Genomic DNA, 111,896 nt, shown 5'->3' on the forward strand with positions numbered 1-111,896 from the left:
TTCGATCGGATTGAGGTCTTCGCGCTGGATGTTCTCGATCAGCGCCATGGCGATGGCGGTTTCATCCGGCACATCGCGCACCATCGCCGGGATGGTTTCCTGGCCAGCCTGCTGGCTGGCACGCCAGCGACGTTCGCCGGCGATGATTTCGAAGCGACCGCTGCCGATCGGGCGAACCACGATCGGCTGCATCACGCCCTGGGCCTTGATCGATTGCGCCAGTTCTTCCAGCGCTTGCGGGTCCATGTCCCGACGCGGCTGGTACTTGCCGCGCTGGATCAGGTCCAGGGGCAAATGCTGCAGCTCACGCTGATCGGCTTGTACAGCCTGCTCTTCCAGCGAGCTGACGGTCGGACCGCTCAGCAGTGCATCCAGTCCACGTCCGAGACCTCGTTTCTTGACGGCCATGGGGATTCCTTAAGTTGCCTGAGCAGCGGCAGTGCGTGAGTTTTTGCGCTGACGGCGAACCATCTCGCCGGCAAGTGCCAGATAGGCAATGGCGCCCCGCGAAGTCTTGTCGTAAGCCAGCGCCGGCATGCCATAGCTTGGCGCTTCGGCCAGGCGGATGTTACGCGGGATAACCGTATCGTAGAGCTGCTCGCCGAAGTGTTCTTTCAACTGCGCCGACACGTCGTTCATCAGGCTCAGGCGCGGGTCATACATCGTGCGCAACAGGCCTTCGACTTTCAGGTTCGGGTTCAGCAGTTCAGCGATGCGCTTGATGTTATCCACAAGGTCGCTCAGGCCTTCGAGCGCAAAGTATTCGCACTGCATGGGGATAATTACCCCGTCAGCCGCGACCAAAGCGTTCAGCGTGAGCATCGACAGCGACGGCGGGCAGTCGATCAAAATGTAATCGTAGTTTTCACGGATCGGCGCCAACGCACTGCGCAGGCGGCTTTCCTTCATCTGCATTTCCAGCAGAACCACTTCGGCCGCGGTCAGGTCGCGGTTGGCCGGCAACAGCTGGTAACCACCGTGCTCGGAGAAGTGCATGGCCTGGGCCAGATCGCATTCGCCGATCAGCAAGTCGTAGACCGAGTTTTCCAGGCCGTGTTTATCCACACCGCTACCCATGGTGGCGTTGCCCTGTGGATCGAGATCGATCAACAGCACCCGGCGCTTGGTAGCAACCAGGGAAGCTGCGAGGTTGATGCAGGTGGTGGTTTTACCCACACCACCCTTTTGGTTCGCTATCGCGAATACCTTAGCCATTCTTGCTTGTGTTCCCAATCATGCCGTGCGGCGCAGTATCAGCAGATGGCGTTGGCCTTGGCAACCAGGTACGGCCAGGGCGTGTTCGCTATCGAGGTGGAAGTCTGCCGGCAATGCTACCAGCTCATCGGCCGGATGAACGCCCTTCATTGCCAGCCAACGTGTATCGGCGTCGCCAAGGTGGCGCGTCCAGTTGCTGAAGTTCTCCATGCTGCTGAACGCCCGGGAAATGATCCCGTTGAAAGGCTGTGCAGGCTGGAAGGCTTCGACGCGACTGTGGATAACTTGCAGGTTATCCAGTTTGAGTTCGAGTTTGACCTGGGTCAGGAAGCGGGTTTTCTTGCCGTTGCTGTCCAGGCAGGTCACTTGGGACTCTGGAAACAGGATTGCAAGCGGAATGCCCGGCATGCCGCCGCCGCTGCCAACGTCCAGCCAGCGACCGTTTTCGATGAACGACATCACGCTCAAACTATCGAGCAGGTGACGCGAGACCATTTCGTCCGGATCGCGCACGGCGGTCAGGTTGTAGGCCTTGTTCCATTTGATCAACAGGGCCAGATAACCCAACAACTGCGCGTGCTGGGTTTCGGTCAATGTGACACCGAGCTGGCGAGCACCTGTGGATAACTCTTCGGCGTGTTGCGAGGTGACCAACGAACTCAAGCGCTTTGCTCCAACTGACGGCCAGCGCCGCGTTTTTTCAAATGAATCATCAACAGCGAAATGGCTGCCGGTGTGACACCCGGAATGCGTGACGCCTGGCCCAGTGTTTCTGGACGGGTCGCACCGAGCTTGCTCTGGATCTCTTTGGAGAGACCGGAAATGTTCGTGTAATCGATATCCACAGGCAGTTTCGTGTCCTCGCTCGCCCGCAGACGCGCGATTTCATCTTGCTGACGATCGATATAACCGGCGTATTTGGTCTTGATTTCGACCTGCTCGGCGACTTGTGGATCTTCTGCGCCCCCGCCAGTCACGGCGATCAGACCAGCGTAGTCGATTTCCGGACGGCTCAAGAGGTTGAGCAGGTTGTATTCGTGAGTCAGCGGCGTGCCGAATTTTTCGGATATCGCATCGCCCTGCTCGGTGCCGGGACGAACCCAGGTACTTTTCAGGCGCTGCTCTTCCAGCGTGATGCTTTCGCGTTTGGTGCAGAACGCCGCCCAACGCGCGTCATCCACCAGACCCAGCTCGCGACCTTTTTCGGTCAGGCGCAGGTCTGCGTTGTCTTCACGCAGGATCAGACGGTACTCGGCGCGGGATGTGAACATCCGGTACGGCTCTTGAGTTCCAAGGGTAATCAGGTCGTCAACCAATACTCCGATGTACGCCTCGTCGCGACGCGGGCACCAGGCGTCTTTGCCTTGCGCACGCAGTGCAGCGTTGGCCCCGGCCAGCAAACCCTGGGCGCCGGCTTCTTCGTATCCGGTGGTGCCATTGATTTGCCCGGCGAAAAACAGACCGCCGATAACTTTGGTTTCCAGGCTGTACTTCAGGTCACGCGGGTCGAAGTAGTCGTACTCGATGGCGTAGCCCGGACGCACGATGTGCGCGTTTTCCATGCCGCGAATCGATTGTACGATCTGCAATTGCACGTCGAACGGCAGGGATGTGGATATCCCGTTCGGGTACAGCTCGTGAGTGGTCAAACCTTCCGGTTCGATGAAGACCTGGTGGCTTTCCTTGTCGGCAAAGCGGTGGATCTTGTCTTCGATCGACGGGCAGTAACGCGGGCCGATACCTTCGATCAACCCTGCATCGGAATACATCGGCGAACGGTCGAGGTTCGCTGCGATGATTTCGTGGGTCCGGGCGTTGGTGTGGGTAATCCAGCAGCTCACCTGTTTCGGATGCTGCTCTTTGGAACCCATGAACGACATCACCGGGATCGGCGTATCACCTGCTTGCTCGGTCATCACCGAGAAATCCACTGACCGACCGTCGATACGCGGCGGAGTACCGGTTTTCAATCGGCCAACACGCAGTGGCAATTCGCGCAGACGGCGAGCCAGGGCGATCGACGGCGGATCACCGGCACGACCACCGGAATAATTCTGCATTCCGATGTGGATAAGTCCACCGAGGAAGGTGCCAGTGGTCAACACCACTGAGTCAGCGAAGAAACGCAGGCCCATTTGGGTGACAACACCGCGCACTTGTTCCTGTTCAACGATCAGGTCATCAGCGGCTTGTTGAAATATCCACAGGTTCGGCTGGTTTTCCAGCGCTTCGCGGACAGCGGCCTTGTACAGAACCCGGTCTGCCTGGGCGCGGGTTGCACGCACGGCCGGGCCTTTGCGGCTGTTCAATACGCGAAACTGAATGCCGCCTTTATCGGTAGCCATGGCCATCGCGCCGCCGAGGGCATCGATTTCTTTTACCAGATGGCTTTTGCCGATCCCGCCAATGGCCGGGTTGCAACTCATGGCACCGAGGGTTTCCACGTTATGCGTCAGCAACAGGGTTTTTGCCCCCATACGTGCTGAGGCCAGTGCTGCCTCGGTACCGGCATGACCGCCGCCGATGACGATCACTTCAAAACGGGAAGGGAAATCCACCACGCACCTCGTGCCTGCTTAAGTAGGTAATTCAGGAATAGTTTGAGCTCAGGTTTTTGGACCTGGTCGACAAGTATAGGGACTTCGCCCTTCCTAAAGAACCCTTTGCACAAAATTTAACCAGCTGTGGAGAAGTTGGGGTTATAGAAATTAAAAAGAAAGAAATTTATTAAATCTTTGTTTTTATGTTTATTTCTACTGAGCACCATTTCTGTGGATAGATTCGTACAGCCCTTTGTTTTCAATATGTACAGAGAATCAAAACCCTGTGGTCATGTGCCAATGAGGCCCTTGGATAACCGGTGTAAGCCTGTGGATGAAATGGGTGGTTATCCACAGAGGCGGTTATCTTCAGTTTTGAGGCCCTGTTATCAACTGCCCTTAGCGGCAGTTATTCACAGGGCTTAATCCACAGAAACGCGCCGATTGATCAAATCCCGGGCGCAGAAAATCCGCCCTGGCAGAAAGAATCTGCTCGGCACTGGAGGCAATTCAGGAAAAGGGGAAGAACAGACAGGCGCGAATGGCCTGTCTGTGGACAACGAGAGGGCTATTTGCCGATACAGAAACTGGAAAAGATCCGTCCCAGCAGGTCATCGGAGCTGAATGCACCGGTGATCTCGCCCAAGGCATGTTGAGCCTGACGCAAATCTTCGGCCAGTAGCTCACCGGCACCCGCCAGAGTCAGCTGTGCACGGCCGTGCTCGAGAGATGCACTGGCATGACGTAACGCCTCAAGGTGACGCCTGCGAGCGCTGAAGCTGCTTTCCGACGTCTGCTCATAGCCCATGCAGGCCTTGAGATGATCACGGAGCAATTCCAGGCCTTCGCCAGCCGACTTGGCACTCAGGCTGATGGTCACATGGCCATCCTCACTGACTTCCAGGGCAATCGCTTCGCCCGTGAGGTCGGCCTTGTTACGGATCAACGTGACTTTTGCCGGATCCGGGCGGGTTTCCAGGAACTCTGGCCACAACGCAAACGGATCAAGCGCTTCCGGTGCGGTGGCATCGACCACCAACAGCACTCGATCAGCTTCGCTAATGGCTTTCAACGCCCGTTCAACACCGATTTTTTCCACATGGTCATCGGTATCTCGCAGACCAGCGGTATCCACCACGTGAAGCGGCATGCCATCGATGTGGATATGTTCGCGCAAAATGTCACGGGTTGTGCCGGCAATCTCGGTCACGATCGCTGCTTCACGACCGGCCAGTGCGTTGAGCAAACTGGATTTACCGGCATTTGGCCGACCGGCGATCACCACCGTCATGCCGTCACGCAGCAACGCACCCTGCCCGGCTTCGCGCAGCACGGTGGATAACTCGTCCCTGACTTTGTCGAGCATGCTCAGTACATGGCCATCGGCAAGGAAGTCGATTTCTTCTTCCGGGAAGTCGATGGCCGCTTCTACGTAAATCCGCAGGCCGATCAGTTGCTCGGTGAGGTTATGCACACGATCGGAAAATGCCCCCTGCAAGGAGCGCAATGCATTGCGGGCGGCCTGTGCAGAACTGGCCTCGATCAGGTCGGCGATTGCTTCGGCCTGTGCCAGATCGAGTTTGTCATTCAGGAACGCACGTTCGCTGAATTCACCTGGTCGTGCCAGACGGCACCCCAGTTCAAGGCATCGCTTGAGCAGCATGTCGAGAACAATCGGGCCGCCATGACCCTGGAGTTCCAGCACGTCTTCGCCGGTGAACGAGTTCGGGCCCGGAAAATACAAGGCAATGCCCTGGTCCAGCACCTCTTCGTTTTGATCGAAAAACGGGCCGTAGTGGGCGAATCGCGGCTTGAGTTCACGACCGCTGAAGGCCTTGGCCGCAACGCTCGCCAGCGGCCCGGAAATACGGACGATGCCTACGCCGCCACGACCTTGAGCGGTGGCGACGGCGGCGATGGTTTCACGAGGAGCGCTCATAAACCGGTATCCAGACAAAAGTGACAGATAGCAAAACGCCCCACTAGGGGGCGTTTTGAGTGGTTATCCACAGTGTAAATCAGGCAGCTGCTTTAGTAGCCGCTTCGATTTTACGAGTGATGTACCACTGTTGGGCGATGGACAGGCAGTTGTTCACTACCCAGTACAGCACCAGGCCAGCCGGGAACCACAGGAAGAAGAAGGTGAAGATGATTGGCATCAGCTTCATCACCTTGGCCTGCATCGGATCCGGAGGAGTCGGGTTCAACTGCTGCTGGATAAACATGGTTGCACCCATGATGATCGGCAGAATGAAGAACGGATCCTTGATCGACAGGTCAGTAATCCACAGCATGAACGGCGCTTGGCGCATTTCAACGCTTTCCAGCAGAACCCAGTACAGCGAAAGGAAAACCGGCATCTGCACGAGGATTGGCAAGCAACCACCCAGCGGATTGATCTTCTCTTTCTTGTACAGCTCCATCATGGCTTGCGACATTTTCTGCCGGTCATCGCCATGTTGCTCTTTCAGCGCGGCCAGTTTCGGTGCCACTGCGCGCATGCGGGCCATGGATTTGTAGCTGGCTGCCGACAGCGGGAAGAAAATCCCTTTGATCAGCATGGTCAGGAAGATGATCGACCAGCCCCAGTTGCCGACCAGCGCGTGGATGTGTTGCAGCAGCCAGAAGATTGGCTGGGCAATGAACCACAGAATGCCGTAGTCGACGGTCAGTTCCAGACCTGGGGACAACTCTTTCAGCACAGCCTGGCTTTTCGGACCGGCGTACAGAACAGCGCTGGTTTCGGCTTTCGCACCTGGCGCAACAGTCATTGCCGGGGCGGTGTAGCCGATGATGTAGTTGCCTTTGCTGTCTTTACGGGTCTGGACGACGTTGTTTTCGCCCTTCGCCGGAATCCATGCGGTCACGAAGTAGTGTTGCAACCAGGCAACCCAACCACCGTTCACGGTTTCTTTCAGCTGAGCCTTGTCCATGTCCTTCATCGACACTTTCTTGTACGGCTCGTTACTTGTCCACAGGGCGGCGCCCAGGTAAGTCGCGGTGCCGGTGGCAGTGCTGGAAGAAGGATCGGAGCTGGCGTCACGCTTCAGTTGGGCGAACATCGCACCCGACCAAGGCTTGGCGCTTTCGTTGTCGATCACGTAGGAAACGGTTACGTCGTACAGGCCACGTTTCAGTGTGAAACGCTTGATGTAGTTGACGCCGTCCTTGCTGAACTTCAGGTCTACAACCAATTGGTTCTGACCGTCGGCCAGTTGGTAGATCTTCTTCTCGGAGGAGTAAACCGGACGACCGGCAGGACTTGCGTCCGGACCATCGGTACCGATCAAACCGCTTTGAGCCAGATAAGTCCGCTCGTTGCCGTTATCGAACAACTGGAATGGAATTTCCGGATGGTCCTGGCGACGTGGATACAGCGGCAGAGTCAACTGTGCAACATCGCCACCTTGTGGATCGATAGCCAGGTTGAGCACATCCGTTTTGATCTGGATGAGGTCTTTGCTTGCAGCTACTGGTGTTTCAGCAGGTGCAGTGGCACTGGTATCGCTTGCGGCGCGCGGAATGTCGTCACTGACAGAAGCATTATTGCCAGTCGCCGTATCCGGTAGGCCCGGTGCGGTAGTACTGGAAGCAACATTCTGAGTCGGCAGGGCAGCCTGGCCATAGTCCTGGTTCCATTTAAGAACCATAACGTAGGACACGATTGCCAGGGCGACGATCAGGATCGTGCGTTTGATATCCATGATTACTCGGCCATCGAAGAAGAACGGGAGGTAGGGATAGGTGGAACCGGGTCATAACCACCGGGATTCCACGGATGACAGCGACCTAAACGACGAAAGGTCAGCCAGCCACCGCGCAGAAGGCCATGATTTTCTATGGCTTCTAACGCGTAGCAGGAACAACTGGGGTAGAAACGACAGTGACTGGCCATCAGAGGACTAATGGCATAGCGATAAAACTGGATCGGAACGAGTGCCAGTTTACGCATCTGGACTGTCTACCCCTACAGTTTCGGTTTTGACTGCTGGTACCGGCGTGCTGCGTGCCAGACGCTTCCAGAGTTTGCCGAAATGCTGAATCAATTCGGGGTTTTCTACGTCACCCAAACCTTTGCGCGCGACGATAACGATATCCCAGCCGACCAGTGAATCCTGGTTCAGACGGAACGATTCGCGCATCAGACGTTTGAGGCGATTGCGCTCGACGGAGAGCTTTACGCTCTTTTTCCCGATAACCAGCCCGAGACGGGGGTGATCAAGATCGTTGTTGCGCGCAAGGAGCAGGAGATTTTTCCCCGGAACCTTGCCGGTAGGGGAGTCAAAGACTGCCTTGAAATGCCGGGGAGTAAGCAGACGCTTTTCCCGACTGAAGTCCTGACTCACCTCCAGTGCCTGCTTATCAAACTGCCAGACGCGCACGACCTTTGGCGCGACGACGCGACAGAACGGCACGACCGTTCTTGGTAGCCATGCGAGCACGGAAACCGTGGGTACGAGCGCGTTTGATAGTGCTTGGTTGGAAAGTACGTTTCATTGTCGTGTTACCTGGTTCGTCCACAACGGGCCGGAATGGCCCCCGTTTTAAGAGACCGGGGATTCTAGAGAAAGCAAGCCTCTAGGTCAATTTCCAACCAACGTTTCCTTATAAATAGATCTCCAGACGTTTTGCTCGTCTTCACCTCCAGCCAAATATAAAAATAAAAAAGGAAAGTATTTAAAGCTTTTCTGTAAAGCTTATAAAAGCTAGGACACCGATCATCTGTGGATAACTACCTTCAGGCCTTGTATCCAGTGATGTACAGAGAATGACAACTACGGTGGAAAACGGTGGTCAGCCTGTGCTGCGCTGTCGGATAAGCTGTGTGTGAAAGGGGCTGTTATCCACAGGCAGGTTATCCACCGAGTTTCGCCCCCACTTGTGCAACGACCTCAAGGGCGGTTATCCACAGAGCTTATGCACAGACCACTGGTCGTCTTTTTTACCTATAAAACGTTGATTCTTCTTGGTCAGTGAGCCACCTACGTGTGGATAAGTCGGCGTCTGGTCGCTACAATGGCCGCTTGTTTTTGCCTCACCGGCTTTCAACTTAGGGGATATCCGTGTCAGTGGAACTTTGGCAGCAGTGCGTGGAGCTTTTGCGCGATGAGCTGCCTGCCCAACAATTCAACACTTGGATCCGTCCACTACAGGTCGAAGCCGAAGGCGACGAGTTGCGTGTCTACGCACCGAATCGTTTTGTTCTCGACTGGGTCAACGAAAAGTACCTGGGCCGCGTCCTTGAACTGCTGGATGAGCATGGCAACGGCATGGCGCCGGCGCTTTCCTTATTAATAGGCAGCAAACGCAGTTCGGCTCCACGGGCTGCCCCGAATGCTCCACTGGCTGCCGCCGCGTCTCAGGCACAGGCGGCTCAAGCGCCTGTCAGTGCTCCGGCACCTGCCCCGACGGCCACACCGACCAAGCGTTCGACACAGAAAGTTGCCGAAGTCAGTGAAGAGCCATCGCGCGACAGCTTCGATCCGATGGCTGGCGCCAGTTCTCAACAGGCCCCGGTGCGTTCCGAGCAGCGCACGGTGCAGGTCGAAGGTGCGCTCAAGCACACCAGTTACCTGAACCGCACTTTCACCTTCGAGAACTTCGTCGAAGGTAAGTCCAACCAACTGGCCCGGGCTGCGGCCTGGCAGGTGGCGGACAACCCCAAGCACGGTTACAACCCGCTCTTCCTTTATGGCGGTGTTGGCTTGGGTAAAACTCACTTGATGCACGCTGTGGGTAACCATCTATTAAAGAAAAACCCGAATGCCAAGGTCGTGTACCTGCATTCGGAGCGTTTCGTGGCCGATATGGTCAAGGCTCTGCAACTGAACGCGATCAACGAGTTCAAGCGCTTCTACCGTTCGGTGGACGCATTGCTGATCGATGACATTCAGTTCTTCGCCCGCAAGGAACGTTCGCAGGAAGAGTTTTTCCACACCTTCAACGCCCTGCTCGAAGGTGGCCAGCAGGTCATTCTTACCAGTGACCGCTACCCTAAAGAAATCGAAGGCCTTGAAGAGCGCCTCAAATCCCGCTTCGGCTGGGGCCTGACGGTAGCCGTCGAGCCGCCGGAGCTGGAAACCCGTGTCGCGATCCTGATGAAAAAGGCCGACCAGGCCAAAGTCGATCTGCCCCACGACGCAGCGTTCTTCATCGCCCAACGTATTCGCTCCAACGTCCGTGAGCTGGAAGGTGCGCTTAAACGCGTGATCGCCCACTCGCACTTCATGGGCCGCGATATCACCATCGAGCTGATTCGCGAATCCCTGAAAGATCTGTTGGCGCTGCAAGACAAACTGGTCTCTGTGGATAACATTCAGCGCACTGTCGCGGAGTACTACAAGATCAAGATTTCCGACCTGCTGTCCAAGCGTCGTTCACGCTCGGTCGCTCGTCCGCGTCAGGTTGCCATGGCGTTGTCCAAAGAGTTGACTAACCACAGCCTGCCGGAAATCGGCGATGTGTTTGGCGGCCGCGACCACACAACTGTTTTGCACGCCTGCCGCAAGATCAACGAACTTAAGGAATCCGACGCGGACATCCGCGAGGACTACAAGAACCTGCTGCGTACTCTGACAACTTGATGAACACCAGCGCAGCTTATTAAGGCAAGGGACTAGACCATGCATTTCACCATTCAACGCGAAGCCCTGTTGAAACCCCTGCAACTGGTCGCAGGCGTCGTCGAGCGCCGACAGACCTTGCCGGTGCTCTCCAACGTGCTGCTGGTTGTCGAAGGCCAGCAACTGTCGCTGACCGGTACCGACCTGGAAGTCGAGCTGGTCGGTCGTGTACAACTCGAAGAGCCGGCTGACCCGGGTTCCATCACTGTGCCTGCGCGCAAGCTGATGGATATCTGCAAAAGCCTGCCGAACGACGCGCTGATCGACATCAAGGTCGACGAGCAGAAGCTGGTGGTGAAAGCTGGCCGTAGCCGCTTCACCCTGTCGACCCTGCCGGCGAACGATTTCCCGACCGTTGAAGAAGGCCCGGGTTCGCTGACTTGCAGCCTTGAGCAAAGCAAACTGCGTCGTCTGATTGAACGCACCAGCTTCGCCATGGCCCAGCAGGACGTGCGTTATTACCTGAACGGCATGCTGCTGGAAGTCTCGGCCGGGATCATCCGGGCCGTGGCCACCGACGGTCACCGTCTGGCCATGTGCTCGATGCAGGCCGACATCGGTCAACCGGATCGCCACCAGGTCATCGTGCCGCGCAAGGGTATCCTTGAGCTGGCGCGCCTGCTGACCGAGCCGGACGGCAATGTCAGCATCGTCCTGGGCCAGCATCACATCCGCGCCACCACAGGCGAGTTCACCTTCACCTCTAAACTGGTCGACGGTAAATTCCCGGACTACGAGCGTGTTCTGCCGAAGGGCGGCGACAAACTGGTGCTCGGCGATCGTCAGGCGTTGCGTGAAGCTTTCAGCCGTACCGCGATTCTGTCCAACGAGAAGTACCGCGGTATCCGTCTGCAACTGGCCAGCGGTCAGTTGAAGATCCAGGCCAACAACCCGGAGCAGGAAGAAGCGGAAGAAGAAGTGGGCGTTGAGTACAACGGCGGCAATCTGGAAATCGGCTTCAACGTGAGCTACTTGCTCGACGTGCTGGGCGTGATGACCACTGAGCAGGTTCGCCTGATCCTATCCGACTCCAACAGCAGTGCGCTGGTGCAAGAGTCTGACAATGATGACTCGGCCTACGTTGTCATGCCGATGCGTCTGTAATCATGCTCAGCAGAAGCTAGATGTCATTAAGTCGCGTCTCGGTCACCGCGGTGCGCAATCTGCACCCGGTGACCTTCTCCCCCTCCCCCCGAATCAACATTCTTTACGGCGCCAACGGCAGCGGCAAAACCAGTGTTCTGGAAGCCATTCACCTGCTGGGGCTTGCCCGTTCGTTTCGTAGTACCCGCCTTTTACCGGTTATTCAGTACGAGCAATTGGCCTGTACCGTATTCGGTCAGGTTGAGTTGGCTGAGGGCGGGCATAGCGCACTGGGGATATCACGGGACCGCCAAGGCGAGTTCCAGATCCGTATTGACGGGCAGAACGCGCGCAGTGCGGCACAGCTGGCGGAGATCCTGCCGCTGCAATTGATCAACCCTGATAGCTTCCGCCTGCTTGAAGGCGCACCGAAGATTCGCCGGCAGTTTCTCGACTGGGGCGTGTTCCACGTGGAACCGCGGTTCATGTCCACCTGGCAGCGCTTGCAGAAGGCCCTGCGCCAGAGAAACTCTTGGCTGCGGCATGGTACACTTGACGCCGTTTCGCAAGCGGTTTGGGACAGGGAACTGTGCCAGGCCAGCGCTGAAATTGATGAATACCGCCGTGCCTATATCAAAGCCTTGAAACCAGTCTTTGAACAGACCTTGAGCGAACTGGTTGAGCTTGAAGGTTTGACGCTCAGCTATTACCGAGGCTGGGACAAAGACCGCGAATTGAGTGCAGTGCTCGCTGGGTCCGTTCAGCGAGACCAGCAGATGGGTCATACCCAGGTCGGACCACAACGCGCTGATTTGCGCCTCAGATTGGGCGCACATAACGCCGCGGACATCTTGTCCCGCGGTCAGCAGAAGTTGGTGGTCTGTGCATTGCGGATTGCCCAAGGGCACCTGGTCAGCCAGGCCCGACGCGGCCAGTGTATTTATCTGGTGGATGACTTGCCGTCCGAACTGGACGAGCAGCACCGCCGCGCGCTTTGCCGCTTGTTGGAAGACTTACGCTGCCAGGTGTTTATCACCTGTGTAGATCACGAATTATTGAGGGAAGGCTGGCAGACGGAAACGCCAGTCGCTCTGTTCCACGTGGAACAGGGCCGTATCACCCAGACCCACGACCATCGGGAGTGAAGGCATTGAGCGAAGAAAATACGTACGACTCAACGAGCATTAAAGTGCTGAAAGGCCTGGATGCCGTACGCAAACGTCCCGGTATGTACATTGGTGACACCGACGATGGCAGCGGTCTGCACCACATGGTGTTCGAGGTGGTCGATAACTCGATCGACGAAGCTTTGGCCGGCCATTGCGACGACATCAGCATCATCATCCACCCGGACGAATCCATCACCGTTCGCGACAACGGTCGTGGCATCCCGGTAGACGTACACAAAGAAGAAGGCGTCTCGGCAGCCGAGGTCATCATGACCGTGCTGCACGCCGGCGGTAAGTTCGACGACAACTCCTACAAAGTATCCGGCGGTCTGCACGGTGTAGGTGTTTCGGTAGTGAACGCACTGTCCAAGGAACTGGTCCTGACCGTTCGCCGCAGCGGCAAGATCTGGGAACAGACTTACGTCCATGGCGTCCCGCAAGAGCCGATGAAAATCGTTGGCGAGAGCGAGACCACGGGCACCCAGATTCACTTCAAGCCATCGGCTGAAACCTTCAAGAATATCCACTTCAGCTGGGACATCCTGGCCAAGCGGATTCGTGAACTGTCCTTCCTCAACTCCGGTGTCGGCATCGTCCTCAAGGATGAGCGCAGCGGTAAGGAAGAACTGTTCAAATACGAAGGCGGCTTGCGTGCGTTCGTTGAATACCTGAACACCAACAAGACTGCGGTCAACCAGGTGTTCCACTTCAACATCCAGCGTGAAGACGGCATCGGCGTGGAAATCGCCCTGCAGTGGAACGACAGCTTCAACGAGAACCTGTTGTGCTTCACCAACAACATCCCGCAGCGTGATGGCGGTACTCACCTGGTGGGTTTCCGTTCCGCACTGACGCGTAACCTGAACACCTACATCGAAGCTGAAGGCCTGGCCAAGAAGCACAAGGTCGCCACCACCGGTGATGACGCCCGTGAAGGCTTGACCGCGATCATCTCGGTCAAGGTGCCGGATCCGAAGTTCAGCTCCCAGACCAAAGACAAGCTGGTTTCTTCCGAAGTGAAGACCGCGGTCGAACAGGAAATGGGCAAGTACTTCTCCGACTTCCTGCTGGAAAACCCGAACGAAGCCAAACTGGTCGTCGGCAAGATGATCGACGCGGCACGTGCGCGTGAAGCAGCACGCAAGGCCCGTGAGATGACCCGCCGCAAAGGTGCGCTGGACATCGCCGGCCTGCCGGGCAAACTGGCTGACTGCCAGGAAAAAGACCCTGCCCTTTCCGAACTGTACCTCGTGGAAGGTGACTCTGCTGGCGGCTCCGCCAAGCAGGGGCGTAACCGTAAAACCCAGGCCATCCTGCCGTTGAAGGGCAAGATCCTCAACGTCGAGAAGGCGCGCTTCGACAAGATGATCTCTTCGCAAGAAGTGGGCACCTTGATCACCGCGCTGGGCTGCGGTATCGGTCGCGACGAATACAACATCGACAAGCTGCGCTACCACAACATCATCATCATGACCGATGCTGACGTCGACGGTTCGCACATCCGTACGCTGCTGCTGACGTTCTTCTTCCGTCAGCTGCCAGAGCTGATCGAGCGTGGCTACATCTACATCGCTCAGCCACCGCTGTACAAGGTCAAGAAAGGCAAGCAAGAGCAATACATCAAAGACGACGACGCCATGGAAGAGTACATGACGCAGTCGGCCCTGGAAGATGCGAGCCTGCACCTGAACGAGGAAGCCCCGGGTATCTCCGGCGAAGCCCTTGAGCGCCTGGTGAACGACTTCCGTCTGGTGATGAAGACCCTCAAGCGTCTGTCGCGCCTGTACCCACAGGAACTGACCGAGCACTTCATCTACTTGCCAGCGGTGAGCATGGAGCAACTGTCCGATCACGCAGCGATGCAGGATTGGCTGGCCAAGTATGAAGTCCGTCTGCGCACCGTCGAGAAGTCTGGTCTGGTCTACAAGGCCAGCCTGCGTGAAGACCGTGAGCGTAACGTCTGGCTGCCAGAGGTCGAACTGATCTCCCACGGCCTGTCGAACTACGTCACGTTCAACCGCGACTTCTTCGGCAGCAACGATTACAGGACTGTCGTATCCCTGGGCGCTCAGCTGAGCACCCTGCTGGACGACGGCGCGTACATCCAGCGTGGCGAGCGCAAGAAGCCGGTCACCGAGTTCAAGGAAGCCCTTGAATGGCTGATGGCTGAAAGCACCAAGCGTCACACCATCCAGCGATACAAAGGTCTGGGTGAGATGAACCCGGATCAGCTGTGGGAAACCACCATGGACCCAAGCCAGCGCCGGATGCTCAAAGTGACCATCGAAGATGCCATTGGCGCGGACCAGATCTTCAACACCCTGATGGGTGATGCGGTCGAACCTCGTCGTGACTTCATCGAAAGCAATGCCTTGGCGGTTTCCAACCTGGACTTCTGATCCCGCGGTTCTGCCAAAAGTAAAAAAGGCCAGCGCATTGCGCTGGCCTTTTTTATTACGCTGTTTTGCTCTTCAGCGGCGGTGCCAAATCGTATGGAACGCAGGCGTTTTACCTCGGAGCCTCACAGATAAGTCCTACATACGCTATCCCGAGTGCTCTTTATCCTACAACCTCCTCGTCAAGGTACGACCTGCGGGAGCAATTTTTTGGGTATTGAGAAGGAAAGGAAGTCATGTCAACAAACGCATACTTACTGTTAAAAGGAAAAAAATCGGGATTTATTTCTTCTGGCGTGGCATCAGAAGAATCAATTGGTACAGACTATCGAACTGAGATGGCTGATCAAATATTAATCCGAAACTTCAGCCATCAAATCATTGCTCCACGTGATGTCCAGTCTGGGTTACCAACAGGTCGTCCTGCAGTGCACAAACCCCTGATGATCAGTAAATTAGTTGATAAGTCGTCGCCGCTAATAATGGGCGCTTTGAATTCCGGTGAACAGCTCACCACGTTCGAATTAGTCTGGTATCGATCATCGCCCGAGACCGGGTCCGACGAACCCTACTACGCCATTGCTTTGGAAGAAGCGGTAGTCGTTGATGTGCAGACAAACAACAACCCAGAGACTGATAACTCTCTACATGTTGAGGATGTTTATTTCGCTTATCAAAGAATTACTTGGACTCATCTCGGTGCCAACACTCAAATGTCCTATGATTTGCGTACTGGAAAATAAGCTGACGGCGTAGTGAGTGGTCCGCCCAAACCGGGTTTTCCGCGGTAAACGGCACGTCAAAAAAAACCGGCTATATCAGCCGGTTTTTTTACGTCCAAAAAAAACTTATGCACCTTTTTCCATATTTTATGAGCTTAGGAAATATGTATATAAATCATAAGCCTACAAACTAAATACGCTACTTTTCAGCGAAACGGTACACAGGTTATCCACAGAATCTCAGACAGCCATCTGATCATTGGCAGCCGGCGCTTGTGGCGCGGGTGGGAGCGAGCCCATTTCCCGTTGCATCTGCTCGTTCCAGGCCTGAACCCGGTCATTGAGGTTGGCAATCGCCCGGGGCCCGCTGCCTTCGGCGTACATCGGTTCGCCGATGATCACAGTGATGACGCCCTGCTTCTTGGCCCAACCGGTTTTCGGCCAGAATTTGCCGGCATTGTGCGCAATCGGCAGCACCGGAAGTTCGGCGTTGACGGCTAACGCCGTACCACCTCGTGAGAATTTTCCGATGGTGCCGTAAGGGACCCGCGTTCCTTCAGGGAATATCAGTACCCAGACGCCATCCTTCAGCAGTTCATCGCCCTGCTTCGCTACATGTTTGAGCGCGGCCTTCGGGTTGTCGCGGTCGATGGCGATCGGCCGCAGCATGGCCATGGCCCAACCGAAGAACGGTACAAACAGCAATGAGCGTTTCAGTACCTGGCTCAACGGCTCGAAATAGGCCGAGAGGAAGAACGTCTCCCAGGTGCTCTGGTGGTTCGACTGAATCACGCAGGGCTGGTCAGGCACGTTTTCGGCACCTTTCACTTCATAGCTGATGCCCAGAAAGACTTTGCTCAGCCACAAGGCGCAACGGCACCAGTACACGTTGATAAAACGATAGCGCGCCTTGAACGGCAGAAAAGGCGCGATAAAAAAGCTCAGGCTGCACCAAAGCAAGGAACTGGTGCCCAGCAGCAGGTAAAAGAGGAAGGTTCTGATGGCCTGCAATATCGACATGGCGACGTTTACCGTGCGGGCTCTGCCCGTCTATATAAAGCGCACTCCCGATCAATCCTTGGTCAGGAATCTCGAAAACGCTCTAATTGTGGATAAGTTCTGCGGCAATCGCCGCGAGATCGTCAAAAATCAAAGTGCCTACCGGTAGGGTTTTGCCCAAAGTCTTTTCGCCTTTCCCGGTCTTTACCAAAACTGGCTGAGAATCGACGGCTTTGGCGGCTTCCAGGTCACCAAGACTGTCGCCGACGAACCATAGATTAGTCAGCGATACGTTGTAATGCGTGGCGATGGTTTTCAGCATCCCGGGTTTTGGCTTGCGGCAATCGCAGCCTTCGTCCGGCCCGTGCGGGCAATAGACGATCAGCCCGACTTCACCGCCCTGCTCCGCGACCAACGAGCGCAAGCGCTCGTGCATGGCGTCCAGGGTGGCGACGTCGTAATAGCCGCGAGCGATGCCGGACTGGTTGGTAGCGACTGCTACCGTCCAGCCGGCCTTGCTCAACTGCGCGATGGCTTCGATCGAACCGGGGAGCGGTTTCCACTCCTCCACCGACTTGATGTAAGCGTCGGAGTCGTAATTGATCACCCCGTCCCGATCGAGAATCAGCAGTTTCAAACAGTCTTACCCCAGCAACGAAATATCGGCGACGCCGAGGAACAAGCCACGCAGACGCGCGAGCAGCGCATAGCGGTTGGCACGGACCTTGGCATCTTCAGCGTTGACCATGACGGCTTCGAAGAAAGCATCCACAGGCTCGCGCAAGGCTGCCAGACGTGCCAGCGACTCGCTGTACTGACGCGCAGCTGCCATCGGTTGAACCGCCTGGTCTGCCTGTTGAATCGCCGAGTACAGGGAGAATTCGTTGGCGTTGTCGAAGTACTTGGCTTCAACGACTGTAGGAACAGAACCTTCGACCTTGCTCAGCAAGTTCGAAACGCGCTTGTTCACTGCAGCGAGGGCCGCCGCTTCAGGCAATTTGCGGAACGCTTCCACCGCTTGTACGCGCTGATCGAAGTCCAGCGCAGAACCTGGCTTCAGGGCACGAACCGACAGGTAAGTCGCCACGTCCACGCCTTCATCTTCGTAACGGGCACGCAGACGGTCGAACACGAATTCCAGTACCGAGTCGGCCAGGCCAGCAGCCTTGACCTTGGCGCCGAACGCATTCACGGCAAAGGCCACGGCGTCGTTCAGGTCGAGGTCGAGCTTCTTGTCGATCAGGATGCGCAATACGCCCAGTGCAGCACGGCGCAGGGCATACGGGTCTTTGCTACCGGTTGGCAGCATGCCGATCCCGAAGATACCGACCAGCGTGTCGAGTTTGTCAGCGATGGCCACGGCCGCACCGGTCAGGGTGGTCGGCAGTTCAGCGCCAGCACCGCGCGGCATGTATTGCTCGTTCAGCGCCAGCGCGACTTCTTCCGGCTCGCCATCGTTCAGGGCGTAGTAGTAACCGGCGACGCCTTGCATCTCCGGGAACTCACCGACCATCTCGGTCGCCAGGTCGCACTTGGACAGCAGGCCGGCACGGGAAGCCCATGCCGCGTTACCGCCAATGCGTTGCGCGATGAACGCAGCAAGCTTGGATACGCGCTCGGCCTTGTCGTAGACGCTGCCGAGTTTTTCCTGGAACACCACGTTTTGCAGGCGCAGGTTGAAGTCTTCGAGTTTCTGCTTCTTGTCTTGCTTGAAGAAGAACTCGGCGTCGGTCAGGCGTGGGCGAACCACTTTCTCGTTACCGGCGATGATTTGCTGCGGGTCTTTGCTTTCGATGTTGGCCACGGTAATGAAACGTGGCAGCAACTTGCCGTCGGCATCCAGCAGGCAGAAATACTTCTGGTTGTCCTGCATGGTGGTAATCAGCGCTTCTTGCGGCACGTCGAGGAAACGCTCTTCGAACGAGCACACCAGCGGCACCGGCCATTCAACCAGCGCGGTCACTTCGTCGAGCAGGGCTGGCGGAACGATCGCCGTGCCTTCCTGCATCGTCGCCAGTTCTTCGGTGCGCTTGCTGATAATCGCGCGACGCTCGTTGGCATCGGCCAGAACGTAAGCTGCACGCAAGTCGGTCAAGTAGTTGGCCGGCGAGGTGATGCGTACGCTTTGCGGGTGATGGAAGCGGTGACCACGGGAATCGCGGCCGGCCTTTTGGGCGAGGATCGTGCAATCGATGACCTGGTCACCGAGCAGCATGACCAGCCATTGGGTCGGACGAACGAATTCTTCCTTGCGCGCACCCCAGCGCATGCGCTTCGGGATCGGCAGGTCATTCAGGGAATCTTCGACGATGGTCGGCAGCAGGCTCGCGGTCGGCTTGCCGGCGATGCTCTGGCTGTAACGCAGCTTCGGACCGCTCTGATCGATTTCGCTCAGCTCGACGCCGCACTTCTTGGCGAAACCCAGTGCCGCTTGAGTCGGGTTGCCTTCGGCATCGAACGCCGCCTGACGTGGCGGGCCGTCGAGGTTGATGCTGCGATCCGGTTGCTGGGTAGCCAGCGCGGTGATCAGCACAGCCAGACGACGCGGCGCGGCGTAGACGGTTTTGGTCTCGTAGTTCAGGCCAGCGGCTTGCAGGCCTTTGTCGATACCGGCAAGAAACGCCTCGGCCAAGGTGTTCAGGGCCTTGGGTGGCAGTTCTTCGGTGCCCAGTTCAACCAGGAAATCTTGAGCACTCATTGTGCAGCCTCCAGCTTGGCCAGTACTTCGTCACGCAGGTCCGGGGTCGCCATCGGGAAGCCGAGCTTGGCGCGAGCCAGCAAGTAGGCTTGCGCAACGGAACGCGCCAGGGTGCGTACACGCAGGATGTATTGCTGACGCGCAGTCACCGAGATCGCCCGGCGCGCATCCAGCAGGTTGAAGGTGTGGGACGCCTTCAACACCATTTCGTAGCTCGGCAACGGCAGCGGCTGGTCGAGTTCGATCAGGCGCTTGGCTTCGCTTTCGTAGAAGTCGAACAGTTCGAACAGCTTCTCGACGTTGGCGTGTTCGAAGTTATAGGTCGATTGCTCCACTTCGTTCTGGTGGAACACATCGCCGTAGGTCACTTTGCCGAACGGACCGTCAGCCCAGACCAGGTCGTAGACCGAGTCCACGCCTTGCAGGTACATGGCCAGACGCTCGAGGCCGTAAGTGATCTCGCCGGTCACCGGGTAGCACTCGATGCCGCCCGCCTGCTGGAAGTAAGTGAACTGCGTCACTTCCATGCCGTTCAGCCAGACTTCCCAGCCCAGACCCCAGGCGCCCAGAGTCGGCGATTCCCAGTTGTCTTCGACGAAGCGAATGTCGTGGACCAGCGGGTCCAGGCCGACATGCTTGAGGGAGCCCAGGTACAGTTCCTGGAAGTTGTCCGGGTTCGGCTTCAGAACCACCTGGAACTGATAGTAGTGCTGCAGACGGTTCGGGTTTTCGCCGTAGCGGCCGTCAGTCGGGCGACGACTGGGCTGCACATAAGCGGCGTTCCAGGTTTCCGGGCCGATGGCGCGCAGAAACGTGGCAGTGTGGAAAGTCCCGGCGCCTACTTCCATATCGTAGGGCTGAAGTACCACGCAACCTTGCTCGGCCCAGTATTGCTGGAGGGCGAGGATCAAGTCTTGGAAGGTACGCACGGCTGGCGTAGGCTGGCTCACGAAATTCACCTGTTTCTTGGGCTGCGATTTAAAGAGCGGGAGTATACCCGATTCATTGCTGCGCACGCCCCCTGGAGCCTTATGCCACGCTGCTTTTGGTGTTCCGAAGATCCGCTGTACATGGCTTATCACGACCAGGAGTGGGGCACGCCGCTACGCGATGCGCAGGGTTTGTTCGAGTTGCTTTTGCTCGAAGGGTTCCAGGCCGGCCTTTCCTGGATCACCGTGTTGCGCAAACGCGAGCGATATCGAGAGGTGCTGTTCGGCTTCGATGTACAGCGCGTGGCGCAAATGAGCGACGCCGAAATCGATGAATTGATGCTCGATCCCGGGATCATCCGCAATCGCCTCAAACTCAACGCCGCCCGGCGCAATGCCCAGGCCTGGCTGGCGCTTGAAGACCCGGTCGAGTTTCTCTGGTCTTTCGTCGGCGGTAAGCCTGTGATCAATCATTTCAAGGATCGCACCGAAGTCCCGGCGGTCACGCCAGTCGCCGTGGAGATGAGCAAAGGCCTGAAAAAATCCGGTTTCACCTTCGTCGGCCCGACCATTTGCTACGCGCTGATGCAGGCCTCGGGGATGGTCATGGACCACACCAAGGATTGCGATCGCTACGCGACCTTGTCGATCGGCGGTTAGAATAGCCGCCTCGCGAACAGCACAAGATCAGGAGTGACCTGTGGATAAGTTGAAAGGCGCCTTGCTGGTAGGCGCTCTGCGGCTGTTTGCCCTGCTTCCCTGGCGAGCAGTGCAGACGGTTGGCTCGGCCATCGGCTGGGTAATGTGGAAAACCCCAAACCGTTCCCGTGATGTGGTGCGGATCAATCTGGCCAAGTGTTTTCCGGAGATGGACCCTGCCGAGCGCGAGCGTCTGGTCGGCCAGAGCCTGAAAGACATCGGCAAGTCGCTGACCGAAAGTGCCTGCGCGTGGATCTGGCCGGCGCAGCGTTCCATCGATCTGGTGCGCGAAGTCGAAGGGCTCGACGTCTTGAAAGACGCCCTCGCCTCCGGCAAAGGTGTGGTCGGCATCACCAGCCACCTCGGCAACTGGGAAGTGTTGAACCACTTCTATTGCAGCCAGTGCAAACCGATCATTTTCTATCGTCCGCCGAAGCTCAAGGCTGTGGATGAATTGCTGCGCAAGCAGCGAGTGCAACTGGGTAACAGGGTCGCCGCCTCTACCAAGGAAGGCATCCTCAGCGTCATCAAGGAAGTGCGCAAAGGTGGTGCAGTGGGCATTCCCGCTGACCCGGAACCGGCCGAATCCGCCGGGATCTTCGTGCCGTTCTTCGCTACTCAGGCACTGACCAGCAAGTTTGTGCCGAACATGTTGGCAGGCGGCAAAGCGGTCGGTGTGTTCCTGCACGCCCTGCGGCTGCCGGACGGTTCGGGCTACAAGGTGATCCTCGAAGCGGCGCCAGAGGCCATGTACAGCACGGATACCGAGACGTCCTGCGCGGCGATGAGCAAGGTGGTCGAGCGTTATGTGCGGGCGTATCCGAGCCAGTACATGTGGAGCATGAAACGCTTCAAGAAGCGGCCACCGGGTGAAGAGCGCTGGTATTGAGTTGATTGGCATGATCTGTGGATAACTTGAACCTGTAGGAGCGAACGGTGCGGCGATCCGACTTGCCCGCGAAGAGGCCATTACATTCAACATTGATGTTGGATGTGATATCGCCTTCGCGAGCAAGCTTCGCTCCTACAGGTTATCCACAACTGTTCATAAAAAGGGCGCAGAAGATGTCCGAACACCGCAAATCGTTTCGCATCAAGATCAGTCACGAAAGCTTCGGCGAATGCCTCGGCCAGACCCGAAATCTCTCGACCACGGGCGTCTACGTCAAGCATCCGGGCTTGTCGGCGTTGCCCAAGGGGGCGGTGGTCTATGGTCAGGTACAGGATTTACCCACAGGCGCGCCGCGGGTTCGCATGGAAGTGGTGCTGGTAGACGCTGACGGCATCGGCCTGCGCTACCTCTGATCAGTGCGCCTGGCGCTCAAGTTTCTTCAGGAACACCGTCATCTCCTTCTCCGCCTGCTTGTCGCCGTGAGCACGAGCAGCTTCCAGACCCTGCTCCCACGCCTGACGCGCGGCCGGATAGTCCGCCAGCGCCAGATGAGCCTTGCCCAACAGCTTCCAGGCCGCTGAATACTTAGGGTCGAATTCGACGCAACGCTGGAAATGCTCGGCGGCCTTGGCGTTTTCCCCAAGATCCAGATAACCCTTGCCCAGGCCGAAGCGCAGCAATGAGTTATCCACACCCTTGGCGAGCATTTTTTCCAGGGATTCGATCATGGTGCACCTCGGTTTTTGGGGGAGCTTCGGAATCGCCTTCGCGGGCAAGCCTCGCTCCTACAGGGAATCGCGCAAAACCTGTAGGAGCGAGGCTTGCCCGCGAAGAGGCCTTCGGATCAGAAAAAACTCAGGCCAACATGGAACAACTTCTCCACATCCCGAATATGCTTCTTATCCACAAGGAACAGAATCACATGGTCGCCCGCCGCGATCACCGTGTCATCGTGGGCAATGATCACCTCTTCATCTCGAATGATCGCGCCAATCGTGGTGCCGGGTGGCAGACCGATGTTCTCGATGGCCTTGCCAATCACCTTGCTCGACTTCGCATCACCATGGGCAATCGCCTCGATGGCCTCCGCCGCACCACGGCGCAATGAATGTACGCTGACGATGTCGCCGCGTCGCACGTGGGCCAGCAAGGTGCCGATGGTCGCCAATTGCGGGCTGATGGCGATGTCGATGTCGCCACCCTGGATCAAGTCGACGTAAGCCGGGTTGTTGATGATCGTCATCACCTTCTTCGCGCCCAGGCGCTTGGCCAGCAGCGACGACATGATGTTGGCTTCGTCGTCGTTCGTCAGCGCCAGGAAGATGTCGGCGTCGGCGATGTTCTCTTCCATCAGCAAGTCGCGGTCGGAGGCACTGCCTTGCAAGACCACGGTGCTGTCGAGGGTGTCCGAGAGATGGCGACAGCGGGCCGGGTTCATCTCGATGATCTTCACCTGATAACGACTTTCGATGGCCTCGGCCAGACGCTCACCGATCTGCCCGCCCCCGGCGATGACGATGCGCTTGTAGCTCTCATCGAGGCGGCGCATTTCGCTCATCACTGCGCGAATATTCGCCTTGGCGGCGATGAAAAATACTTCGTCGTCCGCTTCGATCACCGTATCGCCCTGAGGCAGGATCGGCCGGTCACGGCGGAAAATCGCCGCTACGCGGGTTTCGACATTCGGCATGTGTTCACGCAACTGGCGCAGTTGCTGACCCACCAGCGGTCCGCCGTAATACGCCTTCACCGCGACCAGCTGCGCTTTGCCTTCGGCGAAATCGATGACCTGCAACGCACCCGGATGCTGGATCAGGCGCTTGATGTAGTTGGTGACCACTTGTTCCGGGCTGATCAGCACATCCACCGGAATCGCTTCGTTATCGAACAGCTCGGAGCGCGTGAGGTACGCCGCTTCGCGTACCCGGGCGATTTTGGTCGGGGTGTGGAACAGGGTGTGGGCGACTTGGCAGGCGACCATGTTGGTTTCGTCACTGTTGGTCACCGCCACCAGCATGTCGGCATCGTCCGCGCCGGCCTGGCGCAGCACCGTCGGCAGCGAGCCGCGGCCTTGCACGGTGCGGATGTCCAGCCGGTCGCCGAGGTCGCGCAGTCGTTCGCCATCGGTGTCGACCACGGTGATGTCGTTGGCCTCGCTGGCCAAGTGTTCCGCCAGCGAACCGCCGACCTGCCCTGCGCCGAGGATGATGATTTTCATCCAGTCACTCCCTTAAAACCGGTTAACCGCGCGCGGCGGCGATCTTGATCAGCTTGGCGTAATAGAACCCGTCGTGGCCGCCTTCCTGTGCCAGCAGCTGGCGACCGTGGGGCTGCTTGATGCCGGCCGTGGTGGCGAGGTCCAGCTCACGGGCGCCCGGCGTGCGGGCGAGGAAGGCTTCGATGACTTCGGTGTTCTCGGTCGGCAACGTGGAACAGGTGGCGTAAAGCAGAATCCCGCCCACCTCCAGAGTTATCCACATGGCATCCAGCAACTCGCCTTGCAGCACCGCCAGCGCGGCGATGTCATCCGGTTGGCGAGTCAGCTTGATGTCCGGGTGACGACGGATCACGCCGGTGGCCGAGCATGGCGCATCGAGCAGGATGCGTTGGAACGGTTTGCCGTCCCACCAGGTGGCCGTGTCGCGGCCGTCGGCGGCGATCAGTTCGGCGCTCAAACCCAGGCGAGCGAGGTTTTCTCGCACACGCACCAGACGCTTGGCTTCTAGATCCACGGCGACGACGCCCGCCAGTGCAGGTTCGGCTTCGAGGATGTGGCAGGTCTTGCCGCCCGGTGCGCAGCAGGCGTCGAGCACTCGCTGGCCCGGCGCGAGGTCGAGCAGGTCGGCGGCCAGTTGCGCCGCTTCGTCCTGCACGCTGATCCAGCCTTCGGCGAAGCCTGGCAGGCTGCGTACGTCGGCGGCGGCGTCGAGAATGATGCCGTCCCGGCTGTAAACGCACGCCGTGGCGGCGATGCCCGCTTCGGTCAGCAGACCCAAGTAGGCATCGCGAGTGTGATGGCGACGGTTGACCCGCAAAATCATCGGCGGATGCGCGTTGTTCGCCGTGCAAATGGCTTCCCACTGCTCAGGCCAAAACGCTTTCAGGGATTTTTGCAGCCAGCGTGGGTGGGCGGTGCGCACCACCGGGTCGTGTTCCAGCTCGGCCAGCAGCGCTTCGCTTTCACGTTGGGCGCGGCGCAACACGGCGTTGAGCAAGGCTTTGGCCCACGGCTTCTTCAGCTTGTCGGCGCAACCGACGGTTTCGCCGATGGCGGCGTGAGCCGGGACGCGGGTGTAAAGCAGTTGATAGAGACCGACCAGCAGCAACGCCTCGACATCGGCGTCGGCAGCCTTGAACGGCTTCTGCAGCAACTTGGCCGCGAGCGCCGACAAACGCGGCTGCCAGCGCGCGGTGCCGAACGCCAGGTCCTGGGTGAAGCCGCGATCGCGGTCTTCGACCTTGTCCATTTGTGTCGGCAGCGAACTGTTGAGTGAGGCTTTTCCGTTGAGAACTGCAGCAAGTGCCTTGGCGGCGGCCAGACGTGGATTCATTGAGCGTCCGCCGTTTGACCGAGCACGGTGCCGACGGCGAATTTCTCACGACGGCTGTTGAACAAATCGCTGAAGTTCAGCGCCTTGCCGCCGGGCAATTGCAGACGGGTCAGACACAACGCTTGCTCACCGCAGGCGACGATCAGGCCGTCCTTGCTGGCGCTGAGGATTTCACCTGGTGCGCCCTTGCCTTCCGCGAGGCTCGCGGCCAGCACTTTCAGCGCTTCGCCATTCAACGTGCTGTGGGTGATCGGCCATGGGTTGAAGGCGCGGACCAGACGCTCCAGCTCAATGGCCGGGCGGGTCCAGTCGATGCGCGCTTCGTCCTTGTTCAATTTGTGTGCGTAGGTGGCGAGGCTGTCGTCCTGCACTTCGCCTTCCAGCGTGCCGGCGGCGAGGCCGGCAATGGCTTGAATCACTGCCGGTGGGCCGAGTTCCGCCAAGCGGTCGTGGAGGCTGCCGCCAGTGTCTTCAGCGCTGATCGGCGTAGTGACCTTGAGCAGCATCGGCCCGGTGTCGAGGCCCAGTTCCATGCGCATCACGGTCACGCCGCTTTCGCTGTCGCCGGCTTCGACGGCGCGCTGGATCGGCGCCGCACCGCGCCAGCGTGGCAGCAACGACGCGTGGCTGTTGATGCAACCCAGGCGCGGAATATCCAGTACCACTTGCGGCAGGATCAGGCCGTAGGCGACCACCACCAGCAAGTCCGGCTTCAGCGCGGCCAGTTCGGCTTGAGCGTCTTCGTTGCGCAGGGTTGGCGGTTGCAGCACCGGGATATTGTTTTCCAGTGCCAACTGCTTGACCGGGCTCGGCATCAGCTTTTGCCCGCGACCCGCCGGACGGTCCGGTTGGGTGTAGACCGCGACGATCTCGTAAGGGCTGTCGAGCAGGGCCTTGAGGTGTTCGGCGGCGAATTCCGGGGTGCCGGCAAAGACGATGCGCAGTGGCTCAGTCATGGGAAGCTCTCATTTACAAAGCAGTCGCAAAAGAAAAAGGCTTGCCGCAGCAAGCCTTTGAAAGGAGGGCATCAAGCGTTCTGGCGATGGAGCTTTTCCAGTTTCTTCTTGATTCGGTCACGTTTGAGATTCGACAGGTAGTCGACGAACAATTTGCCGTTGAGGTGGTCGCATTCATGCTGGATGCACACGGCGAGCAGGCCTTCGGCGATCAGTTCGTAAGGCTGGCCGTCGCGGTCCAGGGCCTTGACCTTGACCTTCTGCGGGCGATCGACGTTTTCGTAGAAACCCGGCACCGAGAGGCAGCCTTCCTGGTATTGCTCCATCTCGTCGGTCAGGGGCTCGAACTCGGGGTTGATGAACACCCGCGGTTCGGTGCGGTCTTCGGAGAGGTCCATCACGACGATACGTTTGTGCACGTTGACCTGGGTCGCGGCGAGGCCGATGCCTGGCGCTTCATACATTGTTTCAAACATATCATCGACCAACTGACGCACTTCGTCGTCCACTACGGCCACAGGTTTGGCGATAGTGCGCAGGCGCGAGTCGGGGAATTCGAGGATGTCTAAAATGGCCATAAGCTTGATTGCTGCACGTGTGAGGTAAAGTCGGGTCGATGGCCTGGCAGGTCCGAAGATGCAGGCTACCGTTGTGAAGCGTAGCTCCTTTTCTTTTTGGCAAAGAGTCGGGAGCGAGCCACGAGGGCTCTGGCGTTTCACGCGAACGCACATAATAAAGGGATTCACCGCATGAGGAAATCACTACTCGCCTTGCTCCTTCTGGCCTCGGCCGGTTTGGCGCATGGGCAAGTGCAACTCAAGGAAGGTTTTCCACAGCAATACACAGTGGCGGCGGGTGACACACTCTGGGACATCTCCGGGAAATTCCTCCGTGAGCCGTGGAAGTGGCCCGAGCTCTGGCAGGCCAATCCGCAGATCCAGAACCCCAATCTGATCTACCCCGGCGATTTGCTGTCGCTGGTCTACGTTGACGGGCAGCCGCGCCTGACCCTCAATCGCGGGGCTTCCCGGGGCACCATCAAGCTCTCGCCACGGGTGCACAGTTCGCCGGTGGCCGACGCCATCCCGAGCATTCCGTTGCAGTCGATCAACAGTTTTCTGCTGAGCAACCGCATCGTCGACAAGGTCGAGGATTTCGACAAGGCGCCTTACATCGTCGCCGGCGATGCCGAACGGGTGCTCAGCGGCACCGGCGACCGGATTTTCGCCCGCGGCCATTTCGATCCGAACCAGCCGGTCTACGGCATCTTCCGCCAAGGCAAGGTTTATACCGACCCCGAGAGCAAGGAGTTCCTGGGGATCAATGCCGACGACATCGGCGGCGGTGAAATTGTCGCTACCGAGGGTGATGTCGCGACGCTTGCACTGCAACGCACCACTCAGGAAGTTCGCCTCGGCGATCGTTTGTTCAGCGGCGAGGAACGATCGATCAACTCGACCTTCATGCCCAGTGCACCAAAAACCCCGATCAACGGCCTGATCATCGACGTACCGCGCGGGGTTACCCAGATCGGCGCGATGGATGTCGTGACGCTGAACCGGGGCCAACGCGACGGACTCGCCGAAGGCAACGTGTTGGTGGTGATGAAGACCGGCGAAACCGTGCGCGACCGGGTCTCCGGCCAGCCTCTGAAAATTCCTGATGAACGCGCCGGTTTGCTGATGGTGTTCCGCACCTACGACAAACTCAGTTACGGATTGGTGCTCACCGCATCGCGCTCCTTGGCGGTGATGGACAAGGTGCGAAATCCGTAAGCAGGCTCCACAAGTTACCAACAGAGTTATCCACAGCTTATTCCCGTTTGAACGGGGCTCATAACGATCAAGGATGATCCATGTCGCTGCCTGCTGTTACACCGGTTTCCCCTGCGGAACTGGAAGCCCGTTTACGTCTGCATCGTTTGCCGGAGCTCGGTCCTGCGCGTTTCAGGAAGCTGCTCGAAGCCTTCGGCTCAGCGTCCAAAGCCATCAGCGCGCCGGCCAGTGCCTGGCGTTCGCTGGGCTTGCCGTTTGCTTGCGCCGAGGCCCGCCGGGCCGATGATGTCCGGGACGGCGCCAGCCACGCATTGGCCTGGCTAGACCGTCCCGGCCAGCATTTACTGATGTGGGACCAGCCTGACTACCCGGCATTGCTGGCGGAAATCAGCGACGCGCCGCCACTGCTATTCGTCGCGGGCGATCCGGGCATACTGGAAAAACCGCAATTGGCGATGGTTGGCAGTCGTCGCGCTTCCCGTCCGGGGATGGACACGGCCGCCGCGTTTTCGCGCAGTCTGGCTGGCGCCGGTTTTGTCATCACCAGCGGTCTGGCGCTGGGGATCGATGCCGCCGCGCATCAAGCCGCTCTGGACGTGGGCGGGCAAACGGTCGGCGTACTTGGCACGGGACTTGAAAAGTTTTATCCACAGCGCAACCGCAGGCTTGCCGATGCCATGATTGCGTCGGGCAGCGCGGTGCTTTCAGAGTTCCCGCTGGACGCCGGGCCTACGGCCAGCAACTTCCCGCGACGCAATCGAATCATCAGTGGTTTATCCCTCGGCGTGCTGGTGGTCGAGGCCAGTGTCGCCAGCGGCTCCTTGATCACCGCGAGGCTGGCGGCGGAACAAGGTCGTGAGGTGTATGCGATTCCGGGATCGATCCATCATCCCGGCGCCAAGGGGTGTCATCAGCTGATTCGCGACGGCGCGATGCTGGTGGAAACCATCGAACATATCCTCGAAGCGTTGCGCGGCTGGCAGCAGTTGCCGTTAGCCATGCAGGCTCCGTCGGTGGCTCATCCGCTGTTGATGCTGCTGCATGCGGCGCCGCACACCAGTGAAGCGTTGTCCGTCTCCAGCGGCTGGGCGCTGCCCAAAGTGCTGGCGGCGCTGACGGAACTGGAAATGGACGGCCGGGCGGTCTGCGAAAGCGGGCGCTGGTTTGCGCGGGTGAGCTAGGTTTTATAAGGAACATCGGTAAACTGCGCAGAGCCTTATTCCGGAGAGTTTTTCATGGTCAACAGTTGGCGTGTGCAACAAGCCGCGCAAGCCATTCGCGCAGGGGCGGTGATTGCCTATCCAACCGAGGCGGTCTGGGGCCTGGGTTGCGACCCGTGGGACGAAGAAGCGGTCGAACGTCTGCTGATGCTCAAGGGCCGGTCGGTGGACAAGGGGCTGATTCTGGTTGCCGACAACATTCGCCAGTTCGACTTCCTGTTCGAAGACTTCCCTGAGCTTTGGATGGATCGGATGGCCAGCACCTGGCCGGGGCCGAATACCTGGCTGGTGCCGCATCGGAATCAGTTGCCGCAGTGGATTACCGGCGTGCACGAAACGGTGGCGTTGCGGGTCAGCGATCACCCGTTGGTGCGGGATTTGTGCGCATTGGTCGGGCCGTTGGTGTCGACCTCGGCCAACCCGCAGGGCCGGCCGGCGGCGCGGACGCGGATTCGCGTGGAGCAGTATTTCCGCGGGCAGCTTGATTTGATTCTTGGCGGCAACCTCGGTGGGCGCAAGAATCCGAGCGTGATTCGCGATCTGGCGACCGGGAACGTCATTCGCCCGGGTTGAGACCGCGTCATCGTTCATCGCTGGCAAGCCTCGCTCCTACAAGATTTTGGTCGTTTACATAATGTGCTTACGACGCTGAACCTGTAGGAGCGAGGCTTGCCCGCGAAGAGGCCCTCAAGGCAAAAGAACAGTCGAACCTGTCGTCCGCCGTGCCGACAACTCGGTCTGCGCCTTCGCCGCGTCAGCCAGTGAATACTTCTGGCTGATCTCCACCTTCAGCTTCCCGCTGATGATCATCTCAAACAACTCATCCGCCATCCGCTGCAGGTTTTCAGCGTTGTTGGCATAAGTCGCCAGTGTCGGCCGGGTCACGTACAACGAACCCTTCGCCGACAGAATCCCCAGGTTTACCCCGTCCACCGCGCCCGAAGCATTGCCAAAACTCACCACCAGGCCCCGAGGCGCTGTGCTATCCAGCGAAGTCAGCCAAGTGTCTTTGCCGACACCGTCGTACACCACCGGGACTTTTTTGCCGTCGGTCAATTCCAGTACGCGTTGAGCGACGTTTTCGTGGCTGTAGTCGATGGTCGCCCACGCACCGTTGGCCTTCGCCAACGCGGCTTTCTCCGGCGAGCTGACCGTGCCGATCAACTTCACGCCCAGCGCCTTGGCCCATTGGCAGGCCAGCGAACCGACACCCCCGGCAGCGGCGTGAAACAGAATGGTTTCGCCACCCTTGAGTTCATAGGTCTGACGCAACAGGTACTGCACGGTGAGGCCCTTGAGCATCACCCCGGCGGCTTGTTCGAAGCTGATCGCGTCCGGCAGGTGCACCAGATTGGCTTCCGGCAATACGTGAACTTCGCTGTAGGCGCCCAACGGGCCACTGCCGTACGCCACGCGATCACCGACCTTGAAGCGGGTGACTTCGCTGCCCACCGCCTCGACCACGCCTGCACCTTCCGAACCCACGCCCGACGGCAAGGCCGGCGGCGCATAGAGGCCACTACGGAAATAGGTGTCGATGAAGTTCAGGCCGATGGCCTTGTTGGTCACGCGCACTTGCTGCGGGCCGGGCTCGGCCGGTTGGTAATCCACATACTCGAGCACTTCGGGGCCGCCATGGGCGCGGAACTGGATACGCTTTGCCATCAGAACTCTCCTTAGGTCTTCAGCTACTAGAGGTGTAGTGCCAAGCGCCCTATCGAACTCCCAAGCTTGATCCCCGTCAACTGTGGCGAGTCCATCTGCAATGTTATGCTACGCGCCCATTTGCGCCGGCCCCCGCTCCCATGGAGCGCCGCGTAGTTTTGCCCGATTCAAGGTGAAGACATGACGACCCGCACCGAGGCCGTAAAAGCCTACCTGCTCGACCTGCAAGACCGCATTTGCGCTGCCCTGGAAGCCGAAGACGGCGGCACGCAATTCGTCGAAGACGCCTGGACCCGGCCTGCCGGTGGTGGCGGTCGTACCCGCGTGATCGAGAACGGCGCGGTCATCGAAAAGGGCGGCGTCAACTTTTCCCACGTGTTTGGCAGCGGTCTCCCACCGTCCGCCAGCGCCCATCGACCTGAACTGGCCGGCCGTGGCTTTGAAGCCCTGGGCGTGTCGCTGGTGATTCACCCGCACAATCCGCATGTGCCGACTTCCCACGCCAACGTGCGCTTTTTCATCGCCGAAAAAGAAGGCGAAGAACCGGTCTGGTGGTTCGGCGGCGGCTTCGACCTGACCCCTTATTACGGCAACATCGATGACTGCGTGCACTGGCACCGCGTCGCCGAGCAGGCCTGCGCGCCGTTCGGTCCGGACGTTTATTCGCGCTACAAAGCCTGGTGCGACAGCTATTTCCACATCAAGCATCGCCACGAACCGCGCGGCATCGGCGGCCTGTTCTTCGATGATTTGAACGAGTGGGATTTCGACACCAGCTTCGCTTTCATGCGTGCCATCGGTGACGCTTACATCGACGCCTACCTGCCGATCGTGCAGCGCCGCAAAAATGATGCGTTCACAGCAAAACAGCGCGAATTCCAGGAATTCCGCCGTGGCCGATACGTCGAGTTCAACCTGGTTTACGACCGTGGCACGCTGTTCGGCCTGCAATCGGGTGGGCGTACTGAGTCGATCCTTATGTCGTTGCCGCCGCAAGTTCGCTGGAGCTATGACTGGAAAGCCGAGCCCGGCAGCGAAGAAGCACGCCTGACCGAGTATTTCCTGCAAGACCGCGACTGGCTGGCCCAGGCCTGAGGATTTCTGATGGATCGTTACGTCGTTTTCGGTAACCCGATCGGCCACAGCAAGTCGCCGTTGATCCATCGTCTGTTCGCTGAGCAGACCGCTCAGCAACTGGACTACAGCACTTCGCTGGCACCGCTCGACGAGTTTTCCGACTTTGCCCGGGAGTTTTTCCTGGAAGGTCGCGGGGCGAACGTGACGGTGCCGTTCAAGGAAGAGGCGTTCCGTCTGGCCGACAGTGTGACGGCGCGAGCGCAGCGGGCTGGCGCGGTGAACACCCTGAGCAAGCTCGCCGATGGCACGCTGCTGGGCGACAACACCGATGGTGCCGGGCTGGTGCGGGACCTGACGGTCAACGCCGGTTTCAGCCTCAAGGGCAAACGCATCCTGCTGCTCGGCGCCGGCGGCGCAGTGCGCGGTGCGCTGGAGCCACTGCTGGCCGAGCAGCCCGCCTCGGTGATCATCGCCAACCGCACGGTGGAAAAAGCCGAGCTGTTGGCTGAGTTGTTTGCGGATCTGGGGCCGGTGTCGGCCAGTGGTTTCGACTGGTTGCGGGAATCGGTGGACCTGATCATCAACGCGACATCGGCCAGTTTGTCGGGCGATGTACCGCCGATTGCGGGCAGTCTGATCGAACCGGGCAAGACCGTTTGCTACGACATGATGTACGGCAAGGAACCGACCTCGTTCTGCCGTTGGGCTACGGCGCATGGCGCTGCCGTGTCGATGGATGGTTTGGGGATGCTCGCCGAACAAGCGGCAGAAGCTTTCTTGCTGTGGCGTGGCGTACGCCCGGACACGGCGCCGGTGCTGGCCGAACTGCGCCGCCAACTCGCCGCATAACCGCACTCTGTAGGAGCGAGCCTGCTCGCGATGAACCTGAGAGCCCCGCTGGGTGTCAGGATTGCAGCGTTAACGTTAACGCCCATCGCGAGCAGGCTCGCTCCTACAGGGGATCGTGTTTCAATCTTCGAAATGGATCGGGCATTTCTCCGCGCCTTCCAGCTTTCGCAACTCCTCCACCACCGGCGGTCGCGCCCCGCGCAAGGTCAGGCTACGGTCCTGCTTGCGTAGTCGCCGCGCTTCCTGGTGCAGCATTTCCACCCCCGAATAGTCGATGAAGTTGATCTGCTGCGCCTCGATCACCACCCGCGCCCCGTGCATGCGTTGCAGGCGCACTTGCAGGTAATGGCTGGCGCCGAAAAAGATCGAGCCGCCGACCCGCAGAATGTCTTCATCGCCGTCGCGCCAATGCTGCACCCGTGGTTGCGAGGTGCGCTTGAGGTAGAAAAACAACGACGCGAGCACGCCGGCATAGATCGCGGTCTGCAATTCCAGCAACAGCGTGGCGACACAGGTCAGCGCCATCACCATGAACTCGGCGCGGCTGACCCGCAGCAATGCGCGGATGCCGCGATGGTCGACCAATCCCCAGGCGATCAACAGGATGCTGCCGGCCATGGCCGGGATCGGAATATGCGCAATCAGGTTGGCGCCGAAGATCGCAAACAGCGCCACCCACAACGCGGAAAACACTCCCGCCATTGGCGAACAGGCACCCGCTTCGTAGCTGAGGCCGGAACGGGTGAAGGAACCGGCTGACAGCGAACCGGAAAAAAACGCACCGACCATGTTCGATAAGCCCTGCGCGCGGACTTCCTGATTGGCATCGAGCAATTGCTGCGAGCGCGCCGACAAGGAACGGGCAATCGACAGGCTCGTCACCAGCCCGAGCATCCCCACCGCTACTGCGCTGGGCAGCAATCGCAAAATCATGTCCAGATCCAGTGGCAACGGGCTAAAGGGCGGCAACCGCCCGACAAACGCGCTCACCAGGTTCACGTGGCCGAACATCGATGGCCACAGCCAAACCAGCAACCCGGCGAGGATCAGGGTGATCAGCAGCGTCGGCCAGCGAGGCAGCAACCCTTTCAGGATTATGCCGACGACGACTGTTGCCAGTCCCAGTACGAGCGAGGGTTTATCCACTGCATCGAGGTGCTGCAGCAGCATCAAAAAGCTGTCCAGTGCGGTGGCCTGGCTGGGCAAGTCCAGCCCCAGCAGGTTGGGCATTTGACCGATGGCAATCACCACGGCGGCACCGAGGGTGAAGCCCAATACCACCGAGTGCGAGACAAAATTCACCAGTGCGCCGAACCGCAGCATACCCAGTAGCCACTGGAAAATGCCGGCGAGCAGCGTCAGAAGCAGGATCAGCGTGATGTAGTCCTTGGACGCAGGGACGGCCAGAGGACTGACACTGGCGAACAGGACAATCGAAATGGCTGCCGTAGGCCCACAGATCAAATGCCACGATGAACCCCAGAGACAGGCGATCAGCACCGGGATGATCGCGGCGTACAAGCCGTATTCCGGTGGGAGACCGGCGATCAGCGCGTAGGCAATGGATTGCGGCAACGCGAGAATGGCGCCGCTGAGGCCGACGATCAGGTCACGGCCGACGCTGGCGCGGGTCTGCCGGGGCAACCACGTGAGGAAGGGAAAGAGTGAATGGCGGCTGGGGAAGGCCATGGGTCCTCTCGGTTGAAAATTTTGCGCAAGGGTATCAGCACAACACCTTGTAGGAGCCAGCTTGCTGGCGATGGCGGCGCATCAGTCAACATTTATCGCGCCGATACACCGCTATCGCCAGCAAGCTGGCTCCTACAGGTAGCCACCCAAAGGGTTAGAGCTTGGCTTTTACCGCCGGCAACGCATCCTTGCCGTCCGCGGTCTTCACGCCTTCCAGCCATTTATCCAGCACCGCCGGATTGGCCTTGATCCACGCCTTGGCCGCATCCGCATTGCTGACCTTCTTGTTCACCACATCCGCCATGATGCTGTTTTCCATCTCCTGGGTGAAACTCAGGTTGGTCAGCAACTTGCCCACATTCGGGCAGGCCTCGGCGTAACCCTTGCGGGTCAGGGTATGGACGCTGCCGGTGTCGCCGAAGTATTTCTCGCCGCCCTTCAGATAATGCATTTTCAGCTGCACGTTCATCGGGTGCGGCGTCCAGCCGAGGAAGGTCACGAATTTCTGTTTCTTCACCGCACGAGACACTTCGGCCAGCATCGCCTGTTCGCTGGACTCGACCAGTTTCCACTGGCCCATATCGAAGTCGTTCTTCTTGATGATTTCTTGCAGCGAGATGTTCGCCGGGGCGCCGGAGCCGATGCCGTAGATTTTCTTGTCGAACTTGTCGGCGAATTTGTTCAGGTCGGCGAAGCTATGCACACCCGCGTCCCACACGTAATCCGGCACAGCCAGGGTGAACTCGGTGCCATCGAGGTTCTTCGCCAGTTGCGTGACGTCGCCGGTGGCGACGAACTTGTCATAGAAACCCTGCTGCGCCGGCATCCAGTTGCCGAGAAACACGTCGACCTGGCCATCCTTCAACCCGCCAAAGGTAATCGGCACCGCGAGGGTGTCGACTTTGGGCTTGTAGCCCATGCCGTCCAGCAGAAACCCAGTGATGGCGTTGGTTGCGGCGATGTCGCTCCAGCCAGGGTCGGCCATTTTCACCGTCTCGCAGCTCTGATCGGCATACGCCGACGCACTGCCCAGAGCCAGCAGTCCGACCGTCAGTACTGTGGATAACTTTTGCATGGACTTCCCCTTAACATTATTGGTTTTGGCAGGGTTGTGGATAACGTGCTTTACGCTCCAGATCGTCGAGGTCGATGTGGTTGCGCATGTACTGCTGACTGGCGTCCACCAGTGGCTGGTGATCCCAGCTCTTCAGCTTGCCGATGGTCAGCGCTTCGGCGACGAAACGCCGACGACGCTGGCTCGCGAGCACCTGTTGGTGTATCGCCGGGATGTTCCATTTGGCCCGTGCTTCGGCAAGAAATTCCTCGAACAGGAGCCGATGTTGCGGCGACTGGCTGAGTTCTTCCTGTTCACGCGGGTCGTTGTGTACGTCGAAGAGCAGGCACGGATCGTCTTCGCTGTAGATGAATTTGTAGGCGCCACGGCGAATCATCATCAGCGGACTGATGGTGCCTTCGGCCATGTATTCGCCGAAGACTTCGTCGTGACCGCCCTGCCCTTGCAGGTGCGAAACCAGCGACCGGCCATCCAGCGGCAAGCCCGGTTCCAGAGCGCCGCCGGCCAACTCGACAAACGTCGGCAGCAGGTCGGCGGTGGAAACCGCTGCGCTGACCCGTCCGGCGCCAAACTGGCCGGGTGAACTGATCAACATCGGCACGCGCGCGGCCATTTCGTACCAATGCATTTTGTACCAGAGGCCACGCTCGCCGAGCATGTCGCCGTGGTCGCCGGAGAACACGATGATCGTGTCGTTGATCAGCCCGGTATCTTCGAGCGTTTGCAGAAGTTTGCCGACGTTGCTGTCGATATAGCTGCAAGCACCGAAATAAGCCCGGCGTGCATCGCGGATCTTATCCACAGGCAGCGGCTTGTCCCACAGGTCGTAGACCTTGAGCAAACGCTGGGCGTGCGGATCGAGCTCGGTTTGTGCCGGGGTTTCGGGCAATGGGATTTCGGCGTCGTCGTACAGATCCCAGAAGGCCTTGGGAATGGTGTACGGGTCGTGTGGGTGAGTCATCGACACGGTCAGGCAGAACGGCTGGTCGCCGTCTTCGCGGATGTGATCGAACAGGTATTGCTGGGCCTTGAACACCACCTCCTCATCGAAATCCAGTTGGTTGGTGCGCACGCAAGGCCCGGCCTGCAGTACCGACGACATGTTGTGATACCAGGTCGGACGCACGTCCGGTTCGTCCCAGTTCACTGCCCAACCGTAGTCGGCCGGGTAAATGTCGCTGGTCAGGCGTTCTTCGTAACCGTGCAGCTGGTCCGGGCCGCAAAAGTGCATCTTGCCGGACAACGCGGTGCGATAACCGAGGCGCCGCAGGTAGTGGGCGTAGGTGGGCACGTCGGCAGGGAAATCGGCCGCGTTATCGTAGGCGCCGATCTTGCTCGGCAACTGACCGCTGACCAAGGTAAAACGCGACGGCGCGCAGAGTGGGCTGTTGCAATAAGCGGCGTCGAACACCACGCCTTCGGCGGCGAGGCGGCTGAGATTGGGCAATTTGATCGGCGAAGGGCCGTAGAACGGCAACATTGGCGCGGCCATCTGATCGGCCATGATGAAAAGAATATTCTTGCGCTTCATGTGATCGCGGCATTCCATAGTGAATATTTATGCGAGAGTGCTGCAATCGAGCATGGAGTCCATGTGATTTGTGGTAAAGCCCATGCCAGGCAATGACTAGGATAAGCACAGCTTATGTATGACGCCCTCGGTGATTTGTCTCTGGATTTGCTTCGCGCCTTCGAAGCGGCCGCCCGCCATCACAGCTTCACCGCCGCTGCGGTGGAGCTCGGCACCACGCAACCGGCCATCAGCCAGCAGATCAAGCGGCTGGAAGATCAACTCGCCACACGGCTGTTCGATCGCATTTATCGCGGGATCGAATTGACCGAGGCCGGGGCGATTCTTTTCGAGCAGGTTCAGCTCGGTTTGCAGAATATCGACGCAGGATTAAGTGCGATCAGTGCACAGCAACAGCATGAAGTGTTGCAGGTCGCCACCGATTTTGCTTTTGCCGCTTACTGGCTGATGCCCCGGTTGCATCGCTTTCACGCGGCCAATCCTCACGTGGACGTTAGCCTGGTCACCAGCGAACGCAGCCTCAATATGCTGCGCACCGATATCGATGTTGCCGTGCTGTTTGGTGACGGGCGTTTTAAACAGGGCGAAAGCCATTGGCTGTTCAGCGAAGAAGTGTTCCCGGTGTGCAGTCCGCTGCTATTGAAGGATCGTCCCCTGCCCTTGCCGCCCCAAGGGCTGCTGGAATTTCCGCTGCTGCACCTACGCGGCGAAAACAGCAGCAACTGGTTCGACTGGAGCGGCGTGTTCCGCGAATTGGGGATTACTTCGGCGCCAGCGCCCGGGCAGTTGCGATTCGACAATTACACGCTGTTGATTCAAGCGGCGATTGGCGGCCAGGGCGTGGCGATTGGCTGGCGGCACCTTGTGGATAACTTGCTGGCGCAAGGTTTGTTGTGTCGGCCAATTGCTGAAACGGTGATGTCCCGGCAGGGCTATTACGTGGTCCTGCCCCAACGCAAACGGCGTGGGGTGTTGATTCAACAGTTCGTGGATTGGTTGATGGCCGAGCAGGCCAGCAGTGCGCAATCGCTGAATGGTCTGCCTTTGCCTTCGATTGCGGTGTGAAAGCAAGAAGGTCGTCCGGGCGCGACCCGAGCGTTCACTACTCTGAAGTCGCCACGAAATTCACGTGCTGGCCCACGTGAAGATTGAAGTGCAATTCATCGGCGATCCCTATCGCGACACGTTTCAAGCGATCCAGCGGTTCGGCCAGCCCCGGTTCCAGGCTGCTGCTGGCGTGGCTGAAATGCTCGATCGTCAGCCCTGGGACGCCACGTGGCGCATTCACCAGCGTCCAGTGCAACCTGCTGCTTTGCAGGGATTCGCGGATTTCTTCGGCGGCGTGGCGTTGCAGTTGATCCTCGATCTCCGGATCGTCCAACACCTCGAAATCCCCCACCAGAAACAGTCGGGCAATGCCGGCAGCCTGCATGCCAGCTATCAGCGCATCGACGGCGAGCACCTGTTCGACCGGGCCTGGAACAATGGTTTTTTCAACGTGTTCGCTGTTGAACGGCAAGCCTGGTGCGTCTAATAGACAGATGACGGCCGAACAGCCCGCGACGCTTTGTTTGACGCGCTCGGCCTCAAACAGGTCGCCCGTCTTAGTGCGTAATCCCGGACGTGGCGCGAGTGCCGTCAAGTCATCGAGGATGGCGATCACTTCGTGTTGCCGCCGCAGCATCTCAGCTATCAGCGCACTGCCCAGGCTACTCATGGCACCATAAAGCACCACTTTTACCACCGGGGTTTCGGCATTTTTCATGACTGGGCTCCGTTTCCTGGGTGTATAGCATTTGACCTGTGGGAGACGGTGAGGGTTCGACAGGGATTCAGAGGGTTTCAGATGCAACAGATCAAGGGCTACCACGCCCACGTGTATTTCGACGCCAGCACCATCGACCAGGCGCGAGCCTTGTGTGAGCAGGCGGCGCAGCTGTTTCCGCTGAAAATGGGTCGGGTGCACGAACGTCCGGTCGGCCCGCACCCGGACTGGAGTTGCCAACTGGCATTCGGGCCGGAACTCATCGGCGACGTGTTGCCGTGGCTGGCGCTCAACCGCAAGGGCTTGGTGGTGTTCCTGCACCCGGACACCGGCGACGATCTGCTCGACCACACCGAACATGCCATCTGGATGGGGGCGATCCGGCCACTGGATCTGTCTATTTTTTGATCAGAGTGTTTCTTCGGCTTCGCCCGGCAGGTGTTCGTCCAGGTGCAGCCAGGGCAGACGGCTGTCGGTCCAGATGTGCCGCTCGGCCGGAGCCTGCTCGGGATGATCGAGGGTGGCGATGGTCAGGTCGATGCTCTCGGGACTGAGGTGTGTCACCAGCGCGAGTTGCGCCCCACAGTTCGGGCAGAAATATCGTACGCAACTGGATGACGAGGCGTACTGCGCCGGTGTGCCTTTCAGCCATTTAAAGGTCGATACGGGCACGGTGATCCAGGTGGTCACGATCCCGCCGCTGACTCGTCGGCAGATTGAGCAGTGGCAGTGGGCGATGTCGTGCAGCGGGCCGTTGAATTGATAGCGCAGATGTCCGCAGTGGCAGCCGCCTGTGTGAAGTTCGTTCATCACATTTCCTCCTGTTGCGTATGTACCGACGCCTTCGCGAGCAAGCCCGCTCCCACAGTGGGTACGCATTTCAATGTGGGAGCGGGCTTGCTCGCGAAGGCCTCAACCCGGTCTAACTCCTAGCCCCCGTCCGACGACCGGTCGCACATCCGGTCAATGCTTTCATCGGCGAAAGCTGGGTGAAAGCTTCCCCGATTAGGATCGCCCCCACTACCGGCAACAGACCGGTCGGCCAATGCCAGTGTTTTATCGCTCGCACAGCCCATTTAACAACAACAATGGTGACCCTGATGTCCTTTGATACCCGCCGCTTCGCCGCAACTCCGCCCGTACGCATCGTGCTTCCCGTTCTGCGCTGACCCACCCGGTTCGCCCATTCCCTAGCCGCGCTACGCCTGGAGTATTCCCATGCTGACTTTCCTTGGCTTCGCCATGGTCATCACGTTCATGTTCCTGATCATGACCAAGCGCCTGTCTGCGCTGATCGCCCTGATCATCATTCCAATCGTCTTCGCCCTGTTCGGTGGTTTTGCGCCGAAGATCGGCCCGATGATGCTCGAAGGCATCACCAAGCTTGCGCCGACCGGCGTGATGCTGATGTTTGCCATCCTCTACTTCGCCCTGATGATCGACTCCGGCCTGTTTGACCCGGCCGTGCGCAAGATCCTCAAACTGGTCAAGGGCGACCCGTTGAAAGTTTCGGTCGGCACCGCCGTACTGGCGCTCGTCGTCTCCCTCGATGGTGACGGCGCGACCACTTACATGATCTGCGTGGCCGCCATGCTGCCGCTCTACAGCCGCATCGGCATGAGCCCGCGGATTATGGCTGGCCTGATCATCCTCGCCGGTGGCGTGATGAACATGACCCCATGGGGCGGTCCGACTGCCCGTGCGGCCAGTGCGTTGCATGTGGACCCGTCGGCGATCTTCGTACCGATGATTCCGGCGATGGGTGCCGGTGTCCTGGCCATCCTGGCCATCGCTTACTTCTACGGCAAACGTGAACGTGCGCGTCTGGGTGAGCTGCACCTGGTGGGCGATGAAATCGACCACAGCGAAATCAGCGTTTCGCAGTTCCCGGACGCCCGTCGTCCAAAGCTGATCTGGTTCAACGGTGCCCTGACATTCGCACTGATGTGCACCCTGATCGCAGGCCTGCTGCCGCTGCCGGTGCTGTTCATGGTGGCGTTCAGTATTGCCATGATCGTCAACTACCCTTGCCTGCAACAGCAGAAGGATCGTGTTGCGGCCCACGCCGGCAGCGTGCTGGCGGTGGTCGGTTTGATCTTCGCGGCAGGCATCTTCACCGGTATCCTGTCGGGCACCGGCATGGTCGATGCGATGTCGAAGAGCCTGTTGGCGGTCATCCCGGATTTCCTCGGCCCGTACCTGGCCGTGATCACCGCGCTGGTGAGCATGCCGTTCACGTTCTTCATGTCGAACGACGCATTTTATTACGGCGTGTTACCAGTACTTGCCGAAGCGGCCAGTCATTACGGTATAACCGCGGTTGAAATGGCACGTGCCTCGATCGTCGGTCAGCCCGTCCACTTGCTGAGCCCGCTGGTACCATCGACCTATTTGTTGGTGGCCCTGGCCGGTATCGACTTCGGTGACCATCAGCGCTTTACCCTGAAATGGGCAGTGCTGGTGTGCATGTGCATACTGGTTGCAGCATTGCTGATGGGGATTTTTCCGCTGTTCAGCACTCTATAAGCCCAAGACTCACCACTGGGGGTCCAGGCTTCGTTGTTTGAAGCCCGGGCCCTTTGTGGTTTAACACTCGCTCAAAGGAATACACATGGAATGGCTGACCAACCCTGAAATCTGGGTTGCCTTCTTTACCCTGACCGCCCTGGAAATCGTCCTGGGTATCGATAACATCATCATGATTTCGATCCTGGTCAGCCGCATGCCCAAGCACATGCAGGCGCGCACCCGAATCTTCGGCCTGGCGCTGGCCATGGTTACGCGGATTCTGTTGCTGCTGTCGATTACCTGGGTCATGCGCCTCACCGCAGACTTGTTCGAAGTGTTCGGCCAGGGCATTTCCGGGCGAGACCTGATCCTGTTCTTCGGTGGTCTGTTCCTGCTGTGGAAGAGCTCGCAGGAGATGTACCACGCGCTGGAAGGTGAAGACGAATCCAACGAGGAGCCGGGTGGCAAGGGTGGCAACTTCCTCTACACCATCATCCAGATCGCGATCATCGACATCGTGTTCTCGCTGGACTCGGTGATCACCGCCGTCGGCATGGTCTCCCACGTACCGGTCATGGTCGCGGCGATTGTTGTGGCTGTGCTGGTGATGATGCTGGCTTCCGGCACCATCAGCTCGTTCATCGACAAGCACCCGTCGCTGAAGATGCTGGCGCTGGCGTTCCTGTTGATCGTCGGTACCGTGCTGATTGCCGAATCCTTCGACGTGCACGTGCCAAAAGGCTACGTCTACTTCGCCATGGCGTTCTCGCTGGCGGTGGAAGCGATCAACATCAAGATGCGCACCGCGATTGCGAAAAAGAAAAAACAGCAGGATCCGGTGAAACTGCGCAAGGATATTCCAGGGCAGTAAGTAACACGTAAAACCTGTGGGAGCGAGCCTGCTCGCGATAGCGGCCAGTCAGTCAACATCAATGTTGAATGTGACGGCCTCATCGCGAGCAGGCTCGCTCCCACATTTTTTTGTGCGGTCGCCAGGCCCTGATTTCATGACAGTTTTGTTTCAATCACCTCTTTAGCTATGCGATGCTGGCGCGCAGACCGTTAGCCAACTACAGCTTAAGTACACAACGTAGAAAGTCGCGCGGCACCGTCAACTTGCTCCTTTGGGGCGCTACCACCACAGGGGGCCCTTATGCTCACCCTGCTCAATTTGTTATCTGCCGTGGCCTTGCTGATCTGGGGCACGCACATCGTCCGAACCGGCATCCTGCGGGTCTACGGTTCCAACCTGCGTCATGTGATCGGCCAAAACATGTCCAAGCGCTGGCTGGCGTTCATCGCCGGCATAGTCGTGACCGCCATGGTTCAGAGCAGCAACGCCACCGCCATGCTCGTCACCTCCTTTGTCGGCCAGGGCCTGATGGCGCTGATGCCTGCGCTGGCGACCATGCTCGGCGCCGATGTCGGTACGGCGCTGATGGCGCGGGTGCTGACGTTTGATTTGTCATGGCTGTCGCCGCTGCTGATTTTTCTCGGGGTGATTTTCTTCCTGTCGCGCAAACAGACGCGGCTCGGCCAGATGGGCCGGGTGGCCATCGGTCTGGGCCTGATCATTCTGGCCCTGCAACTGATCGTCGAAGCGGCGGCGCCGATCACCCAGGCGCAAGGGGTCAAGGTCATCTTCGCCTCGCTGACCGGCGACATCCTGCTCGACGCCTTGGTCGGCGCCCTGTTCGCGATGGTTTCCTACTCCAGCCTGGCCGCCGTCCTGCTGACCGCGACCCTGGCCGGGGCCAGCGTGATCAGCTTGCCGGTGGCCATCGGCCTGGTGATCGGCGCCAATATTGGCAGCGGCATTCTAGCGTTCATGAGCACCAGCATGCAGAACGCCGCGGGCCGTCAGGTGGCGCTCGGTAGCCTGCTGTACAAGCTGATTGGCCTGTTGCTGATCATTCCGGTACTCGACCCGTTGGTGCACTGGATCGACAGCCTCGACTTCAGCCCCCAGGAAATGGTCATCGGCTTCCACCTGCTCTACAACACGGCTCGCTGCCTGCTCTTGCTGCCAACGGTCGGGATAATGGCCAGGCTTTGTGCCTGGCTTTTGCCGGAGCGTCCGGAAATCAACGGCACGGCCAAACCGCGACACCTTGATCCGACGGCGCTGGTGACCCCCAGCCTGGCGCTGGCCAACGCCGTCCGGGAAACCCTGCGCATCGGCGATCTGATCGACAGCATGCTCGAAGCCATGCTCGACGTGCTGCGCGGCAAGCAAACTGCCGTCACCCAGGAAATGCGTCGCCTGACCGATGATGTGGATGCTCTCTACAACTCGATCAAGCTCTATCTGGCGCAAATGCCCCGTGAAGACCTCAGCGAGCAGGACAGTCGGCGTTGGGCGGAAATCATTGAACTGGCGATCAACCTCAAACTCGCCAGCGACCTGATCGAGCGCATGTTGCGTAAGGTGCAGCAACAGAAAACCTCGCAGCGCCGGTCTTTTTCCGAGGTCGGCCTGGACGAATTGGCGGGGCTGCACAGCCAGTTGATTTCCAATTTGCGCCTGGGGTTGTCGGTGTTCCTCAGCGCCGACAAGGAAAGTGCCCGCCAGTTGCTGCGGGAGAAGCGTCGCTTTCGTGCACAGGAACGCCGCCTGGCCCATGCTCACGTCAGCCGGTTGCAACGTAAGATTGTGCAGAGTATCGAGACCAGCTCGCTGCACCTGGAGCTGATCGCCGACATGAAGCGTCTGAATTCTCTGTTTTGCAGCAGCGCTTATGTGGTGCTGGAAACGTCTGACACCGGTGCGCTCGCTGTAGATGATTTGGCTGACATCACACATTCGCCTTGAACGTCTGGCAGTGTGGTCAGTCAGTAACATGTATTCAGCCTTCACGCCGCCATCGCGAGCAGGCTCGCTCCCACAGTTGATTTAAGTGAGACCGACGATCCACTGTGGGAGCGAGACCGGCTTGCCGGCGATGGCGGCCTGAAGGACAACACGGATCTCCAATTGGCCGTATGGAAACTCGCTATGCGTTGTTTGTTGTTCGCCTGCCTGTTGCTTGGATCATTCCCCTCGTTTGCCCTGGACCGCTTCCAGGTCGAGGGCTATACGCTGCCCAACGGCCTGCAATTGCTGCTCAAGCCCGGCACCGAGCGCGGGCATGTGGCGATTCGTCTGGTGGTCGGCGTCGGCATCGATGATTTCAACTGCGCCGACAAGGAACTGCCGCACCTGCTCGAACACTTGCTGTTCAGTGGCATCGACGCCACTGGCGAAGGTGGTCTGGAAGAGCGCATGCAGGCGCTGGGTGGCGAGTGGAACGCCTACACCAGCAACGCCGACACCACGTTCGTCATCGAAGCCCCGGCGAAAAATCAGCGCAAGGTCCTCGACCTGCTGTTGGCGCTGTTGACCCAGACCCGAATCGACGACAACGCGATCAACGCTGCCAAGAAAGTGGTCGAGCGCGAAGACGGCGGCCATTACTCGCACCTGCAACGGTGGCTGGATCGTCAGGACCTGGGCCACACCGCGAGCAATCAACTGGCCGTGGAACTGGGCCTTAAGTGCCCGGAGCGGGCCGAGGTCGATTACCTGACCCGCGAACAACTGGAGAAGGTACGCAAGGCCTGGTACGCGCCCAATAACATGACCCTGATCGTGGTCGGCGACCTCGACCGCTTGCTGCCGGGTTATCTGGAGCGGGCCTGGGGCGAGCTTGATGCGGTTGACCCTACCGATCACCCGCCGCTGCCGGAGATCAACGCCAGCGCGGCCCATGAACGTACGCTGAGTCACGGTATTGTCGGCGCGGGTGCCAAGTTGCACTGGCTGGTGCCGGAGCCCGTGCTGGCGGATCAGCACGACGAAACCTTCGACCTGCTCAAGGATTATCTGGACTGGGCGCTCTATCGCCAGATGCGCCTCGCCCATGGTCTGTCCTACGGCCCCTCCGCCGAGCGCGAAGTGTTTGGCGGCGTGGGGTTCATGAGCCTCAACGCCGACCTTGAGCGCGACGATGTGACGGCGGCGGAACAGGTGCTGGATGAGTTGAAGGCCGGGTTGCTCAAGGACGGTCTGGACGCCGGCACCTTCAACCGCCTCAAGCAGGCTGCCATCGCGCGCCAGGCCTGGGCCGTGCAAGGCAACAGCGCGTTGGCCGATTACTACTGGAGCGCGTTGAGCGACTACGAAGACGGCCGCTTCGCCGACCCGGCCAAGGAACTCCAGGGGGTTACGCTGGAAAAAGCCAACAAGGCCATGCGTGAATTGCTCTTGCAGCCAGGTTATCTGCGGATCGAGAAGCCGTTGATGAGTTATGACCAGGTGCTGTGGGCAATTGCCGGGGCGTTCGCTTTGATGGTGCTCGGCCTGTTGGCCTGGCGCCTCCATCGTAAGCAATAGCCAACCCCTGTAGGAGCCGGCTTGCTGGCGATGGTCGTCAACGATAACGCGTATTTTCTGAATAAACGCGGTGCCTTTGAGTCCATCGCCAGCAAGCCGGCTCCTACAGTTTTGCGTAGGCCAGCGAACGCTACTTCACCCTCGCCACACCGCCCCCCGGGCGGTAACCTGTCGGGGTTTTTTCCTACGACTACTGTGAACCGCCGAATGCCTACCCTGACCTTGTTCGTACAGCGCATCCTCGAACTGATGAAGCGCTATCCCGGGGTCATTGCGCTCGGCGGTTTCATTTCCGGGGTCGGCAGCTTCATGCTGGTGGATCGTCAGCAAGGCCTGGCGACGTGGATCACCATCATCATGGTGTTGAGCTGGATCTGGCTGATGCTGGAAAACAGCCTCACCAAGCTCTTCACCCGAATCTTCAAACGGGAAATTCCCCAGCCGTTGCTGCGCTACGCCACGCAGATGATTCACCAGGAAAGCCTGTTTTTCGTCCTGCCGTTCTTTTTCATCACCACCACTTGGAACAGCGGCCAGTTGTTCTTCACCGGGCTGCTGGGCATCGCCGCGCTGATTTCCATCACTGACCCGCTCTACTACAAGTGGCTGGCGCCCCGGCGCTGGGCGTTCCTGGCGTTGCATACGCTGACGCTGTTTGCCGCGCTGCTGACCGCCCTGCCCGTCATCCTGCACCTGACCACCTCCCAGAGTTTCAAACTGGCGCTGGGCACCGCCGTCGTGCTGTCGTTCCCGAGCCTGGCGTCGATCTTCCCTATTCGCACTGTGCGCAACGCGCTGGCAATCTTGAGCATCACCGTCGGCATCGGCGGCGTGGGTTGGGGGCTGCGCTCGTGGGTGCCGCCGGCGACGTTGTGGATGACCGATGTGGCGATCAGTACGCAAATGCAGGACCGCACGCCGGGCAAGAGTCTGGAAGAAGTCAGCGCCGAGCAGATCCGTGGCGATGGCCTGTACGCCTACACCGCGATCAACGCCCCGCGCGGTCTCGACGAGCGCATTTACCATGTGTGGCAGTTCAACGGCAAAGAGGTCGACCGCATCGCCCTGGACATCCACGGCGGGCGCAAGGAAGGCTATCGCGCCTGGACCCACAAGCAGAACTTCCCCGGTAACCCGGCGGGCAAGTGGCAAGTTCGGGTGCTGACCGAGGACGGCCAGTTGATCGGCGTGTTGCGCTTCACGATCACGGACAGCACACCGACCAAAGAAAAGTAATGCGGTTCGTGCTATTACGTAGCTCTGCGTAACAGCCGAACAAGCACGGAGCTTATGACCAGCAGCACAATGGCCGGCAATGCCCAACTGGACGCCGCTCACTCCCCCGCTCAGTTGCGGGTGACGGGTGACTGGACGCTTGCCCATTACGCCGAACTCAAGGACCTGAGCGAAAAGCTTCGCGGCCAATACGACGACAAAACCCACATCGACCTCAATGGCCTCGGCGCGCTCGACACCGCCGGCGCATCGCTGCTGGTGGAATTGCTCGGTTCGGACCGTCTCGGCAAATCCGCTGAGCATCCGGACTGCACCTTGTCTGTCGCCGATCGTGCGTTGTTGCAGACCGTTTATTGTTCGATGACCGATTTTTGCGTACCGATCAAGGAAGCGGAAATCAGCGTCGGCATTCAGTTGCTGACCCGTATCGGCCGCGCAGTGGATGCCGTCTGGCAAGACACCCTGCAACTGCTGGGCTTCGTCGGTCTGATTCTGGAAACCATCGCCCGTGGGCTGTTCCGCCCGAAGCGCTGGCGCATCACGCCAATGGTCGCGCACATCGAACAGACCGGCCTCGACGCCGCGCCCATCGTTGCCCTGCTGACCTTTCTGGTGGGTGCGGTGGTGGCTTTTCTCGGCGCAACGGTACTGGCGAGTTTCGGTGCGAGCATCTTCACCGTGGACCTGGTGGCGTTCTCCTTCCTGCGTGAATTCGGCGTGTTGCTGACCGCAATCCTGATGGCCGGGCGCACCGCCAGTGCATTTACCGCGCAAATCGGCTCGATGAAAGCCAACGAAGAAATCGACGCCATCCGCACCTTGGGTCTCGACCCGATGGAGTTGCTGGTGGTGCCACGCGTGCTGGCGCTGCTGGTGGCGCTACCGATGCTGACCTTTGTGGCGATGCTCTCGGGGATTGTCGGCGGTGGCGTGGTCTGCGCCGTGGCGCTGGATATCTCGCCGGCGATGTTCTTGTCGCTGCTGCAAACCGACATCGGCGTTCAACACTTTCTGGTCGGCATCGTCAAAGCGCCGATCTTCGCCTTCCTGATCGCCGCCATTGGTTGCCTTGAAGGCTTCAAGGTCAGCGGCAGCGCCGAGTCCGTCGGGGCGCACACCACGTCGAGCGTGGTGCAGTCGATTTTCGTGGTGATCGTGCTCGACGCCGTGGCCGCGCTGTTTTTCATGGAGATGGGCTGGTGAGTCGTCTACCCCGAGCGCCCTCCGAGGCGGTGATTGAGGTCCGTGGGCTGTGCAATCGCTTCGGTCGCCAGAGCGTGCACGAGAACCTCGACCTGGATTTGTACAAGGGCGAAATCCTCGCGGTGGTCGGCGGTTCCGGCAGTGGCAAGTCGGTGCTGTTGCGCAGCATTGTCGGCCTGCGCCAGCCCAGCGAAGGCGTGGTGAAAGTGTTTGGTAAAAACCTGCCGACCCTGTCCGAGCACGAGCGCTCGATGGTCGAACGGCGCTTCGGTGTGCTGTTTCAGAAAGGCGCGCTGTTCTCTTCGCTGACCGTGACCGAGAACGTCGCCCTGCCCCTGATCGAACACGCCGGGCTGAGCCGCAACGATGCCGAACACCTGGCGGCGGTGAAACTGGCGTTGGCCGGGTTGCCGCTGTCGGCGGCCGACAAGTACCCCGCTTCGCTGTCCGGCGGCATGATCAAGCGCGCGGCGCTGGCCCGGTCGCTGGCGCTGGACCCGGACATCCTGTTCCTCGACGAGCCCACCGCCGGCCTCGATCCGATTGGCGCGGCAGCCTTCGATCAATTGATCCTGACCTTGCGCGACGCGTTGGGGTTGAGCGTGTTTCTGGTGACCCACGACCTCGACACGCTCTACACCATCACCGACCGCGTGGCGGTGTTGGCGCAGAAGAAAGTGCTGGTGGCGGACGCCATCGACAAGGTGTCGGAAACCGACGACGCGTGGATTCACGAATACTTCCATGGCCCTCGCGGCCGCGCGGCGCTGACAGCCGCTCAACAGCTCAACGAGGTCTGACATGGAAACCCGAGCCCATCACATATTGATCGGCCTGTTCACTGTGATTGTGGTGGCAAGCGCCCTGCTCTTCGGTCTGTGGCTGGCCAAGTCCAGCGTCGACACCGAGTTCAAGGATTACGAGATCGTCTTCAACGAGGCGGTCAGCGGCCTGTCCAAGGGCAGCGCCGTGCAGTACAGCGGGATCAAGGTCGGCGATGTGGTGAGCTTGCGCCTGGACCCGAAAGACCCGCGTCGCGTGCTGGCGCGGATTCGCCTCGGCGGCGATACGCCGATCAAGGAAGACACCCAGGCCAAACTGGCGCTGACCGGGATCACCGGCACCTCGATCATCCAGCTCAGTGGCGGCACGCCGCAGAGCCCGACGCTCAAGGGCCACGACGGCAACTTGCCGACGATTGTGGCCTCGCCCTCGCCCATCGCCCGTTTGCTCAACGACAGCAACGACTTGATGGCCGGCGTGAACGTGTTGATGCACAACGCCAATCAGATGTTTTCGTCGGAGAACGTCGAGCGCATCAGCAAGACCCTCGAACACCTGGAACAAACCACCGGCACCATCGCCGATCAGCGCGGTGACATCCGTCAGGCGATGCAGCAACTCTCTGCCATCGGTAAACAAGCGACGGCGACGCTGGAACAGACCGCCGCCCTGATGCGCAACGCCAACGGCTTGCTCACCGATCAGGGCAAGCAGATGTTCGGCAGCGCCGAGCAAGCCATGAAGTCGCTGGAACAAAGCAGCGCAACCATCAACAAATTGCTCACCAACAACCAGGATTCGCTCAACAGCGGCATGCAAGGCCTCAATGGCCTGGCCCCGGCTGTACGTGAGTTGCGCGACACCCTGACCTCGTTGCGCGCCATCTCCCAGCGCCTGGAAGCCAACCCGAGCGGTTACTTGCTGGGCAATGACAAGAACAAGGAGTTCACGCCATGAAGCTGACTCACATCGCCCTCCTCGGCGTTTTTACGCTGACCAGCGCCTGCTCGATCCTGCCCAAGTCCGAACCGTCCGACGTCTATCGGTTGCCTTCGGTCCAGGGCAGCGTTTCGGGCAGTTATGGCACGGCGCAACGCTGGTCACTGCGCCTCACCAAACCGCAGGCCAGCGAGGCGTTGAACAGTCCGCAAATCGCCGTGATACCGCAAGGCGACCTGATCAGCAGCTACAAGGCTTCACGCTGGAGCGATCCGGCGCCGGTGCTGCTGCGCAATCGTCTGCTCGATGGTTTCCAGCGTGATGGCCGGGTGCCGTTGTTGAGCACCGATGACAGCAATTTCCAGGCGGATCTGGAGTTGGGCGGGAGTTTGCAAGCGTTCCAGACTGAATACCAAGGCACAGCGGCGAGTGTCGTTGTGCGTCTGGATGCGTTGCTGGTGCGTGGTTACGACCAGCGCATTCTCGCCAGCCGCCGCTTCGAAGTGCGTCAGCCGCTGAGCGATGTGAAGGTGCCAGCGGTGGTGGCCGGGTTTGGCCTGGCGAGCGATCAGCTGACGGCGCAGGTGGTGGATTGGGCGGTTGAGCAAGGACAGAAAGTCGCGCCGCCACCACGACCGTAAGCCGACGCAATCCCCCCTGTAGGAGCGAGCCTGCTCGCGATGGACGTCAACGATGACGCGGGCATTCTGGAAGAGCGCGGTGCTCCTGCCACCATCGCGAGCAGGCTCGCTCCTACAGGGGGTATTTGGTTAGCCGAAGAACCAGTAGCAGACACCAATGGCGCCGAGTACCCCGGCCAGCTCCGCCAGCAACGCACACCCCACCGCATGCCGTGCCCGCTGAATCCCCACCGCGCCGAAGTACACGGCCAGCACATAGAACGTCGTTTCCGTACTGCCCTGAATCGTCGCCGCTACCAAGGCAGGGAAGCTGTCTACCCCGGACGTCTTCATGGTTTCGATCAGCATCGCCCGCGCGGCGCTACCGGAGAACGGCTTGACCATCGCTGTCGGCAGCGCGTCGACGAAACGCGTGTCCCAACCGGCCCATTCCACCAGGTGCCGAATCCCGTCGAGGCCGAAATCCAGCGCACCGGACGCCCGAAGTACACCGACGGCACAGAGCATTGCCACCAGATACGGCAGCAGATTCTTCGCCACGTCGAAGCCTTCTTTCGCACCTTCGACGAAGGCCTCGTAGACCTTCACTTTGCGCAGCGCGCCGATCACCAGGAACAGCATGATTATCCCGAAGAGCGTCAGATTGCCGAGGATCGACGACAAACTGGCTAGCGCGGTGGCCGAGAGCGTTGCCAGCAACGCCATGAAACTACCAAGGATCAGGGCACCGGGAATCATATAGGCCAGCACTACCGGGTCCCAGACGCGCAGGCGTTGCATGAACGCGACAGCCAGGAAGCCGACGATGGTCGAACAACTGGTGGCCAGCAGGATCGGCAGGAACACCAGCGTCGGATCCGGCGCGCCTTGCTGCGCGCGGTACATGAAGATCGTCACCGGCAACAGGGTCAGGGAGGAGGCGTTGAGCACCAGGAACAGGATCTGCGCGTTGCTGGCAATGGTGTCGCTGGGGTTGAGCTCTTGCAGCGCCTTCATGGCTTTAAGGCCGATCGGCGTAGCGGCGTTGTCCAGGCCCAGGCCGTTGGCGGCGAAGTTCAGGGTGATCAGGCCGATGGCGGGGTGACCGGCCGGCACTTCTGGCATCAGACGCAGGAACAACGGGCCCAGCGCTCTGGCCAGCCACTCGACGATCCCGGCTTTTTCGGCGATCCGCAGAAAACCCAGCCAGAGGGTGAGGGTGCCGAACAGCAGGACCATGACCTCGACCGACAACTTGGCCATGGCGAAAATGCTTTCCACCATCGCCGCGAAGATCCCGGCATTACCGCCGATCAGCCACTGCGCTAGCGCCGACACGGCCGCCACAATGAAGAAGCCAAGCCAAAGGCCATTGAGCATCAGTAAATCCCCCGAAGAATGCGGCGAATGATAGCGGGGTAGCCAGAAACGACAAACCCCGGATTTCTCCGGGGTTCATATAAACGCCACATCTTTGTAGGAGCCGGCTTGCTGGCGATCCGGACACCGCGGTTTATCAGACATACCGCGTTATCGTTCATCGCCAGCAAGCCGGCTCCTACAGGGTCAGTTGCTGGACACTTCGCCGGCAGGCAGCTTTTCCTTGCTGCGCCAGTGCGGCAGGGAGTTCCAGTAGCGCTGGCCCTTGGCGTCGTCGTACATGCCTTCCCAACGGGCGATGACCAACACAGCCAGGGCGTTGCCGATCACGTTCAGCGCAGTACGCGCCATGTCCATGATGCGGTCGACACCGGCGATGAACGCCAGGCCTTCCAGCGGGATGCCCACGCTGCCCAAGGTTGCCAGCAGCACCACGAAGGACACGCCCGGAACGCCGGCGATGCCTTTGGAGGTGACCATCAGGGTCAGTACCAGCAGCAATTGCTGGCTGATCGACAGGTCGATGCCGTAGAGCTGGGCAATGAAGATTGCCGCGATGCTTTGATACAAGGTCGAACCGTCAAGGTTGAACGAGTAACCGGTCGGTACCACGAAGCTGCAAATGGCTTTCGGTGCGCCGTAGGCTTCCATCTTCTCGATCACACGCGGCAGCACGGTTTCGGAGGAGGCGGTGGAGTAGGCCAGCACCAGCTCATCCTTGAAGATGCGCATCAGCTTGATCACCGAGAAACCGAACAGGCGAGCGATCAGGCCCAGCACCACGAAGGCGAAGAAGGCGATGGCGACGTAAACCAGGATCACCAGTTTGGCCAGCGGCAGCAGGGACGCGAAGCCGAAGTTGGCCACGGTCACCGCGATCAGTGCGAACACGCCGATCGGGGCGTAGTTCATGATCATGTGGGTGACCTTGAACATGCTTTCCGACACGCCCTGGAACATCGTTACCAGCGGGTCGCGCAACTCGGGCTTGAGGCTCGACAGACCTAGACCGAACAGCACCGAGAAGAAGATGATCGGCAGCATTTCGCCGCGGGCCATGGCCGCGAAGATGTTGGATGGGATCAGGTTGAGGATGGTTTCGATGAACGCGTGTTCATGCTGTACCTCGGCGGCGGTCGCCTGGTACTTGGAAATATCCACGGTACCCAGGGTGCTCATGTCGATGCCGGCACCCGGGTGGAACAGGTTGGCGAGCAGCAGGCCAACGACGATGGCGATGGTGGTGACGACTTCGAAGTAGATGATCGTCTTGAGGCCGATGCTGCCGAGCTTCTTCGCGTCACCGACGCCCGCAATACCGACGACCAACGACGAGATCACGATCGGGATCACGATCATCTTGATCAGACGGATAAAGATATCGCCTGCTGGTTGCAGAACGTTGCTGATCCACCAAGCCTTTTCGGCACTGAAATGGTTGAGCAGCGCACCGATTGCAATCCCCAATACCAGACCGATGAGGATCTGCCAGGCGAGGCTAAGCTTTGCCTTCTTCATATCTTTACCCTTACTTGCGTTTGACTCAGGCAGATGCGGGAACTGGAACGCTTTTGGCGAAAAAGTCTTGTGCATCTGCCCCCGTATAAGGTGCCCCGGAGCGAGTATTTATGGCTCTCTGGCAGGCGAAAAAAGGCGCAACTATTCCGATGCAAGGATGCGACGTCTAATGCCGTAAACGCCTACCCTATGCCGAATCGGCATGAGGTTTTTTTACTGAAAGCGACGTCGCAAACGGTTCGAATATGACATTTCGGCAGGCATATGTGCCGCGAACCGGCCATCTCCGGCTAGTCTGGGTGTTTTTTGATCAGTTGTGCGGGAGGGTTTTTTCAGAAAAATCCGAGAGTAAGAGGCGAGAAATCGCTGCGAATTCAGGCGGTTTTTTCTCGATGTACGGTCACGTAAAAAACACCGGGAAAGTATTTTCCGGTGATTGTTCGTGCGAATCAGAGGGTAGAGCAGCGAAACCGAATGGATCGCTCTATTTCAGAGGTTTGCGCGCAAGCTCTTCGCAAGTCCATCGAACCGCGCAGGGTCGACGAACTTGCGTCGCAGCTTTTTCCTGACCCGGCCCTTTCGCAGGTACTCCCTGTACCCGTAGGTCACTCCGCCCCTGAAACAGGCAGAACGTCCCGACCCCTTGGTCATGCGTCTACCTTCCTCAGGTAGCGCATTGGAGAGAAGCAATGCTGCTTCTTTCGTGTGACAAATTCAGTACCAGCCAGGATCTTTCTTCAGTTGTTTTCTTCACCGCGCCTTGCCCCCATCGCGATGGCACTGCCGCCCAGGAGCTGGGCGGCTGCCAACGTTTTGGGTGAAACGCTCATCTTCAACCTCGACCGCGACGGCCAAAGAAGAACGAAGCAATGAACATCACCAGGAACACGACAAAGAGAATCTTGGCGATACCCGTGGCGGTGCCCGCGATACCACCGAAGCCCAGTACTGCAGCGATGATGGCAATGATCAAGAATGTGATTGCCCAGCTCAACATGGTGATTCTCCTTACGCTTCTATTTAGAGAGGCTACTTGTGATGCGTTTCCCGGCGCCGCGAGCGCGCCAAGTTCGTGTGTCTAGAACACCCAACGTTCCTGATGTGTCAGCTCGTCCGCAGGCTGAGCCTGGTCGACATCCATCATTCGCATCGGGACGCTGTCAGCGAAGCTGCTGCTGACGGCGCTGAAGTGGGTTTGGGGCGGATGCTGAATCGACACGCGTGGCGCTTCTTGCTGCTGGCTCTGCTCCCAACGCTGAAACTGCTGGCCGCCGATCAAGGTGATCAGGAGCGCCAGAACAGCAAACAGGCCTTGCTGGATATGCAGTGGCGAGATACGCAATTGGGCGGCATGTTGGCGATTCATCCTGAAGCTCCTCCCACTCTGTGGTGATCTTGTTATGGGCCACGTTTCTGAATGCCCTGGTTAATCAGGTTGTTGCAGCCTGCATGCCAGCTTTTAACGATGATAAATACCAATAAAATCAGATAGTTATGATTTTCATGAAAATCATGTCGGACGCATCCTGCACGATGGCTCTTCCACAGTCGTGCGTAATGCACGATGGATTTGTAGGAACTTTCATTTTTTTTGAATTGCGGGGAGGGCGCGGATGTCACAAGGAAAGATGGGGAATCAACTGAAAACCGGCTATCTGATAAAAAAACAACAAAATCAGGTGATTAGCCGTAGGGTGAGGGGCGAGCTACCCTGCTGTAGCCGGAATCGACCAGAATCAACCATGCAACTTGCCCGATTATTCCGGGACTAAACCAAGATCATTCTTTAAGGAGCGTAGGAAAATGGAATCAGCCACTGAGCATCAAGGCCGCATTCTGCTGGTGGATGACGAATCCGCCATCCTGCGAACGTTCCGATACTGCCTCGAAGATGAAGGTTACAGCGTCGCCACCGCCAACAGCGCGGCGCAGGCCGATGCACTGCTGCAACGCCAGGTTTTCGACCTGTGCTTCCTCGATTTGCGCCTCGGCGAGGACAATGGCCTCGACGTGTTGGCGCAGATGCGCATTCAGGCGCCGTGGATGCGCGTGGTGATTGTCACCGCACATTCGGCTGTGGACACCGCGGTGGATGCCATTCAGGCCGGCGCCGCTGATTATCTGGTCAAACCGTGCAGCCCTGATCAATTGCGCCTTGCCACCGCCAAGCAACTGGAAGTGCGGCAACTGTCGGCCCGTCTGGAGGCGCTGGAAGGTGAAGTGCGCAAACCCAAGGACGGTCTGGATTCCCACAGCCCGGCGATGAAAGTGGTGCTTGAAACCGCCCGCCAGGTGGCCAGCACGGATGCCAACATCCTGATCCTCGGCGAGTCCGGTACCGGTAAGGGTGAACTGTCCCAGGCCATTCACGGCTGGAGCAAGCGTGCGAAAAAATCCTGCGTCACCATCAACTGCCCATCGCTGACCGCCGAACTGATGGAAAGCGAGTTGTTCGGTCACAGCCGTGGCGCGTTCACCGGCGCCAGTGAAAGCACGCTCGGACGAGTGAACCAGGCTGACGGCGGAACGCTGTTTCTCGACGAGATCGGCGATTTTCCCCTGACATTGCAGCCAAAGTTGCTGCGATTCATCCAGGACAAGGAATATGAACGCGTCGGCGATCCGGTCACCCGCCGCGCCGATGTGCGAATCCTTGCGGCCACCAACCTCAATCTTGAAGACATGGTCCGCGACGGTCGTTTCCGTGAAGATTTGCTCTATCGCCTGAACGTCATCACCTTGCACCTGCCGCCGCTGCGCGAACGGCGGGAAGATATTCTGAACCTGGCTGAGCGTTTTCTGGCCCGGTTCGTCAAGGAATACGCACGTCCGGCGCGGGTTTTCAGTGACGAAGCCCGTGAAGCGCTGCTCAGCTATCGCTGGCCCGGGAACATCCGTGAGCTGCGCAACGTGGTCGAGCGGGCGAGCATTATTTGTCCACAGGAACGGGTTGAAATCAGCCACTTGGGCATGGCCGAAACCCCCGTCAACAATGCGCCACGCATCGGCGCTGCGCTGAGCCTGGATGAACTGGAGAAGGCCCACATCGGCGCGGTCCTCGCCACCGCCGACACCCTGGATCAGGCCGCCAAGACGCTCGGGATCGACGCTTCGACGCTCTACCGCAAACGCAAGCAGTACAACTTGTGAGCCCTGCGCGATGAAACTGGCGATGAAGTTGCGTACTCGGCTTTTTCTGAGTATTTCCGCGTTGATCACCGTGGCGCTGCTGGGACTTTTGCTCGGTCTGGTCAGCGTGATGCAGATGGCGGGAACCCAGGAAGCGCTGATTCGCAACAACTTCGTCACCCTGGATCTGGGCCTGAAGATGCGCCAGACCCTGGGCGATCAACTGATCCTCATGCTGGGCGAAAAATCGGATCCAGCGGCGTTTGAAACGTCCAGGCTGCATTATCTTCAGTTGGTGGATGAAGGCATCGCCCATGAGCAGAATCAAGAGAACGGCCAACACGGTTTCAGGCAGGCCAAGGACGATTACCTGCGGTTTCTTCAGGCGCTGGACCAGGCACACGATCCGTCCCATGTACTGAGTGGCAACGAAGACCTCGCCGAAAAACTCAACGTGTTGCGCAACGGGCTGATTACCGAGCAAAAGCGAGCGCTGGATACCATCAATGAAACGCAACGTCAGGCGCGGGAACGAGCGCTGCTGATTGCCGGCCTGCTCGGTCTGGTCGGGTTGGCGGTGCTGATCATCGGTTTCGTCACCGCTCATGCGATCGCACGTCGTTTCGGCGAACCGATCGAGGCGTTGGCTCAGGCCGCCGACAATATCGGCCAAGGCAATTTCGAGGTAACCCTGCCGATTTCCTCGGCAGTGGAAATGAATCTGCTGACCAAGCGTTTCGGGATCATGGCCGAGGCTCTGCGTCAGCACCAGGCCACTAATATCGACGAATTGCTCGCCGGCCAGCAGCGTTTGCAGGCGGTGCTCGACAGCATTGATGACGGGCTGCTGATGATCGACCGCGACGGCCATCTCGAACACCTCAACCCGGTGGCGCAGCGCCAGTTGGGTTGGGACACCGACCGTCTCGGCCAGGGGCTGGGCACAGCGCTCGAACGACCCGAGCTGGATCAACAGCTGCAACTGGTACTGCGTGGCGGCACGCTGGAACGGGCGCCGGACGACCTGAGTATCGAGGTCGATGGCGAGTCGCGGTTGCTCACGTACAGCCTGACACCGGTCAGTCATACGCAGGGTCATATTCTGGGCGCAGTAATGGTGTTGCATGACGTCACTGAGCAGCGCGCTTTCGAGCGTGTGCGCAGCGAGTTTGTGTTGCGCGCTTCCCATGAGCTGCGAACGCCGGTCACGGGAATGCACATGGCATTCGGCCTGTTCCGTGAGCGCGCGCATTTTGCGCAGGACTCGCGAGAAGCGGACCTGCTGGACACCGTCAATGAAGAGATGCAGCGTTTGATGCAACTGATCAACGACTTGCTGAACTTCTCCCGCTACCAGAACGGACTGCAGAAACTCTCACTGGCGCCGTGTTCCATCGAGGCGCTGCTGGAGCAGGCCCGGTCGCGGTTCGCTGAAACAGCACAAGAGAAGGGCATCAACCTGCTGGTGGAGGTGCAAGGTCCGTTACCGTGGTTGCAGGCCGATCAACCGCAACTGGACCGTGTGCTCGACAACCTGATCGACAACGCCTTGCGCCATACCGGCCCAGACGGCCAGATACGCTTGCAGGCGCGGCGTCATGGGGAGCGGGTGATCATCAGCGTCGAGGACAATGGCGAGGGCATCGCCTACGGCCAGCAGGGGCGGATCTTCGAGCCTTTTGTGCAGGTCGGGCGCAAGAAGGGTGGTGCGGGGCTCGGCCTGGCGTTATGCAAGGAAATCGTGCAGTTGCACGGTGGGCGGATGGGGGTTTATTCGCGTCCGGGGCAGGGCACGCAGTTCTACATGGCTTTGGCGGTTTAACGCGCGATTACGCTTCGTCATCCAGGCGTCGGCCGGCCAGTCGCCGACCCCGGGTTATCAGCTCGATGAACTGTACGGCGCTCAATGCATGGGCGAACAACCAGCCCTGACCGAACTTCACCCCTTCACTGCTCAAGAATGCGGCTTGGGCTTCATGTTCGATGCCTTCGGCAATCACCTTCAGGTGCAGCGACTGGGCCATGTGAATGATGTGCGGCGCCACGCCACTGCTGGCGGCGTCATGCCCCAGCGCATCGATGAACGCCTTGTCGATTTTCAGGCAGTCCACCGGCAGGGTTTGCAGATAGGCGAGGCTGCAATAGCCGGTGCCAAAGTCATCGATCAATACCTGATGCCCGACATCGCGCAAGGCCTGCAGATTTTCCCGGGCCACCACCACGTCAATCAATCCCCGTTCAGTCACCTCAAAGGCAATCTGCTTGGCTGCGACCCGGTGCAAGGTCAGCAGGCGCGCCATCACCTGACCGATTCGCGGCACCATGACATCGCACGCTGCGAGGTTGACCGAGATGTACAGTTGCGGATTGGCCCGCAACAACTGCCCCAATTGCTCCAGCAGGCGTTGCAGGACGAAGTCGGTCATCTGCCGGATCTGGCCGGTGTTCTCCGCCATCGGAATGAACAGGTCGGGGCTGGTCAGGGTGCCGTCCGGCCGGCGCCAGCGCAGCAAGGCTTCGGCTCCGACGCAGTTGCGGCTGTCGAGGTCGAAGATCGGTTGATACAACACCTGCAACTCGCCACGTCGTATCGCACCGCTCAATTCGGCGTCCAGCGACTGCCGCTGACGCACCAGCAGAAACACCATGAAGCCCACCAGTACTCCCAATGCCAGGCTGGCCGGCACCAGCCACCACCAGGCGGTGGGCGCATTCACGGCGGTGCGCGGGGTGATCAGCACCAATTGGTATTCGGGGCTTTTGGTCGGCATGAGGTAAATCAAGCGAGTCGGGGTGACTTGCAAGGCTTCGCTGCTTTTCGGTGGCCAAGGCACGGTCGGTGGCCAGGCTTGCGGGGAGCCCAGCACCGGAATCGCGCGGGTGCCGTTGTCGAGTATCACCAAAAGACTGCTGCCCGGCGACAGGTCGACCATGTCGGTCAAATGTCCGCGAGAGGTCGCGACTCGGAAGTTGCCCCGTCCGAGCATGAGTGCGGCGCGGTTTTCATCAGGTTCGGTGGTGGTGTTCAGCCAATAACTGTAAGTGGGATCTTGAATGTCCGGTGCTCGTGACAGCGACAGTCCTTCCTGGCTCGGTCGGTTGGAGCAGATCTTCGAGGCATCCATATACGCGGCCTCGTAAACGAAGCGGTAATTGAAGGTGACCTGCTGCAAAGTGGCGATCATGTCTTTGTCGCAGGTTCGCAGCGGTTGGGCCTCCAGATCATCGAGGCCTTCGCGCAGTTGCCCGAACAACTGCTCCAGGCGCGAAAGGAATCGCTCGCCTTGCGCGTTCATTTCCAGGCTTTCGTTCTGCTCGATCTGATGAATGGCCACGAACAGGCTGAGCGCCAATAGCAACACGCTGCTCAGGGCGGCCGCCAGCATCGCCAAAAACCACGGGCGATAGAACCAGCTACGAAGCGTCTCTCGAGCAGCAGGCATATGGGAATATCCGAAGAATTACCAATGAGTTATAGCTGCTGATTGGGAAAAAGCCCGCACCGTCGGGCGGGCGTCATTATTTTGTCTGATTCAACACCTGGAGAAGTGCAGCTGTCTGCGCATCCGGCATGCCGTCGAAGCGCGACGGCCGGAAATGCATTTGAAAGGCGCCGATCACGTGACGCGTTGCCACATCCAGCTCGCCGGTTTGCGGCGTGGCATAACCGAGGCGGGCCAACTGCGCCTGAAACCAGCTGACGCTCGGCAGTTTCGAGTCGAACTGCACTTGTTGCCGCGTCACGGCCTGCTCGTCTGGCCAAACACCAAGGCCTTCGGCGGCAAGGCGCTTCCAGGGGAAAAGCGGCCCCGGGTCCAGCTTGCGAAACGGCGCGATGTCGCTATGGCCGATAATGCTGCGAGGGCTGATGGCGTGACGTTTGCTGATGTCTTTTAGCAAGACGATCAAGGACTGAACCTGAGCTTCGCTGTAGGGATACCAGTAACGCTCTCCGGTCGGGAGTTCCTTGAATCCTGGATTGACGATTTCAATGCCGATGGAGCTGGAATTCAACCAGGTCCGACCCTGCCACTCGCTCTCTCCGGCGTGCCATGCCCGTTGGTTTTCGTCCATCAACTTATAGATAGTGGCGTTTTTGTCGTCGCCGATCAGGTAATGGCTGCTGACTTCGCCGTGGGTCAGCAGTTGCAACGAGCGTTCCAGCGATGCCGAGGTGTAATGCACCACCACGAATTGAACGCGGCTGTCGTGATTGGCCGAAGGATGGCTGGTGTCGAACCGAGGTCCGCTGGCACAGCCGGCCAACAGGATCAGCGACACGAAGAGGGTGAAAAATTTCATGGTAGAGGCAGTACGCGCAAGACAGTAATGCAACAGTGTAACGTACTGCCTTGCGCGAGAATGGTCGGCGCGAGCTTTTAAACAAAATGGAACAATTGGCTGTCAGCCCAGTTCCACTCGGTTACGCCCGGCATGTTTTGCGCGATACAGCGCCTGATCGGCTCTTTTAAGCACCAGATCGCTGTGTTCGCCGGGTTTGAGCGCTGTCAGTCCCATGGAAATGGTGATGGTCACCGGCTCGCTTTTGAAATGGAACGGGCAGGCTTCGACCGCCGCTCGCAAGCTTTCCAACAGTTTTGCGCCGACGGCCGGCACCGTACCGGGCATTAACAGGACAAATTCTTCTCCGCCAAAGCGTGCAATGAAATCTGTCCCGCGCAGGCGCTTGCGCAGCACCGTGGCGATGATTTTCAGCACTTTGTCGCCCGCCAGATGACCATAGTTATCGTTGATGCGTTTGAAATGGTCGAGGTCGAGCATGGCCAGCAGAAGGGTGTTGCCGTGCTGCTGCCACTGATGGATTTCGTGGTCGAGCCGCTCGCTCCAGGCCGCACGGTTCGGTAGCCCGGTCAGCGGGTCGATCAAGGCTTTCTGGCGCTGCTCTTCGAGATGTTCACGATAACCCTGGGCTTCCTGCTCCATGTGCGCCACCCGTTCGGCCAGGCCTTTCAGGCGGGCGGCCACTTCCTGTTCGCGTTCGTCGCGCTGCTTCTGGTGTTGGTCCATGGTGCCCAACAGGCCTTCGAGGTGGTTCTCCAGCACATGCTTGAGGTCGTCCAGGTCGGCGGCTTCCTGCATGCTGCTCTGCAAGCCGTCGACTTGTTCGCGGATCTGCGTGTCCATTTGCCGTGCGGCAGATTGGTTGTCGGCATGGCCATCGCTGGCGGCTTGCAAGTTGCTCTGGAACGACTCGAGGCGTTCGTTGAGTTGCTGCAAATAAACTTCGAACTCGTGCTGTCCGCTGTTGTTGATCGCCAGCATCAAAGTTGCCAGATCGTCGAGGATCGGCAGCAATTCGTACCAGTTCAAACCGTTTTGCAGGCGATCACGCATCGCTTCGGCTTGTGGGCGGTAGCGTTCGGGCAGCGACAGGTCGTCGAGCAGGCCCAGTAGCGTGTCTTCGATGTGCTTGGCCACCGAGCTGTAGGACGGTTCGGGCGAGTCCGGAAGGGCGTAGAGAATATCGTGTTCAGGTTGTTCCGGATCAGTGGCGGCCAGCGCCTGGGTCACGGCCGAGGGCATGGGCAAGCTGTCGAGAAGCACCACCGGGGTGAGTTCGTCGGGATTGCCAGGCGGTTGAGCCTCGACAACCGGTGTCATCGCGGCGGGTGTCGGTTGCTCCGGTTGTTGAGCCTGCGGCTGGGCCGGTGTTTCCACGTCGGGCAGTGGCTGAGGCTCAACAACTGGCGGGACAAACGCCACGACGGCAGGCGGCGGGGCGTCTGTCGGCGTCTCGATCACCGGCGGCTCGGGTGCGGCCGCGGGTGTGTCAGGCACGGTTACTGGTGGCTCAGCGGCGACTGGCGCGGATTCGACGGTGACTTGCGGCGACTCGGCAGGCAAAGCAGCAATGGCTTCTACAGGCGCTGGAGCGGACGCCTGGGCCTGCGGAGCCGCAGCTTCCGGAGTGGCTTCATCCGCTTCACGACTGCCGAACAGTCGTTGCAGCAAGCCCGGACGACCGGGTTCTGTCGGGGTCTCCAGCTGATTCAAGGCTTTGCCTTGCAGGCCGCTCAGTTCGCTGAGCAGCAACGGGATCTCGCGCGCCTGGCTGACGCGTCCGTCCAGGGTTTTGGCAAAGTTCTTGAGTGGCCGGCTCACTTCCCGGGGCAACGGCAACGTTTGCAGTTGCGTTACCAGCGAGGTCAGCGCGGCACTGGTCTGATTGACTCGGGTTTCGCGACGCTGTTCGGAGTCGAGTACGGCTTTTTCCAGTCGCGGAAGCAGCGCCGCCAGGCCCGCATCCATGTCATTGGTGCGGATGACCTCGCGCATTTCTTTCATGCACTGGTCAACAGCGCGGTCAGTGCCCTCGGCCGCCAGCGTACTGCGCACCAACCCGCGCCGCAGCAAGTCGAGCCGGGCGTCCCAGCGACGCTCGAGTTTTTCCTGTTGTTCGATGCTTTTGAGGTATTTCTCTTTCCAGCGCTGTGCTTCGTCGCTCATTCAGGGGTTCCGCGAGGGGCAGGACTCAACGCGGGGAATGCATCGGCCGTGAGCGAACCCGGCAGACGAATTTCTACCGCGACCGGCAGGTGATCGGAAATGGGTTGAGCCAGCACTTCGACCTTTTCCAGCGTCAGGGTCGGGCTCAGCAGAATGTGGTCCAGGCAGCGCTGCGGGCGCCAGCTGGGGAAGGTCGCTTCCAGTTGCGGCGCCAGCAGGCCGAGGTCGCGCAACGGGGAGTTTTGCAGCAGATCACTGGCATGAGTGTTCATGTCACCCATCAGCACCTGGTGTTTATAGCCGCCAATCAACTCGCGGATGTAAGCCAGTTGCATGCTGCGGGTGCGTGCGCCCAGCGCCAGATGCATCATGACCACCACCAGCGATTCCGGACCTTCGCCGAAGCGCACCAGGATCGCCCCGCGACCCTTGGGCCCCGGTAGCGGGTGATCTTCAATCGCCCACGGGCGCAGGCGGCTGAGCACGCCATTGCTGTGCTGGCCGAGACGACCGAGGTTGCGATTGAGTTGTTGATACCAGTAGGGGAAGGCGCCGAGTTGCGCCAGGTGTTCCACTTGATTGACGTAGCCGGATCGCAGGCTGCCGCCATCGGCTTCCTGCAGTGCAACCAGATCGAAGTCGCCCAGCAGATTGCCGATTTTTTGCAGATTGTCGGCACGCCCGGTGTGCGGCAACAGATGTTGCCAGCCCCGGGTCAGGTAGTGCCGATACCGCTCGGTACTGATACCGACCTGGATATTGAAGCTGAGCAAGCGCAGACGGCTGTCTGCGGGCAGGCCCGTCGATTCCAGGTGATGCTCGTTGACCTGCGGATCATGCAGGCCAACGACGCGTTCAGTACCCCAGCGGCGCATGGCAGGCCTCGCGCTTAGTGGGCAACAGCCTTGATAGTCGCTCGCTCTTTGTCGACCAGTTTGTCGGCCAGTTGCAGCGCTTGCTCGGCACCGCCGGCAGAGCCCACGTCAAAGCGATACTTGCCGTTGACGATCATGGTTGGGACACCGGAGATTTCATATTTCTTGGCCAGTTCTTTGGCCTTGACGATCTGGCCTTTAATGGCGAAGGAATCGAAGGTCGCCAGGAACTTGTCCTTGTCTACGCCTTGAGTCGCCAGGAAGTCGGCCATGTCGTTTTTATCGGTCAGTTTTTTGTGTTCTTTCTGAATCGCGTTGAACACCGCAGCGTGAACCTTGCTCTCGACACCCATGGCTTCCAGGGTCAGGAACATCTGGCCGTGTGCGTCCCACGGGCCGCCGAACATTGCAGGAATACGCACGAAATTCACGTCGGACGGCAGCTTCTCAACCCAGGGATTGATCACTGGCTCGAACGCGTAGCAATGCGGGCAGCCGTACCAGAACAGCTCCACCACTTCGATCTTGCCAGGCACTGCAACCGGAACCGGATTGCTCAGTTCGACATAAGGGGCGGCGGGGGCTTCGGCGGCTTGTGCAGTCATGCCGAACAGGCTGGCAGCGACGAGTGCGGCGCTGATGATCAGATTACGCATGCTTTACTCCTGGACAATTTGGGTCGCCTCGCGCGACCTGTTTTCAGACAGGTCATGGCGGGCTTGAGTTCTGTAGTGTAACGGCAGCAGGCACAAAAAAGGGCGGCCTGAGCCACCCTTTTTATACTTGCTACGACGGATTAATAGAGCGTTAACGTTGCAGGAGATGTACGTCCCGCGCGGCGCCCGCTTCGCCGTCTTAGTGCAGGCCTTGAATGTAGCTGGACACCGCTGCGATGTCTTCGTCGCTCAGGCGTTTGGCAATGGTCTGCATGGTTTTGGTGTCGCCGTCGTTGTTGCGACCGCCTTCTTCCTTGCGGAAATCGGTCAGTTGCTTGGCGACGTATTGAGCGTGTTGGCCGCCCAGGTGCGGGAAACCGGCGGCGGCGTTGCCGGCACCATTAGGTGAGTGGCAGCCGGTGCAGGCTGGCAGGCCCTTGGCCAGGTCGCCACCACGGAACAGTGCTTCACCGCGAGCCACGACTTTCGGGTCGGCGGCGCCAACGCTGCCTTTCTGACTGGCGAAGTAGGCGGAGATATCAGCCAGGTCCTGATCGCTCAGGTTGGTCAGCAGGCCGGTCATTTCCAGAACGGTGCGCTTGCCCGACTTGATGTCGTGCAATTGCTTGGTCAGGTAGCGTTCACCTTGCCCCGCCAGTTTTGGAAAGTTTGGCGCCATGCTGTTGCCATCCGGGCCGTGGCAGGCGCCACATACGGCGGCTTTGGCCTGACCGGCTTTTGCATCACCCGGTTGTACTGCCTCACCTGCAGCATGGGCCATGCCGGAGATGCCCACGGTCAACAGCAGACTCACGATCAATTTGTTCATCAGCTAATCCAACTACGGCTAAGGGTTAAAGAGTTATGGACCGGGATCACTCGCTCATCCACTGGATGATGACTTGGTAATCCTCGGCACTGCAGTCCATGCACAAACCACGCGGCGGCATCGCCTTGAAACCCTGGGTCACGTGTTGCACCAGCGTCTCCATACCTTTCGCCAACCTCGGCGTCCAAGCTTCCTGATCGCCCTTTTTGGGCGCCATGGGTAGTTGGCCGGAATGACAGGCACCACAAACACGGTTGTACACAGCTTCCGGATCCTGTGTAGCCTGAGCGCTGTAAAGCGGTATCAAGACACCGGCAGCTAGCAGCCATTTCGTCATAAAACGACCTTTTCAGGGTTGAGAGCGTTCTGCGTTCTAATGCGCAATCAAGGTCAATCGCTCTCGTGAACTTCATCCTACGCTGGGACAAAGCGCACACAAAATCTGCGGCATTATATACTGGCGTCACTGAAACGGAAACGACACCGCTTGCCGCGTCCATTCCCGGCGCCGCCCACATCGGAAATCCCATGCAACTCAAGAACCCCATCCTCGGCCTGTGCCAACAGTCCACCTTCATGCTCAGCGCTGCCAAAGTCGACCAATGTCCCGACGACGAAGGCTTAGAAGTGGCCTTCGCCGGGCGTTCCAACGCCGGTAAATCCAGCGCTTTGAACACCCTGACGCATGCCAGCCTGGCGCGGACCTCGAAAACCCCGGGTCGCACGCAACTCTTGAACTTCTTCAAGCTAGACGATGATCGGCGTCTGGTCGACCTGCCGGGGTACGGTTACGCGAAAGTACCTATCCCGTTGAAGCTGCACTGGCAGCGTCACCTGGAAGCTTATCTGGGTGGTCGCGAGAGTTTGAAAGGTCTGATTCTGATGATGGACATCCGTCATCCAATGACCGACTTCGACCTGTTGATGCTCGACTGGGCCGTGGCCAGCGGCATGCCGATGCACATTCTGCTGACCAAAGCGGACAAATTGACCTACGGCGCAGCGAAGAACGTCCTGCTCAAGGTGCAGTCGGATATCCGTAAAGGTTGGGGCGATGCGATCACCATTCAGCTGTTCTCGGCGCCAAAACGCCTCGGTCTGGAAGAGGCCTACACAGTACTGGCAGGCTGGATGGAGCTGGCGGACAAGGGCGCTGAACCCGTCGAGCAATAAATCGCAGGCAAAAAAAACCCCGGACTTCTTATGGGGAGGGGGAAGTTCCGGGGTTCAAGTTCCGGACCGCTAGGGCGGGGTCCAGATTATCTGCCAACACTTAACACAACATAGGAGCATCGAAGGGCTTCACCAGCCATTCAGTAACTCTGAGTGGCGCTTCACAGGTTTAGTTCCGGTGTTTCCAAAACCATTTGAAATAAGCTGGATCGCTATCAGAAATAAGCCCCTTCATCGCGACACTATGCCGCAGCGAAATACCCTGTAGGAGCGAGCCTGCTCGCGATGGTCGTTAACGATAACGCGTTCATCCTGAATGAACGCGTTGCTTGTCAGCTCATCGCGAGCAGGCTCGCTCCTACAGTAGATCAGTGAGCCTCATCCCAGTTATTTCCTACGCCCACCTCGACCAGAAGCGGTACATCCAGCTTCGCAGCGCCGCTCATGTGCACGCGAATTTCCTCGCGAACCTGATCGACCAGGTCTTCACGCACCTCAAGCACCAATTCATCGTGCACCTGCAGGATGACTTTGGCGTCGAGGCCTGACGACGTCAGCCAGTTATCCACAGCCACCATGGCTTTCTTGATGATGTCTGCCGCAGTGCCTTGCATCGGCGCGTTGATCGCCGTGCGCTCGGCGCCTTTGCGCAGGGCCGGGTTTTTCGCGTTGATTTCCGGCAGGTACAGACGACGACCGAAGATGGTCTCGACAAAACCTTGCTCGGCCGCCTGGGCGCGGGTGCGCTCCATGTATTCCAGGACGCCTGGGTAACGGGCGAAATAACGGTCGATGTACGCCTGGGACTGTTTGCGGTCCACGCCGATCTGCTTGGCCAGGCCAAACGCGCTCATGCCGTAGATCAAACCAAAGTTGATGGCTTTGGCGCTACGACGCTGATCAGTGGTGACCTCTGCCAACTCGACGCCGAACACTTCGGCGGCCGTGGCTTTGTGCACGTCCAGGTCATTGCGGAAGGCGTGCAGCAAACCTTCGTCCTTGGCCAGGTGAGCCATGATGCGCAGTTCGATTTGCGAGTAGTCGGCGGCCAGCAGCTTGTAGCCTTTAGGCGCCACGAACGCCTGACGGATCCGCCGACCTTCGGCGGTGCGGATCGGAATGTTCTGCAGGTTCGGATCGCTGGACGACAAGCGGCCAGTCGCCGCGACAGCCTGATGATAAGACGTGTGAATCCGCCCGGTGCGCGGGTTGATTTGCTCCGGCAGGCGGTCGGTGTAGGTGCTCTTCAGTTTGCTCATCGAGCGGTACTGCATCAGCACTTTGGGCAGCGGGTAATCCTGCTCGGCCAGTTCCGCCAGCACCGCTTCGGCAGTGGACGCCTGCCCCTTGGCGGTTTTGCTGAGGATCGGCAAGCCGAGTTTTTCGTACAGGATCACGCCCAATTGCTTCGGCGAGCCGAGGTTGAATTCCTCACCGGCGATGGCAAACGCCTCGCGCTCCAGCGCGACCATCTTCTCGCCCAGTTCCACGCTCTGGATGCCCAGCAGGTTGGCGTCGACCAGCGCGCCCTGACGCTCGATCCGTGCGAGCACCGGCACCAGCGGCATTTCGATGTCGCTCAGGACTTTGCTCAGGCTCGGAATCGCGTTGAGCTTTTCCTGCAGGGTTTGATGCAGGCGCAGCGTTACGTCGGCGTCTTCGGCGGCGTACGGTCCTGCCAGTTCCAGGGAGATCTGGTCAAAGGTCAGCTGCTTGGCGCCTTTGCCGGCGATGTCCTGGAAGCTGGTGGTGGTGTGATTCAGGTACTTGAGCGCCAGGCTGTCCATGTCGTGACGGGTCGCGGTCGAGTCCAGTACGTAGGATTCGAGCATGGTGTCGAAGGCGATGCCTTGCACGGTGATGCCGCAGCTCTGATCGCCACCGATGGCGCAGTTGGCCAGGATGTTCATGTCGAACTTGGCGTGCTGGCCGACCTTGAGTTTTTTCGGGTCTTCCAGGATCGGTTTCAGCGCGCGCAGCACGGTGTCGCGATCCAGCTGATCCGGTACGCCCATGTAGGAATGGGTCAGTGGAATGTAGGCCGCTTCGTTGGCCTGTACGGCGAACGACAGGCCGACCAGTTGCGCCTGCTGCGCATCGATGCCGGTGGTTTCGGTATCGAAGGCGATCAGCTTGGCGTCGTTGAGCTTCTTCAGCCACAGGTCGAAATCGGCCTGGGTGAGGATCGTGGTGTATTTGAGCTCGCTCTCGACGGCGGCTTCCTCAGCCACCGGCGCGGTGACTTCCTGACCGGAGCGCTTGGCGTCGCGCTGGTTTTCTTCAAACCAGCTTTTGAACTCGAGCAGGGTGTAGAGCTCGGCGAGCTTGTCGTGATCCGGCTTGCCCATTTGCAGATCATCAAGGCCGATGTCCAGCGGCACGTCGATCTTGATCGTCGCCAACTGATAGGAGAGGAAGGCCATGTCCTTGTGCTCTTCGAGCTTGGCCGGCAGGGTTTTCGCACCGCGAATCGGCAGGGTCGGGACGATGTCGAGCTGTGCGTACAGCTCGGTCAGGCCGCCGTTTACGCCTACGAGCAGGCCGGAAGCCGTCTTCGGACCAATGCCCGGAACGCCCGGGATGTTGTCGGAAGAATCGCCCATCAGTGCCAGATAATCGATGATCTGCTCGGGAGCGACGCCGAATTTCTCCTTCACGCCCTCCACGTCCATGCTGCTACCGGTCATGGTGTTGACCAAGGTAATGTGGCCGTCGACCAGTTGCGCCATGTCCTTGTCGCCGGTGGAGATGATCACCGGGCGGTCGGCTGCTGCGCTGCTGCGAGCCAGGGTGCCGATCACGTCATCGGCCTCGACGCCTTCGACGCACAGCAGCGGGAAGCCCAGTGCGATCACGCTTTGGTGCAACGGCTCGATCTGTACGCGCATGTCGTCGGGCATGCTCGGGCGATTGGCCTTGTATTCGGCGTACATGTCATCGCGAAACGTCCCACCCTTGGCGTCGAACACCACGGCGAACGGACTGTCCGGGTACTGCTTGCGCAGACTCTTGAGCATGTTCAGCACGCCTTTGACCGCTCCGGTCGGCAGACCTTTGGAAGTGGTCAGCGGCGGCAGGGCGTGAAAGGCGCGGTACAGGTAAGAAGAACCGTCCACCAGGACGAGGGGGGCTTGGCTCATGAGCAGGATCAACCTTTTCGGCGGGTCCGGCGCTAGAATAGCGGGACCGTTGACGACAAAGGGACAAGGTTATCATGCGCACACTAAATCGCCTGTTGCTGGCTGGCTTGTTTGCAATTGCACCATTGGCCGTGATGGCGGCGGATGACGCACCTTCGCCAGACCCGGATGTCACGATCCGCACGGAAGGGGATAAAACCATTCAGGAATATCGGCAAAATGGTTTTTTGTATGCCATCAAGGTCACGCCGAAAGGTGGCAAACCTTATTTCCTGGTGCGCGCGGATGGCTCGGAAGGTAACTTCATTCGCTCGGACTACCCGGATATGCTGATCCCGGCGTGGGAAATATTTAAGTGGTAAGTCGTCCTTAATTTTAATCGGTGCCGCCATTTGCGGCGCCCGTACTGGCAGTTAAAACATGTCTGTGTTCACCCCGCTGGCTCGGCCTGAGCTGGAAACCTTTCTCGCCCCTTACGGGCTCGGCCGCCTGCTTGATTTTCAGGGGATTGCTGCCGGTAGCGAAAACACCAACTTCTTTATCAGCCTGGAGCAGGGCGAATTTGTCCTGACCCTGGTCGAGCGCGGTCCGGTTCAGGAGATGCCGTTCTTCATCGAGCTGCTGGACGTGCTGCATGAAGCCGACCTGCCGGTGCCTTACGCCTTGCGCACCACCGATGGCGTCGCCCTGCGCGAACTGGCCGGCAAGCCTGCGCTGCTGCAACCGCGTCTGGCGGGCAAGCACATCAAGGAAGCCAATGCGCAACATTGCGCTCAGGTGGGCGAATTGCTCGGCCATCTGCACCTGGCGACCCAAGCCAACATGATCAAGCGCAAAACCGATCGCGGCCTGGACTGGATGCTGGAAGAGGGCACGCAACTGCTGTCGCACCTGAATGCCGAGCAGAGTGATCTGCTGCAACGGGCGCTGGATGAAATCACACAGCAAAAAGAGAAAATTCTGGCGTTGCCACGGGCCAACATCCACGGGGATCTGTTCCGCGATAACGCGATGTTCGAAGGCACGCACCTGACCGGGTTGATCGACTTCTACAACGCGTGCTCGGGGCCGATGCTCTACGACGTGGCGATTGCCTTGAATGACTGGTGTTCGGATGACGACGGTCTGATTGACGGACCGCGGGCGCGGGCGTTGCTGGGGGCGTATGCAGCGTTGCGGCCGTTCACTGCTGCCGAGGCGGAGTTGTGGCCGACCATGCTGCGCGTGGCGTGTGTGCGATTCTGGCTGTCGCGGTTGATTGCCGCGGAGTCTTTCGCCGGGCAGGACGTGTTGATTCACGATCCGATGGAGTTTCAGTTGCGGTTGGCGCAGCGGCAGAAGGTCAACACCCCGTTGCCTTTCGCCCTCTAAAAAGCATCGCGAGCAGGCTCGCTCCCACAGTTATCTCAGTCGTTCACAGGATTTGTGTGCACAGGAGATCTAATGTGGGAGCGAGCCTGCTCGCGATTGGGATCGACACAAATGTCTGGATTACAACGACTCCAGACACCCCGCCAAATCATTCCCCAACTTCTCCAGCACCTGCTCATACCCCTGAGCAGTCGCCGGTGTGTACCCGCCCAGCGCATCCAGCTCCGCCAGTTTCACCGGCAAACCCGCCACCAGTGTTTCCGCCAGTCGCGGCCGCAACGGCGGCTCGCTGAACACACAGGTCTTGCCCACTTCCTGCAACCGCGTGCGCATTGCCGACACGTGCTGGGCGCCCGGCTGGACTTCGGCGGCGACGCTGAATACGCCCGCGTGCTTCAGACCGTAAGCCTCTTCGAAGTAGTCGAATGCTTCATGGAACACAAAGTACGGTTTGCCCGCGATGCCCGCCAGTCGTGCCTTCAAGCGCAGGTCCAGCGCGTCGAGACGTTCATCGAACGCCTTCAGATTGCTCTGATAGCGCGCTGCGTTGGCCGGATCGGCAGCGCTCAAATCAGCGGCCATTTTCGTCGCGATCACGCGAGCGTTGATCGGCGATAACCACAAATGCGCATCCAGGCTGCCCGGACGGTGATCGTGATCATGCTCGTCGGCTTCTTCGGCGTGGGAGTGACTGTCTTCGGCGAAACGACGCAATTTCAGCCCCGGCAGATCCTGCACGGCAACGCTCGGCAGCGTACGACCGTTCAGCACGCGAGGCAGGAAACCTTCCATGTCCGGTCCGATCCAGTAAACCAGATCCACCGATTGCACCTTCCGTACGTCGGACGGGCGCAACGCATAGTTATGCGGCGAAGCCCCCGGCGGCAGCAGCACTTCCGGAATCGCCACGCCGTCCTGCACCGCAGCGGCAATCAGCTGCAACGGCTTGATGCTGGTGAGGACTTTGACTTCGGCCTGAGCAGAACCGATCAACAGAAAACTGGCGACAAATGCGACAAAGATAGAAAAAAGTCGGGACACGATGACCACTCAAAGAGGCGAGAACGGGTAACATAATAACGTCTCTCACAAAACTCGTCGCCGCTCATGCCTAAAACACCGATTGCCAGCCGTCCCCACGACCACTCTCATTGCGTGCATAGCGCACTGTCTGAGGCCGATGCCCTGTGCGCTCGGCAAGGCCTGCGCCTGACTGCCTTGCGTCGGCGGGTGCTGGAACTGGTGTGGCAAAGCCATAAACCGCTGGGTGCCTACGACATTCTTGCGGTACTCAGCGAGCAGGACGGTCGCCGCGCTGCGCCGCCGACCGTGTACCGCGCGCTGGATTTCCTGCTGGAAAACGGCCTCGTGCACCGCATCTCCTCGCTGAACGCCTTCGTCGGCTGCAATCACCCGGAACACGCGCACCAGGGCCAGTTCCTGATCTGCCGCGAATGCCATGCCGCCATCGAGCTTGAACAAAAATCCATCAGCGACGCGATTATCACCAGCGCCAAGGATGTCGGGTTCGTTGTTGAAGGTCAGACGGTCGAAGTGGTCGGCCTCTGCTCGGGTTGCCAGGGGGCTTGATGAGCAACGCGTTGATCCGCCTTGAGCAGGTTGCCGTCACATTTGCCGGGCAAAGCGTGCTGGATAACATTGAGCTGAGCGTCGAGCCGGGGCAGATCGTCACCCTGATCGGCCCCAATGGCGCCGGCAAGACCACCCTTGTGCGGGCGGTGCTCGGTCTGTTGAAGCCGGACAGCGGCAGCGTGTGGCGCAAGCCGAAACTGCGCGTTGGCTACATGCCGCAAAAACTTCACGTCGATCCGACGCTGCCGCTGTCGGTGCTGCGCTTTCTGCGTCTGGTGCCCGGCGTGGACCGTGCTCGTGCCTTGGCAGCCCTCAAGGAGGTCGGCGCCGAACAGGTGATCGACAGCCCGGTGCAAAGTGTTTCCGGCGGTGAAATGCAGCGCGTGCTGCTGGCTCGGGCGCTATTGCGCGAGCCGGAACTGCTGGTCCTTGATGAGCCGGTGCAAGGCGTCGACGTAGCGGGGCAGGCCGAACTCTATAGCCTGATTACCCGTCTGCGTGATCGTCACGGCTGCGGCGTGTTGATGGTTTCCCACGATTTGCATCTGGTCATGAGCACCACCGATCAAGTGGTCTGCCTCAACCGTCACGTCTGCTGTTCCGGCCATCCCGAGCAAGTCAGCGGCGATCCCGCTTTCGTCGAGCTGTTCGGAAAGAACGCACAAAGCCTGGCGATTTATCACCACCATCACGACCACGCCCATGATCTGCATGGTTCGGTCGTGAGCGCGGCCCCGTCGGCCCAACCTCACGTTCACGGAGATAGCTGCAAGCATGGCTGATTTTCTGCTTTACGCCCTGCTTGCAGGTCTGGCTCTGGCGCTGGTGGCGGGCCCGTTGGGTTCGTTCGTGGTCTGGCGGCGCATGGCCTATTTCGGCGACACCTTGTCCCACGCCGCCTTGCTCGGCGTGGCGTTGGGCTTCCTGCTGGATGTCAGTCCGACGGTGGCGGTCACCGTCGGCTGTTTGCTGTTGGCCGTGTTGCTGGTGACGTTGCAACAGCGTCAGCCGCTGGCGTCCGACACGCTTTTGGGAATTCTCGCACCGAGCACGCTCTCTTTGGGCCTTGTCGTACTAAGCTTCATGCACGAAGTGCGGATCGACCTGATGGCCTATCTGTTCGGCGACTTGCTGGCGATCAGCCCGACCGATCTGGCCTGGATTCTCGGTGGCAGCGCCGCTGTCATGGCCTTGCTGGTGACATTGTGGCGGCCATTGCTGGCGATCACGGTGCATGAAGAGCTGGCGAGGGTGGAAGGTCTGCCCGTGCCAGCGCTGCGCTTGACCTTGATGTTGCTGATCGCCGTGGTGATCGCGGTGGCGATGAAAATCGTCGGTGTGTTGCTGATTACGTCGCTGTTGATCATCCCTGCGGCTGCGGCACAACGTCACGCCAAGTCGCCGGAACAGATGGCGCTGGGCGCGAGCCTGTTGGGCATGCTCGCCGTGTGTGGCGGGTTGGCGTTGTCCTGGTTCAAGGACACCCCGGCGGGCCCATCGATTGTTGTGACGGCCGCCGCACTGTTTCTGCTGAGTTTTGTCCTGCCCCGTCGAGGGGTGTAGACTTGCTCGTTTTTTGCGCAAATAGAGAGTCGCAGGAATGAAGCCGTTCGCCTCCCGTTATCTGCTCCTTGTCGCATTTTCGCTGCTACTGGGTGCATGCCAAAGCACGCCACCGGCGGCCACCGAGGCCACTGATGCGCGGGCCACGGCCATCGCACAGCTCGAGCAAAGCCTCGCCAGCAGCGAACTGGCCACTGCCGAAGATCAATTGGCTGCCTTGCAGGCTGAGTCGCCAAACGACCCGTCCCTTGTGCAATACCAACGGCAACTCGCCGAGGCCTATCTGCAACGCAGCCAGATCGTGCTGCAAAAAGGCGATGTGAATGCTGCGGCGACCGCACTGAGCCGTGCGCGGGCGTTGATGCCCAAGGCGCCGGCGTTGACCGGTGGGGTCAACAACGCCATCGTCAACGCACGCAAGGCAGAGCTCGACAAAGCTGAAGCGGCGCTGTTGGCGGCCGAGGCAAAACCTCAGGCAAAAGTGATTGATCCGACCGCTGAAAGCACCACCGTCGCGTTGAACCTCACCGATATGAGCAAACTTCGCCGGCAACTGGATGCGATCGCCGCCGATGTGGTGAATTACCAATGTGACGTGAGCATTCAGGCGCCGCGTACGCAGGACTATCCGTGGCTGGCGACGTTATTGACCAAGCGGGTAAAGAAGCTGGATTCGGGGTTTGACCTGAATCTGGAGAAGCAGATCCTGCGTAATGTTCCGGCGCAGATGGTCTTGAGTCCGCGTAAACCTTAAAAAGCATCGCGAGCGGGCTCGCTCCCACAGGTTGGTTGCTGTTCCTGTGGGAGCGAGCCCGCTCGCGAAGGCGTCTGCCGCGCGTTCGTTATTGCCAAATGAAAGGTTGAATGCGGAATAAATGCTAATAACCTCTATACGGACAGGCTAAAATGCGCGCCCGGCTAACCGCTGATCCTTATTCAACGCGCCCCACAAGGTTCGCTACGTGATCGAGTTTCAAAACGTCCACAAAACCTACCGCGTCGCCGGTAAGGATATTCCCGCCCTGCACCCGACCAGTCTGTCGATTGAGAACGGTCAGGTTTTCGGCCTGATCGGTCATTCCGGTGCGGGAAAAAGTACCCTGCTGCGTCTGATCAATCGCCTGGAGAACTCCAGTGGCGGCAAGATCATCGTCGACGGCGAAGAAGTCACCGCGCTCGACGCCAGCGGCTTACGGCGCTTCCGTCAGCAGGTCGGGATGATTTTCCAGCACTTCAACCTGCTGGCTTCCAAGACCGTGGCCGACAACGTCGCACTGCCGCTGACCCTCGCCGGTGAACTGTCGCGTGGCGAGATCGACCAGCGTGTCGCCGAGTTGCTGGCTCGGGTAGGTTTGTCCGACCACGCCAAAAAGTACCCGGCGCAGTTGTCGGGCGGCCAGAAGCAGCGTGTCGGCATTGCTCGCGCACTGGCGACCAAGCCGAAAATCCTGCTGTGCGATGAAGCCACCAGTGCACTGGACCCGCAGACCACGGCGTCGGTCCTGCAATTGCTGGCCGAGATCAACCGCGAACTGAAACTGACCATTGTCCTGATCACCCACGAGATGGATGTGATCCGTCGCGTGTGCGACCAGGTGGCCGTGATGGACGCTGGCGTGATCGTCGAGCAAGGTTCGGTCGCTGAAGTGTTCCTGCACCCGAAACACCCGACCACCAAACGCTTCGTGCAAGAAGACGAGCAGATCGACGAAAGCGAACAGCGCGATGACTTTGCTCACGTGCCGGGCCGTATCGTGCGTCTGACCTTCCAGGGCGAAGCGACCTACGCGCCATTGCTGGGAACCGTCGCTCGGGAAACGGGCGTGGACTACAGCATTCTGGCCGGTCGTATCGACCGCATCAAAGACATCCCCTATGGGCAACTGACCCTGGCGGTCACCGGCGGCGACATGGAGGCGGCGTTTGCCCGCTTCACCGCGGCTGACGTTCATATGGAGGTGCTTCGTTAATGGAAGCTCTGACAACGTTTTTCGCCAACATCGATTGGTTCGAAATCTGGCTGGCCACCGGCGACACCCTGCTGATGCTCGGCGGTTCGCTGCTGTTCACCGTTTTGCTGGGCCTGCCGCTGGGCGTGCTGTTGTTTCTCTGCAGCCCGCGTCAGTTGCTGGAAGCCAAAGGCGTATACGCGATGTTGTCGCTGGTGGTGAACATCCTGCGTTCATTGCCCTTCATCATTTTGCTGATTGTGATGATCCCGTTCACCGTGTTGATCACTGGCACTTCGCTGGGTGTCGCCGGTGCGATTCCGCCGCTGGTGGTCGGTGCCACACCGTTCTTCGCGCGTCTGGTGGAAACCGCCTTGCGTGAAGTGGATCGCGGCATCATCGAAGCGACCCAGGCCATGGGCGCGACGACACGTCAGATCATCACCAACGCCTTGCTGCCGGAAGCCCGCCCGGGCATCTTCGCGGCGATTACGGTGACAGCTATTACACTGGTGTCCTACACGGCGATGGCCGGTGTGGTGGGCGCCGGTGGTCTGGGTGACCTGGCGATCCGTTTCGGATACCAGCGTTTCCAGACTGACGTGATGGTCGTCACGGTGGTGTTGCTGCTGGTGTTGGTTCAAGTGCTGCAAACGGTTGGCGACAAGTTGGTCGTACACTTCTCGCGCAAATAATTTATGAGCAGGCCATTCGCTGGCGGGCGCCGCAAACAGGCGCCGCAAGCGGATATTCACAAGGAGTTAGCTGAATGAAAAAACTACTCGTCGCGTTCGCTGCCGTTGCAGCCTTTTCTGCCCACGCCGACACCCTGACCGTTGCGGCCACCCCGGTCCCGCACGCAGAAATCCTCGAATTCGTGAAACCGGCCCTGGCCAAAGAAGGCGTGGACCTGAAGGTCAAAGTCTTCACCGATTACATTCAGCCGAACGTGCAAGTGGCGGAAAAGCGTCTGGACGCCAACTTCTTCCAGCACCAGCCGTACCTCGATGAGTTCAACAAGGCCAAGGGTACCAACCTGGTTTCCGTAGCCGGTGTGCACCTGGAACCGCTGGGCGCTTATTCCAGTAAGTACAAGGCACTGACCGAACTGCCGGGCGGCGCCACCGTGGTGATCCCGAACGATGCCACCAACGGCGGCCGCGCCTTGCTGCTGCTGGCCAAGGCTGGCCTGATCAAGTTGAAGGATTCGAATAACATCCTGTCGACCGTCAAGGACATCACCGAGAACGCCAAGGACCTGAAATTCCGCGAACTGGAAGCTGCGACCATCCCGCGCGTGTTGACCCAGGTCGACCTGGCGCTGATCAACACCAACTACGCGCTGGAAGCCAAGCTCGATCCGGCCAAGGATGCGCTGGTCATCGAAGGCAGCGACTCGCCGTACGTGAACATCCTCGTTGCTCGCCCGGACGACAAGGACAGCGAAGACATGAAGAAACTGGTTGCTGCGCTGCACAGCCCGGAAGTGAAAGCCTTCATCCTCGAGAAGTACAAAGGCGCTGTGGTGCCGGCGTTCTGATCTGACGCTGTAACGAAAAATGGGGCGCATCGTATGCGCCCCATTTTTTTTTGCCCGAAACACACGCCCCCTGTAGGAGCCGGCTTGCCGGCGATGACGTCCGTGAATCTCTATCGCCGGCAAGCCTTGCTCCAGGGCTGTATGGATCACCACCCTATCAGTTCTGATAGTTGCCAGACTTAAGCCGAAAGCCGAAGCTGAATCATGTGGATTAACAATCGCCAGGAGCCCGGTTCATGCATGTTCAAGCTCAAGAAGTCCTATGCTGTTATCACTACGATGCGCTGGACTGGCTCACCGGAACCACGTCTGAAAGGGATGCTGAGCTTCAGCGCTTTTACTGCAAAAGCCGGTTGGCGACGGAAGTTCAAGGAGGGGTGCAGCGTTCGATTTTTCAGCATGACGATCTGCTGCTTGCCCAACACAATCAACAGGGTGTTATTGCCGAGACTTCATTAATGGCGACAGACCAAATGCGCTCGGTGTTGCAGACAGTCGAAACCAATCAAGTTAGCCCTATTGCCTATTCGCCTTACGGCCATCGTTCTGCTGCAGCCTGCTTGCTAAGTTTATTGGGATTCAACGGCGAACGACCAGATCCGGTAACTGGATATTATTTGTTGGGCAATGGTTATCGGGCATTTAATCCGACTTTAATGCGATTTAACAGCCCGGATAGTTTTAGTCCATTTGATGGCGGTGGATTAAATTCATATTCATACTGTATAGGGGATCCGGTAAATAGATATGACGATAGTGGACATTTACCTAAGTTTTTGCAGTCTATATTCAGGATGTTTGTAAAGACGCCAAATGTAGAATCTGTTATGCCCCCTGTGTCATCAACGGGCAGGAGGTTGACACTCTACGATTCCAACCTGACTGAATATGATGAGTTAATGTATAAGCAAATTCCTAAAAATCATCAGTTTAGACATAAAATACCGCCAAAAAAATAGAATCATATAGAGATCTAAATTCAATTTTGTATGAAAAAGAGTTGGAGGCGCATGCGAGAACATACAACGGTGAATATAACGTAAATTTCATTTTTAATGAGCGAAAAGAGTTGTTTGTTGGTAGCGTGGAGAGCTTTCATCTGGCCCGGTTTACAAATAGCAGAAAAGTTATTGCTGCCGGTACTATTAAAAGGGTTGATAGAGATGCTTTTACAATATCTAATGTTTCGTCTTTCAATACCGTGCCTCACTCCCTTGATCCGGTAAAAGATCATTTGGAAAGTCTAGGAGCAAATATTAGAGGTGTATACCTGGACCCTAATCCTGCTCCCTCACAGCGAAAAAGGTAAAAATGGTACGGAATAATTTTCTCTAAATATCATCGGCAACTGTGCCATAAGTATCGCGGATCATCAGCACGATCAGGGCGAAAAATGGATTTAGGAGTTCTAGTCGCTCGCCCGGACGGAAAGGATGGCAAGGACAGCGAAGACATGAAGACATGAAGAAACTGGTTGCCGCGCTGCTCAGCCCGTAAGTGAAAGCCTTCATCCTCGAGAAGTACAAAGGCGCGGTCGTGCCGGCGTTCTGATCTAACGCTGTAACGAAAAATGGGGCGCATTGAATGCGCCCCATTTTTCATGTCCGGAACACGGACCTTGTAGGAGCCGGCTTGCTGGCGATGGCGATCTCGCTGACGCCTTCGCCGGCAAGCCTGGCTCCTACAGGGGCGTGGGGTTTATTTACGGTTGAGCATCACCGGCAATTGCGCCACCAGCTTCGCGTTGTTCAACGGCGCCCGGATAAACCCGCGCTGTGTCCCGTCCGGCCCGATCACCGCCAGGTTGCCGCTGTGATCAACCGTGTAATTGGGCTTGCTGGTGTCCGCCGGAATAAACGGAATGCTCACCGCGTTGGCCAGTTTCTGAATGTCTTCCACCGACGTCGCCGTCAGGCCCTGGAACTGCGGATCGAAGTAGCCCAGGTATTGCTTGAGCTGCTTTGGGGTGTCACGGTTCGGGTCGACGCTGACCAGCACGATCTGCAATTTATCCACAGCCTCCGGCGGCAGTTCGCTCTTGATCTGGCGCAGTTGGGCGAGGGTGGTGGGGCAGATGTCCGGGCAGAAGGTGTAGCCGAAGAACAGCAGGCTCCACTTGTCTTTCAGCGCGTTGACCGCCACCGGTTTGCCGTCCTGATCGGTCATCGTCACGTCCGGCAGGTTACGGCTTTGCGGCAACAGGATGATCCCGGCGTCGATCAACGCGGTCGGGTCGCCCTGGCCTTTGCCGGACAGCACTTTATTGATGGTCAGGCCCAGAACCAGTGCGATCAGGGCGACAAGGATGAAGACGGTTTTCTGGGTTCGAGTCATAGGTTCAACAGTAGGTAGTGGTCTACGAGCAGCGCGATAAACAACAGGAACAAGTAGTAAATAGAGTACTTGAACGTGTTGATCGCCGCGTGCGGTCGAGTGCCACGGTACAGCACCACGGCCCATTGCAGAAACCTTGCGCCCAGTCCCAACGCACAAATCAGGTAAAGCATGCCGCTCATGTGGATCACATACGGCATCAGGCTCACGGCCAGCAGCGCGAAGGTATAGAGCAGGATGTGAATCTTGGTGTAGTGCTCGCCGTGGGTTACCGGCAGCATCGGAATGTCGGCCTTGGCGTATTCCTCTTTGCGGTGAATCGCCAGCGCCCAGAAGTGCGGCGGGGTCCAGGCGAAGATGATCAGCACCAGCAACAACGGTTCGGCGCTGATGTGGCCGGTGGCGGCGGTCCAGCCGAGCAGCGGCGGGGCGGCACCGGCGAGGCCGCCGATGACAATGTTCTGCGGCGTCGCGCGTTTGAGGAAACCGGTGTAGACCACGGCGTAACCGAGCAAGGAGGCGAGGGTCAGCCAAGCGGTCAGCGGGTTGGTGAAGGCCAGCAGCAACGCCTGGCCCAGCACCGCCAGCACCAATGCGAACGTCAGCGCCGCCGTCGGTGAGACCCGGCCTTCGGCCAAGGGGCGTTTGTGGGTTCGCGCCATCACCGCGTCGATGCGTCGGTCCACTACATGATTCACCGCCGCCGCACCGCCGGCGCACAAGGCGATCCCTAGATTGCCGAACACCAGCACGGTCCATGGCACCCCGGCGCGGGTTGCGAGGAACATGCCGACCAGCGAGGTGATGAGCATCAGCACCACCACTTTCGGCTTGGTCAGCTCCAGGTAGTCACGCCAGATCGCCTGGTTGTGACGTGCGCCGATCAGAGTCGCCATGGCATCTCTCCTTTTATTGTTATGGGCCCGGCTGAATGTTTACGCGGGCTGAACCGCCAGCGTGTCGGTTGCTTGACCCGAACCAGACTGGTTCGCGCGTGATAATTGACCAGCACCATCGTCAGCAGCAGCGCTGCGCCGCCGGCGTTATGCGCGACGGCCACCGGCAGCGGCAGGTGGAACAGCACGTTGCTGATGCCGAGGGTGATTTGTGCGGCGAGGGCAATCAGCACCAGCCCGGCCAGGCGCGTCATGCCGACGACTTTCAGTTGCCATGCGAGGCCGAGCAGCACCACTGTCACCAACAGCGCGCCAATACGGTGAGTCAGGTGAATCGCCGTGCGAGCATCGCTGTCGAGCTGCCCGCCGAGATAATTGGGGCCGATGTGTTGGGTCAGGTGAAAGCCGTTGGCGAAGTCCGCCGGTGGCAGCCATTGCCCGTGGCAGGTCGGGAAGTCGATGCAGGCCACCGCCGCGTAGTTGGAGCTGACCCATCCGCCGAGGGCGATTTGCAGGATGACCAGCAACAACCCGGCCGTCGCCCAGTACTGCAAGCGCCGGGGCACGGTCAGCGCAGGCAGCACGCCGGACAGGCGCAGGGTCAGCAGAAACAACAGGCTCAACGTCGCGAACCCACCGAGCAAATGCCCCGTCACCACTTGCGGCCAAAGCTTGAGCGTCACCGTCCACATGCCGAACGCCGCTTGGGCAATCACCACCGCCAACAGAAACAACGGCAGCTTCACCGGTTGCCCCGGATGACGACGATACACCCACGCGCGACCGGCCAGCACCGAGATCAACAGCCCCAGCGTGCCGGCGAAGTAACGGTGGACCATCTCGTTCCAGCCCTTGTGCGCTTCGACGGGCGCATCGGGAAAGTGCAGTTCGGCATGCGCCAGCTGGGCTTCGCTTTTCGGCACGCTGATAAAGCCGTAGCAGCCCGGCCAGTCCGGGCAGCCGAGACCGGCGTGGGTCAGGCGGGTGTAGGCGCCGAGCAGCACCACAATCAGTGCCAGCAAGGTGGCAAACAGCGCGAGGCGAAATCCAGGTTTGGCCATGACGATGCCCTTATCCGATGTTCGACAGTTTCAGCAGATGGCGCAGGTCGTTGAGCAAGTCCTTACCCTTCACCGTCGGGTCGTAGCGCAGCACCAGATTGCCGTGGGGGTCGATGATCCACAGGTGCGGCGTGTCATTGCTCTGAGCGCCTTTGGTGTAGGTCGGCAGGTCCAGGGAATACCGCTGCAACTGCGGGTACTCGCGTTGAAGTTTAGTCTCGTAATCACTGTTCAGCGGCTGCGCGGTGGCGATGGCATGACTGGCGCGGGACGCATCGCGACCGAGGCCGATCTGGATTTGCCGTGCCAGATACACCAGTTGCTGGCAGTCCACCGCACACGCCTTCGGTGCCGTGACCAGTAACTGCCAGCGCTCTTCCTGCGCCTGCACGCCAAGGTCGGCGCGGGTCTGGCCGTTGCCGATCAGTTCACCGTGATAGCTGCGGCCTTCCGGCACCCAGAAATTCAGTTTGTACATGCCGGTGGCGAGGATCATCGGGCCGATCACCACGAGCAGGATCAGTAACAGCTGCAAGCGACCCTTGCGCCGGTTCGCCGGCGTTTTCGCTTCAGACATGCTGGGTGGATTCATGGCCGCTCCCATGGTGTTTCTCCTTTGCGTTGTGCCAGCCGAGGTAGATAAAAAGGCCGAGCAGGGCGATCGACATGGCGAACCACTGCACGGCATAAGCGATATGTTTTTCCGGCCCTGTGGCAACGATCGGCCAGTCGGCGCGGTTGGTCGCAAGGCTGTTCTCTGCGCGTAATTCGTAGGCAAACCCTTCACGGCCCAGAGCCGACCAGAGCCTGGTCGGCTCCACCGCTGTGATCAGCTGCGGCCAGGTTGTGCTGTCCGGGTCAGCGTGTAATTGAAACGTCGCGCCGGGAGAAACGTAGACCCAGGCATCGAGACTCAATGCCTGGGCGGGTGTGGTGAATTGCGGCGGTGTGCGCCGGTCCGGCCATGGCAGCCAGCCGCGATTGACCAGCAGCCAGAGCCCGGTCGCCTGATCCTGAAACGGTTGCAGCAGCTCGACGCCAACCTTGCCGTCGCGTTGACGGTTATCCAGCAGCAGACTGTGCGCGGCGTCGAACTGGCCGTGCAGGAGAACCCGGCGAAAGGCCGGATCCTCGGTGTGTGGCAGTTCGGTGCTGGCCATCGGTTCGGCGGCACGGCGTTCGGCGTAGGTGTGCAGCAGCGCGCTTTTCTCCGCGCCACGGCCCAGTTGCCAGACGCCGAGCGACACCAGCAGCGGCAGCAGGAGGGCGACCACCAGCGTCGGCACGATGCCCGGCCGAAAGCGCTTCATGGCGACGCCAGAAAGTCATTGGTCGCGATAGCTATACTCAAGTGCATCGCCTGTCCCCCGGAGTCCCACCATGCTCAAAGCAGCCATCGTCCTGATGCTGATTGCCACGGTTGTCAGCCTGTTCAGCGGCCTGTTTTTTCTGGTCAAGGACGACAGCAGCTCGAACCGCCTCGTCATTGCCTTGAGTGTCCGTGTTGCCTTGGCCGCTGTTACCGTCGGCTTGATCGCCTGGGGTTTTTTCAGCGGCCAGTTGGTCTCTACTGCGCCTTGGTAACTTGTAGGAGCCAGCTTGCTGGCGAAGGTGTGTCAGACACGTTGATTTCGACTGAAATACCTTCGCGAGCAAGCTCGCTCCTACAACACGTAGACGAAAATGAACAACCCGATCCAAACCACGTCCACGAAGTGCCAATACCAACTCGCCGCCTCGAATCCGAATTGGTGCTCGTTATCGAAGTGTCCGCGCAGGATTCGCATCAGCATCACAAACAAAATGATGGTGCCGATGGTTACGTGGGCGCCGTGGAATCCGGTGAGCATGAAGAACGTCGCGCCATAGATGCCCGAACCCAGAGTCAGGCCCAGTTCGTGATAGGCGTGGATGTACTCTTCGGCCTGGAAGCCGAGGAACGCGCAGCCCAGCAACACGGTGATTGCCAGCCAGATTTTCAACGCGCCGCGATGGCCCTTTCTCAAGGCGTGGTGGGCGATGGTTATCGTGACGCTGGAACTCACCAGCAACACGGTATTGAGCAACGGCAGGCCCCAGGGGCTGATAACTTCCTTCGGGGGCACAAAGAGTTTGGAGTCCGGGTTGTTCAGCAGCGGCCAGGTCCACTGGAAGGCAGGCCACAGCATGTGGGCGAGGCCTTTGGTGCCTTCGCCACCAAGTGCCGGTCCGGACACGTGGCGCACGTAAAACAGCGCACCGAAGAAAGCGATGAAGAACATCACCTCCGAGAAAATGAACCAGCTCATGCCCCAGCGGAACGAGCGATCCATCTGCGCGCTGTACAAACCGCTGCGACTTTCCTTGATCACCGTGCCGAACCAGCCGAACAGCATGTACGCCAGCAGCAGGCCTCCGACGAAAAAGATCAACGGGCCGTGGGATTCCGGCCGCGCCGCTTTCAGATCGTTGAACCAGGTGGCCAGGCCATACACGGTGATGAACATCCCGACCGTGGCGATGATCGGCCATTTGCTTTGGGCCGGTACGTAATAGTGCTCATGAGTTGCCATTTATTGTTCTCCTTATCGGGCACGCTCAGCCGCCAGTATTTACAGCCACCGGTGGATGTCGGGCGGTGATATCGAACAGCGTGTAGGACAGCGTCAGGTGCTTCACTTCCTTGGGCATGTCGCGGTCAACGATGAAACGTACCGGCATCTCGATCCGTTGACCGGGCTGCAGCACTTGCTGGGTAAAGCAGAAACATTCGGTCTTGTGGAAATACGCTGCCGCGTTGCTCGGCGCGATGCTCGGCACCGCTTGCGCACTCATCGGCCGGTCGGTCGGGTTGTGGGCGATGAAGATCATCTCGTTGACTGCCCCTGGGTTGGCCGTCAGCTCATCGCTCTTGGGGTAGAAATCCCAGGACATGTCAGCAGAGTTGGTCGACAGAAACTGCACGCGGACCTGCCGCGAGGTATCGACGGTTTGTTCGCCTTCGTATTGCCCGGCGGTCTTGCCGTTGATGCCGAACGCCTTGCACATCACGTCGTAGATCGGCACCAGGGCAAAGCCGAAGACAAACATTGCCACCACCACCAGCAACAGGCGGGTGACCAGTTTTTTCATCGAAACAGAATCAGCCATGATTCAAACCCTCAACACCGAACCCTGTAGGAGCCGGCTTGCTGGCGATGCAAACACCGCGGTGCATCAGGCACACCGCGTAATCGTTCATCGCCAGCAAGCCGGCTCCTACAGGACCGAGGTGTTTCATTTCACTTCCGGCGGCGTGGTGAACGTGTGATACGGCGCCGGTGACGGGATGCTCCACTCCAGGCCTTCCGCGCCATCCCACGGTTTGGCCGGTGCTGGCGGGCCGCCACGGATGGTCTTGATCACGATGAACAGGAAGAAAATCTGCGTGGCGCCGAACATGAACGCACCGATCGACGACACCATGTTGAAGTCGGCGAACTGCAGGTTGTAGTCCGGAATCCGTCGCGGCATGCCTGCCAGTCCCACGAAGTGCATCGGGAAGAAGGCCATGTTCATGCCGATGAACGACAGCCAGAAGTGCAGCTTGCCGAGGGTTTCGTCGTACATGTGGCCGGTCCATTTCGGCATCCAGTAGTAGGCTGACGCGAAGATCCCGAAGATTGCCCCCGGCACCAGTACGTAGTGGAAATGCGCGACCACGAAGTAGGTGTCCTGGTACTGGAAGTCCGCCGGGGCGATGGCCAGCATCAACCCGGAGAAGCCACCGATGGAGAACAGGATCACGAACGCCACGGCAAACAGCATCGGTGTCTCGAAGGTCAGCGATCCTTGCCACATGGTGCTGGCCCAGTTGAACACCTTCACCCCGGTCGGCACCGCGATCAGCAGCGTGGCGTACATGAAGAACAGCTCGCCCACCAGCGGAATGCCCACCACGAACATGTGGTGCGCCCAGACGATAAAGGACAGGAACGCAATAGATGCCGTGGCATAGACCATCGAGGTGTAGCCAAACAGCGGCTTGCGCGAGAACGCCGGGATGATCGAGCTGACGGCGCCGAAGGCCGGCAGGATCATGATGTACACCTCCGGGTGACCGAAGAACCAGAACACATGCTGGAACAACACTGGATCACCGCCACCGGCAGCACTGAAGAAGCTGGTGCCGAAGTGGATGTCCATCAGCATCATCGTCACGCAACCGGCCAGTACCGGCATCACCGCGATCAGCAGGAACGCGGTGATCAGCCAGGTCCAGACGAACAGCGGCATTTTCATCAACGTCATGCCGGGGGCGCGCAGGTTGAGGATGGTGGCGATCACGTTGATCGCGCCCATGATCGAACTGATCCCCATCAAGTGGATGGCAAAGATGAAGAACGTCACGCTTTCCGGCGCGTAGGTCGTTGATAGCGGCGCGTAGAACGTCCAGCCGAAGTTCGGCCCGCCACCGGGGGTGAACAGGGTCGACACCAACAGCAGGAACGCCGCCGGCAACAGCCAGAAGCTGAAGTTGTTCATCCGTGGCAGCGCCATGTCCGGCGCGCCGATCATCAGCGGGACCATCCAGTTGGCGAGGCCGACGAAGGCCGGCATCACCGCACCGAAGACCATCACCAGACCGTGCATGGTGGTCATCTGGTTGAAGAATTCCGGCTGGACAATCTGCAATCCCGGCTGGAACAGTTCGGCGCGAATCACCATCGCGAACGAACCGCCCAAGAGGAACATGGAGAACGCGAACCACAGGTACAGCGTGCCGATATCCTTGTGGTTGGTGGTCAGCACCCAGCGCATCAGGCCTTTGGCAGGGCCGTGGGCGTGCTCGGTGTGGGTATGAACAGGTTCATCGATTACAGCAGTCATGTCCTGTCTCCTGCAAACAGATGGGCTGGGCGGGCCGGGGCGCGTAGCCCCGACCGGTTGCTGGTGTACGCAATAGACCGGGTCATTTGCTTTCCGCCTGTTTCAGCTCCAGCACTTCTTTAGGCGTGACCATGTCGCCCTTGTTGTTGCCCCAGGCGTTACGTTCGTAGGTCACGACCGCTGCGATATCGACTTCCGACAGCTGCTTGCCGAACGCCGCCATGGCGGTGCCAGGCTTGCCGTGGAAGACAATGCCCAAGTGATCCTTGATCGGTCCGGTGGCGATTTTCGAGCCCTTGAGCGCCGGGAACATCGGCGGCAGGCCCTGGCCTTCGGCCTGGTGACAGGCCACGCAAGTGGTGTGATAGACCTTGTCGCCGCGCTCCTTGAGCTCGTCGAGGGTCCATTCCTTGCTGGTCAGTTCTTTGAGTTGCGCAGCTTCTGCCTTGCGCTCGCCCAGCCATTTTTCGTAATCGGCCTTTTCCTTGACCTCGACCACGATCGGCATAAAGCCGTGGTCCTTGCCGCACAACTCGGCGCACTGGCCACGATAGAGGCCGGGCTTGTCGACGCGGGTCCAGGCTTCGTTGACGAACCCCGGGATCGCATCGCGCTTGACCGCGAAGGCCGGCACCCACCAGGAGTGGATGACGTCGGCAGAGGTCACCAGGAAGCGCACCTTGGCGCCGATCGGCAGCACCAGCGGCTTGTCGACCTCGAGCAAGTAGTGCTCGCCCTTGGCTTCCTTGTTGTGAATCTGGTCGGCGGGAGTGGCTAGGTTGCTGAAGAACTCGACGTCCTGGCCCAGGTATTTGTAGTGCCACTTCCACTGATAGCCGGTGACCTGGATATCGATATCCGGCTCACTGGCGTCGTACATCTTGATCAGGGTCGCTGTCGCCGGTACCGCCATGGCCACCAAAATGATGAAGGGCACGATGGTCCAGAGGATTTCGACGGTAGTGCTTTCATGAAACTTGGCGGCCACCTGCCCGGTCGAGCGGCGGTGGAGGATCATCGACCAGAACATGGCGCCGAAGACGATGATGCCGATCACTACACAGATCCAGAAAATGGTCATGTGCAGGTCAAATACTGCATGACTGATTTCAGTCGCTCCCGGCGCCATATTCACAGTCCAGGCCGCTTGTGCCTGACTGAAAATCGACCACAACAGGAGGCCCATCCAGACGTGTGGATGTCGCATCATTGCGGGTTCCCCTTATCGTTCTTGTTATCCCGCCGGCTTTCACCTGCGGCAAGGGAGCGGCATTTTCAGACTACGAACTTGAATCGCCGGGTCTTGCTGCGTGTGCAGTCGGACGTCATCAGCTAACTCCATTCCAACCCGAGTATAGACAGCGACTGCTACCTCGCAATGTGAGGGCGTAAATCATCTGAAACAGCTGGGACTTGCGTTCTAGGTCACGAATGGAGAAGGATGCAGAGGAGTGGTGGCACATCGATATAACTTTGACGTCTCAAGGATGAAATATTTATGACAAATGCGTCTTAGCAGATTTTGGATGCCAGCTAAGTTATGTCTTCCCTATTTCATTGCCTTTGTTTCCTGGAGTTTTCATGAACACCGCCGCATTGCGCGAGCAGATCCAAAAAGCCCAACAACATGAAGCCGAGACCGGCCTGCTGACACGTCAGCTGGAAAGCAAACTGCCTCATCTACACCCATCGATCCAACTGCCGGAGGCGGATGCCAATGGCGTGCTGACGCGTTTTGTCGCTGCCTATATCGATGAAGTTCCTGATCTGCTGGATGCAGCCAATGAAGTCGCCAGGGAAGCGGGTATCGAGTCACAGATCAAACCAGTGCTGAAAATTGCCGAGCAATACTTCCTCCAGCCGCCAGAAATCATGGCAGGGCACGTCGGACTGGACAGCCTGCTGGACGAAGCCTATCTGGCGCATCGATTTGTCGAAGAGGTCAACGACCTGTACATCAAGCATTTTGGCCAGCCACTGATCCCCTTGGACATGACTGTCGCCAACCTGATCGCTCACCAACTGATCGGTGAGGAATTTGCCAACCAACTGGATGAAGTGGTGCACCACGCGGTGGATAACATGCTCGACGATGAAAGCTTTGCGCTGGAGTCGGTCGAAGCCTACCGCGCGAAGCTCAGCAGCCCGGATACCGGCGCTGCGTGGAAACGCTGGCCATGCATGTCGCGCCGGCTGGGCGTAGGTCTCGAACTGGACCAGCCTGCCGCATAAACACCCCTCCTGTAGGAGCCGGCTTGCTGGCGATGAACGATAACGCGGTGTCACATGACACCGCGGCGCTCCCATCGCCAGCAAGCCGGCTCCTACAAAGATTATGCGGTGGAGCCTACTCCGGTGGTGGTTCGCAACCGCCCTTCCAGCCTGCGCTTCAACCCCCGCGCCTCAATCAACAGCGTCGAACCCTTGGCCGCATTGGCCCGCCCCCATTCCTCAAGCAATTCCAGGCACGAATGATCGATGTAGCTCAGGTTATTGAGCGGCACGTGCACCGTCGCGCCGGCGGGGATGGTCCCCAGCACCTGAGTCAGTGCCGGCACCTTGAGAAAGGTCGCCGCCCCGATCAGTCGCAACTCCATCTCGCCGTCCTTGGGCAGATCGATCAGGCTGATTTTCAACCGTGAGGCTTTCCACGCCAGTTTCGCCAGCGTCAGACCGAAGCCGATCAGCACGCCCGTCAACAGATCGGTAAAGATGATCGCCAGCGCTGTCGCCGCGTAAGTGAACATCGGCATCCGGCCGTATCGGCCCAGGCTGCGAAAAGCTTTCAGGTCCACCAATTTGAAGCCGGTGTAAACCAACACACCCGCCAGGCTCGCCACGGGAATGCTTTGCAGCACGCTCGACAGCAGCAACACGAACGCCAGCAACCACAGGCCATGGAATATCGTCGACATTCGTGTGGTGGCGCCGGCCTGCACGTTGGCCGAGCTGCGCACGATCACGCCCGTCATCGGCAGCGCACCGAGCAGGCCGCAGAGCATGTTGCCGACACCCTGAGCCGACAATTCCCGGTCAAAGTCCGAGCGTTGACCGCTGTGCATGCGGTCTACCGCTGCGGCCGACAGCAGGGTTTCGGCACTGGCGATGAAGGCCACGGCGAAAGCGGCGATCAGCAAGGTCGGGTCGGCCAGGTTGAGCAAGTCTTCCGGTTTCAGCCAGTCGATGGCTTCCGCCAGATTGGCCGGGACTTCCACGCGTTTGACCTGCAAGGCGAGCATCAGGCTGGCGACCGTCGCCAGACCTACGCCCAGTAGCGCTCCCGGAATGAAGCGCAGGGAATGTGGGCGGAGTTTTTCCCACAGCCACATCACCGCAATCGTTGCGAGCCCGAGCAAGCCGGCCTGCCATCCAAAAGAAGGCAAGGCTTGAGCCACGGCAGCGGGGAAGGCGGCCAGGTTATCCAGCCCGGATGGTTTCGGCACCGAGTCGAGCATCACATGCACCTGTGACAACACGATCAACACGCCAATCCCGGCCAGCATGCCGTAGACCACCGCCGGCGCCGTCACTCGAAACCAGCAGCCCAGCTTCAAGCGCCCGGCCACCAGTTGCAGGAAACCCGCCAGTAGCAGGATCGGCCCAAGCATGGCGATGCCGTGCTGGCGCACCAGTTCGAATACCAGAACGGCCAACCCGGCCGCCGGGCCACTGACTTGCAGTGGCGAACCGGCAAGCCAGCCCACCACCAGACCACCGACGATCCCGGTGATAAGGCCTTTGGCGGGTGGCAGGCCCGAGGCGATGGCGATGCCCATGCACAAGGGCAGGGCGACCAGAAACACGACCACTGAAGCGAGCAGCTCCCGTGGCAGAACAGCTTTGAGTTGCGCTGCACGCATGGTGATTCTCCCGAAGTTTTCTTCAGGCATGGCAAGGCCGGACCGCTGAAACAGCGGCCGGGGTCAAACCACACAGATTTTTAGGAAGATTTAGAAGCGCGCTTTGGGCGTCGCCACGGGTATCGGATGGCTGCCATCGAGCGGCAGGAAACGACCCTGATCGGCGTCATAAGCTTTGATTGCGCTGGTCTCGATGTCGTAGACCCAGCCATGGATGAACAGATGACCGTTCGCCATGCGCGAGGCTACCGAGGGGTGGGTACGCAAGTGTTGCAATTGGGCGATGACATTCTCTTCGGTGAGGATGTGCATGGTCTCGTTTTCGTCGGTGCAGTTGCAGTTGTCGTGCACCATGGTTTTTGCAACTTCCGCATGCCGCAGCCAGGCTTTGACTGTGGGCATCTTTTCCAGGCTGTCGGGATTGAGCACCGCACGCATCGCGCCACAATCGGAGTGGCCGCAGATGATGATGTGTTGCACGCCCAGCGCCAGCACCGCGTACTCGATGGCCGTGGATACGCCACCGTTCATCTGGCCGTAAGGCGGTACGACGTTGCCCACGTTACGGGTCACGAACAGATCGCCCGGCGAACTGTGGGTGATCAGCTCGGGCACGATGCGTGAGTCGGCGCAGGTAATGAACATCGCCCTTGGCTGTTGAGCCGTGGCGAGTTTTTTGAAGAGTTCTTCCTGCTGCGGAAAGATCTCATGATGAAAATGCAAAAAGCCGTCAACAATATGCTTCAACGCTGCATCGGCGGTTTCTGCCTCGGATTGGGCTGAAGCCGACGCAGCCAACGGCTGTTTATCCTTGTCACTCATGAATTCATCCTCATTGGCGGAGTCAGGGAATTTTCCCGTTTTGTCCGGTGTGAAGCCAGTGGCTGTATAAAAAACATCCAGGCCGGAAATCTCGACCCGTCAGTCACTCGATGAACAAGGTAGCGGCCGAATCTTAACTGAAACTGAATGAACCGCTCTAGAACGTGTGTTCCAGATCACAAAAAACGTGACCGGCCTAAATGCGTCGCACGTTTTCCATTACTCACCATAGGCCAATTGTCCTTAAATCAGCGACATCTGGCGACCCGGCGGACAGAAGGCTTCGCAATCCAGATTGAAACCTTCCCGCTGATTGAGCCCCAGGCGTTTGATGGTTTTGGCAAAGCGTTGCGCCAGCAGGTCGGCAAATGGACCTTCGCCCCGCATCCGGCTGCCAAACCGACTGTCGTAGAGCTCGCCACCACGGCTCTGGCGGATCAGGCTCAACACATGGGCAGCCCGCTGAGGATAGTGGGCTGCCAGCCATTCTTCGAACAACGGCGCCACTTCCAGTGGCAGGCGCAGCATCATGTAGGCCGCACTTTGTGCGCCGGCCGCCTGTGCCTCGGTCAACAGGCTTTCGAGCTCGCTGTCGTTGATCATCGGAATCATCGGCGAACACAGCACCCCCACCGGAATCCCGGCTTCACGCATCACCCGGATCGCCCGGAGACGGGCCTTGGGCGCTGCTGCACGCGGTTCGAGGATGCGTTTGAGTTCATCGTCCAGAGTGGTAAGGCTGATCATCACCGCCACCAGCCTTTGCTCGGCGAGTTCGGCCAGCAGGTCCAGGTCGCGAAGAATCAGCGAGCCCTTGGTGATGATGGTCACCGGGTGACGGTAACGCAGCAGCACCTCCAGGGTTTTGCGGGTGATTTTGTGTTCGCGTTCGATCGGCTGATAAGGATCCGTGTTGGAGCCCAGGTTGATCGGCGCGCATTGATAGCCGCGTTTGGACAGCTGTTCTTCCAGCACATCGGCGGCGTTGGTCTTGGCGATCAATCGGGTTTCGAAATCCAGCCCCGGCGACATGTCCCAATAGGCGTGGCTGGGCCGTGCGTAGCAATAAATGCAGCCATGCTCGCAACCACGATAGGGATTGATCGAGCGATCGAAGGGCAGGTCTGGCGAGTTGTTGCGGGTGATGATGGTTTTAGCGGTCTCGATGCGCACCTCGGTGCCCTGGGTCATCGGCGCCTCCTGATACCAGCCATCGTCCTCCGCCACCGAGCGGTTTGGCGCGAAGCGGTTGTGCGGGTTGGTGGCGGTGCCGCGACCGCGGGGTGGCAAGGGAGTGCTCATCGGACAATACTCGTAGCTGTATGTGCATACAGTATCGAAGGTTGAGCGAACCGGCCAGTGCCGTTTGGCGCCCTGGCATAGCAGGATGACCATTTATTGTGTAATTGATTGACAAGTACAACTTGGCGCAACGCCGGGAAACAAATATCGAATAGCCCCGATGCTAACTTGATAAGTAGTATTCGCTTCGCACGAAGTTCCGTGTATTTACTTATTAAATGGAATTAATAAATGTCGTTATTCAATCAGCGCGGTATCTTTTTACAATTGCTGGCGCCGAGTATTGTCAACCCGCGGGAAGCGCAGGTATCGATGCAACTGGCTCGCAAGGAGCTGGGCTGGGACGCCGTGAATGAGCTGTCGACCGAGGCCCTGGTGGATTCAGCCTACGTGACGGCGGTCTCCAGTGATGGTGGCCGGTCCTTCACTATCAAAGCAGTCAATAGCGATGTGGACGGTGACGGCGATATCGACAGTGATGACAAGGAGAAACTGTTGGCCTTGGCGAAAGCGTATTCCAGTATCGTCAACCCTTAAGCCTGTTTATTAACTAAGCCTGTGTGAGATTCATACAGGCTTAGTTGCAATGGGGCATGAAACTACCGTCGTCCATGGTTGATCAATCGTATATAAATGGATGATTCACGATTCTTTGACAGACGGCTCACAGGTCTTTGACTGATCAGGGCTCAATCTGGCGTCGTCATCCCGCCTTTTTGCATACGGTCGCCGAGCATGTCCCTACGTCTTATCCCTGCGATGTGCCTGTCGCTGGTCGCATTCCTCAATCTGACGCTCGCCCACGCTGACGATGCGGTCGCACCCCGTCCTGCGGAGTGGGCTCAATCGGTCGAGGTGCAGTACAACCTCTTCCAGATGTCTCCAACGCTCTACCGCAGTGCATTGCCTGACCGCGGAGCCGTCCCGTTGCTGGAAAAACTCAAGGTCGCCACCGTGATCAACTTCCTGCCCGAGTCGGATTCAAGCTGGCTGGCCACGCCCGGTATAGACCAGGTGCAGTTGCCCTATCGCACCAACCACGTGGATGACGCGGATGTGCTCAAGGCCCTTCGCACCATTCAAGCCGCCGAAGCCAAAGGCCCGGTGTTGATGCACTGCAAGCACGGATCGGACCGGACCGGCCTGATGGCCGCCATGTACCGGGTAGTGGTGCAGGGCTGGAGCAAGGAAGACGCCCTGAACGAGATGACTCAAGGTGGCTTTGGCGACAGCACCCATTTCAAGGACGGTATTCGTTACATGATGCAGGCGGATGCCGAGAAGCTGCGCACTGCCCTGGCCAACGGGGAATGCAGTACAAGCCCGTTCGCGGCCTGCTCGATGAAGAGCTGGTTCAAGTCGGCCCACGTCGAGTAACAGCACCTCCCACAGCATTGCACTGCGGGAGGTCATTGCTGCACTCAGTGTTCGTCAGGCTTTTTCTTCAGCTTCGGGTTCGGGAAAAACTGCACGGCCTGAACCTTGGCGTCCGGCGCCTTCAGCGCCGATGTGTTGACCCGTGTGCCCAATTCCTTGGGCACGGACAGGCCTTGTTCATTCAACGTGTCGGAATAACCGCAGCCCACGCACTCGCGATGCGGGACATCGTCCTCGCTCCACATCATCAATTTGTCCGGCTCGCTGCAGGCCGGGCAGACCGCCCCGGCGATAAAGCGTTTTTTCGTCTTCACAGGTCCCTCGCTCATGCTGCTGCGTCCTCACTCAGGCCGCTGTGGCGCAAGAGTGCGTCAATCGACGGGGCACGGCCACGGAAGTCGACGAACAGCACCATCGGCTCCTGCGAACCACCGCGCGCGAGGATCGCTTCGCGGAAGGCGCGGCCGGTTTCGGCGTTGAGCACGCCGTCCTCTTCGAATTTCGAGAAGGCGTCTGCCGAGAGTACTTCAGCCCATTTGTAGCTGTAGTAACCCGCCGCATAACCGCCAGCGAAAATGTGCGCAAAGCTGTTCGGGAAGCGGTTGTAAGCCGGCGGGCGCATGACCGAGACCTCGTCGCGTATGCCTTCGAGCACTTGCAGCACGCTGCGGCCATCGCCGTGTGTGGCGTGCAGTTCGAAGTCGAACAGCGAGAATTCGAGCTGACGCACCATCATCAGGCCGGACTGGAAGTTCTTCGCGGCGAGCATTTTGCCCAGCAGGTCCTGCGGCAGCGGCTCACCGGTTTCGTAGTGACCGGAGATCAGCGCCAGGCCTTCCGGCTCCCAGCACCAGTTTTCCATGAACTGGCTTGGCAGCTCGACCGCGTCCCACGCCACGCCGTTGATGCCGGATACGCCGGCGTGTTCGACGCGGGTCAGCAGGTGATGCAGGCCGTGACCGAACTCGTGGAACAGGGTGGTCACTTCGTCGTGGGTCAGCAGCGCCGGTTTGCCGCTGTCGGCCGGGGTGAAGTTGCACACCAGGTTGGCAACCGGGCTTTGCAGCACGCCCTCAGCCGTGCGCCGACGGTCGCGGGCGCCGTCCATCCACGCGCCGCCGCGCTTGTTGGCGCGGGCGTAGAGGTCAAAGAAGAAGCGGCCGACGTGCTGGCCGTTTTCCTTGATCTCGAACAGGCGAACGTCAGGGTGCCAGGTGTCGAAGCCTTTCTGTTCGGCGATCTCGATGCCGTACAAACGTTGAACGATGGCGAACAAACCGCCCAGCACTTTGTCGATCGGGAAGTAAGCGCGCAGGGCTTCCTGGGCAACGCTGTAACGTTGTTCGCGGAGTTTTTCACCGTAGAAACCGCTGTCCCAACTTTGCAGGTCCGGGCAGCCTTGTTCGGCGGCGTAAGCCTTGAGTTGATCCAGATCCTGAGCGGCGAACGGCTTGCTGCGCTTGGCCAGATCGCGCAGGAAGCTGAGCACCTGATCGCTGGATTCGGCCATCTTGGTGGCCAGGCTCAGCTCCGAGAAACTGGCGAAACCCAGCAGCTTTGCCAGCTCCTGACGCAGGTCGAGGATTTCTTCCATCACCGGCCCGTTATCGTTCTGACCGGCATTCGGGCCTTGGTCCGACGCACGGGTGCAGTAGGCGGCGTAGACTTCTTCGCGCAGGGCACGGTCCTGGGCGTAGGTCATCACCGCGTAGTAGCTCGGGAATTCCAGGGTGATCAGGAAGCCTTCCAGATCTTTGGCCTGCGCTGCCGCAGCCATTTGTGCCTTGGCCGAATCGGTCAGGCCGGCGAGGGCGGCTTTGTCGGTAACGTGCTTGGTCCAGGCTTGAGTCGCGTCGAGCAGTTGGTTGGAGAAGCGGCTGCCCAGTTCGGAGAGCTTGCTTTGTACTTCGGCGTAACGTTTCTGCTCGGCTTCTGGCAGGTCGATACCCGACAGGCGGAAGTCACGCAGGGAGTGTTCCAGGATAGTTTTCTGCGCGACGTCGAAACCGGCGGCTTCCGGGCTGTTGGCCAAGGCTTCGAAGGCCTCGAACAGTTCGCGGTTCTGGCCCAGCTCGGTGGAGTAGGCGCTGAGCGCTGGCAGGCAGGACTCGTAGGCTTCGCGCAATTCGGGGCTGTTGCACACGGCGTTCAGGTGACTGACCGGGCTCCAGGCAGCGCCGAGACGATCGTTGAGCTCGTCCATCGCCAGCACCAGGCCGGCCCAGGTCGGTTGTTTGCCCTGGGTTTTGAGGATCTCGATAATCGCGGCGCGGTTGTCAGCCAGGATCTGTTCAATGGCCGGTTGCACGTGTTCGGCCCGGATCGCCGAGAACGGCGGCAGGTCGTAGGACTGCAAAAGAGGGTTGTTCACGCTCACGTTTGGCACCTTGGCTGGAAGAAACATGCGGCCATCTTAATTACAATCGACGCTCACCGCAGCTATCGGCAACAGAGAGAAACCCTATCGTGACCCTTCGCAAGTATCAGAACCACACGCCGCTGCTGGGCAAAGGCGCTTTTGTCGACAGTTCGGCGGTGGTGATCGGCGACGTCGAAATCGGCGATGACAGCTCCGTTTGGCCGCTGACGGTGATCCGCGGCGACATGCACCGCATCCGCATCGGTGCGCGCACCAGCGTGCAGGACGGCTGTGTGCTGCACATCACCCACGCCGGGCCGTTCAACCCCGATGGCTTTCCGTTGCTGATCGGCGACGACGTGACCATCGCGCACAAAGTCATGCTTCATGGGTGCAGCGTGGGCAACCGCGTATTGATCGGCATGGGCAGCATCGTCATGGACGGTGCGGTGGTCGCGGATGATGTGATCATCGGCGCCGGTAGCCTGGTGCCACCGGGCAAGCGCCTGGACAGTGGTTTTCTGTATGTGGGGAGTCCGGTGAAACAAATCCGCCCGCTGACGGACAAGGAAAAAGCCTTTTTCACCTACAGCGCGGCGAATTACGTGAAGCTCAAGGACCTGCATCTGGCCGAAGGCTACGATCAGCTCTGACCCCGGCGCTCTTATTCAGGATTCAACATGCATTACCAAACCGTTTTGTTCGACCTCGATGGCACACTGACCGACCCGCGCGAGGGCATCACCCGTTCGATCCAGTTCGCCCTGAGCAAACTCGGTATCGAAGAACCCGACCTGACCAAGCTTGAACACTTCATCGGCCCGCCGTTGTTGCAGGCGTTCATGCAGTTCTACGACTTCGACGAGCCCAAGGCGTGGGAAGCGGTGAATTTCTATCGCGAGCGCTTCAAGGTCACCGGCCTGTACGAAAACCGCGTGTTCGATGGCGTCACGCCGCTGCTCGAAACCCTCGTCGGGCAAGGGCGTCAGCTGTACATCGCGACCTCCAAGCCGTGGATCTTCGCCCGGGAAATCGCCCGGCACTTCGACTTCGCCAAACACTTCAAGGTGATTTACGGCAGTGAGCTGGATGGTACGCGGACCAACAAAGTCGAGTTGATCGCCCACCTGATGGCGGAAGAAAACCTGGACCCGGCCAACACCTTGATGATCGGCGACCGCAAACACGACCTGATCGGCGCACGCAGCAATGGGCTGGATGCGGCGGCGGTGGGCTATGGGTTTGGCAGCCGTGAGGAACTGAGCGCGGAAGCGCCGACCTATCATTTTGAAACGCTGGATGAGATGCATCAGGCGTTTTTGCAGCGCTAGCAAGTACGCCTTCGCGGGCAAGCCTCGCTCCTACGGATCGATGTATGTCCCGTAGGAGCGAGGCTTGCCCGCGAAGGCGTCCTCCGATACACATCCTGATCAACTGTTCTTACTCAAAATCCTGCTTGTCGTTCTAGCCTGAAGAGGCAGGCCACGATCAAGGAGGATCATCATTGCCGGAGTTAAAACACGCTCACCGATTGCGCACAGGACGATATTCGGAGTCCGGGCAGATTTACCTACTGACAGCGGTGCTTTTGAATCGAGAACCGTTGTTCCGCGACTTCTACAATGGGCGTTTGGTGGTCGATGCTTTTCGAACGGCAGAGCGAGAAGAGTTTGCGACGTCGCTAGCCTGGGTCGTCATGCCCGATCATTTCCATTGGTTGATCGAGCTAAAAAATACTCAGCTACCCAAGTTGATGGCTCGGACCAAATCACGCATTGCAGTGACGCTTAATCGTTCAGTTGGCCGCCAAGGTCCGGTTTGGCAGCACGGCTATCATGATCGCGCCATTCGAAAGGAAGAGGACTTGCAGGCGGTTGCTCGCTACATCGTCGCTAACCCGTTGCGTGCGGGTTTGGTTGAGAAGGTAGGGAATTATCCGCTGTGGGATGCAATCTGGTTGTGACCTTTAAGGGCCTCTTCGCGGGCAAGCCTCGCTCCTACAGGACTGATGAACATCCGTAGGAGCGAGGCTTGCCCGCGAAGGGGGCCGTTCAGTCACCGGAAATTTTCGATTCCGCAAACGCCTTTAATGCCGCCTTGCGCTCAGTAACCTCCAAAGCACCAAGCTTCTCCACCGCCGCATAAAACTTCACCCAATCCCCACCCGTTTGCCTGAACAACGCCGCAAACGCCGGCACCCACTGGTCGTACAAACCAAACGGCAACAACCGCGCATTGTTCATCGGCGCGTTGACCCACGCGTCATAGCGTTTATCTCCAGCCCATTGGCTGTCGCGTATCTGCCGGTATTCGGCTCGTAGCCGCTCGAACTCAGCGGCTTTGCGTTGCCTCATCTGTTCGGTTGGCAGCGGCAGGGCGTAGAGTTTTTCCAGTCGTGAGCGCGTATCCAGAACCAGCTGAATGAACTGATCCCGTCGCTGCGCCTGGGCGCCGTTGTCCGGCGCCAACCCGCGATGGGCACGCCACTGCCGAGTGCCTTCCTGTTCAACGAACGTGGCGAAAGACTCGTTGAACTCCGTGTCGTCCTTCACATAAAAGCGCTGATGGGCCAGTTCATGGAAGATCAACGTTGCCAACCGTTCATCGCCCCAACCCATCATCGAACTGATAATCGGATCGTTGAACCAGCCGAGCGTCGAATAGGCCTCGACGCCGCCGATCGATACGTCCATACCTTGCAATCGCAGCAACGCCGCCTCACCACGGGCCGCGCTCTGGTTGTAATAGCCGCGGTAGGCGACGCAACCGGCGACGGGAAAGCAGTGGTTTTGCGGTGTAAGGGAAAATTCCGGCGTGGCGAACACGTTCCAGACTACGAATGGTCGGCCAATGTCGGCGTACAAACGGTAGCTCTGGTTATCCGGCAGATGCAGCTGCTGGCTGGCAAACGCCCGGGCCTTTTGCGACTGGGCCAGATGCGCACGCAGCTTTTGATCGCGGGTGGGGTCGGCAATCACGTCGGAAACCGGCTCCCGAGCCCGCAGCAATTGCAGCTGGCCACTGGCCAATTGGCTGTAATAGCTGACGCTGGCGCAACCGTTGAGCAACAAAAACAACACACCCGGAAACAAAACACGCAAAACGCGATCAAGTAACCCAAGGCTTGGAAGCGGCCTGATCAAAATAAAATCATCCCTGGAGAGTCTTCCCGCAAGACTATCCCGCCTGACTGGAGCTCCGCTATGCGCAAGATGATGCTGACGGGAGGCCTGTTGTTGCTGACAGGCTGTGCAGGATTCGGATTACCCCACCATGATCCGTCTCAAGCGTGGATCGATCTCGATACACCGCAGGAAGACACCGCACTGCAAGCGCTGGAAGTCGATGACAAGGCCTCCACCGACAAGCGCTACTTCGAGGTCCAGCCCGGCAGTCATGAGTTGACGGTGCGTTATCTGTTCCCGGTCGATCCGAGCAACATCGGGCCGGACGCCGAGCCGCTATGGCGCGATTGCCAACTGAATGTGAAATTCAACAATTTCAACGCGGGTGAGAAATATCAGCTGCAAGCAGGGAATATCGGTTTTCGGCCGTGGGCCAAGCTCTATGACCAACAACGAAAAGTGATAGGCCAAGGCACTCCGGCAGGCTGTCAACGGACCTGATCGGCGTTATGCTGAATGTCCAATCCTCGGGACATTCATCATGCGCAGGTTATTGCTATTGCTCGCGGCAAGCGCCTTTGCCGGTTGCCAGAGCCCGTTACCGGCGGTCAATCCTCAGATGGCCTGGGTCGAGTTTTCTACGCCATTCCCGAACGATAAGTTGCTGATGGCGGAACGACTGGACAAGCAGCGACTGCGCGACGGGCGTTTCTTCCAGGTGACGCCCGGCAGCCATGAGCTGGTCGTTCGATTCGACTTTGAAGTGCCCGGTGGCGGGGGCTTTGGTGTGATGAGCGGTCCCACGGAACGGTTGTGCTACCTGACCATCAACTACGATCATTTCGAAGCAGGCCAGCGTTATGTGCTGGAAGGCCGTTCGATAGCGTTCACTCCCGGCGCTCGTTTGTACAACGCCAAGCGGGAAATCGTCGCTGAAGACCGAGAGTCCTATTGCCTCATGTGAGGCGGATCAACTGTCGTTCTTCTGGTAAATGATGGCTTTGGTGCCGTTGTCGCAAGTGCCGACGACCATCGCGGCGTCATGCTGGGCGGCCTCTTCCTTCGACACGATTTCCAGCGTGTAGGAGGGCACGGCATTCGCCTGAATCTTCACTTCGATCTCATTCTTGAGTTCTTCGCAATCCTTGGGCGCAGCGAGTGCCGAAGTGGCCAGTAAACTGCAGATAATCGCCAGGGCAAAACGTTTCATGGTTGAAGCTCCTTTGAAGCAGCACGCAGGTTGATGCGTTTTCACTGCTGTCATTTATTCGACCACAGGGACGCCAGCCGGGTTTTGTTTCAGCGCAAAAAAATCGCAGCCTGTCGAAGGCTGCGATTTTTTTTGCCCGATAAGACGGGTCTAGAGCAGCGTCGCATCCAGGCTGATTTTCGCATTCAGCACTTTGGACACCGGGCAGCCTTCTTTGGCTTTATTGCTCAGTTCCTCGAACTGCGCCTGGGTCGCCCCAGGGATTTTCGCCTTCAGGATCAACTTCACCGCAGTGATCGAAAACCCTCCGTCGACCTGGTCTAGCGTGACCTCGGCATTCGTATCGATGCTGTCAGCCTTGAGACCGGCGTCGCCGAGAATCATCGAAAAAGCCATGGAGAAACAACCGGCGTGGGCCGCGCCGATCAGCTCTTCCGGATTGGTGCCTTTACCACCTTCGAAACGTGCCTTGAAGCCGTAGGGCGCTTCTCTGAGAACACCGGTTTCGGTGGAAATCGAGCCGATGCCGGTTTTCAGGTCACCTTCCCAATGCGCCGATGCTTTCTTGGTAATAGCCATGTCTGCCTCCTCAAGATCCGGCGCGAAGCGTCGCGCCTTCGTGGTTTTCGGTTGCCAGGGTTCTGAGGATAGACGGCGATGCAAAGTTCACCTGAATTCATTAGTCCTACCGTTTTCGTAGGTTTTTTTGTCTCGGCTATTGAAACTCGGGTATATGCCCTCATTGCATGAAGCACGCTTATGGATTCGGCAGGTTTTCGTTTGCAAGAAAAAACCTGCGACCTCAACTGGAGAAGCAGGTTTATGAAACGACTGTCCGATATCAAGTTCTCGACCCTTGATCTGGTGCCCGTGCGCGAGAACGGCAGCGCGGCCCAGTCGCTGCGCAATTCCCTGGACCTGGCGCAGCACGTCGAAAAATTTGGCTACAACCGCTTCTGGGTGGCCGAGCACCACAACATGGACGGCATCGCCAGCTCCGCGACTTCGGTGTTGCTGGGCTATCTGGCCGGCGGCACGTCGACCATTCGGGTCGGCTCGGGTGGCGTGATGCTGCCCAACCACGCGCCATTGGTGATCGCCGAGCAGTTCGGCACCCTCGAAAGCCTGTATCCGGGCCGGATCGACCTGGGCCTGGGCCGCGCCCCCGGTTCCGATCAGATGACTGCACGCGCCTTGCGTCGCGAGCGTTCCGGCAGTGCCGACGATTTCCCTGAAGATGTGGCGGAGCTGGTGCGCTACCTCGGTCCACGCACGCCAGACCAGCGAATCATCGCCATGCCGGGCACCGGCACCAACGTTCCGGTCTGGTTGTTGGGGTCGAGCCTGTTCAGTGCACAACTGGCAGGTGAGCGCGGTTTGCCCTACGCGTTCGCTTCCCATTTCGCACCGCGCTTCATGCATGAGGCGATTCGCGTCTATCGCAATCACTTCAAGCCTTCAGCGGTACTGGACAAGCCCTACGTGATGCTTGGCGTTCCGCTGGTAGCGGCTGACACCGACGAGCAGGCCGAGTATCTGGCGACATCGGTTTACCAGCGCATCCTCGCGTTGATGCGTGGTCAAAGCCTGGTCCAGCGTCCACCGGTGAAAACCATGGATGGCCTGTGGCTGCCCCATGAGAAAGACGCGGTGCATGATTTCCTGGGACTGGCGATGGTGGGCAGCCCACAGAAGATCCGCGCCAAACTGGACGTATTGATCGAGCAGACCCAGGCAGACGAGCTGATTTTTACCTGCGACCTGTATGAACATGCCGATCGCGTGCATTCCTATGAGTTGCTGGCGCAAGTCATGAAGGGCTGAGACCTGTAGGAGCGAGCTTGCTCGCGATGGACGAGAGAGCGCCCGGGTTTATTCAGAAAACACGCGCTATCGTTATGGTCCATCGCGAGCAAGCTCGCTCCTACAGTGAATTGAAGGGGGATCATCCGCGTTTGTAGACGATTTCCTTGGTGCCTTTCTCACAGGTGCCGACGACTTTTCCGCCAGCAGCAGCGCCTTTATCTACAATTTCCAGTGAGTAGTTCGACACACCTCTGGCATCCAGCTTCGCTGCGATTTCGGCTTTCAGCTCTTCGCATGGCTTGCCGTCAGCAAACGCCGCGCCCGCAAGGCTCAACAAACCTACCGCCAACATAAACTTCTTCATCGGTCGCATTCCCTGGTCGGATCAAAGGGAGCATCCAGCCATCAGCCGGATGCACTCATGTAGCGCTTTGCCATTCCCTATGGCACTCGGCCAGCGCGCAAGTTCAGAAGACTAGCTCAAACTCAGCTGCTGGCAATCCGGAACCCGACCTTGAGCGTCACCTGGAAGTGCGCTGCCTTGCCGTCCTTGATGTGCCCGCGGGTTTCGGTCACTTCGAACCATTCCATGTACTTGAGACTTTTACTGGCTTCGGCCAGCGCGTTGTTGATGGCGTCTTCAATGCTGCTGGTGGATGAGCCGACAAGTTCGACTTTCTTGTAAGTGTGATGGTCAGTCATGGGCGTTCTCCTCAGGGTGTGAAATACAGCCTAGCAGTGATTTTTCGTATTACTTCTGCCGGCCTTCAAGAGGCAGAAGTTCAGATTTACTGCACTTTCTTGAACCTCTGAAGTCCCAACCAACACACGCCACTCATCATCAATGCAGGAGAGCCACCATGGCCAATACCTCTTTACGTAAAGCCTCATTGCAAAGCATGGAAGCCGAGATCGAGAGTCTGTTGAAGTCTTTGGAGAACCTGAAGGACGACGCCTCGGACGAGTCGCGTAAAACCCTCAAGGCGTTGAAAGCCAACGCCGAGAGCGCCCTCAAGCATTCGCGTCATTTGCTCAGCGATGCGTACGAAGAAGTCAAAGTCAAAACCCGTGAAACCGGGATCGCCACTCGGGACTACGCCCAGGAACACCCTTGGACTACAGCCGGTGTCGCAGTGGGCGCACTGGGTCTGCTTGCGGCTTACTTGCTGTGCAAACGCGGTGACTAATCTGTTTGGCGCAGTTCGTTTTTGAGCCACTGCGCCAGTTGCCGAGCGCGTCCGTCCGCGGCGCGCTTGGGTAGCCACAACGCCAGTTGCGCCGGGGTTTCGCTGAAACCCCACGGCGCAACCAGGCGCCCTGCCTTCAAGTCCTCGGCGACTAAAGGTTCAGGGGCAATCGCGACACCGAGACCAGCCACTGCCGCCTCCAGCAAATAATACAAATGCTCGAAGCCCTGCCCGTACTTCAACGCTTTGGCGTCGAGGCCGCTTTGCTGCGCCCAGCTTGGCCAGGCCTGCGGACGGGAAGTGGTGTGCAGCAACGGCTGCTTCAACAGCGCGCTTGCTGGCGCCTGTTGAAGCAGTTCGTAATCGGCGAAGCGTGGGCTCATGACCGGGCCGATGCGTTCGCTGGCCAATTCGTAAACCTGCATGTCCGCAGGCCATGGCGGTTCGGCGAACACCAGCAAAGCGTCCAGCCCCGGACGACGGGGATCGAGATCGCCTTCTCCGGCGGACAAGTGCAGGCGCAGGTCCGGTAGATCAGCATTCAACCGACCCAAACGCGGAATAAACCAGCGCGCCAGCAGACTGCCCGAACAGCCGAGCACGAACGGCGCGTCGGCGGTGCTTTGGGTCAGCTCGGCGCAGACCGTGCGCAAGCGCTCAAAGGCTTCAGCGCTGGCATCGCGCAAACGCACGCCGGCATCTGTGAGTTTAAGGCCGCGACCCTCCTTGATGAACAGACTCACCCCGAGATGCTCTTCGAGTACTTTCAATTGCCGGCTGACTGCACCATGGGTGACGTGCAGCTGTTCGGCGGCCTGGCTGACGCTGTTCAGGCGGGCAGTGGCTTCGAAGGCGCGAAGCGCGTTCAGCGGGGGAAGGTCGTGGCTCATGGGATCTGTGAGTTTTCCTGACAGGTTGCGGCGATCTTATCGGTTTTCAGCCTGAGGCGTCAGGGGTAGAGTTAAGCCCACTCTCTTTTCAAAAGCTTCATCTCACCCATTCAACCGGAGCGACCCATGACCCAGACTAATCTGCGCAACGGCCCCGACGCCAACGGCCTGTTTGGCTCGTTCGGCGGCCGCTACGTCGCCGAAACCCTGATGCCGTTGATCCTCGATCTGGCCCGCGAGTACGAAGCGGCCAAGGAAGATCCGGCATTCAAAGAAGAATTGGCCTACTTCCAGCGCGACTATGTCGGACGTCCAAGCCCACTCTATTTCGCTGAACGCCTGACCGAGTTCTGCGGCGGCGCGAAGATTTATCTCAAGCGTGAAGAGCTGAACCACACCGGCGCGCACAAGATCAACAACTGCATCGGCCAGATCCTGCTGGCGCGGCGCATGGGCAAGAAACGCATCATCGCCGAGACCGGCGCCGGCATGCACGGCGTTGCGACGGCTACCGTGGCGGCGCGTTTTGGCCTCGACTGCGTGATCTACATGGGCACCACCGACATCGAGCGTCAGCAAGCCAACGTGTTCCGCATGAAACTGCTGGGCGCCGAGGTGATCCCGGTCGTGGCCGGCACCGGCACCCTGAAAGACGCGATGAACGAAGCGCTGCGTGACTGGGTGACCAACGTCGACAGCACTTTCTACCTGATCGGCACCGTGGCCGGTCCGCACCCTTACCCTGCAATGGTTCGCGACTTCCAGGCCGTCATCGGCAAGGAAACCCGTGACCAACTGCAAGCCCAGGAAGGTCGTCTGCCCGACAGCCTGGTCGCATGCATCGGCGGTGGCTCCAACGCCATGGGCCTGTTCCACCCGTTCCTTGACGACAAGAGCGTCGAAATCATTGGTGTCGAAGCGGCCGGTTACGGCATCGAGACCGGCAAGCACGCGGCCAGCCTGAATGGCGGCGTACCGGGCGTATTGCACGGCAACCGCACTTTCCTGCTGCAGGATGACGACGGCCAGATCATCGACGCCCACTCGATCTCCGCCGGCCTCGACTACCCAGGCATCGGCCCGGAACACGCCTGGTTGCATGACATCGGTCGCGTTCAGTACACCTCGGTGACCGACGACGAAGCCCTCGACGCGTTCCATAAATGCTGCCGCCTGGAAGGGATTATTCCTGCATTGGAAAGCGCCCATGCCTTGGCCGAAGTGTTCAAACGCGCACCGACCCTGCCGAAAGATCACCTGATGGTGGTCAACCTGTCCGGTCGCGGGGACAAAGACATGCAGACCGTGATGCACCACATGGAAAACTCTCAACAAGTGCAGTCCCAGCAGGAGAAACACTGATGAGCCGCCTGCAAACGCGTTTTGCCGAACTCAAGGAACAAAACCGCGCCGCCCTGGTGACCTTCGTCACCGCCGGCGACCCGAGCTATGACACTTCCCTGGCGATCCTCAAAGGTTTGCCTGGTGCTGGCGCCGACGTGATCGAGTTGGGCATGCCTTTCACCGACCCAATGGCTGATGGCCCGGCGATCCAGCTGGCCAACATCCGCGCCTTGGGCGCCAAACAGAACCTGGCGAAAACCCTGCAAATGGTTCGCGAGTTCCGCGAAGGCAACAGCGATACGCCGCTGGTACTGATGGGTTACTTCAACCCGATCCACATGTACGGCGTACCGCGTTTCATCGCCGATGCCAAAGAGGCCGGCGTGGATGGCCTGATCGTTGTCGACCTGCCGCCCGAGCACAATGGTGAACTGTGCGACCCGGCCCAGGCTGCCGGTCTGGACTTCATTCGTCTGACCACCCCGACGACCGATGATGTGCGTTTGCCGACGGTCTTGAACGGCAGCTCCGGTTTCGTTTACTACGTGTCTGTGGCCGGTGTGACCGGTGCCGGCGCGGCGACGCTGGAGCACGTTGAAGAAGCGGTGGCCCGTCTGCGCCGCCACACTGATCTGCCGATCAGCATCGGTTTCGGTATTCGTACACCGGAGCAAGCAGCGTCCATTGCGCGTCTGGCCGACGGTGTGGTGGTGGGTTCGGCGTTGATCGATCACATCGCCAACGCCTCGACGCCGGATCAGGCGGTCGATGGTGTACTGAGCCTTTGCGCGGCGCTGGCCGATGGCGTGCGTCAGGCCCGCGTCAGCTGAAGGTAAAGTTCCTGATACAGAGGAATTAGAGCCTCGCGGTACAGACTAAACAGCAAGACCGAGGGCTTCAGGACTACGTTCTGAAGCCCTTTTTGCTGTGTGTGCCGTGAGGAAAGACCCGATGAAAATGCCGAAACGTCTGATTGCCAGCCTGGGCGTGCTGATGCTCAGTGCCACCCCGTTGCTGCACGCCAGCGCCGATCAGCGCGACGATCACGACCGCGGCGGTCAGCAACAGGGCCATTACGATAACCGTGGCGATGACCATCGCGGCCCGCAGGACAACCATCGCGGCGGCCCTCCGCCACGGGACTTTGGTCCGGTGCGCCAGACGATTCATGACAATCATGGCTACTTCGTACGGGGGGCGCCGCCACCTCCAGGCATTCATCTGGAGCGTGGTCGGCCGTTGCCGCACGGTTATTACGGTGAGCGCCTGGACAACCGCGCGCTGAGCCGGCTGCCGTATTACCAGGGTTACGAATGGCGCCGCGCGGGTGGCGACATTGTGCTGATCGCCGTGGGTACCGGGATCGTCTATGAAATTCTGGAAGGGGTGCTCTGACGTGATGAAACTGTAGGAGCGAGCCTGCTCGCGATGGTCGTTAACGATAACGCGTGTTTCCCGACGGAACCCGGCGCTTTCAAGTCCATCGCGAGCAGGCTCGCTCCTACAGTGGGCTGCAATCACTACGGCAATTCCAATCCGCCCGCTGCTTTGTGCAATTTACGCAAATGCTCGCCAACCTGCTTCAGGTTGGCTTCGTTGGCAGCCATCTCCGCCGCACGACTCGGGTCGAGTAGCGTTCTCACTTCCTTGTCCAGGTCGCCGGTCAGCGCCTGGAGCTGCTTTTGCCTCAGGCTGCTTTCCGACTCCAGGCGTTGCCACTCGCTGGGTTGCGGCAAGCCATAACCGCCGGTACCGAGCAGCTCCGCCGGACGACTGAGGAAGCCGCTGTTGGCGAGAATCTGCTTCAACGTCGCATTGGCCTTGTCCATACCGCCGCTCTTCAATTCCCGGGCACCGAGATAGCGTTGCTTCACTTCGTCCTGGGCCAGCACCAGTTGTTGTCGGAAAGCGGCCTGTTCCAGTAGCAGCAAAGCCGCGCTGGTGCGCAGGTCAGCCTGATCAATCCATTTACGACGCTCTTCAGCCTTTAAGGCCAGCCAGTCTTCGACCTTGTCCTGTTTGATCGGCAGGTGCTTTTTCAGCACCTCGAACATCGCTTGATAGCGATCGCGGAAAGAGTCGAAGCGATAGCCCAGACGCAGCGCTTCGCGAGGATCGTCCAGCACGCTGGTATCCGCCAGGCCGCGACCCTTGAGCACTTCCAGCAAGCCGTTGGGCATGATGTTGTCCAGCCCGACCAGCTTTGCGTTGTTGGTGCCGCTGCGCAGCAACTTCAGGCCTTCTACCGCGCAGTTGTTGGACAGGAAGAAGTAATTGCCGTCGTAGCTCCAGTGCATCTCGGCGGCGTGTTCCACCACGTCTTCGATCTCGTTGCGCGACAGGTTCAGCGGCACCGAGGCGAGGCTGCGCAATTCGGTCTTGGTGTACTCATCGATGACCTGGGCCAGCGGCAGGACGAACAGGCGCGACGGGTATTTGCCGACCAATCCATCCCAGCTCGACAGCTGTACATCACCGACGAAGGCGCGGTAGGACAACACCAGGTGTTGATCCAGATCCAGCCGGCAATCCGGCCCTCGTGGCCGGCCGGGAGCACAGATCACCAGGCGCAACATGCTGTGGCCCCAGCGGCTGACCCAGTTCTGGTTGGCTTCGGCCAACAGATAATCCACGGCATACACCCGTTCCGGATCGACCTGGCCCAAAGGCTGTTTGGCGAAGTCGTTACCGGCATTGAGGAAGGCGAACGATTTGCCGCAGGTGTCTTTGGTGGCGGGAGCCCAGCCGAAATGTTCTTTGTAGTAGCGGTAGAGCGCAGGGCGGCGACAGACGTAGCTCGGGTCGAGGAGGAAGTACTCCATGTTCACCGCGACGAACTCTTTGGGACTGCTGGTCTCGTAGATGTCCGGGCTGCGGGCGATCTGGCGGTTGTACTGTTCGCGCTCGCCGCGACGGCCCACGTATTGCGGCCAGCCTGCGAGGTCGAGCAGGCGCGGGTCATCGCTGAGGGTGAAGCGTCGGTCGGACTGGCCACGGCATTCATCCGGGATACCGATCAGGCCGGAACTGTTGGTGCGCCGGGTGCAGCGCTGGATCAGCGTGCGTTCGGCGGCTGGCCAAAAACGCGAGCGGTCATAGATGTGGGTGAGTTCGTGCAGCACCGTGGCCAGCATTTCCCTGCGCACGGTGCCGTGGGGGCGATAAGTTTTCTTGGTTGCGGCGCTGCCGTCGGTGAGGCTGGCGAGCAGGTTGCGGTTCAGGTCGAGTTCGGACACCAGCGACGCCTGGCCGTAGGCATTGCTCGGCATGTCATCGGTCCAGCCAACGTCGATGCGTCGGTCGAGCTGCTCGATGAACCGCGGCGGCAACGCCTGCATGGCTTCATCAAGCAGCGCCTGGCTGGCCTGCTGTTGCGCGGGACTCAGGCCTTCGGTCTTGAGCTGTAATTGCAGTCCGGCCTGAGCCGTGTTGCCGAGCAGCAACATGGCCCCCATCAGAAGCCAGGCATTTAGCGACCTCACAGTGCGAGGATGGCTTCGGCGATGACCTGATCACTGGCGTCCCGAGCTTCCGGCACGCGGGTGCGCAATAGGTTGAGCGCTGCTTCCAGGTGCGCGCCTCGGATATCGCCGTCACTGGCGACGAAACTGGCGGCATCGTCATGAGCTTCTCGAACGATTTTCGCGTCACGGATGGACGTCGTGGTATCGGAAGTGAAATCAAGGGTCCGGCGAGTGGCATTGATGAGGATGTTGCTGGTGGCAACCAGGGTGTGCGCCTGGGTTACATCGGCCAACAGCAGCAGGCCAAGGGTGGCGACAATCAGCGGGCTACGCATGGAACGACTCCGGAGGAACGAGGATAACTATTGGACGAGAATAGCGTGTGCCAGTTCAAGGTCGCTTGCATGAAGTTTTGGCTGGGTCTGGCGCAGGTAAATCAGGGCCGACTCCAGTTGTGCGCCTCGCAGTTGGCCGTCACTGGCTATAAATGAAGCGGCGTCATCCCTGGCGGCGAGCAGAAGCTTACGGTCGAAGGGGGCGGAGGTCACCATGCTTGTGGCGTAGCCAGTAGCTACGACGCCTTGCGTCGTCAGGTCGAAGGCGTGGGCCTGGCCTGCCCAACTGGCCGCCATTAGAACCGGAGTGATCAACAGACAGGTAAGAAAACGCATGAGACTCGACAGTTGAAAGCGAGTCCCAAGGCTAGCGCAACGCCCGGTTTAGAGCCAGCGCCGAAACATCGGGACACGTCGGGCGTGTCCCGGATATGGATGATGCCTGGTTAGATCGTCAGGATGGCCTGAGCCAGTTGTGCGTCAGTCGCGTTCAGTTGAGGGGCCTGGTGGCGAATGTGGTCGAGTGCGCTTTCCAGTTTCACGCCACGAATGGCGCCTTCGCTGGCGACGAAGCTGGCGGCGTCGTCACGGGCCGCGCGCACGATCTTGTCATCGCGAAAGGACGAGGTGACATCGGAAGTGGCATCGGACGTAGCCTTGAGTGCACCGACGACGGCATCGGTGGTCACGACGAAGCTGGTGGCATGGGAATTGGCAGCCACGGCAAGCAGGGCTGCAGCGCTGAGCAGACGAAGACGGGACATGGTGTAACTCCTTTTGGTAAACCGATTGAGAGGTGGCGCGGTGTCTGTTGAGTCAGATGCCTGTCGCGCAGTCATCGCCACGTTCTGGCTTGATATTAGGCCTGTAGGTGTCGATTCGCACAGTCCCGTCTGTTCAGGCGGACATCAGCGCCAGAACGGCTTATCCAATTCTCTGACACGATCTGAATGACTGATGCCCAGGTCAGACAGCTGCCTGGCGTCGAGTTGCGCCAGTAAACGCCGGGTTCTGGCTCTTTCGAGGCTGCTGGCGAAGCCTCTGAACAATCTTCCAAGCCAGGTAAACCGAGGCTTGGATTGCGAAGTGGTCGCGGGGAGATCCAGTGGATGATCCATGGTGCAGTCCTTTTGCTGGCAGGTCGGGATTTCATGATGATCCCGCCCGGTTCGCCAAGACAGACACACACGCCTGAAATTGTACTGGTTCAGTTTTTATTAAAGTGAAACTGTACCTGTGTTTAAGTGTGCTTATTGTTTTGAGGATTTCATCACCCCAAAACGACAAAACCCGTCGTGGTTTCCCACGACGGGTCTTGTTTGTTCAATTCGGGTGCTGGCGGTTGACCTTAAAGATCAGAGCCAGCGACGCTTACTTAGCGCCAGAACGGCTTGCTCAGCTCTTCGTAGCGTTGTGCTTCGCTAATCCCGGCGTCAGCCAGCAGACGCGAATCCAGGCGAGCCAGTTGGTGGCGGCTGGAGATGCGGCGCTGCCACAGCATCAGGTTGGCGATAACGCGCAGAGGCATGGAAGCCTGGGTTTTTGCAGCGGTGTCTTCGAAGAACAGATCGGAACTGAGTGTACGTTCCATGGTTTTCATCCTTCCGCTTGTGGCGGGATTAGGTAGTGGTTTAACTGATGCCAATGATCCTCTCGTTTGGCCAGTCTCTCTAGATACAGTTCACCTGTATTGTGAGGGACCAGTTAACTGTT

At 59.2% G+C, this 111,896-nt stretch carries 114 protein-coding genes and 1 pseudogene (1 of these 115 cut by a window edge); 52 read left to right on the forward strand and 63 right to left on the reverse strand.

Translation table 11 applies throughout. The features are described from left to right. The 9 genes from PMI32_RS19210 to rpmH all read right to left on the reverse strand — a co-directional run. Positions 1–408, reverse strand: the start of a protein-coding gene (locus tag PMI32_RS19210; RefSeq protein ID WP_008027541.1) for a ParB/RepB/Spo0J family partition protein. It extends 465 nt beyond the left edge of the window; only the first 408 of its 873 coding nucleotides appear in the window; it begins with the start codon at positions 406–408; its stop codon lies beyond the left edge, outside the window. 9 nt (positions 409–417) lie between these two features. Further along, entirely contained in the window at positions 418–1,215 is a 798-nt protein-coding gene (locus PMI32_RS19205; protein ID WP_008027543.1) for a ParA family protein, read from the reverse strand. Between the two features lie 18 nt (positions 1,216–1,233). Continuing rightward, positions 1,234–1,878 carry a 16S rRNA (guanine(527)-N(7))-methyltransferase RsmG gene (gene rsmG / locus PMI32_RS19200; RefSeq protein WP_007948096.1) on the reverse strand — a complete coding sequence of 215 codons (645 nt, stop codon included), beginning with the start codon at positions 1,876–1,878 and terminating at the stop codon, positions 1,234–1,236. Further along, positions 1,875–3,773, reverse strand: a complete 1,899-nt coding sequence (mnmG, locus tag PMI32_RS19195) for a tRNA uridine-5-carboxymethylaminomethyl(34) synthesis enzyme MnmG (RefSeq protein WP_008027545.1) — start codon at positions 3,771–3,773, stop codon at positions 1,875–1,877. The genes rsmG and mnmG overlap by 4 nt, the downstream gene beginning before the upstream one ends. 550 nt (positions 3,774–4,323) lie before the next feature. After that, positions 4,324–5,694: a tRNA uridine-5-carboxymethylaminomethyl(34) synthesis GTPase MnmE gene (gene mnmE / locus PMI32_RS19190; protein WP_008027547.1), complete on the reverse strand. Its 1,371-nt coding sequence runs from the start codon at positions 5,692–5,694 to the stop codon at positions 4,324–4,326. A gap of 79 nt (positions 5,695–5,773) precedes the next feature. Then, positions 5,774–7,459, reverse strand: coding sequence for a membrane protein insertase YidC (gene yidC, locus PMI32_RS19185; protein ID WP_008027549.1), 1,686 nt, complete (start codon positions 7,457–7,459; stop codon positions 5,774–5,776). Positions 7,460–7,461: 2 nt separating this feature from the next. Beyond that, a complete protein-coding gene (gene yidD, locus PMI32_RS29655) occupies positions 7,462–7,707 on the reverse strand; it encodes a membrane protein insertion efficiency factor YidD (RefSeq protein ID WP_010207715.1) in 246 nt (81 codons plus the stop codon). Continuing rightward, positions 7,700–8,101 carry a ribonuclease P protein component gene (rnpA, locus tag PMI32_RS19180; protein WP_028620331.1) on the reverse strand — a complete coding sequence of 134 codons (402 nt, stop codon included), beginning with the start codon at positions 8,099–8,101 and terminating at the stop codon, positions 7,700–7,702. The genes yidD and rnpA overlap by 8 nt, the downstream gene beginning before the upstream one ends. A gap of 16 nt (positions 8,102–8,117) precedes the next feature. Then, entirely contained in the window at positions 8,118–8,252 is a 135-nt protein-coding gene (gene rpmH, locus PMI32_RS29660) for a 50S ribosomal protein L34 (RefSeq protein WP_003213577.1), read from the reverse strand. Positions 8,253–8,818: 566 nt separating this feature from the next. Between rpmH and dnaA the strand changes: the two genes are divergently transcribed. The 5 genes from dnaA (at position 8,819) to tssD (ending at position 15,769) form a co-directional block, all read left to right on the forward strand. Then, positions 8,819–10,339, forward strand: coding sequence for a chromosomal replication initiator protein DnaA (dnaA, locus tag PMI32_RS19175; protein ID WP_008027554.1), 1,521 nt, complete (start codon positions 8,819–8,821; stop codon positions 10,337–10,339). Between the two features lie 39 nt (positions 10,340–10,378). Continuing rightward, a complete protein-coding gene (gene dnaN / locus PMI32_RS19170) occupies positions 10,379–11,482 on the forward strand; it encodes a DNA polymerase III subunit beta (RefSeq protein ID WP_008027555.1) in 1,104 nt (367 codons plus the stop codon). A gap of 20 nt (positions 11,483–11,502) precedes the next feature. Next, on the forward strand, positions 11,503–12,606 hold the full coding sequence (recF, locus tag PMI32_RS19165; protein ID WP_008027558.1) for a DNA replication/repair protein RecF: 1,104 nt from the start codon (positions 11,503–11,505) through the stop codon (positions 12,604–12,606). A 5-nt stretch (positions 12,607–12,611) separates the two neighbouring features. After that, entirely contained in the window at positions 12,612–15,029 is a 2,418-nt protein-coding gene (gene gyrB, locus PMI32_RS19160; RefSeq protein WP_008027559.1) for a DNA topoisomerase (ATP-hydrolyzing) subunit B, read from the forward strand. Positions 15,030–15,262: 233 nt separating this feature from the next. Next, positions 15,263–15,769 carry a type VI secretion system tube protein TssD gene (tssD, locus tag PMI32_RS29665; protein WP_008027561.1) on the forward strand — a complete coding sequence of 169 codons (507 nt, stop codon included), beginning with the start codon at positions 15,263–15,265 and terminating at the stop codon, positions 15,767–15,769. Positions 15,770–15,988: 219 nt separating this feature from the next. Here tssD and PMI32_RS19155 read toward each other — a convergent pair whose 3' ends face one another. From PMI32_RS19155 to glyQ, 4 genes are all read right to left on the reverse strand, one after another. Beyond that, positions 15,989–16,768, reverse strand: a complete 780-nt coding sequence (locus PMI32_RS19155) for a lysophospholipid acyltransferase family protein (RefSeq protein WP_008027562.1) — start codon at positions 16,766–16,768, stop codon at positions 15,989–15,991. Positions 16,769–16,850: 82 nt separating this feature from the next. Further along, on the reverse strand, positions 16,851–17,384 hold the full coding sequence (gmhB, locus tag PMI32_RS19150) for a D-glycero-beta-D-manno-heptose 1,7-bisphosphate 7-phosphatase (protein ID WP_008027564.1): 534 nt from the start codon (positions 17,382–17,384) through the stop codon (positions 16,851–16,853). A 6-nt stretch (positions 17,385–17,390) separates the two neighbouring features. Continuing rightward, positions 17,391–19,445, reverse strand: coding sequence for a glycine--tRNA ligase subunit beta (glyS, locus tag PMI32_RS19145; RefSeq protein ID WP_008027567.1), 2,055 nt, complete (start codon positions 19,443–19,445; stop codon positions 17,391–17,393). Beyond that, positions 19,442–20,395: a glycine--tRNA ligase subunit alpha gene (glyQ, locus tag PMI32_RS19140; protein WP_003213601.1), complete on the reverse strand. Its 954-nt coding sequence runs from the start codon at positions 20,393–20,395 to the stop codon at positions 19,442–19,444. The genes glyS and glyQ overlap by 4 nt, the downstream gene beginning before the upstream one ends. Before the next feature lie 81 nt (positions 20,396–20,476). Between glyQ and tag the strand changes: the two genes are divergently transcribed. From tag to PMI32_RS19125, 3 genes are all read left to right on the forward strand, one after another. Then, entirely contained in the window at positions 20,477–21,034 is a 558-nt protein-coding gene (gene tag, locus PMI32_RS19135; protein ID WP_008027570.1) for a DNA-3-methyladenine glycosylase I, read from the forward strand. Positions 21,035–21,074: 40 nt separating this feature from the next. After that, positions 21,075–21,962, forward strand: coding sequence for a lysophospholipid acyltransferase (locus PMI32_RS19130; RefSeq protein ID WP_008027572.1), 888 nt, complete (start codon positions 21,075–21,077; stop codon positions 21,960–21,962). Positions 21,963–22,138: 176 nt separating this feature from the next. Beyond that, positions 22,139–22,378, forward strand: coding sequence for a PilZ domain-containing protein (locus PMI32_RS19125; protein ID WP_008027574.1), 240 nt, complete (start codon positions 22,139–22,141; stop codon positions 22,376–22,378). Here the strand turns inward: PMI32_RS19125 and PMI32_RS19120 are convergent, their stop codons facing one another. From PMI32_RS19120 to def, 5 genes are all read right to left on the reverse strand, one after another. Then, positions 22,379–22,693, reverse strand: coding sequence for a tetratricopeptide repeat protein (locus PMI32_RS19120; RefSeq protein WP_008027576.1), 315 nt, complete (start codon positions 22,691–22,693; stop codon positions 22,379–22,381). Positions 22,694–22,809: 116 nt separating this feature from the next. After that, a complete protein-coding gene (gene trkA / locus PMI32_RS19115) occupies positions 22,810–24,183 on the reverse strand; it encodes a Trk system potassium transporter TrkA (protein ID WP_008027578.1) in 1,374 nt (457 codons plus the stop codon). A gap of 22 nt (positions 24,184–24,205) precedes the next feature. Next, entirely contained in the window at positions 24,206–25,516 is a 1,311-nt protein-coding gene (rsmB, locus tag PMI32_RS19110) for a 16S rRNA (cytosine(967)-C(5))-methyltransferase RsmB (RefSeq protein ID WP_008027580.1), read from the reverse strand. Then, entirely contained in the window at positions 25,513–26,472 is a 960-nt protein-coding gene (fmt, locus tag PMI32_RS19105; protein WP_008027581.1) for a methionyl-tRNA formyltransferase, read from the reverse strand. Before fmt ends, rsmB begins: the two co-directional genes overlap by 4 nt. 71 nt (positions 26,473–26,543) lie before the next feature. Further along, positions 26,544–27,050, reverse strand: coding sequence for a peptide deformylase (gene def, locus PMI32_RS19100; protein WP_008027583.1), 507 nt, complete (start codon positions 27,048–27,050; stop codon positions 26,544–26,546). A 171-nt stretch (positions 27,051–27,221) separates the two neighbouring features. Here def and PMI32_RS19095 point away from each other — a divergent pair, with 171 nt between their 5' ends. The 3 genes from PMI32_RS19095 to tsaC all read left to right on the forward strand — a co-directional run bounded on the left by PMI32_RS19095 (position 27,222) and on the right by tsaC (position 30,040). After that, positions 27,222–28,247: a LysM peptidoglycan-binding domain-containing protein gene (locus PMI32_RS19095; RefSeq protein ID WP_008027586.1), complete on the forward strand. Its 1,026-nt coding sequence runs from the start codon at positions 27,222–27,224 to the stop codon at positions 28,245–28,247. Between the two features lie 80 nt (positions 28,248–28,327). Next, a complete protein-coding gene (dprA, locus tag PMI32_RS19090) occupies positions 28,328–29,428 on the forward strand; it encodes a DNA-processing protein DprA (RefSeq protein ID WP_008027588.1) in 1,101 nt (366 codons plus the stop codon). Positions 29,429–29,482: 54 nt separating this feature from the next. Further along, entirely contained in the window at positions 29,483–30,040 is a 558-nt protein-coding gene (tsaC, locus tag PMI32_RS19085; protein WP_008027590.1) for an L-threonylcarbamoyladenylate synthase type 1 TsaC, read from the forward strand. Between the two features lie 114 nt (positions 30,041–30,154). Here tsaC and PMI32_RS19080 read toward each other — a convergent pair whose 3' ends face one another. Then, positions 30,155–31,132, reverse strand: coding sequence for an NADPH:quinone reductase (locus tag PMI32_RS19080; RefSeq protein WP_008027591.1), 978 nt, complete (start codon positions 31,130–31,132; stop codon positions 30,155–30,157). Between the two features lie 180 nt (positions 31,133–31,312). Here PMI32_RS19080 and hemF point away from each other — a divergent pair, with 180 nt between their 5' ends. After that, positions 31,313–32,227 carry an oxygen-dependent coproporphyrinogen oxidase gene (gene hemF / locus PMI32_RS19075; protein WP_008027593.1) on the forward strand — a complete coding sequence of 305 codons (915 nt, stop codon included), beginning with the start codon at positions 31,313–31,315 and terminating at the stop codon, positions 32,225–32,227. A 9-nt stretch (positions 32,228–32,236) separates the two neighbouring features. Further along, on the forward strand, positions 32,237–33,058 hold the full coding sequence (gene aroE / locus PMI32_RS19070) for a shikimate dehydrogenase (protein WP_008027595.1): 822 nt from the start codon (positions 32,237–32,239) through the stop codon (positions 33,056–33,058). A gap of 120 nt (positions 33,059–33,178) precedes the next feature. Here the strand turns inward: aroE and PMI32_RS19065 are convergent, their stop codons facing one another. From PMI32_RS19065 to betC, 3 genes are all read right to left on the reverse strand, one after another. Continuing rightward, the gene (locus PMI32_RS19065) at positions 33,179–34,747 is read right to left on the reverse strand and encodes a SulP family inorganic anion transporter (RefSeq protein ID WP_008027598.1); all 1,569 of its coding nucleotides are present in this window, start codon (positions 34,745–34,747) and stop codon (positions 33,179–33,181) included. 154 nt (positions 34,748–34,901) lie between these two features. Next, complete coding sequence (choX, locus tag PMI32_RS19060) at positions 34,902–35,822, reverse strand: choline ABC transporter substrate-binding protein (RefSeq protein ID WP_008027600.1); 921 nt, start codon at positions 35,820–35,822, stop codon at positions 34,902–34,904. Between the two features lie 16 nt (positions 35,823–35,838). Further along, entirely contained in the window at positions 35,839–37,353 is a 1,515-nt protein-coding gene (gene betC, locus PMI32_RS19055) for a choline-sulfatase (protein ID WP_008027603.1), read from the reverse strand. 114 nt (positions 37,354–37,467) lie between these two features. On the opposite strand from betC, the gene PMI32_RS19050 reads away from it, so the two are divergent. Further along, a complete protein-coding gene (locus PMI32_RS19050; RefSeq protein ID WP_008027604.1) occupies positions 37,468–38,418 on the forward strand; it encodes a choline sulfate utilization transcriptional regulator in 951 nt (316 codons plus the stop codon). A gap of 37 nt (positions 38,419–38,455) precedes the next feature. Here PMI32_RS19050 and PMI32_RS19045 read toward each other — a convergent pair whose 3' ends face one another. After that, positions 38,456–39,118 carry an NAD(P)-dependent oxidoreductase gene (locus PMI32_RS19045; RefSeq protein ID WP_008027606.1) on the reverse strand — a complete coding sequence of 221 codons (663 nt, stop codon included), beginning with the start codon at positions 39,116–39,118 and terminating at the stop codon, positions 38,456–38,458. A gap of 81 nt (positions 39,119–39,199) precedes the next feature. Between PMI32_RS19045 and PMI32_RS19040 the strand changes: the two genes are divergently transcribed. Continuing rightward, positions 39,200–39,526 carry a DOPA 4,5-dioxygenase family protein gene (locus PMI32_RS19040; RefSeq protein ID WP_008027608.1) on the forward strand — a complete coding sequence of 109 codons (327 nt, stop codon included), beginning with the start codon at positions 39,200–39,202 and terminating at the stop codon, positions 39,524–39,526. Here the strand turns inward: PMI32_RS19040 and PMI32_RS19035 are convergent, their stop codons facing one another. Continuing rightward, positions 39,527–39,928: a GFA family protein gene (locus PMI32_RS19035; RefSeq protein ID WP_008027611.1), complete on the reverse strand. Its 402-nt coding sequence runs from the start codon at positions 39,926–39,928 to the stop codon at positions 39,527–39,529. A gap of 408 nt (positions 39,929–40,336) precedes the next feature. On the opposite strand from PMI32_RS19035, the gene PMI32_RS19030 reads away from it, so the two are divergent. The 9 genes from PMI32_RS19030 to PMI32_RS18990 all read left to right on the forward strand — a co-directional run bounded on the left by PMI32_RS19030 (position 40,337) and on the right by PMI32_RS18990 (position 50,800). Further along, positions 40,337–41,644 carry a CitMHS family transporter gene (locus PMI32_RS19030; RefSeq protein ID WP_008027613.1) on the forward strand — a complete coding sequence of 436 codons (1,308 nt, stop codon included), beginning with the start codon at positions 40,337–40,339 and terminating at the stop codon, positions 41,642–41,644. Between the two features lie 85 nt (positions 41,645–41,729). Further along, positions 41,730–42,497, forward strand: a complete 768-nt coding sequence (locus PMI32_RS19025) for a TerC family protein (protein ID WP_008027615.1) — start codon at positions 41,730–41,732, stop codon at positions 42,495–42,497. A 282-nt stretch (positions 42,498–42,779) separates the two neighbouring features. Continuing rightward, positions 42,780–44,438: a Na/Pi cotransporter family protein gene (locus tag PMI32_RS19020; RefSeq protein ID WP_008027617.1), complete on the forward strand. Its 1,659-nt coding sequence runs from the start codon at positions 42,780–42,782 to the stop codon at positions 44,436–44,438. A gap of 183 nt (positions 44,439–44,621) precedes the next feature. Continuing rightward, complete coding sequence (locus PMI32_RS19015; protein ID WP_008027620.1) at positions 44,622–45,998, forward strand: M16 family metallopeptidase; 1,377 nt, start codon at positions 44,622–44,624, stop codon at positions 45,996–45,998. A 207-nt stretch (positions 45,999–46,205) separates the two neighbouring features. After that, positions 46,206–47,234: a DUF5924 family protein gene (locus PMI32_RS19010; protein ID WP_032828682.1), complete on the forward strand. Its 1,029-nt coding sequence runs from the start codon at positions 46,206–46,208 to the stop codon at positions 47,232–47,234. 54 nt (positions 47,235–47,288) lie between these two features. Beyond that, entirely contained in the window at positions 47,289–48,437 is a 1,149-nt protein-coding gene (locus tag PMI32_RS19005) for an ABC transporter permease (RefSeq protein WP_032828683.1), read from the forward strand. Next, positions 48,434–49,237: an ABC transporter ATP-binding protein gene (locus PMI32_RS19000; RefSeq protein ID WP_008027627.1), complete on the forward strand. Its 804-nt coding sequence runs from the start codon at positions 48,434–48,436 to the stop codon at positions 49,235–49,237. Before PMI32_RS19005 ends, PMI32_RS19000 begins: the two co-directional genes overlap by 4 nt. 1 nt (position 49,238) lies before the next feature. After that, a complete protein-coding gene (locus tag PMI32_RS18995; RefSeq protein WP_008027629.1) occupies positions 49,239–50,177 on the forward strand; it encodes an MlaD family protein in 939 nt (312 codons plus the stop codon). Continuing rightward, positions 50,174–50,800 carry an ABC-type transport auxiliary lipoprotein family protein gene (locus PMI32_RS18990; RefSeq protein WP_008027631.1) on the forward strand — a complete coding sequence of 209 codons (627 nt, stop codon included), beginning with the start codon at positions 50,174–50,176 and terminating at the stop codon, positions 50,798–50,800. The genes PMI32_RS18995 and PMI32_RS18990 overlap by 4 nt, the downstream gene beginning before the upstream one ends. A 129-nt stretch (positions 50,801–50,929) precedes the next feature. On the opposite strand, the gene PMI32_RS18985 is transcribed toward PMI32_RS18990, so the two are convergent. From PMI32_RS18985 to PMI32_RS18970, 4 genes are all read right to left on the reverse strand, one after another. Then, positions 50,930–52,159, reverse strand: a complete 1,230-nt coding sequence (locus tag PMI32_RS18985) for a spore maturation protein (RefSeq protein WP_008027633.1) — start codon at positions 52,157–52,159, stop codon at positions 50,930–50,932. A gap of 186 nt (positions 52,160–52,345) precedes the next feature. Next, on the reverse strand, positions 52,346–53,677 hold the full coding sequence (gltP, locus tag PMI32_RS18980; RefSeq protein ID WP_008027636.1) for a glutamate/aspartate:proton symporter GltP: 1,332 nt from the start codon (positions 53,675–53,677) through the stop codon (positions 52,346–52,348). 832 nt (positions 53,678–54,509) lie between these two features. Continuing rightward, on the reverse strand, positions 54,510–54,674 hold the full coding sequence (locus PMI32_RS29675; RefSeq protein ID WP_003177151.1) for a DUF1328 domain-containing protein: 165 nt from the start codon (positions 54,672–54,674) through the stop codon (positions 54,510–54,512). Between the two features lie 81 nt (positions 54,675–54,755). Next, positions 54,756–55,043: a hypothetical protein gene (locus PMI32_RS18970; RefSeq protein ID WP_008027638.1), complete on the reverse strand. Its 288-nt coding sequence runs from the start codon at positions 55,041–55,043 to the stop codon at positions 54,756–54,758. Between the two features lie 437 nt (positions 55,044–55,480). On the opposite strand from PMI32_RS18970, the gene algB reads away from it, so the two are divergent. Further along, positions 55,481–56,827, forward strand: coding sequence for a sigma-54-dependent response regulator transcription factor AlgB (algB, locus tag PMI32_RS18965; RefSeq protein WP_008027640.1), 1,347 nt, complete (start codon positions 55,481–55,483; stop codon positions 56,825–56,827). A gap of 10 nt (positions 56,828–56,837) precedes the next feature. After that, entirely contained in the window at positions 56,838–58,628 is a 1,791-nt protein-coding gene (locus PMI32_RS18960) for an ATP-binding protein (RefSeq protein ID WP_008027642.1), read from the forward strand. 7 nt (positions 58,629–58,635) lie between these two features. On the opposite strand, the gene PMI32_RS18955 is transcribed toward PMI32_RS18960, so the two are convergent. The 7 genes from PMI32_RS18955 to PMI32_RS18925 form a co-directional block, all read right to left on the reverse strand. After that, complete coding sequence (locus PMI32_RS18955) at positions 58,636–60,249, reverse strand: EAL domain-containing protein (RefSeq protein WP_008027643.1); 1,614 nt, start codon at positions 60,247–60,249, stop codon at positions 58,636–58,638. Positions 60,250–60,325: 76 nt separating this feature from the next. Then, complete coding sequence (locus PMI32_RS18950) at positions 60,326–61,108, reverse strand: N-acetylmuramoyl-L-alanine amidase (RefSeq protein ID WP_008027647.1); 783 nt, start codon at positions 61,106–61,108, stop codon at positions 60,326–60,328. A 102-nt stretch (positions 61,109–61,210) separates the two neighbouring features. Further along, positions 61,211–63,274 (reverse strand): GGDEF domain-containing protein, encoded by a 2,064-nt coding sequence (locus PMI32_RS18945; protein ID WP_008027649.1) that lies wholly within the window; start codon positions 63,272–63,274, stop codon positions 61,211–61,213. Further along, complete coding sequence (locus PMI32_RS18940; protein WP_008027651.1) at positions 63,271–64,149, reverse strand: endonuclease/exonuclease/phosphatase family protein; 879 nt, start codon at positions 64,147–64,149, stop codon at positions 63,271–63,273. The genes PMI32_RS18945 and PMI32_RS18940 overlap by 4 nt, the downstream gene beginning before the upstream one ends. Positions 64,150–64,163: 14 nt before the next feature. Next, on the reverse strand, positions 64,164–64,805 hold the full coding sequence (dsbA, locus tag PMI32_RS18935) for a thiol:disulfide interchange protein DsbA (protein WP_008027653.1): 642 nt from the start codon (positions 64,803–64,805) through the stop codon (positions 64,164–64,166). Between the two features lie 199 nt (positions 64,806–65,004). Next, the gene (locus PMI32_RS18930) at positions 65,005–65,634 is read right to left on the reverse strand and encodes a c-type cytochrome (RefSeq protein ID WP_008027656.1); all 630 of its coding nucleotides are present in this window, start codon (positions 65,632–65,634) and stop codon (positions 65,005–65,007) included. A 46-nt stretch (positions 65,635–65,680) separates the two neighbouring features. Further along, positions 65,681–65,971 (reverse strand): c-type cytochrome, encoded by a 291-nt coding sequence (locus PMI32_RS18925; protein ID WP_008027657.1) that lies wholly within the window; start codon positions 65,969–65,971, stop codon positions 65,681–65,683. Positions 65,972–66,162: 191 nt separating this feature from the next. Here PMI32_RS18925 and yihA point away from each other — a divergent pair, with 191 nt between their 5' ends. Next, positions 66,163–66,807, forward strand: a complete 645-nt coding sequence (gene yihA / locus PMI32_RS18920) for a ribosome biogenesis GTP-binding protein YihA/YsxC (protein WP_008027659.1) — start codon at positions 66,163–66,165, stop codon at positions 66,805–66,807. Between the two features lie 368 nt (positions 66,808–67,175). Here yihA and polA read toward each other — a convergent pair whose 3' ends face one another. Beyond that, complete coding sequence (gene polA, locus PMI32_RS18915) at positions 67,176–69,947, reverse strand: DNA polymerase I (protein WP_008027661.1); 2,772 nt, start codon at positions 69,945–69,947, stop codon at positions 67,176–67,178. Positions 69,948–70,021: 74 nt separating this feature from the next. Here polA and PMI32_RS18910 point away from each other — a divergent pair, with 74 nt between their 5' ends. Both PMI32_RS18910 and PMI32_RS18905 read left to right on the forward strand, forming a co-directional pair. Then, positions 70,022–70,309, forward strand: coding sequence for a DUF2782 domain-containing protein (locus PMI32_RS18910; RefSeq protein ID WP_008027663.1), 288 nt, complete (start codon positions 70,022–70,024; stop codon positions 70,307–70,309). A gap of 58 nt (positions 70,310–70,367) precedes the next feature. Beyond that, positions 70,368–71,318: a homoserine kinase gene (locus PMI32_RS18905; RefSeq protein WP_008027665.1), complete on the forward strand. Its 951-nt coding sequence runs from the start codon at positions 70,368–70,370 to the stop codon at positions 71,316–71,318. Positions 71,319–71,438: 120 nt separating this feature from the next. On the opposite strand, the gene PMI32_RS18900 is transcribed toward PMI32_RS18905, so the two are convergent. Further along, positions 71,439–72,359: a zinc ABC transporter substrate-binding protein ZnuA gene (locus tag PMI32_RS18900; protein WP_008027667.1), complete on the reverse strand. Its 921-nt coding sequence runs from the start codon at positions 72,357–72,359 to the stop codon at positions 71,439–71,441. Positions 72,360–72,425: 66 nt separating this feature from the next. On the opposite strand from PMI32_RS18900, the gene zur reads away from it, so the two are divergent. From zur to PMI32_RS31060, 9 genes and pseudogenes are all read left to right on the forward strand, one after another. Continuing rightward, positions 72,426–72,908: a zinc uptake transcriptional repressor Zur gene (gene zur, locus PMI32_RS18895; protein WP_008027669.1), complete on the forward strand. Its 483-nt coding sequence runs from the start codon at positions 72,426–72,428 to the stop codon at positions 72,906–72,908. Further along, positions 72,908–73,693: a zinc ABC transporter ATP-binding protein ZnuC gene (gene znuC / locus PMI32_RS18890; protein ID WP_008027671.1), complete on the forward strand. Its 786-nt coding sequence runs from the start codon at positions 72,908–72,910 to the stop codon at positions 73,691–73,693. The genes zur and znuC overlap by 1 nt, the downstream gene beginning before the upstream one ends. Continuing rightward, positions 73,686–74,474: a zinc ABC transporter permease subunit ZnuB gene (znuB, locus tag PMI32_RS18885; RefSeq protein WP_008027673.1), complete on the forward strand. Its 789-nt coding sequence runs from the start codon at positions 73,686–73,688 to the stop codon at positions 74,472–74,474. Before znuC ends, znuB begins: the two co-directional genes overlap by 8 nt. Positions 74,475–74,511: 37 nt before the next feature. Then, a complete protein-coding gene (locus tag PMI32_RS18880; RefSeq protein ID WP_008027675.1) occupies positions 74,512–75,228 on the forward strand; it encodes a PA5502 family lipoprotein in 717 nt (238 codons plus the stop codon). Between the two features lie 208 nt (positions 75,229–75,436). After that, positions 75,437–76,444, forward strand: coding sequence for a methionine ABC transporter ATP-binding protein (locus PMI32_RS18875; protein WP_008027677.1), 1,008 nt, complete (start codon positions 75,437–75,439; stop codon positions 76,442–76,444). After that, the gene (locus tag PMI32_RS18870; protein ID WP_008027679.1) at positions 76,444–77,118 is read left to right on the forward strand and encodes a methionine ABC transporter permease; all 675 of its coding nucleotides are present in this window, start codon (positions 76,444–76,446) and stop codon (positions 77,116–77,118) included. The genes PMI32_RS18875 and PMI32_RS18870 overlap by 1 nt, the downstream gene beginning before the upstream one ends. A gap of 74 nt (positions 77,119–77,192) precedes the next feature. Beyond that, positions 77,193–77,963 carry a MetQ/NlpA family ABC transporter substrate-binding protein gene (locus PMI32_RS18865; protein WP_008027681.1) on the forward strand — a complete coding sequence of 257 codons (771 nt, stop codon included), beginning with the start codon at positions 77,193–77,195 and terminating at the stop codon, positions 77,961–77,963. A 236-nt stretch (positions 77,964–78,199) separates the two neighbouring features. Further along, a complete protein-coding gene (locus tag PMI32_RS29680; RefSeq protein ID WP_008027683.1) occupies positions 78,200–78,922 on the forward strand; it encodes an RHS repeat-associated core domain-containing protein in 723 nt (240 codons plus the stop codon). A 502-nt stretch (positions 78,923–79,424) separates the two neighbouring features. Continuing rightward, a pseudogene (locus PMI32_RS31060) lies at positions 79,425–79,514 on the forward strand (MetQ/NlpA family ABC transporter substrate-binding protein); the annotation flags it as partial. Positions 79,515–79,661: 147 nt separating this feature from the next. Here PMI32_RS31060 and PMI32_RS18860 read toward each other — a convergent pair. Genes PMI32_RS18860 through PMI32_RS18840 form a run of 5 tightly spaced genes read right to left on the reverse strand, consistent with a single transcriptional unit; the run spans position 79,662 to position 83,564 of the window. After that, entirely contained in the window at positions 79,662–80,297 is a 636-nt protein-coding gene (locus tag PMI32_RS18860) for an SCO family protein (RefSeq protein WP_008027684.1), read from the reverse strand. Continuing rightward, on the reverse strand, positions 80,294–81,193 hold the full coding sequence (gene cyoE / locus PMI32_RS18855; protein WP_008027686.1) for a heme o synthase: 900 nt from the start codon (positions 81,191–81,193) through the stop codon (positions 80,294–80,296). Before cyoE ends, PMI32_RS18860 begins: the two co-directional genes overlap by 4 nt. Beyond that, positions 81,181–82,254: a COX15/CtaA family protein gene (locus PMI32_RS18850; RefSeq protein ID WP_008027688.1), complete on the reverse strand. Its 1,074-nt coding sequence runs from the start codon at positions 82,252–82,254 to the stop codon at positions 81,181–81,183. Before PMI32_RS18850 ends, cyoE begins: the two co-directional genes overlap by 13 nt. A 10-nt stretch (positions 82,255–82,264) precedes the next feature. Continuing rightward, a complete protein-coding gene (locus PMI32_RS18845) occupies positions 82,265–82,858 on the reverse strand; it encodes a PA_0111/PP_0108 family redox-active disulfide protein (RefSeq protein ID WP_008027689.1) in 594 nt (197 codons plus the stop codon). Then, positions 82,824–83,564 (reverse strand): SURF1 family protein, encoded by a 741-nt coding sequence (locus tag PMI32_RS18840; protein ID WP_008027690.1) that lies wholly within the window; start codon positions 83,562–83,564, stop codon positions 82,824–82,826. Before PMI32_RS18840 ends, PMI32_RS18845 begins: the two co-directional genes overlap by 35 nt. A 70-nt stretch (positions 83,565–83,634) precedes the next feature. Between PMI32_RS18840 and PMI32_RS18835 the strand changes: the two genes are divergently transcribed. Next, positions 83,635–83,838, forward strand: a complete 204-nt coding sequence (locus PMI32_RS18835) for a twin transmembrane helix small protein (protein ID WP_008027692.1) — start codon at positions 83,635–83,637, stop codon at positions 83,836–83,838. An 80-nt stretch (positions 83,839–83,918) separates the two neighbouring features. Here PMI32_RS18835 and PMI32_RS18830 read toward each other — a convergent pair whose 3' ends face one another. The 4 genes from PMI32_RS18830 to coxB form a co-directional block, all read right to left on the reverse strand. Continuing rightward, the gene (locus tag PMI32_RS18830) at positions 83,919–84,806 is read right to left on the reverse strand and encodes a cytochrome c oxidase subunit 3 (protein ID WP_008027694.1); all 888 of its coding nucleotides are present in this window, start codon (positions 84,804–84,806) and stop codon (positions 83,919–83,921) included. Positions 84,807–84,831: 25 nt separating this feature from the next. Beyond that, complete coding sequence (locus PMI32_RS18825) at positions 84,832–85,383, reverse strand: cytochrome c oxidase assembly protein (protein ID WP_008027696.1); 552 nt, start codon at positions 85,381–85,383, stop codon at positions 84,832–84,834. Between the two features lie 126 nt (positions 85,384–85,509). Then, entirely contained in the window at positions 85,510–87,102 is a 1,593-nt protein-coding gene (gene ctaD, locus PMI32_RS18820; protein WP_008027700.1) for a cytochrome c oxidase subunit I, read from the reverse strand. A gap of 82 nt (positions 87,103–87,184) precedes the next feature. Next, positions 87,185–88,312: a cytochrome c oxidase subunit II gene (coxB, locus tag PMI32_RS18815; RefSeq protein ID WP_008027701.1), complete on the reverse strand. Its 1,128-nt coding sequence runs from the start codon at positions 88,310–88,312 to the stop codon at positions 87,185–87,187. A gap of 371 nt (positions 88,313–88,683) precedes the next feature. Between coxB and PMI32_RS18810 the strand changes: the two genes are divergently transcribed. Further along, a complete protein-coding gene (locus tag PMI32_RS18810) occupies positions 88,684–89,334 on the forward strand; it encodes a hypothetical protein (protein WP_008027703.1) in 651 nt (216 codons plus the stop codon). A 101-nt stretch (positions 89,335–89,435) separates the two neighbouring features. Here PMI32_RS18810 and PMI32_RS18805 read toward each other — a convergent pair whose 3' ends face one another. From PMI32_RS18805 to PMI32_RS18795, 3 genes are all read right to left on the reverse strand, one after another. Next, on the reverse strand, positions 89,436–90,962 hold the full coding sequence (locus PMI32_RS18805) for a SulP family inorganic anion transporter (protein ID WP_008027704.1): 1,527 nt from the start codon (positions 90,960–90,962) through the stop codon (positions 89,436–89,438). 90 nt (positions 90,963–91,052) lie between these two features. Further along, a complete protein-coding gene (locus PMI32_RS18800; RefSeq protein ID WP_008027706.1) occupies positions 91,053–91,784 on the reverse strand; it encodes a carbonic anhydrase in 732 nt (243 codons plus the stop codon). A gap of 243 nt (positions 91,785–92,027) precedes the next feature. Beyond that, complete coding sequence (locus PMI32_RS18795) at positions 92,028–93,086, reverse strand: PA0069 family radical SAM protein (RefSeq protein ID WP_008027708.1); 1,059 nt, start codon at positions 93,084–93,086, stop codon at positions 92,028–92,030. 231 nt (positions 93,087–93,317) lie between these two features. Here PMI32_RS18795 and PMI32_RS18790 point away from each other — a divergent pair, with 231 nt between their 5' ends. Together PMI32_RS18790 and PMI32_RS18785 are read left to right on the forward strand one after the other, a co-directional pair. Next, a complete protein-coding gene (locus PMI32_RS18790) occupies positions 93,318–93,623 on the forward strand; it encodes a hypothetical protein (protein ID WP_008027709.1) in 306 nt (101 codons plus the stop codon). A gap of 198 nt (positions 93,624–93,821) precedes the next feature. Further along, positions 93,822–94,463: a dual specificity protein phosphatase family protein gene (locus PMI32_RS18785; RefSeq protein WP_008027710.1), complete on the forward strand. Its 642-nt coding sequence runs from the start codon at positions 93,822–93,824 to the stop codon at positions 94,461–94,463. 44 nt (positions 94,464–94,507) lie between these two features. Here the strand turns inward: PMI32_RS18785 and PMI32_RS18780 are convergent, their stop codons facing one another. Continuing rightward, positions 94,508–94,792, reverse strand: coding sequence for a YheV family putative zinc ribbon protein (locus tag PMI32_RS18780; protein WP_008027712.1), 285 nt, complete (start codon positions 94,790–94,792; stop codon positions 94,508–94,510). Beyond that, on the reverse strand, positions 94,789–96,840 hold the full coding sequence (prlC, locus tag PMI32_RS18775) for an oligopeptidase A (protein ID WP_008027713.1): 2,052 nt from the start codon (positions 96,838–96,840) through the stop codon (positions 94,789–94,791). The genes PMI32_RS18780 and prlC overlap by 4 nt, the downstream gene beginning before the upstream one ends. 89 nt (positions 96,841–96,929) lie before the next feature. On the opposite strand from prlC, the gene PMI32_RS18770 reads away from it, so the two are divergent. The 3 genes from PMI32_RS18770 (at position 96,930) to PMI32_RS18760 (ending at position 98,785) form a co-directional block, all read left to right on the forward strand. Beyond that, the gene (locus tag PMI32_RS18770; RefSeq protein ID WP_008027715.1) at positions 96,930–97,475 is read left to right on the forward strand and encodes a gamma carbonic anhydrase family protein; all 546 of its coding nucleotides are present in this window, start codon (positions 96,930–96,932) and stop codon (positions 97,473–97,475) included. A gap of 27 nt (positions 97,476–97,502) precedes the next feature. After that, positions 97,503–98,153 (forward strand): HAD family hydrolase, encoded by a 651-nt coding sequence (locus PMI32_RS18765; RefSeq protein ID WP_008027717.1) that lies wholly within the window; start codon positions 97,503–97,505, stop codon positions 98,151–98,153. 173 nt (positions 98,154–98,326) lie between these two features. Further along, positions 98,327–98,785 (forward strand): REP-associated tyrosine transposase, encoded by a 459-nt coding sequence (locus PMI32_RS18760; RefSeq protein ID WP_008027719.1) that lies wholly within the window; start codon positions 98,327–98,329, stop codon positions 98,783–98,785. An 88-nt stretch (positions 98,786–98,873) separates the two neighbouring features. On the opposite strand, the gene PMI32_RS18755 is transcribed toward PMI32_RS18760, so the two are convergent. Then, positions 98,874–99,965 carry an aminopeptidase gene (locus tag PMI32_RS18755; RefSeq protein ID WP_008027721.1) on the reverse strand — a complete coding sequence of 364 codons (1,092 nt, stop codon included), beginning with the start codon at positions 99,963–99,965 and terminating at the stop codon, positions 98,874–98,876. Positions 99,966–100,025: 60 nt separating this feature from the next. On the opposite strand from PMI32_RS18755, the gene PMI32_RS18750 reads away from it, so the two are divergent. After that, complete coding sequence (locus PMI32_RS18750) at positions 100,026–100,448, forward strand: PA0061/PA0062 family lipoprotein (RefSeq protein WP_008027723.1); 423 nt, start codon at positions 100,026–100,028, stop codon at positions 100,446–100,448. A gap of 40 nt (positions 100,449–100,488) precedes the next feature. Then, positions 100,489–100,911 (forward strand): PA0061/PA0062 family lipoprotein, encoded by a 423-nt coding sequence (locus tag PMI32_RS18745; RefSeq protein WP_008027726.1) that lies wholly within the window; start codon positions 100,489–100,491, stop codon positions 100,909–100,911. A 6-nt stretch (positions 100,912–100,917) separates the two neighbouring features. Here the strand turns inward: PMI32_RS18745 and PMI32_RS18740 are convergent, their stop codons facing one another. Both PMI32_RS18740 and PMI32_RS18735 read right to left on the reverse strand, forming a co-directional pair. Continuing rightward, the gene (locus PMI32_RS18740) at positions 100,918–101,157 is read right to left on the reverse strand and encodes a DUF1161 domain-containing protein (protein ID WP_008027728.1); all 240 of its coding nucleotides are present in this window, start codon (positions 101,155–101,157) and stop codon (positions 100,918–100,920) included. Positions 101,158–101,307: 150 nt separating this feature from the next. Further along, entirely contained in the window at positions 101,308–101,736 is a 429-nt protein-coding gene (locus PMI32_RS18735; protein ID WP_008027730.1) for an OsmC family protein, read from the reverse strand. A gap of 243 nt (positions 101,737–101,979) precedes the next feature. Here PMI32_RS18735 and PMI32_RS18730 point away from each other — a divergent pair, with 243 nt between their 5' ends. Next, positions 101,980–102,981 (forward strand): LLM class flavin-dependent oxidoreductase, encoded by a 1,002-nt coding sequence (locus PMI32_RS18730; RefSeq protein ID WP_008027732.1) that lies wholly within the window; start codon positions 101,980–101,982, stop codon positions 102,979–102,981. Positions 102,982–103,102: 121 nt separating this feature from the next. Here PMI32_RS18730 and PMI32_RS18725 read toward each other — a convergent pair whose 3' ends face one another. Then, complete coding sequence (locus tag PMI32_RS18725) at positions 103,103–103,327, reverse strand: DUF1161 domain-containing protein (protein WP_008027735.1); 225 nt, start codon at positions 103,325–103,327, stop codon at positions 103,103–103,105. Between the two features lie 122 nt (positions 103,328–103,449). Beyond that, positions 103,450–103,665: a dodecin gene (locus PMI32_RS18720; RefSeq protein WP_008027736.1), complete on the reverse strand. Its 216-nt coding sequence runs from the start codon at positions 103,663–103,665 to the stop codon at positions 103,450–103,452. A gap of 158 nt (positions 103,666–103,823) precedes the next feature. On the opposite strand from PMI32_RS18720, the gene PMI32_RS18715 reads away from it, so the two are divergent. Next, a complete protein-coding gene (locus tag PMI32_RS18715; RefSeq protein ID WP_008027738.1) occupies positions 103,824–104,150 on the forward strand; it encodes an ElaB/YgaM/YqjD family protein in 327 nt (108 codons plus the stop codon). Here the strand turns inward: PMI32_RS18715 and PMI32_RS18710 are convergent. Continuing rightward, positions 104,147–105,040, reverse strand: a complete 894-nt coding sequence (locus PMI32_RS18710; RefSeq protein WP_008027740.1) for a LysR family transcriptional regulator — start codon at positions 105,038–105,040, stop codon at positions 104,147–104,149. The two genes, PMI32_RS18715 and PMI32_RS18710, sit on opposite strands and share 4 nt — an antisense overlap. Positions 105,041–105,166: 126 nt before the next feature. Here PMI32_RS18710 and trpB point away from each other — a divergent pair, with 126 nt between their 5' ends. The 3 genes from trpB (at position 105,167) to PMI32_RS18695 (ending at position 107,779) form a co-directional block, all read left to right on the forward strand. After that, the gene (trpB, locus tag PMI32_RS18705; RefSeq protein ID WP_008027742.1) at positions 105,167–106,402 is read left to right on the forward strand and encodes a tryptophan synthase subunit beta; all 1,236 of its coding nucleotides are present in this window, start codon (positions 105,167–105,169) and stop codon (positions 106,400–106,402) included. Further along, positions 106,402–107,214 carry a tryptophan synthase subunit alpha gene (gene trpA, locus PMI32_RS18700; RefSeq protein WP_008027744.1) on the forward strand — a complete coding sequence of 271 codons (813 nt, stop codon included), beginning with the start codon at positions 106,402–106,404 and terminating at the stop codon, positions 107,212–107,214. Before trpB ends, trpA begins: the two co-directional genes overlap by 1 nt. Positions 107,215–107,335: 121 nt before the next feature. Further along, positions 107,336–107,779, forward strand: a complete 444-nt coding sequence (locus PMI32_RS18695) for an anti-virulence regulator CigR family protein (RefSeq protein ID WP_008027748.1) — start codon at positions 107,336–107,338, stop codon at positions 107,777–107,779. 125 nt (positions 107,780–107,904) lie between these two features. On the opposite strand, the gene PMI32_RS18690 is transcribed toward PMI32_RS18695, so the two are convergent. The 6 genes from PMI32_RS18690 to PMI32_RS18670 all read right to left on the reverse strand — a co-directional run bounded on the left by PMI32_RS18690 (position 107,905) and on the right by PMI32_RS18670 (position 111,774). Then, positions 107,905–109,866, reverse strand: a complete 1,962-nt coding sequence (locus PMI32_RS18690) for a DUF7844 domain-containing protein (protein ID WP_032828686.1) — start codon at positions 109,864–109,866, stop codon at positions 107,905–107,907. Beyond that, positions 109,863–110,183, reverse strand: coding sequence for a DUF2388 domain-containing protein (locus PMI32_RS18685; protein WP_008027752.1), 321 nt, complete (start codon positions 110,181–110,183; stop codon positions 109,863–109,865). The genes PMI32_RS18690 and PMI32_RS18685 overlap by 4 nt, the downstream gene beginning before the upstream one ends. 27 nt (positions 110,184–110,210) lie before the next feature. Further along, positions 110,211–110,519 carry a DUF2388 domain-containing protein gene (locus PMI32_RS18680; protein ID WP_032828687.1) on the reverse strand — a complete coding sequence of 103 codons (309 nt, stop codon included), beginning with the start codon at positions 110,517–110,519 and terminating at the stop codon, positions 110,211–110,213. Between the two features lie 110 nt (positions 110,520–110,629). Beyond that, a complete protein-coding gene (locus tag PMI32_RS18675; RefSeq protein WP_008027756.1) occupies positions 110,630–110,947 on the reverse strand; it encodes a DUF2388 domain-containing protein in 318 nt (105 codons plus the stop codon). A 144-nt stretch (positions 110,948–111,091) separates the two neighbouring features. Beyond that, a complete protein-coding gene (locus tag PMI32_RS29685) occupies positions 111,092–111,301 on the reverse strand; it encodes a DUF1127 domain-containing protein (protein ID WP_008027758.1) in 210 nt (69 codons plus the stop codon). Between the two features lie 257 nt (positions 111,302–111,558). Beyond that, positions 111,559–111,774 (reverse strand): DUF1127 domain-containing protein, encoded by a 216-nt coding sequence (locus PMI32_RS18670; protein WP_007947887.1) that lies wholly within the window; start codon positions 111,772–111,774, stop codon positions 111,559–111,561. Positions 111,775–111,896 lie beyond the last annotated feature (122 nt).

The organism is Pseudomonas sp. GM60 (assembly GCF_000282415.1).
GTDB lineage: Bacteria > Pseudomonadota > Gammaproteobacteria > Pseudomonadales > Pseudomonadaceae > Aquipseudomonas > Aquipseudomonas migulae.

What these genes read in the sequence shown, in the direction of transcription:
- PMI32_RS19205 (WP_008027543.1), bottom strand. Translation starts at nt 1,215, where the DNA reads ATGGCTAAGGTATTCGCGATAGCGAACCAAAAGGGTGGTGTGGGTAAA.
- mnmE (WP_008027547.1), bottom strand. Translation starts at nt 5,694, where the DNA reads ATGAGCGCTCCTCGTGAAACCATCGCCGCCGTCGCCACCGCTCAAGGT.
- yidC (WP_008027549.1), bottom strand. Translation starts at nt 7,459, where the DNA reads ATGGATATCAAACGCACGATCCTGATCGTCGCCCTGGCAATCGTGTCC.
- yidD (WP_010207715.1), bottom strand. Translation starts at nt 7,707, where the DNA reads ATGCGTAAACTGGCACTCGTTCCGATCCAGTTTTATCGCTATGCCATT.
- rpmH (WP_003213577.1), bottom strand. Translation starts at nt 8,252, where the DNA reads ATGAAACGTACTTTCCAACCAAGCACTATCAAACGCGCTCGTACCCAC.
- dnaN (WP_008027555.1), top strand. Translation starts at nt 10,379, where the DNA reads ATGCATTTCACCATTCAACGCGAAGCCCTGTTGAAACCCCTGCAACTG.
- recF (WP_008027558.1), top strand. Translation starts at nt 11,503, where the DNA reads ATGTCATTAAGTCGCGTCTCGGTCACCGCGGTGCGCAATCTGCACCCG.
- tssD (WP_008027561.1), top strand. Translation starts at nt 15,263, where the DNA reads ATGTCAACAAACGCATACTTACTGTTAAAAGGAAAAAAATCGGGATTT.
- PMI32_RS19155 (WP_008027562.1), bottom strand. Translation starts at nt 16,768, where the DNA reads ATGTCGATATTGCAGGCCATCAGAACCTTCCTCTTTTACCTGCTGCTG.
- glyS (WP_008027567.1), bottom strand. Translation starts at nt 19,445, where the DNA reads ATGAGTGCTCAAGATTTCCTGGTTGAACTGGGCACCGAAGAACTGCCA.
- tag (WP_008027570.1), top strand. Translation starts at nt 20,477, where the DNA reads ATGCCACGCTGCTTTTGGTGTTCCGAAGATCCGCTGTACATGGCTTAT.
- PMI32_RS19125 (WP_008027574.1), top strand. Translation starts at nt 22,139, where the DNA reads ATGTCCGAACACCGCAAATCGTTTCGCATCAAGATCAGTCACGAAAGC.
- PMI32_RS19120 (WP_008027576.1), bottom strand. Translation starts at nt 22,693, where the DNA reads ATGATCGAATCCCTGGAAAAAATGCTCGCCAAGGGTGTGGATAACTCA.
- trkA (WP_008027578.1), bottom strand. Translation starts at nt 24,183, where the DNA reads ATGAAAATCATCATCCTCGGCGCAGGGCAGGTCGGCGGTTCGCTGGCG.
- rsmB (WP_008027580.1), bottom strand. Translation starts at nt 25,516, where the DNA reads ATGAATCCACGTCTGGCCGCCGCCAAGGCACTTGCTGCAGTTCTCAAC.
- fmt (WP_008027581.1), bottom strand. Translation starts at nt 26,472, where the DNA reads ATGACTGAGCCACTGCGCATCGTCTTTGCCGGCACCCCGGAATTCGCC.
- def (WP_008027583.1), bottom strand. Translation starts at nt 27,050, where the DNA reads ATGGCCATTTTAGACATCCTCGAATTCCCCGACTCGCGCCTGCGCACT.
- PMI32_RS19095 (WP_008027586.1), top strand. Translation starts at nt 27,222, where the DNA reads ATGAGGAAATCACTACTCGCCTTGCTCCTTCTGGCCTCGGCCGGTTTG.
- dprA (WP_008027588.1), top strand. Translation starts at nt 28,328, where the DNA reads ATGTCGCTGCCTGCTGTTACACCGGTTTCCCCTGCGGAACTGGAAGCC.
- tsaC (WP_008027590.1), top strand. Translation starts at nt 29,483, where the DNA reads ATGGTCAACAGTTGGCGTGTGCAACAAGCCGCGCAAGCCATTCGCGCA.
- PMI32_RS19080 (WP_008027591.1), bottom strand. Translation starts at nt 31,132, where the DNA reads ATGGCAAAGCGTATCCAGTTCCGCGCCCATGGCGGCCCCGAAGTGCTC.
- hemF (WP_008027593.1), top strand. Translation starts at nt 31,313, where the DNA reads ATGACGACCCGCACCGAGGCCGTAAAAGCCTACCTGCTCGACCTGCAA.
- aroE (WP_008027595.1), top strand. Translation starts at nt 32,237, where the DNA reads ATGGATCGTTACGTCGTTTTCGGTAACCCGATCGGCCACAGCAAGTCG.
- PMI32_RS19065 (WP_008027598.1), bottom strand. Translation starts at nt 34,747, where the DNA reads ATGGCCTTCCCCAGCCGCCATTCACTCTTTCCCTTCCTCACGTGGTTG.
- choX (WP_008027600.1), bottom strand. Translation starts at nt 35,822, where the DNA reads ATGCAAAAGTTATCCACAGTACTGACGGTCGGACTGCTGGCTCTGGGC.
- betC (WP_008027603.1), bottom strand. Translation starts at nt 37,353, where the DNA reads ATGAAGCGCAAGAATATTCTTTTCATCATGGCCGATCAGATGGCCGCG.
- PMI32_RS19050 (WP_008027604.1), top strand. Translation starts at nt 37,468, where the DNA reads ATGTATGACGCCCTCGGTGATTTGTCTCTGGATTTGCTTCGCGCCTTC.
- PMI32_RS19045 (WP_008027606.1), bottom strand. Translation starts at nt 39,118, where the DNA reads ATGAAAAATGCCGAAACCCCGGTGGTAAAAGTGGTGCTTTATGGTGCC.
- PMI32_RS19040 (WP_008027608.1), top strand. Translation starts at nt 39,200, where the DNA reads ATGCAACAGATCAAGGGCTACCACGCCCACGTGTATTTCGACGCCAGC.
- PMI32_RS19035 (WP_008027611.1), bottom strand. Translation starts at nt 39,928, where the DNA reads ATGAACGAACTTCACACAGGCGGCTGCCACTGCGGACATCTGCGCTAT.
- PMI32_RS19030 (WP_008027613.1), top strand. Translation starts at nt 40,337, where the DNA reads ATGCTGACTTTCCTTGGCTTCGCCATGGTCATCACGTTCATGTTCCTG.
- PMI32_RS19025 (WP_008027615.1), top strand. Translation starts at nt 41,730, where the DNA reads ATGGAATGGCTGACCAACCCTGAAATCTGGGTTGCCTTCTTTACCCTG.
- PMI32_RS19020 (WP_008027617.1), top strand. Translation starts at nt 42,780, where the DNA reads ATGCTCACCCTGCTCAATTTGTTATCTGCCGTGGCCTTGCTGATCTGG.
- PMI32_RS19015 (WP_008027620.1), top strand. Translation starts at nt 44,622, where the DNA reads ATGCGTTGTTTGTTGTTCGCCTGCCTGTTGCTTGGATCATTCCCCTCG.
- PMI32_RS19010 (WP_032828682.1), top strand. Translation starts at nt 46,206, where the DNA reads ATGCCTACCCTGACCTTGTTCGTACAGCGCATCCTCGAACTGATGAAG.
- PMI32_RS19005 (WP_032828683.1), top strand. Translation starts at nt 47,289, where the DNA reads ATGACCAGCAGCACAATGGCCGGCAATGCCCAACTGGACGCCGCTCAC.
- PMI32_RS18995 (WP_008027629.1), top strand. Translation starts at nt 49,239, where the DNA reads ATGGAAACCCGAGCCCATCACATATTGATCGGCCTGTTCACTGTGATT.
- PMI32_RS18990 (WP_008027631.1), top strand. Translation starts at nt 50,174, where the DNA reads ATGAAGCTGACTCACATCGCCCTCCTCGGCGTTTTTACGCTGACCAGC.
- PMI32_RS18985 (WP_008027633.1), bottom strand. Translation starts at nt 52,159, where the DNA reads ATGCTCAATGGCCTTTGGCTTGGCTTCTTCATTGTGGCGGCCGTGTCG.
- gltP (WP_008027636.1), bottom strand. Translation starts at nt 53,677, where the DNA reads ATGAAGAAGGCAAAGCTTAGCCTCGCCTGGCAGATCCTCATCGGTCTG.
- PMI32_RS29675 (WP_003177151.1), bottom strand. Translation starts at nt 54,674, where the DNA reads ATGTTGAGCTGGGCAATCACATTCTTGATCATTGCCATCATCGCTGCA.
- PMI32_RS18970 (WP_008027638.1), bottom strand. Translation starts at nt 55,043, where the DNA reads ATGAATCGCCAACATGCCGCCCAATTGCGTATCTCGCCACTGCATATC.
- algB (WP_008027640.1), top strand. Translation starts at nt 55,481, where the DNA reads ATGGAATCAGCCACTGAGCATCAAGGCCGCATTCTGCTGGTGGATGAC.
- PMI32_RS18960 (WP_008027642.1), top strand. Translation starts at nt 56,838, where the DNA reads ATGAAACTGGCGATGAAGTTGCGTACTCGGCTTTTTCTGAGTATTTCC.
- PMI32_RS18955 (WP_008027643.1), bottom strand. Translation starts at nt 60,249, where the DNA reads ATGCCTGCTGCTCGAGAGACGCTTCGTAGCTGGTTCTATCGCCCGTGG.
- PMI32_RS18950 (WP_008027647.1), bottom strand. Translation starts at nt 61,108, where the DNA reads ATGAAATTTTTCACCCTCTTCGTGTCGCTGATCCTGTTGGCCGGCTGT.
- PMI32_RS18945 (WP_008027649.1), bottom strand. Translation starts at nt 63,274, where the DNA reads ATGAGCGACGAAGCACAGCGCTGGAAAGAGAAATACCTCAAAAGCATC.
- PMI32_RS18940 (WP_008027651.1), bottom strand. Translation starts at nt 64,149, where the DNA reads ATGCGCCGCTGGGGTACTGAACGCGTCGTTGGCCTGCATGATCCGCAG.
- dsbA (WP_008027653.1), bottom strand. Translation starts at nt 64,805, where the DNA reads ATGCGTAATCTGATCATCAGCGCCGCACTCGTCGCTGCCAGCCTGTTC.
- PMI32_RS18930 (WP_008027656.1), bottom strand. Translation starts at nt 65,634, where the DNA reads ATGAACAAATTGATCGTGAGTCTGCTGTTGACCGTGGGCATCTCCGGC.
- PMI32_RS18925 (WP_008027657.1), bottom strand. Translation starts at nt 65,971, where the DNA reads ATGACGAAATGGCTGCTAGCTGCCGGTGTCTTGATACCGCTTTACAGC.
- yihA (WP_008027659.1), top strand. Translation starts at nt 66,163, where the DNA reads ATGCAACTCAAGAACCCCATCCTCGGCCTGTGCCAACAGTCCACCTTC.
- polA (WP_008027661.1), bottom strand. Translation starts at nt 69,947, where the DNA reads ATGAGCCAAGCCCCCCTCGTCCTGGTGGACGGTTCTTCTTACCTGTAC.
- PMI32_RS18910 (WP_008027663.1), top strand. Translation starts at nt 70,022, where the DNA reads ATGCGCACACTAAATCGCCTGTTGCTGGCTGGCTTGTTTGCAATTGCA.
- PMI32_RS18905 (WP_008027665.1), top strand. Translation starts at nt 70,368, where the DNA reads ATGTCTGTGTTCACCCCGCTGGCTCGGCCTGAGCTGGAAACCTTTCTC.
- zur (WP_008027669.1), top strand. Translation starts at nt 72,426, where the DNA reads ATGCCTAAAACACCGATTGCCAGCCGTCCCCACGACCACTCTCATTGC.
- znuC (WP_008027671.1), top strand. Translation starts at nt 72,908, where the DNA reads ATGAGCAACGCGTTGATCCGCCTTGAGCAGGTTGCCGTCACATTTGCC.
- znuB (WP_008027673.1), top strand. Translation starts at nt 73,686, where the DNA reads ATGGCTGATTTTCTGCTTTACGCCCTGCTTGCAGGTCTGGCTCTGGCG.
- PMI32_RS18880 (WP_008027675.1), top strand. Translation starts at nt 74,512, where the DNA reads ATGAAGCCGTTCGCCTCCCGTTATCTGCTCCTTGTCGCATTTTCGCTG.
- PMI32_RS18870 (WP_008027679.1), top strand. Translation starts at nt 76,444, where the DNA reads ATGGAAGCTCTGACAACGTTTTTCGCCAACATCGATTGGTTCGAAATC.
- PMI32_RS18865 (WP_008027681.1), top strand. Translation starts at nt 77,193, where the DNA reads ATGAAAAAACTACTCGTCGCGTTCGCTGCCGTTGCAGCCTTTTCTGCC.
- PMI32_RS29680 (WP_008027683.1), top strand. Translation starts at nt 78,200, where the DNA reads ATGCATGTTCAAGCTCAAGAAGTCCTATGCTGTTATCACTACGATGCG.
- PMI32_RS18860 (WP_008027684.1), bottom strand. Translation starts at nt 80,297, where the DNA reads ATGACTCGAACCCAGAAAACCGTCTTCATCCTTGTCGCCCTGATCGCA.
- cyoE (WP_008027686.1), bottom strand. Translation starts at nt 81,193, where the DNA reads ATGGCGACTCTGATCGGCGCACGTCACAACCAGGCGATCTGGCGTGAC.
- PMI32_RS18850 (WP_008027688.1), bottom strand. Translation starts at nt 82,254, where the DNA reads ATGGCCAAACCTGGATTTCGCCTCGCGCTGTTTGCCACCTTGCTGGCA.
- PMI32_RS18845 (WP_008027689.1), bottom strand. Translation starts at nt 82,858, where the DNA reads ATGGGAGCGGCCATGAATCCACCCAGCATGTCTGAAGCGAAAACGCCG.
- PMI32_RS18840 (WP_008027690.1), bottom strand. Translation starts at nt 83,564, where the DNA reads ATGAAGCGCTTTCGGCCGGGCATCGTGCCGACGCTGGTGGTCGCCCTC.
- PMI32_RS18835 (WP_008027692.1), top strand. Translation starts at nt 83,635, where the DNA reads ATGCTCAAAGCAGCCATCGTCCTGATGCTGATTGCCACGGTTGTCAGC.
- PMI32_RS18830 (WP_008027694.1), bottom strand. Translation starts at nt 84,806, where the DNA reads ATGGCAACTCATGAGCACTATTACGTACCGGCCCAAAGCAAATGGCCG.
- PMI32_RS18825 (WP_008027696.1), bottom strand. Translation starts at nt 85,383, where the DNA reads ATGGCTGATTCTGTTTCGATGAAAAAACTGGTCACCCGCCTGTTGCTG.
- ctaD (WP_008027700.1), bottom strand. Translation starts at nt 87,102, where the DNA reads ATGACTGCTGTAATCGATGAACCTGTTCATACCCACACCGAGCACGCC.
- coxB (WP_008027701.1), bottom strand. Translation starts at nt 88,312, where the DNA reads ATGATGCGACATCCACACGTCTGGATGGGCCTCCTGTTGTGGTCGATT.
- PMI32_RS18810 (WP_008027703.1), top strand. Translation starts at nt 88,684, where the DNA reads ATGAACACCGCCGCATTGCGCGAGCAGATCCAAAAAGCCCAACAACAT.
- PMI32_RS18805 (WP_008027704.1), bottom strand. Translation starts at nt 90,962, where the DNA reads ATGCGTGCAGCGCAACTCAAAGCTGTTCTGCCACGGGAGCTGCTCGCT.
- PMI32_RS18800 (WP_008027706.1), bottom strand. Translation starts at nt 91,784, where the DNA reads ATGAGTGACAAGGATAAACAGCCGTTGGCTGCGTCGGCTTCAGCCCAA.
- PMI32_RS18795 (WP_008027708.1), bottom strand. Translation starts at nt 93,086, where the DNA reads ATGAGCACTCCCTTGCCACCCCGCGGTCGCGGCACCGCCACCAACCCG.
- PMI32_RS18790 (WP_008027709.1), top strand. Translation starts at nt 93,318, where the DNA reads ATGTCGTTATTCAATCAGCGCGGTATCTTTTTACAATTGCTGGCGCCG.
- PMI32_RS18785 (WP_008027710.1), top strand. Translation starts at nt 93,822, where the DNA reads ATGTCCCTACGTCTTATCCCTGCGATGTGCCTGTCGCTGGTCGCATTC.
- PMI32_RS18780 (WP_008027712.1), bottom strand. Translation starts at nt 94,792, where the DNA reads ATGAGCGAGGGACCTGTGAAGACGAAAAAACGCTTTATCGCCGGGGCG.
- PMI32_RS18765 (WP_008027717.1), top strand. Translation starts at nt 97,503, where the DNA reads ATGCATTACCAAACCGTTTTGTTCGACCTCGATGGCACACTGACCGAC.
- PMI32_RS18750 (WP_008027723.1), top strand. Translation starts at nt 100,026, where the DNA reads ATGCGCAAGATGATGCTGACGGGAGGCCTGTTGTTGCTGACAGGCTGT.
- PMI32_RS18745 (WP_008027726.1), top strand. Translation starts at nt 100,489, where the DNA reads ATGCGCAGGTTATTGCTATTGCTCGCGGCAAGCGCCTTTGCCGGTTGC.
- PMI32_RS18740 (WP_008027728.1), bottom strand. Translation starts at nt 101,157, where the DNA reads ATGAAACGTTTTGCCCTGGCGATTATCTGCAGTTTACTGGCCACTTCG.
- PMI32_RS18735 (WP_008027730.1), bottom strand. Translation starts at nt 101,736, where the DNA reads ATGGCTATTACCAAGAAAGCATCGGCGCATTGGGAAGGTGACCTGAAA.
- PMI32_RS18730 (WP_008027732.1), top strand. Translation starts at nt 101,980, where the DNA reads ATGAAACGACTGTCCGATATCAAGTTCTCGACCCTTGATCTGGTGCCC.
- PMI32_RS18725 (WP_008027735.1), bottom strand. Translation starts at nt 103,327, where the DNA reads ATGAAGAAGTTTATGTTGGCGGTAGGTTTGTTGAGCCTTGCGGGCGCG.
- PMI32_RS18720 (WP_008027736.1), bottom strand. Translation starts at nt 103,665, where the DNA reads ATGACTGACCATCACACTTACAAGAAAGTCGAACTTGTCGGCTCATCC.
- PMI32_RS18715 (WP_008027738.1), top strand. Translation starts at nt 103,824, where the DNA reads ATGGCCAATACCTCTTTACGTAAAGCCTCATTGCAAAGCATGGAAGCC.
- PMI32_RS18710 (WP_008027740.1), bottom strand. Translation starts at nt 105,040, where the DNA reads ATGAGCCACGACCTTCCCCCGCTGAACGCGCTTCGCGCCTTCGAAGCC.
- trpB (WP_008027742.1), top strand. Translation starts at nt 105,167, where the DNA reads ATGACCCAGACTAATCTGCGCAACGGCCCCGACGCCAACGGCCTGTTT.
- trpA (WP_008027744.1), top strand. Translation starts at nt 106,402, where the DNA reads ATGAGCCGCCTGCAAACGCGTTTTGCCGAACTCAAGGAACAAAACCGC.
- PMI32_RS18695 (WP_008027748.1), top strand. Translation starts at nt 107,336, where the DNA reads ATGAAAATGCCGAAACGTCTGATTGCCAGCCTGGGCGTGCTGATGCTC.
- PMI32_RS18685 (WP_008027752.1), bottom strand. Translation starts at nt 110,183, where the DNA reads ATGCGTAGCCCGCTGATTGTCGCCACCCTTGGCCTGCTGCTGTTGGCC.
- PMI32_RS18680 (WP_032828687.1), bottom strand. Translation starts at nt 110,519, where the DNA reads ATGCGTTTTCTTACCTGTCTGTTGATCACTCCGGTTCTAATGGCGGCC.
- PMI32_RS18675 (WP_008027756.1), bottom strand. Translation starts at nt 110,947, where the DNA reads ATGTCCCGTCTTCGTCTGCTCAGCGCTGCAGCCCTGCTTGCCGTGGCT.
- PMI32_RS29685 (WP_008027758.1), bottom strand. Translation starts at nt 111,301, where the DNA reads ATGGATCATCCACTGGATCTCCCCGCGACCACTTCGCAATCCAAGCCT.
- PMI32_RS18670 (WP_007947887.1), bottom strand. Translation starts at nt 111,774, where the DNA reads ATGGAACGTACACTCAGTTCCGATCTGTTCTTCGAAGACACCGCTGCA.